109 protein-coding genes, 1 tRNA gene and 1 pseudogene (2 of these 111 cut by a window edge) are annotated in these 111,872 nt (G+C 63.1%); 43 read left to right on the top strand and 68 right to left on the bottom strand.

Annotation, left to right across the window (positions count from 1 at the left end; translation table 11 throughout):
- On the top strand, positions 1–580 hold the 3' portion of the coding sequence (locus FJ428_RS03815; RefSeq protein ID WP_140878953.1) for an SMP-30/gluconolactonase/LRE family protein. Its footprint begins 302 nt before the window's first position; 580 of the gene's 882 nt are visible here — the last part of the coding sequence; its start codon lies off the left edge, out of view; the stop codon is at positions 578–580.
- A 31-nt stretch (positions 581–611) separates the two neighbouring features.
- Here FJ428_RS03815 and FJ428_RS03810 read toward each other — a convergent pair whose 3' ends face one another.
- From FJ428_RS03810 to FJ428_RS03800, 3 genes are all read right to left on the bottom strand, one after another.
- Positions 612–2,495 carry an ABC transporter ATP-binding protein/permease gene (locus tag FJ428_RS03810; RefSeq protein ID WP_140494512.1) on the bottom strand — a complete coding sequence of 628 codons (1,884 nt, stop codon included), beginning with the start codon at positions 2,493–2,495 and terminating at the stop codon, positions 612–614.
- A 25-nt stretch (positions 2,496–2,520) separates the two neighbouring features.
- Positions 2,521–2,868, bottom strand: coding sequence for a metalloregulator ArsR/SmtB family transcription factor (locus tag FJ428_RS03805; protein ID WP_140494514.1), 348 nt, complete (start codon positions 2,866–2,868; stop codon positions 2,521–2,523).
- Positions 2,869–2,989: 121 nt separating this feature from the next.
- Positions 2,990–4,369, bottom strand: coding sequence for a LysM peptidoglycan-binding domain-containing protein (locus tag FJ428_RS03800; RefSeq protein ID WP_140878952.1), 1,380 nt, complete (start codon positions 4,367–4,369; stop codon positions 2,990–2,992).
- Between the two features lie 128 nt (positions 4,370–4,497).
- Here FJ428_RS03800 and FJ428_RS03795 point away from each other — a divergent pair, with 128 nt between their 5' ends.
- Positions 4,498–5,109, top strand: coding sequence for a TIGR00730 family Rossman fold protein (locus FJ428_RS03795; protein ID WP_140494518.1), 612 nt, complete (start codon positions 4,498–4,500; stop codon positions 5,107–5,109).
- A gap of 69 nt (positions 5,110–5,178) precedes the next feature.
- On the opposite strand, the gene FJ428_RS03790 is transcribed toward FJ428_RS03795, so the two are convergent.
- Positions 5,179–6,075, bottom strand: a complete 897-nt coding sequence (locus FJ428_RS03790; protein ID WP_140520670.1) for a LysR substrate-binding domain-containing protein — start codon at positions 6,073–6,075, stop codon at positions 5,179–5,181.
- 121 nt (positions 6,076–6,196) lie between these two features.
- On the opposite strand from FJ428_RS03790, the gene FJ428_RS03785 reads away from it, so the two are divergent.
- Complete coding sequence (locus FJ428_RS03785; RefSeq protein WP_140494522.1) at positions 6,197–6,487, top strand: muconolactone Delta-isomerase family protein; 291 nt, start codon at positions 6,197–6,199, stop codon at positions 6,485–6,487.
- A gap of 177 nt (positions 6,488–6,664) precedes the next feature.
- Positions 6,665–7,663: a transporter gene (locus tag FJ428_RS03780; protein WP_140878951.1), complete on the top strand. Its 999-nt coding sequence runs from the start codon at positions 6,665–6,667 to the stop codon at positions 7,661–7,663.
- Here FJ428_RS03780 and rarD read toward each other — a convergent pair.
- The 8 genes from rarD to cysS all read right to left on the bottom strand — a co-directional run bounded on the left by rarD (position 7,641) and on the right by cysS (position 14,836).
- Complete coding sequence (gene rarD, locus FJ428_RS03775) at positions 7,641–8,567, bottom strand: EamA family transporter RarD (protein WP_140494526.1); 927 nt, start codon at positions 8,565–8,567, stop codon at positions 7,641–7,643. The two genes, FJ428_RS03780 and rarD, sit on opposite strands and share 23 nt — an antisense overlap.
- Positions 8,568–8,650: 83 nt before the next feature.
- On the bottom strand, positions 8,651–10,267 hold the full coding sequence (cimA, locus tag FJ428_RS03770) for a citramalate synthase (protein ID WP_140878950.1): 1,617 nt from the start codon (positions 10,265–10,267) through the stop codon (positions 8,651–8,653).
- 197 nt (positions 10,268–10,464) lie between these two features.
- On the bottom strand, positions 10,465–11,424 hold the full coding sequence (gene pip, locus FJ428_RS03760; RefSeq protein WP_140878949.1) for a prolyl aminopeptidase: 960 nt from the start codon (positions 11,422–11,424) through the stop codon (positions 10,465–10,467).
- A complete protein-coding gene (locus FJ428_RS03755; RefSeq protein WP_140517823.1) occupies positions 11,421–11,897 on the bottom strand; it encodes a GFA family protein in 477 nt (158 codons plus the stop codon). The genes pip and FJ428_RS03755 overlap by 4 nt, the downstream gene beginning before the upstream one ends.
- Positions 11,894–12,385, bottom strand: coding sequence for a GFA family protein (locus FJ428_RS03750; RefSeq protein ID WP_140494536.1), 492 nt, complete (start codon positions 12,383–12,385; stop codon positions 11,894–11,896). Before FJ428_RS03750 ends, FJ428_RS03755 begins: the two co-directional genes overlap by 4 nt.
- A 6-nt stretch (positions 12,386–12,391) precedes the next feature.
- The gene (locus FJ428_RS03745; protein ID WP_140878948.1) at positions 12,392–12,778 is read right to left on the bottom strand and encodes a VOC family protein; all 387 of its coding nucleotides are present in this window, start codon (positions 12,776–12,778) and stop codon (positions 12,392–12,394) included.
- The gene (locus tag FJ428_RS03740; RefSeq protein WP_140666284.1) at positions 12,775–13,131 is read right to left on the bottom strand and encodes an endonuclease domain-containing protein; all 357 of its coding nucleotides are present in this window, start codon (positions 13,129–13,131) and stop codon (positions 12,775–12,777) included. Before FJ428_RS03740 ends, FJ428_RS03745 begins: the two co-directional genes overlap by 4 nt.
- A 256-nt stretch (positions 13,132–13,387) precedes the next feature.
- Positions 13,388–14,836, bottom strand: a complete 1,449-nt coding sequence (gene cysS / locus FJ428_RS03730; RefSeq protein ID WP_140728182.1) for a cysteine--tRNA ligase — start codon at positions 14,834–14,836, stop codon at positions 13,388–13,390.
- A gap of 416 nt (positions 14,837–15,252) precedes the next feature.
- Here cysS and FJ428_RS03725 point away from each other — a divergent pair, with 416 nt between their 5' ends.
- On the top strand, positions 15,253–15,408 hold the full coding sequence (locus tag FJ428_RS03725; RefSeq protein ID WP_140494544.1) for a hypothetical protein: 156 nt from the start codon (positions 15,253–15,255) through the stop codon (positions 15,406–15,408).
- A gap of 65 nt (positions 15,409–15,473) precedes the next feature.
- Here the strand turns inward: FJ428_RS03725 and FJ428_RS03720 are convergent, their stop codons facing one another.
- The gene (locus tag FJ428_RS03720) at positions 15,474–16,250 is read right to left on the bottom strand and encodes an SOS response-associated peptidase (protein ID WP_140565025.1); all 777 of its coding nucleotides are present in this window, start codon (positions 16,248–16,250) and stop codon (positions 15,474–15,476) included.
- 123 nt (positions 16,251–16,373) lie between these two features.
- On the opposite strand from FJ428_RS03720, the gene FJ428_RS03715 reads away from it, so the two are divergent.
- The 4 genes from FJ428_RS03715 to FJ428_RS03700 all read left to right on the top strand — a co-directional run bounded on the left by FJ428_RS03715 (position 16,374) and on the right by FJ428_RS03700 (position 18,754).
- Positions 16,374–16,808, top strand: coding sequence for an NUDIX domain-containing protein (locus FJ428_RS03715; RefSeq protein ID WP_140494548.1), 435 nt, complete (start codon positions 16,374–16,376; stop codon positions 16,806–16,808).
- A 62-nt stretch (positions 16,809–16,870) separates the two neighbouring features.
- Positions 16,871–17,245, top strand: a complete 375-nt coding sequence (locus tag FJ428_RS03710; RefSeq protein ID WP_140494550.1) for a TIGR02301 family protein — start codon at positions 16,871–16,873, stop codon at positions 17,243–17,245.
- A 387-nt stretch (positions 17,246–17,632) separates the two neighbouring features.
- Entirely contained in the window at positions 17,633–17,890 is a 258-nt protein-coding gene (locus tag FJ428_RS03705) for a hypothetical protein (RefSeq protein ID WP_008874920.1), read from the top strand.
- 69 nt (positions 17,891–17,959) lie between these two features.
- Positions 17,960–18,754, top strand: a complete 795-nt coding sequence (locus FJ428_RS03700) for a hypothetical protein (protein ID WP_181167196.1) — start codon at positions 17,960–17,962, stop codon at positions 18,752–18,754.
- Positions 18,755–18,869: 115 nt separating this feature from the next.
- Here FJ428_RS03700 and FJ428_RS03695 read toward each other — a convergent pair whose 3' ends face one another.
- Entirely contained in the window at positions 18,870–19,085 is a 216-nt protein-coding gene (locus tag FJ428_RS03695) for a hypothetical protein (protein ID WP_140555786.1), read from the bottom strand.
- A 52-nt stretch (positions 19,086–19,137) separates the two neighbouring features.
- On the bottom strand, positions 19,138–20,469 hold the full coding sequence (locus FJ428_RS03690; protein ID WP_140555787.1) for a dihydroorotase: 1,332 nt from the start codon (positions 20,467–20,469) through the stop codon (positions 19,138–19,140).
- Positions 20,470–20,551: 82 nt separating this feature from the next.
- On the opposite strand from FJ428_RS03690, the gene FJ428_RS03685 reads away from it, so the two are divergent.
- The 3 genes from FJ428_RS03685 to FJ428_RS03675 all read left to right on the top strand — a co-directional run bounded on the left by FJ428_RS03685 (position 20,552) and on the right by FJ428_RS03675 (position 24,248).
- Positions 20,552–21,412, top strand: a complete 861-nt coding sequence (locus FJ428_RS03685; RefSeq protein ID WP_140878946.1) for a folate-binding protein YgfZ — start codon at positions 20,552–20,554, stop codon at positions 21,410–21,412.
- Entirely contained in the window at positions 21,412–22,044 is a 633-nt protein-coding gene (locus FJ428_RS03680) for an HD family hydrolase (protein ID WP_140494559.1), read from the top strand. The genes FJ428_RS03685 and FJ428_RS03680 overlap by 1 nt, the downstream gene beginning before the upstream one ends.
- Before the next feature lie 65 nt (positions 22,045–22,109).
- Entirely contained in the window at positions 22,110–24,248 is a 2,139-nt protein-coding gene (locus tag FJ428_RS03675) for an EAL domain-containing protein (protein WP_140673131.1), read from the top strand.
- A gap of 9 nt (positions 24,249–24,257) precedes the next feature.
- On the opposite strand, the gene FJ428_RS03670 is transcribed toward FJ428_RS03675, so the two are convergent.
- Entirely contained in the window at positions 24,258–25,148 is an 891-nt protein-coding gene (locus FJ428_RS03670; protein ID WP_140878945.1) for a fatty acid desaturase family protein, read from the bottom strand.
- 115 nt (positions 25,149–25,263) lie between these two features.
- Here FJ428_RS03670 and FJ428_RS03665 point away from each other — a divergent pair, with 115 nt between their 5' ends.
- The gene (locus FJ428_RS03665; protein WP_140517814.1) at positions 25,264–26,181 is read left to right on the top strand and encodes a LysR substrate-binding domain-containing protein; all 918 of its coding nucleotides are present in this window, start codon (positions 25,264–25,266) and stop codon (positions 26,179–26,181) included.
- 18 nt (positions 26,182–26,199) lie between these two features.
- Here the strand turns inward: FJ428_RS03665 and FJ428_RS03660 are convergent, their stop codons facing one another.
- The 8 genes from FJ428_RS03660 to FJ428_RS03625 all read right to left on the bottom strand — a co-directional run bounded on the left by FJ428_RS03660 (position 26,200) and on the right by FJ428_RS03625 (position 34,184).
- A complete protein-coding gene (locus tag FJ428_RS03660) occupies positions 26,200–26,472 on the bottom strand; it encodes a DUF3303 family protein (RefSeq protein ID WP_140878944.1) in 273 nt (90 codons plus the stop codon).
- A 19-nt stretch (positions 26,473–26,491) separates the two neighbouring features.
- Positions 26,492–27,955 (bottom strand): RimK family protein, encoded by a 1,464-nt coding sequence (locus FJ428_RS03655; RefSeq protein ID WP_140494569.1) that lies wholly within the window; start codon positions 27,953–27,955, stop codon positions 26,492–26,494.
- 5 nt (positions 27,956–27,960) lie between these two features.
- The gene (locus tag FJ428_RS03650) at positions 27,961–29,058 is read right to left on the bottom strand and encodes a GNAT family N-acetyltransferase/peptidase C39 family protein (RefSeq protein WP_140686395.1); all 1,098 of its coding nucleotides are present in this window, start codon (positions 29,056–29,058) and stop codon (positions 27,961–27,963) included.
- Between the two features lie 205 nt (positions 29,059–29,263).
- Positions 29,264–30,055, bottom strand: coding sequence for an anti-sigma factor (locus FJ428_RS03645; RefSeq protein ID WP_140555798.1), 792 nt, complete (start codon positions 30,053–30,055; stop codon positions 29,264–29,266).
- Positions 30,056–30,057: 2 nt separating this feature from the next.
- Complete coding sequence (locus FJ428_RS03640; RefSeq protein WP_140686396.1) at positions 30,058–30,570, bottom strand: RNA polymerase sigma factor; 513 nt, start codon at positions 30,568–30,570, stop codon at positions 30,058–30,060.
- A 158-nt stretch (positions 30,571–30,728) separates the two neighbouring features.
- Positions 30,729–31,145, bottom strand: coding sequence for a type II toxin-antitoxin system VapC family toxin (locus FJ428_RS03635; protein WP_140520684.1), 417 nt, complete (start codon positions 31,143–31,145; stop codon positions 30,729–30,731).
- Entirely contained in the window at positions 31,145–31,387 is a 243-nt protein-coding gene (locus FJ428_RS03630) for a type II toxin-antitoxin system VapB family antitoxin (protein WP_140520954.1), read from the bottom strand. Before FJ428_RS03630 ends, FJ428_RS03635 begins: the two co-directional genes overlap by 1 nt.
- A 52-nt stretch (positions 31,388–31,439) precedes the next feature.
- A complete protein-coding gene (locus tag FJ428_RS03625) occupies positions 31,440–34,184 on the bottom strand; it encodes a DUF2339 domain-containing protein (RefSeq protein WP_140686397.1) in 2,745 nt (914 codons plus the stop codon).
- Positions 34,185–34,439: 255 nt separating this feature from the next.
- On the opposite strand from FJ428_RS03625, the gene FJ428_RS03620 reads away from it, so the two are divergent.
- Positions 34,440–34,904, top strand: a complete 465-nt coding sequence (locus tag FJ428_RS03620) for an NUDIX domain-containing protein (RefSeq protein WP_140686398.1) — start codon at positions 34,440–34,442, stop codon at positions 34,902–34,904.
- Between the two features lie 45 nt (positions 34,905–34,949).
- Here FJ428_RS03620 and FJ428_RS03615 read toward each other — a convergent pair whose 3' ends face one another.
- From FJ428_RS03615 to FJ428_RS03575, 9 genes are all read right to left on the bottom strand, one after another.
- Positions 34,950–35,468, bottom strand: coding sequence for a PaaI family thioesterase (locus FJ428_RS03615; protein WP_140555803.1), 519 nt, complete (start codon positions 35,466–35,468; stop codon positions 34,950–34,952).
- Entirely contained in the window at positions 35,465–36,235 is a 771-nt protein-coding gene (recO, locus tag FJ428_RS03610; protein ID WP_140686399.1) for a DNA repair protein RecO, read from the bottom strand. Before recO ends, FJ428_RS03615 begins: the two co-directional genes overlap by 4 nt.
- 130 nt (positions 36,236–36,365) lie before the next feature.
- Complete coding sequence (locus tag FJ428_RS03605) at positions 36,366–37,502, bottom strand: porin (RefSeq protein ID WP_140517808.1); 1,137 nt, start codon at positions 37,500–37,502, stop codon at positions 36,366–36,368.
- A gap of 581 nt (positions 37,503–38,083) precedes the next feature.
- Positions 38,084–38,974, bottom strand: a complete 891-nt coding sequence (locus tag FJ428_RS03600) for an aminoglycoside phosphotransferase family protein (protein ID WP_140686400.1) — start codon at positions 38,972–38,974, stop codon at positions 38,084–38,086.
- A 5-nt stretch (positions 38,975–38,979) separates the two neighbouring features.
- Positions 38,980–39,912, bottom strand: coding sequence for a GTPase Era (gene era / locus FJ428_RS03595; RefSeq protein ID WP_140494591.1), 933 nt, complete (start codon positions 39,910–39,912; stop codon positions 38,980–38,982).
- Positions 39,909–40,634 carry a ribonuclease III gene (rnc, locus tag FJ428_RS03590; RefSeq protein WP_140494593.1) on the bottom strand — a complete coding sequence of 242 codons (726 nt, stop codon included), beginning with the start codon at positions 40,632–40,634 and terminating at the stop codon, positions 39,909–39,911. The genes era and rnc overlap by 4 nt, the downstream gene beginning before the upstream one ends.
- 4 nt (positions 40,635–40,638) lie before the next feature.
- On the bottom strand, positions 40,639–41,388 hold the full coding sequence (gene lepB / locus FJ428_RS03585) for a signal peptidase I (RefSeq protein ID WP_140494595.1): 750 nt from the start codon (positions 41,386–41,388) through the stop codon (positions 40,639–40,641).
- A gap of 77 nt (positions 41,389–41,465) precedes the next feature.
- Positions 41,466–41,879 carry a holo-ACP synthase gene (gene acpS, locus FJ428_RS03580; RefSeq protein ID WP_140494597.1) on the bottom strand — a complete coding sequence of 138 codons (414 nt, stop codon included), beginning with the start codon at positions 41,877–41,879 and terminating at the stop codon, positions 41,466–41,468.
- Positions 41,876–42,475 (bottom strand): DUF2062 domain-containing protein, encoded by a 600-nt coding sequence (locus tag FJ428_RS03575; RefSeq protein ID WP_140559460.1) that lies wholly within the window; start codon positions 42,473–42,475, stop codon positions 41,876–41,878. Before FJ428_RS03575 ends, acpS begins: the two co-directional genes overlap by 4 nt.
- 216 nt (positions 42,476–42,691) lie before the next feature.
- Here FJ428_RS03575 and FJ428_RS03570 point away from each other — a divergent pair, with 216 nt between their 5' ends.
- The gene (locus FJ428_RS03570; protein ID WP_140559459.1) at positions 42,692–43,213 is read left to right on the top strand and encodes a GNAT family N-acetyltransferase; all 522 of its coding nucleotides are present in this window, start codon (positions 42,692–42,694) and stop codon (positions 43,211–43,213) included.
- Positions 43,214–43,219: 6 nt separating this feature from the next.
- On the opposite strand, the gene FJ428_RS03565 is transcribed toward FJ428_RS03570, so the two are convergent.
- The 4 genes from FJ428_RS03565 to rpoZ form a co-directional block, all read right to left on the bottom strand.
- A complete protein-coding gene (locus FJ428_RS03565) occupies positions 43,220–43,600 on the bottom strand; it encodes a VOC family protein (protein WP_140559458.1) in 381 nt (126 codons plus the stop codon).
- Positions 43,601–43,610: 10 nt separating this feature from the next.
- Positions 43,611–44,189, bottom strand: coding sequence for an orotate phosphoribosyltransferase (gene pyrE / locus FJ428_RS03560; protein ID WP_140517801.1), 579 nt, complete (start codon positions 44,187–44,189; stop codon positions 43,611–43,613).
- A 28-nt stretch (positions 44,190–44,217) separates the two neighbouring features.
- Positions 44,218–46,446, bottom strand: coding sequence for a bifunctional (p)ppGpp synthetase/guanosine-3',5'-bis(diphosphate) 3'-pyrophosphohydrolase (locus FJ428_RS03555; RefSeq protein WP_140517800.1), 2,229 nt, complete (start codon positions 46,444–46,446; stop codon positions 44,218–44,220).
- 128 nt (positions 46,447–46,574) lie between these two features.
- Positions 46,575–46,976 (bottom strand): DNA-directed RNA polymerase subunit omega, encoded by a 402-nt coding sequence (gene rpoZ / locus FJ428_RS03550; RefSeq protein WP_140494610.1) that lies wholly within the window; start codon positions 46,974–46,976, stop codon positions 46,575–46,577.
- A 332-nt stretch (positions 46,977–47,308) separates the two neighbouring features.
- Here rpoZ and FJ428_RS03545 point away from each other — a divergent pair, with 332 nt between their 5' ends.
- The gene (locus FJ428_RS03545) at positions 47,309–47,890 is read left to right on the top strand and encodes an NYN domain-containing protein (RefSeq protein ID WP_140494612.1); all 582 of its coding nucleotides are present in this window, start codon (positions 47,309–47,311) and stop codon (positions 47,888–47,890) included.
- Between the two features lie 11 nt (positions 47,891–47,901).
- Positions 47,902–48,564, top strand: coding sequence for a uracil-DNA glycosylase (locus FJ428_RS03540; protein ID WP_224519207.1), 663 nt, complete (start codon positions 47,902–47,904; stop codon positions 48,562–48,564).
- Between the two features lie 14 nt (positions 48,565–48,578).
- On the opposite strand, the gene FJ428_RS03535 is transcribed toward FJ428_RS03540, so the two are convergent.
- The 3 genes from FJ428_RS03535 to dapA all read right to left on the bottom strand — a co-directional run bounded on the left by FJ428_RS03535 (position 48,579) and on the right by dapA (position 50,759).
- Positions 48,579–49,289 (bottom strand): GH25 family lysozyme, encoded by a 711-nt coding sequence (locus tag FJ428_RS03535; RefSeq protein ID WP_140878943.1) that lies wholly within the window; start codon positions 49,287–49,289, stop codon positions 48,579–48,581.
- An 83-nt stretch (positions 49,290–49,372) separates the two neighbouring features.
- On the bottom strand, positions 49,373–49,852 hold the full coding sequence (gene smpB / locus FJ428_RS03530) for an SsrA-binding protein SmpB (RefSeq protein WP_006202221.1): 480 nt from the start codon (positions 49,850–49,852) through the stop codon (positions 49,373–49,375).
- Positions 49,853–49,877: 25 nt separating this feature from the next.
- Positions 49,878–50,759, bottom strand: coding sequence for a 4-hydroxy-tetrahydrodipicolinate synthase (gene dapA, locus FJ428_RS03525; RefSeq protein ID WP_140494617.1), 882 nt, complete (start codon positions 50,757–50,759; stop codon positions 49,878–49,880).
- Between the two features lie 303 nt (positions 50,760–51,062).
- Between dapA and FJ428_RS03520 the strand changes: the two genes are divergently transcribed.
- Complete coding sequence (locus FJ428_RS03520; protein WP_140878942.1) at positions 51,063–53,108, top strand: lytic transglycosylase domain-containing protein; 2,046 nt, start codon at positions 51,063–51,065, stop codon at positions 53,106–53,108.
- A 175-nt stretch (positions 53,109–53,283) separates the two neighbouring features.
- Entirely contained in the window at positions 53,284–54,180 is an 897-nt protein-coding gene (locus FJ428_RS03515; RefSeq protein WP_140494621.1) for an alpha/beta hydrolase, read from the top strand.
- A 134-nt stretch (positions 54,181–54,314) separates the two neighbouring features.
- Here the strand turns inward: FJ428_RS03515 and FJ428_RS03510 are convergent, their stop codons facing one another.
- Both FJ428_RS03510 and FJ428_RS03505 read right to left on the bottom strand, forming a co-directional pair.
- Positions 54,315–55,382, bottom strand: a complete 1,068-nt coding sequence (locus FJ428_RS03510) for a site-specific integrase (RefSeq protein WP_140517794.1) — start codon at positions 55,380–55,382, stop codon at positions 54,315–54,317.
- 241 nt (positions 55,383–55,623) lie between these two features.
- A complete protein-coding gene (locus FJ428_RS03505; RefSeq protein WP_140494624.1) occupies positions 55,624–56,766 on the bottom strand; it encodes a porin in 1,143 nt (380 codons plus the stop codon).
- A 470-nt stretch (positions 56,767–57,236) separates the two neighbouring features.
- On the opposite strand from FJ428_RS03505, the gene FJ428_RS03500 reads away from it, so the two are divergent.
- From FJ428_RS03500 to FJ428_RS03485, 4 genes and pseudogenes are all read left to right on the top strand, one after another.
- Positions 57,237–57,327, top strand: a tRNA-Ser gene (locus FJ428_RS03500).
- A gap of 96 nt (positions 57,328–57,423) precedes the next feature.
- Positions 57,424–57,665 (top strand): annotated as a pseudogene (locus FJ428_RS03495) (GIY-YIG nuclease family protein).
- 123 nt (positions 57,666–57,788) lie between these two features.
- Entirely contained in the window at positions 57,789–58,937 is a 1,149-nt protein-coding gene (locus FJ428_RS03490) for a porin (protein ID WP_140520696.1), read from the top strand.
- Positions 58,938–59,151: 214 nt separating this feature from the next.
- Positions 59,152–60,264, top strand: coding sequence for a pyridoxal phosphate-dependent aminotransferase (locus FJ428_RS03485; protein WP_140878941.1), 1,113 nt, complete (start codon positions 59,152–59,154; stop codon positions 60,262–60,264).
- Between the two features lie 36 nt (positions 60,265–60,300).
- Here the strand turns inward: FJ428_RS03485 and FJ428_RS03480 are convergent, their stop codons facing one another.
- The gene (locus FJ428_RS03480; protein WP_140878940.1) at positions 60,301–61,305 is read right to left on the bottom strand and encodes a bifunctional helix-turn-helix transcriptional regulator/GNAT family N-acetyltransferase; all 1,005 of its coding nucleotides are present in this window, start codon (positions 61,303–61,305) and stop codon (positions 60,301–60,303) included.
- A gap of 166 nt (positions 61,306–61,471) precedes the next feature.
- Here FJ428_RS03480 and FJ428_RS03475 point away from each other — a divergent pair, with 166 nt between their 5' ends.
- The 6 genes from FJ428_RS03475 (at position 61,472) to FJ428_RS03450 (ending at position 67,823) form a co-directional block, all read left to right on the top strand.
- Positions 61,472–61,756 carry an acylphosphatase gene (locus tag FJ428_RS03475; RefSeq protein ID WP_140517994.1) on the top strand — a complete coding sequence of 95 codons (285 nt, stop codon included), beginning with the start codon at positions 61,472–61,474 and terminating at the stop codon, positions 61,754–61,756.
- A 69-nt stretch (positions 61,757–61,825) separates the two neighbouring features.
- Positions 61,826–62,476 (top strand): TetR/AcrR family transcriptional regulator, encoded by a 651-nt coding sequence (locus FJ428_RS03470; RefSeq protein WP_140559450.1) that lies wholly within the window; start codon positions 61,826–61,828, stop codon positions 62,474–62,476.
- A 66-nt stretch (positions 62,477–62,542) separates the two neighbouring features.
- Positions 62,543–63,706 (top strand): isovaleryl-CoA dehydrogenase, encoded by a 1,164-nt coding sequence (locus FJ428_RS03465; protein ID WP_140559449.1) that lies wholly within the window; start codon positions 62,543–62,545, stop codon positions 63,704–63,706.
- 1 nt (position 63,707) lies between these two features.
- Positions 63,708–65,315: a carboxyl transferase domain-containing protein gene (locus FJ428_RS03460; RefSeq protein WP_140517991.1), complete on the top strand. Its 1,608-nt coding sequence runs from the start codon at positions 63,708–63,710 to the stop codon at positions 65,313–65,315.
- Position 65,316: 1 nt separating this feature from the next.
- Positions 65,317–65,880: an O-acetyl-ADP-ribose deacetylase gene (locus FJ428_RS03455; RefSeq protein ID WP_140517990.1), complete on the top strand. Its 564-nt coding sequence runs from the start codon at positions 65,317–65,319 to the stop codon at positions 65,878–65,880.
- Positions 65,862–67,823, top strand: a complete 1,962-nt coding sequence (locus FJ428_RS03450) for an acetyl/propionyl/methylcrotonyl-CoA carboxylase subunit alpha (protein WP_140559448.1) — start codon at positions 65,862–65,864, stop codon at positions 67,821–67,823. Before FJ428_RS03455 ends, FJ428_RS03450 begins: the two co-directional genes overlap by 19 nt.
- 153 nt (positions 67,824–67,976) lie before the next feature.
- On the opposite strand, the gene FJ428_RS03445 is transcribed toward FJ428_RS03450, so the two are convergent.
- Complete coding sequence (locus tag FJ428_RS03445) at positions 67,977–69,098, bottom strand: branched-chain amino acid ABC transporter substrate-binding protein (RefSeq protein WP_140494645.1); 1,122 nt, start codon at positions 69,096–69,098, stop codon at positions 67,977–67,979.
- A 399-nt stretch (positions 69,099–69,497) separates the two neighbouring features.
- A complete protein-coding gene (locus tag FJ428_RS03440; protein WP_010915070.1) occupies positions 69,498–69,764 on the bottom strand; it encodes a sel1 repeat family protein in 267 nt (88 codons plus the stop codon).
- A gap of 445 nt (positions 69,765–70,209) precedes the next feature.
- Here FJ428_RS03440 and FJ428_RS03435 point away from each other — a divergent pair, with 445 nt between their 5' ends.
- The 5 genes from FJ428_RS03435 (at position 70,210) to FJ428_RS03420 (ending at position 73,897) form a co-directional block, all read left to right on the top strand.
- Complete coding sequence (locus tag FJ428_RS03435) at positions 70,210–70,551, top strand: DUF2147 domain-containing protein (RefSeq protein WP_140555823.1); 342 nt, start codon at positions 70,210–70,212, stop codon at positions 70,549–70,551.
- A gap of 207 nt (positions 70,552–70,758) precedes the next feature.
- A complete protein-coding gene (locus FJ428_RS30180; RefSeq protein ID WP_181167195.1) occupies positions 70,759–70,917 on the top strand; it encodes a hypothetical protein in 159 nt (52 codons plus the stop codon).
- A 53-nt stretch (positions 70,918–70,970) separates the two neighbouring features.
- Entirely contained in the window at positions 70,971–71,165 is a 195-nt protein-coding gene (locus FJ428_RS03430) for a hypothetical protein (protein ID WP_140494649.1), read from the top strand.
- A 101-nt stretch (positions 71,166–71,266) separates the two neighbouring features.
- Positions 71,267–72,727: an AMP nucleosidase gene (locus FJ428_RS03425; RefSeq protein ID WP_224519193.1), complete on the top strand. Its 1,461-nt coding sequence runs from the start codon at positions 71,267–71,269 to the stop codon at positions 72,725–72,727.
- A 141-nt stretch (positions 72,728–72,868) separates the two neighbouring features.
- Entirely contained in the window at positions 72,869–73,897 is a 1,029-nt protein-coding gene (locus tag FJ428_RS03420) for an endonuclease/exonuclease/phosphatase family protein (RefSeq protein WP_140559446.1), read from the top strand.
- A 13-nt stretch (positions 73,898–73,910) separates the two neighbouring features.
- Here FJ428_RS03420 and FJ428_RS03415 read toward each other — a convergent pair whose 3' ends face one another.
- The gene (locus FJ428_RS03415; RefSeq protein WP_140878939.1) at positions 73,911–74,504 is read right to left on the bottom strand and encodes a DUF922 domain-containing protein; all 594 of its coding nucleotides are present in this window, start codon (positions 74,502–74,504) and stop codon (positions 73,911–73,913) included.
- Positions 74,505–74,642: 138 nt separating this feature from the next.
- Entirely contained in the window at positions 74,643–76,322 is a 1,680-nt protein-coding gene (locus tag FJ428_RS03410) for an electron transfer flavoprotein-ubiquinone oxidoreductase (RefSeq protein WP_140878938.1), read from the bottom strand.
- A gap of 220 nt (positions 76,323–76,542) precedes the next feature.
- Between FJ428_RS03410 and FJ428_RS03405 the strand changes: the two genes are divergently transcribed.
- From FJ428_RS03405 to FJ428_RS03395, 3 genes are all read left to right on the top strand, one after another.
- Positions 76,543–77,187: a hypothetical protein gene (locus FJ428_RS03405; protein WP_140517982.1), complete on the top strand. Its 645-nt coding sequence runs from the start codon at positions 76,543–76,545 to the stop codon at positions 77,185–77,187.
- 109 nt (positions 77,188–77,296) lie between these two features.
- The gene (locus FJ428_RS03400; protein WP_140520708.1) at positions 77,297–78,169 is read left to right on the top strand and encodes a uracil-DNA glycosylase; all 873 of its coding nucleotides are present in this window, start codon (positions 77,297–77,299) and stop codon (positions 78,167–78,169) included.
- Between the two features lie 48 nt (positions 78,170–78,217).
- The gene (locus FJ428_RS03395) at positions 78,218–79,021 is read left to right on the top strand and encodes a helix-turn-helix transcriptional regulator (RefSeq protein WP_140517980.1); all 804 of its coding nucleotides are present in this window, start codon (positions 78,218–78,220) and stop codon (positions 79,019–79,021) included.
- A gap of 9 nt (positions 79,022–79,030) precedes the next feature.
- Here FJ428_RS03395 and FJ428_RS03390 read toward each other — a convergent pair whose 3' ends face one another.
- Positions 79,031–79,933: a DMT family transporter gene (locus FJ428_RS03390; RefSeq protein WP_224519195.1), complete on the bottom strand. Its 903-nt coding sequence runs from the start codon at positions 79,931–79,933 to the stop codon at positions 79,031–79,033.
- 281 nt (positions 79,934–80,214) lie between these two features.
- Between FJ428_RS03390 and pepN the strand changes: the two genes are divergently transcribed.
- Positions 80,215–82,860, top strand: a complete 2,646-nt coding sequence (gene pepN, locus FJ428_RS03385) for an aminopeptidase N (RefSeq protein WP_140878936.1) — start codon at positions 80,215–80,217, stop codon at positions 82,858–82,860.
- A 101-nt stretch (positions 82,861–82,961) separates the two neighbouring features.
- Here pepN and FJ428_RS03380 read toward each other — a convergent pair whose 3' ends face one another.
- Positions 82,962–83,375: a hypothetical protein gene (locus tag FJ428_RS03380; RefSeq protein ID WP_140517978.1), complete on the bottom strand. Its 414-nt coding sequence runs from the start codon at positions 83,373–83,375 to the stop codon at positions 82,962–82,964.
- Positions 83,376–83,618: 243 nt separating this feature from the next.
- Between FJ428_RS03380 and FJ428_RS03375 the strand changes: the two genes are divergently transcribed.
- Positions 83,619–85,943 carry a PAS domain-containing sensor histidine kinase gene (locus tag FJ428_RS03375; RefSeq protein ID WP_140878935.1) on the top strand — a complete coding sequence of 775 codons (2,325 nt, stop codon included), beginning with the start codon at positions 83,619–83,621 and terminating at the stop codon, positions 85,941–85,943.
- 44 nt (positions 85,944–85,987) lie between these two features.
- On the opposite strand, the gene FJ428_RS03370 is transcribed toward FJ428_RS03375, so the two are convergent.
- The 14 genes from FJ428_RS03370 to FJ428_RS03305 all read right to left on the bottom strand — a co-directional run bounded on the left by FJ428_RS03370 (position 85,988) and on the right by FJ428_RS03305 (position 101,538).
- Positions 85,988–86,467 (bottom strand): hypothetical protein, encoded by a 480-nt coding sequence (locus FJ428_RS03370; RefSeq protein WP_140517977.1) that lies wholly within the window; start codon positions 86,465–86,467, stop codon positions 85,988–85,990.
- 51 nt (positions 86,468–86,518) lie between these two features.
- The gene (locus FJ428_RS03365) at positions 86,519–89,479 is read right to left on the bottom strand and encodes a bifunctional [glutamine synthetase] adenylyltransferase/[glutamine synthetase]-adenylyl-L-tyrosine phosphorylase (RefSeq protein WP_140878934.1); all 2,961 of its coding nucleotides are present in this window, start codon (positions 89,477–89,479) and stop codon (positions 86,519–86,521) included.
- Positions 89,479–90,954 (bottom strand): ATP-binding protein, encoded by a 1,476-nt coding sequence (locus FJ428_RS03360; RefSeq protein WP_140673099.1) that lies wholly within the window; start codon positions 90,952–90,954, stop codon positions 89,479–89,481. Before FJ428_RS03360 ends, FJ428_RS03365 begins: the two co-directional genes overlap by 1 nt.
- An 8-nt stretch (positions 90,955–90,962) precedes the next feature.
- The gene (locus FJ428_RS03355; RefSeq protein ID WP_181165141.1) at positions 90,963–91,637 is read right to left on the bottom strand and encodes a response regulator transcription factor; all 675 of its coding nucleotides are present in this window, start codon (positions 91,635–91,637) and stop codon (positions 90,963–90,965) included.
- Positions 91,638–91,980: 343 nt separating this feature from the next.
- Positions 91,981–93,525 (bottom strand): Do family serine endopeptidase, encoded by a 1,545-nt coding sequence (locus FJ428_RS03350; RefSeq protein WP_140494686.1) that lies wholly within the window; start codon positions 93,523–93,525, stop codon positions 91,981–91,983.
- A 135-nt stretch (positions 93,526–93,660) separates the two neighbouring features.
- Positions 93,661–94,128, bottom strand: coding sequence for a cytochrome c-type biogenesis protein (locus tag FJ428_RS03345; protein WP_140494688.1), 468 nt, complete (start codon positions 94,126–94,128; stop codon positions 93,661–93,663).
- The gene (locus tag FJ428_RS03340) at positions 94,125–96,116 is read right to left on the bottom strand and encodes a heme lyase CcmF/NrfE family subunit (RefSeq protein ID WP_140520716.1); all 1,992 of its coding nucleotides are present in this window, start codon (positions 96,114–96,116) and stop codon (positions 94,125–94,127) included. The genes FJ428_RS03345 and FJ428_RS03340 overlap by 4 nt, the downstream gene beginning before the upstream one ends.
- A gap of 29 nt (positions 96,117–96,145) precedes the next feature.
- On the bottom strand, positions 96,146–96,589 hold the full coding sequence (ccmE, locus tag FJ428_RS03335; protein WP_140494692.1) for a cytochrome c maturation protein CcmE: 444 nt from the start codon (positions 96,587–96,589) through the stop codon (positions 96,146–96,148).
- Between the two features lie 14 nt (positions 96,590–96,603).
- Positions 96,604–97,758, bottom strand: a complete 1,155-nt coding sequence (gene ccmI, locus FJ428_RS03330; RefSeq protein WP_140567682.1) for a c-type cytochrome biogenesis protein CcmI — start codon at positions 97,756–97,758, stop codon at positions 96,604–96,606.
- Between the two features lie 127 nt (positions 97,759–97,885).
- Positions 97,886–98,323: a hypothetical protein gene (locus FJ428_RS03325; RefSeq protein ID WP_140520719.1), complete on the bottom strand. Its 438-nt coding sequence runs from the start codon at positions 98,321–98,323 to the stop codon at positions 97,886–97,888.
- 187 nt (positions 98,324–98,510) lie between these two features.
- Positions 98,511–99,899: an ATP-binding protein gene (locus FJ428_RS03320; RefSeq protein ID WP_281405698.1), complete on the bottom strand. Its 1,389-nt coding sequence runs from the start codon at positions 99,897–99,899 to the stop codon at positions 98,511–98,513.
- 28 nt (positions 99,900–99,927) lie between these two features.
- Positions 99,928–100,593, bottom strand: coding sequence for a response regulator transcription factor (locus FJ428_RS03315; protein ID WP_140494700.1), 666 nt, complete (start codon positions 100,591–100,593; stop codon positions 99,928–99,930).
- Between the two features lie 73 nt (positions 100,594–100,666).
- Positions 100,667–100,957 (bottom strand): hypothetical protein, encoded by a 291-nt coding sequence (locus tag FJ428_RS03310; RefSeq protein ID WP_140494702.1) that lies wholly within the window; start codon positions 100,955–100,957, stop codon positions 100,667–100,669.
- A 173-nt stretch (positions 100,958–101,130) separates the two neighbouring features.
- Positions 101,131–101,538, bottom strand: coding sequence for a DUF3168 domain-containing protein (locus FJ428_RS03305; RefSeq protein ID WP_140878933.1), 408 nt, complete (start codon positions 101,536–101,538; stop codon positions 101,131–101,133).
- Positions 101,539–101,788: 250 nt separating this feature from the next.
- Between FJ428_RS03305 and FJ428_RS03300 the strand changes: the two genes are divergently transcribed.
- Positions 101,789–102,577: a hydratase gene (locus FJ428_RS03300; RefSeq protein WP_140878932.1), complete on the top strand. Its 789-nt coding sequence runs from the start codon at positions 101,789–101,791 to the stop codon at positions 102,575–102,577.
- A 45-nt stretch (positions 102,578–102,622) separates the two neighbouring features.
- On the opposite strand, the gene FJ428_RS03295 is transcribed toward FJ428_RS03300, so the two are convergent.
- The 5 genes from FJ428_RS03295 to FJ428_RS03275 form a co-directional block, all read right to left on the bottom strand.
- Positions 102,623–103,429 (bottom strand): ABC transporter permease, encoded by an 807-nt coding sequence (locus tag FJ428_RS03295; RefSeq protein WP_140520723.1) that lies wholly within the window; start codon positions 103,427–103,429, stop codon positions 102,623–102,625.
- 3 nt (positions 103,430–103,432) lie between these two features.
- Positions 103,433–104,266, bottom strand: a complete 834-nt coding sequence (locus FJ428_RS03290; protein WP_140559435.1) for an ABC transporter permease — start codon at positions 104,264–104,266, stop codon at positions 103,433–103,435.
- Positions 104,267–104,282: 16 nt separating this feature from the next.
- Positions 104,283–105,395 (bottom strand): ABC transporter substrate-binding protein, encoded by a 1,113-nt coding sequence (locus FJ428_RS03285; protein WP_140878931.1) that lies wholly within the window; start codon positions 105,393–105,395, stop codon positions 104,283–104,285.
- A gap of 69 nt (positions 105,396–105,464) precedes the next feature.
- On the bottom strand, positions 105,465–106,559 hold the full coding sequence (locus FJ428_RS03280) for an ABC transporter ATP-binding protein (protein WP_140878930.1): 1,095 nt from the start codon (positions 106,557–106,559) through the stop codon (positions 105,465–105,467).
- A gap of 158 nt (positions 106,560–106,717) precedes the next feature.
- Entirely contained in the window at positions 106,718–107,614 is an 897-nt protein-coding gene (locus FJ428_RS03275) for a LysR substrate-binding domain-containing protein (RefSeq protein ID WP_140494716.1), read from the bottom strand.
- A gap of 75 nt (positions 107,615–107,689) precedes the next feature.
- Between FJ428_RS03275 and FJ428_RS03270 the strand changes: the two genes are divergently transcribed.
- The 3 genes from FJ428_RS03270 to FJ428_RS03260 form a co-directional block, all read left to right on the top strand.
- A complete protein-coding gene (locus tag FJ428_RS03270) occupies positions 107,690–109,279 on the top strand; it encodes an amidohydrolase (RefSeq protein ID WP_181167194.1) in 1,590 nt (529 codons plus the stop codon).
- Positions 109,280–109,307: 28 nt separating this feature from the next.
- Positions 109,308–110,240 (top strand): dimethylarginine dimethylaminohydrolase family protein, encoded by a 933-nt coding sequence (locus FJ428_RS03265; RefSeq protein WP_140517963.1) that lies wholly within the window; start codon positions 109,308–109,310, stop codon positions 110,238–110,240.
- Between the two features lie 206 nt (positions 110,241–110,446).
- On the top strand, positions 110,447–111,872 hold the 5' portion of the coding sequence (locus FJ428_RS03260) for a penicillin-binding protein 1A (protein WP_140878929.1). The gene runs 728 nt beyond the window's last position; 1,426 of the gene's 2,154 nt are visible here — the first part of the coding sequence; the start codon lies at positions 110,447–110,449; the stop codon falls past the right edge of the window.

Below are 111,872 nucleotides of genomic sequence, written 5' to 3'. Positions count from 1 at the left end.
CTGGAACGAGATCGTCGTCGATGGGCGCGGCAATATCTATGTCAATGGCGGCGGCCCGGCGCCGGCACCCGGCCAGCATTTCGGCCCGGGTACGATCGTGCTGATCACGCCGGACGGGACGGCCAGGCAAGTGGCTGGGAATATCGCGTTTGCCAATGGCATGGCTGTGACCCCGGACAACAGGACGCTGATCATTGCCGAGTCCCACTCCAACCGGCTGACCGCCTTCGACATAGCCGCCGACGGCACTCTGGCTAATCGGCGGGTGTGGGCCGATGTCGACGGCTATCCCGACGGCATCTGCCTCGATGCCGAAGGGGCGGTCTGGTACGCGGATGTTCCCAACAAGCGCTGTGCGCAGGTACGCGAAGGCGGTGAAGTGATGCAGACCGTGACCGCCGATCGCGGCTGCTTCGCCTGCATGCTGGGCGGTGTCGACGGCAGGACGCTGTTCATCACCGTCGCCGAATGGCGCGGCTTCGACCACATGTCGAGCGACGCCCGCACTGGTCAGGTGCTGGGCGTCGCTGTTTCCTCGCCTGGCGCGGGATGGCCGTCTTACATTTCGGGCACACGCTGATTGGCGAAAGCGACGGAGATAGCCAACGCCGCTACGACAGCTCCGACGTGCGCCTGCGCACCACCACACCCAGTTCGTCGCTTTCGCGGGCGATGCGCAGACGCTCCTCGGCTTCGGTCGCCTCGCGCTGGCGGTCCCACATCGAGGCGTAAAGCCCGTGCTTGCGCATCAGATCGGCATGTGTGCCGCGTTCGGCGATCTGGCCGTCCTTGAGCACGATGATTTCGTCGGCCGTGATCACCGTCGACAGCCGGTGGGCGATGACGATGGTGGTGCGGCCCCGGCTGACCAGGTCGAGCGCGGCCTGGATCTCCTGTTCGGTATGGCTGTCCAGCGCCGAAGTCGCCTCATCGAGCATCAGGATTGGCGGCGCCTTGAGGATGGTGCGGGCAATCGCCACGCGCTGCTTCTCGCCGCCGGAAAGCTTCAGCCCGCGCTCGCCGACCATCGAGCGGTAACCCTCGGGCAGCCGCTCGATGAAGGGGCCGATCTGGGCGAGTTCGGCCGCCTTGCGCACCTCCTCCTCGCTGGCGCCGATGCGGCCGTAGCGGATGTTGTAGGCGATGGTGTCGTTGAACAGCACGGTGTCCTGAGGCACCATGCCGATCGCCGCGCGCAGGCTCTCCTGCGTCACCTCCCTGACATCCTGGCCGTCGATCAGCACCTGGCCCGACTGGATGTCGTAGAAGCGGAACAGCAGCCGCGAGATGGTCGACTTGCCCGCGCCCGAAGGACCGACGATGGCGACCGTCTTGCCGGCCGGCACCTCGAAGCTGATGCCTTTCAGGATCTTGCGGTTCGGGTCGTAGGAGAAATGCACGTCACGGAATTCGACCTTGCCAGCCTCGATCGCGAGCGGCCTGGCATCAGATTTGTCGACGATCTCCTGCGGCACGTCGAGCAGGTCGAACATCTGCTCGATATCGGTGAGGCCCTGGCGAATCTCGCGGTAGATGAAGCCGATGAAATTGAGCGGCACCGAGAGCTGCATCAGCATGGCGTTGATGAAGACGAAATCACCGACGGTCTGCGTGCCACGTTGCACTTCGAGCGCGGACATGCACATCACGATGACCGTGCCCAGCCCATAGATGACGCCCTGGCCGAAATTCAGCCAGCCGAGCGACGTCCAGATTCTCGTCGCCGACATCTCGTAGCGCGCCATGGAGCGGTCGAAGCGCTCGGCCTCCATGGCCTCGTTGTTGAAATATTTGACCGTCTCGAAATTGAGCAGAGAGTCGATCGCCTTGGTGTTGGCGTCGGTGTCGCTGTCGTTCATGTCGCGGCGGATCGAAATGCGCCAGTCGCTGGCGCGAACCGTGAACCAGACATAGAGCCAGACGGTGACCGCCACCACGGCTACGTATTTCCAGCCATAGGTGTAGGCGAAGATGCCCGTGGTCAGCGCGAATTCGAGGATGGTCGGCGCCGTGTTGAGCATGATGAAGCGCACGATCGTCTCGATGCCCTTGGTGCCGCGCTCGATAATGCGCGACAAGCCGCCGGTGCGCCGTTCGAGATGGAAGCGCAGGGACAACTGGTGCATGTGGACGAAGGTGCGGAAGGCAAGCTGGCGCACCGCGTACTGGCCGACGCGGGCAAACAGCGCGTCGCGCAACTGGTTGAAGCCGAGTTGCACGAGCCGCACCACATTGTAGGCGACAACCAACATGACTGGGGCGAGCAGGAAGGCGGGCAGCGGCGGCGTCGATCTGCCGTCACCGGCCAAGGCGTCGGTCGCCCATTTGAAGAAATAGGGTCCCGCGACCAATGTCAGCTTGGCAACCACCAGCAGAATTGTCGCCCAGGTGACGCGCGCCCGCAGATCGGCACGATCCGCCGGCCACATATAGGGCCAGAGGTTAAGCAGCGTCTTGAAGGTCGGGGAATCGGCGGAGACGGTTTTTTCGGCCACTTTTCTTGCCTTTTGGGTGAGAGGGTCAGCGGCTGGTCGAGCAGGAAACGACGAGCGCGCTCAGCGAAGCCGACACGCCGGCAAGCGCGGCTTGGTCCACCTCGTAGCGCGAGCGCTGGCGGTCAGGCGCGAAGCGCACCAGCCCCGCCTCGACCAGGATCTTCAGATGCTGCGAGACGGTCGACTGGGCGAGATCGAGATGGTCGACAACGTCCCGACAGCAGCAGAAACCGCTGGCGGACAGGCGTTTCAGGATCTCGATGCGCGCAGGGTGCGAGAGCGCGGCGAAGCGGGCCGCGATGGAGTGGCTGTCGGTGGTGCAAGAGGTTGGCGCGCTCGTCGCGCGGTCCGGTTCAGGCAGGGATTCGGTCATCGTTCATCGGCGATAGACGATGAACGATGACGAGGCAAGCTGGCCGGATGGGGAGATTGCAGGCGGAGGGCTGCGAAGGATCGGCTTCGGAACGGCTTGCAGCCGCCCCGCTGACGCTTGCCTACTCCGTCTTCGCCGAATGCGTCGTCATCTGGTCACCCATCGCCTTGAGGTCGGCGGCCTCGCCTTCCTTCGACCGTGGCGGGACCTTGAACACCTGTCCCGGCCAGATGCGGTCGGGATTGCGGATCTGGTCCTGGTTGGCGAGATAGATGGTCGAGTAGCGCATGCCATAGCCGTAAACGCGCCGCGAAATCCGCCACAGCGTGTCGTGACGGCGGATGATCACGGCTCCATTGGCATGTTCGAGCTTGGGTGAAACGGTCTCGGCCACATCGGAAGGCGGCGTAGCCGCTGCATCGGCCGGAGCCGGTTCCGCCGGGTTGGGAGCGACAGCGGCGGGCGCGTCAGCGGCAGCCGACGGTTCGGCAGGCTTTGCATCGGCCGCTTTGGATCCAGCAGGCGCGACGGCGGCGACCGCCTCGCCCGGTTCGCGCTCGAACGGTACGGCGGCGCGGGCCACCACCTTCGCCCCGTCGGCATCGAGGCCATCGACACGGATGGTGTAACTGCCGACCGGTACGTCGCGCCTCGCCTCAACCAGGAAATGGCCATTCGGCGATGTCTGCGCCTCGCCAAGCAGGATGTCGTTGGCATAGGCGCGCACCTTGCGGCCCGGGTCGGCGAGGCCGGCGACAAAGATCTTGCTGCCGTCAATCTCGACCGCTTCGACAACGATCTTGGGTTCGGCCACGGATGGCGCGGGCGGCGTTGTCGGCGCCGCAGGAGCAGGCGTTGCTTCGATGGCGGCGGACGTGCCTGGCGCCGGAGCCGCGGCTGCAGGCGCTTCCGGTGTTGTCTGCGGCTGGGGCACGGTCAGCAGTTCGGCCGGCTTGCCCGGTTCCTCGACCATGGCCAGCACCTGGCCGCTCGCATTGGCGGGAATGGAGACGACGGCCGTCTGGGCGGAAGCGGTCGCGACATCGCCGGCGGTGGAGCGCAAGGCAATCGTATAGTCACCAGGCTTCAGCGGATCATCGAGCACGATGACGAAGGCGCCATCCGGACCGGCGACCGTCGAGCCGATTACGGTCGAACCGTTGAGGATCTCGACCTTTGAATTGGGCGCGGCATTGCCGGCGACGACGATCGAACCATCGCCTTCGACGCGCACCACGTCGAAGGTCGGGGCGATCGGACCCGCGACGGCAGGCGCGGTTGCCTCCGAAGTGGGGGCGGCCGGTGCCGCGGCCTGCGGCAGCCGCGCTTCCGTGCCCGGATTGGCCGGCTTCGGCGCCACAGGCGGAGCCTGCGCCGCGACGTCCGCCGGCGGCGTGCGATTGAAATTCGGGTCGAGCGCGCCCGACACGTAGGCGGTTCCCGCGACCGCAACGGTTCCACCCGCCGCGAACAGAAACGCCTTCAACGGATTGATCGCCATCTACTTCCCTGCCCCTTAGCCACCTAACGCCGGTCTAGCCTGTTTTACCATCACCGACAAGAAAAAGCCCGGACTTCGCGGCCCTTAGGGCTTGACCGCGCTTTCAGACCCAATCACCAATCATCGGCATGAATACGATTCGATCCGTCTGCGTGTATTGCGGCTCGTCTCCGGGCCGCGATGAAACCTATGCCAAGGCTGGTCACCTGCTCGGGCGATCGCTTGCGCGCTCCGGCCTCAGGCTGATCTATGGCGGCGGCACCAAAGGTATCATGGGCGCCGTCGCTGAAGGCGCGCTCAAGGCCGGCGGCAAGGTCACCGGTATCATTCCCCGCTTCCTGATCAACAGGGAAGCAACCGAAACCGCGCTAGACCGGCTCGACGAGCTCGTGATCACCGAAAACATGCACGAGCGCAAACATAAGATGTTCGAGAAATCCGACGCCTTTGTGGCGCTGCCGGGCGGCATCGGCACAGTCGAGGAGATCGTCGAGGTCATGACCTGGGCGCAACTTGGCCATCACCGCAAGCCGATCGTCTTCGGCAATGTCGGCGGATTCTGGGATCCGATGCTGGCGCTTATCGACCATATGGCAACCGAAGGCTTCATTCACACCGCACAGCGGGTCAAGCCGCTGGTCGTCAATGACCCCGAGGCAATCGTCGCCGCCATCATGGTGGCAGGCTCCTCGGTCGATGCGCCGACGGAGGGCGTGCAGTCGGTGATAGACAAGATGTAAGGCAGTAGCTGAAGACAGAACCTACTGCCCTACTGCCCTACTGCCCTACTGCCCTACTGCCCTACTGCCCTACTGCCCTACTGCCCTACTGCCGGCCAGCCGCAGATCATCGATTACCGCCCGCCGATCCTGGCGCCGCCAGGCGAGATGGATCGAGACCTTGCGCTCAAACCATGGCAGGTCCCGAAACAGGATCCCGGGCGGCGCGGCGATGCGCAGGCTCGACTGGACGGTGGCAAGGCCGAGGCCGGCGCTGACAAGGCCGAGCGAGGTCAACGGGTCCGCCGTCTCATAGGCGATATCGGGCAGGAAACCCGCCTTGGCGCAGGCGGCCAGGAACTGGCCGCGATTGGTGTCGTCGGGCTGGCGCACGACGGTGATCCAGACGCGGCCGTCGAGATGGTGCGGCTGGATATCGGCCACTTCGGCGAGCGGATCGCCTTCGGGCATCGCCAGCGCCAGCGGCTCGTGGCGCAGCGGCGTGCTGGCGATATCGGGATCGTCTGCGGCGGGCGGCGAATAGACCAGGCCCAGATCCAGCGACCGCTGCCGCAGCTCCTCGATCTGCGCCGCCGAGCGCAGGCTTCTCAACTGGAGATGAAAATCCGGCCGGTCGCGGCGGAATTGGCGCAGCATCGCGGCGACAAGCCCGGCGTGCACGGCGCCTTCGACATAGCCGATGGCAAGACGCCCGACAGACCCGCTGGCAAGGTTTCGACCAAGTTCCTCCAGCCGGCGCGCGTTCGACAGCAGCGCGCGGGCCTCGGCGAGAAAGGCGCGGCCCTCGGCATTGAGATGGACGCGCTGTTTTACCCGTTCGAACAGGGTTACGCCAAGCTGCTGTTCAAGCTGCATGATCTGCCGGCTCAGCGGCGACTGCGAAATATGCAGCAGCTCGGCGGCGCGACCGACATTGCCGGTTTCCGCGACGGCGACGAAATATCGGATCTGGCGCAAGTCGAACATTTTTTTCTCCGCGCGGCATCAAGTCTTCAAAAGTCTCAACTTTAGCCTAATCAGTCTTGGACAGTCTGACCATCCAGCGCGATACCTGCCGTCACCTACCGCTGACAAACAGGAGACCGACATGCAGTTCTTTGCCCTCCTCACCCGCAACACCGAAAAATTCGCCGATGCCGATTTCGCGCCGCTGCTGCCCGGCGAGGCCGAGCAGCGGCGCACGCTCTACGCCCAGGGCGCGGTTCGCCAGGTCTGGAACCGTGGCGACATTCCCGGGAGCGGCATGATGTTCGAGGCGGCCAGCGATGCTGACGTGCGCAATCATCTCGGCAGCTTGCCGCTGGTCAAGGCCGGCATGATGGACATTGCCGCAATCGTGCCGCTGAACCCTTATCCCGGTTTCGGTCCGAAGCGCTAAGTGCGGCAGTCGCAATGCGGTGGCGGCGAAAGGCGCCGCCGCACTGACGCGGCCGCTCGAGAGAGTGTGATCGGCTGTCAAGGAACCGTCACACGAAACCCCGCCGCCCATGCTAGATGTTGCAATCACGCGCCGCCAAGCGGTGCGATGCTCGAAATATGCATCCGGCACTACACCATGGATACTGCTCTCGCCCCGGAGGGCACCGACCTGTCGCCCTACCTGCCAGACGAGCATGGGCTGTTCTTCATCTATCATTTCACCGCCGACGGCCTGCGCACCAAGGATGCCGCCGGCGCGCAATGGACGTGGCGCAGCTACCAGCTTTCCGACATGCGCGCACGCCACGAGATCGCCGCCGAACAGGCCCTGCCGGCGCCAGTGCGCGAGGCCTTCCTGTCCGCCAGCCATGGCTGCCACATCGACCTCGAGGATGACTGGCTTTACAGCGACCTGCCGGACCTGCGTCACGACTATTCGGCGGAAGCCGGCGGGCTCGGCCATTTCCGTTTCGCCCTCAACGACACCATGCTGGTCGGCGCCCGCAAGCAGCCCTTGCAGTCGGTCGACAATATCCGCAAGGCGATCGAGAACGGCTCGCGCAAGTTTCGCTCGCCGGCCGAGCTGATCGAGGCGGTCGTGGGCCAGTCGTTCGACGGCATGGCGGTGGAACTCGCTGCACTTGGCGACAGTCTCGACGGCATCGAGGACCGCATCGTCTGCGACGCATGGCACAATGAGCGGCAGGCGCTCGTCGATGCGCGCCGGCACCTGGTGGTGATTCACCGGCAGATGGCGACCCTGACCAATCTGTTTCGCCATCTCGACCATTCGCAGCGCAACGACCTGCCCGATTCGATCAACGACATGGCAGCACGGCTTTCGCACCGCGCGCAGACGCTGCACTATGATGGCGAGCAGTTGCAGGCGCGCGCCAGGCTTTTGCAGGACGAACTGATGGCCAAGCTGACGACGCAGTCGAACCGGCTGCTCTACGTGCTGTCGGTGATGACCGCGGTGCTGTTGCCAATGACGATCATCTCGGGCCTGTTCGGCATGAATGTCGGCGGCTTGCCGCTGGTCAAAACGCCGATAGGCTTCTGGGTGGTGACCGCGGTTTCGATGCTGATCGCCGGAGCGACCTATCTCTTCGTCAGGCGGCTCGGGCAGATGTAGCCCGGCGCGCCGTCGCCAGCATCGACCAGGAATACATGGCCAGCGCCGCCCAGATCAGGGCAAAGGCGACAGCCTGGGTGGTGTCGAACGGCTCTTTGAAGATCAGCACGGCGATCAGGAACACAATGGTCGGCGCAATATATTGCATGATGCCTATGGTGGAGAGACGCAAAAGCCTGGCGCCGAATGCGAACAGCAGCAGCGGCACCGCGGTCACCGGCCCGCAACCGGCCAGCAACGCCGCATCGACGCCGTTGCCGGAAACGAAATGGTCCTGTCCGGTGGCGATCAGCCAGGCGATATAACCCAAGGCGGGCACCGACAACAGAAGCACTTCGAGCAGAAAACCCTGGCTGGGGCCGATCGGCAGCGTCTTGCGGAAAAAACCGTAGGCGGCGAAGGAAAAGGCCAGCGCCAGCGATACCCATGGCAACTTGCCAGCCTCGATCGTCAGCACGGCGACCGCGATCGCCGCAAGCACCACGGCCGCGATCTGCAGCCGATCGAGCCGCTCACCGAGCAGCAGGGCGCCGACCACGACGCTGACCAGGGGATTGATGTAATAGCCAAGGGCGGTTTCGACGGTGCGGTCGACGGCGATCGCCCAGACGTAGACGCCCCAATTGACCGAGATCAGCGCCGCCGTCAGCGCCGCCATGGCGATCGTGCGGGGCGAACGGATTGCCGCCTTGAAATCCGCCGTGCGGCCGGCCCAGACCAGAACCGCGGCGGCGATCGGCACCGACCAGACGATGCGGTGGGCAATCACCTCGGCAAGCGGCAGGTGCGCAACCGCTTTCATGTAGAAAGGCAGCAAACCCCACAAGAAATAGGCACCCAGCGCCAGCAGGAAGCCGCGGCGGGCTTTTGAAACTGCGTCCTGGGTAATTGCTTCAGCGGCCATGGCCCAACGCTATGGCCCAGTAACCTTGGCAAGACCATCGCAAAGTTCTGATGGATCAATGGACTTTCGCTGATGGTTCAAACTTACTCCGCCGCCACCAGACCCGCCATGTCCCGGTTCTTCATCAGCTTGTAGATGATGGAATCCATCAGCGCCTGGAACGAGGCGTCGATGATGTTTTCGGAAACGCCGACCGTCCACCAGCGGGCACCGGTCGCATCATGCGATTCGATCAGAACGCGAGTGATCGCCTCGGTGCCGCCATTGAGGATACGCACCTTGAAGTCGGCGAGTTCCAGATCGGCGATTTCGCCCTGGTATTTGCCGAGATCCTTGCGCAGTGCGATGTCGAGCGCATTGACGGGGCCGTGCCCCTCGGCCACCGACATCTTCTCCTCGCCCTCGACCAGCACCTTGACCACCGCTTCCGACACCGTCTTCAACTGGCCATTGGCATCGAAGCGGCGTTCGATCATGCAGCGGAACGAGGTGACATGGAAGAACTCGGGCAAACCGTGCAGCATCTTGCGTGCCAGAAGCTCGAAGGAGGCGTCAGCGCCCTCATAGGCATAGCCGGAGGCCTCACGCTCCTTGACCACCGATATCAATGCGTCGAGCCGGTGATCGTCCTTCGGCACATCGATGCCGCGCCGCTTCAGCTCGGCCAGGAAATTGGCCTTGCCGCCCTGGTCGGAAACCATGACGCGGCGGCGGTTGCCAACCGCTTCCGGCGGCACATGCTCGTAGGTCGCAGGTTCCTTGGCGAGCGCCGAAGCGTGGATGCCGGCCTTGGTGGCGAAGGCGGAAGCGCCGACATAGGGCGCCTGCGCCTCCGGAGCGCGGTTCAAGAGTTCGTCGAAAGCGCGCGACAAGCGCGAAATGCCGGTAAGCGCCTCGGCGGAAATCCCCGTCTCGAAACGGTCGGCGAAGGCCGGCTTCAACGCCAGCGTCGGCACGATGGAGATCAGATTGGCGTTGCCGCAGCGTTCGCCAATGCCGTTCAGCGTGCCCTGGATCTGGCGCACGCCCGCTTCGACCGCGGCCAGCGAATTCGCCACCGCCTGGCCGGTGTCATCATGGGCATGGATGCCGAGATGGTCGCCGGGAATGCCCGCGGCGACGACCCTTTCGACGGTTGCGCGTAGTTCCGAGGGCTGCGTGCCGCCATTGGTGTCGCACAGCACCACCCAGCGCGCGCCGGCATCATAAGCGGTCTTGGCGCACGCCAGCGCATAATCCGAATTGGCCTTGAACCCGTCGAAGAAATGCTCGCAATCGACCATCGCCTCCTTCCCCGCGGCAATGGCGGCTTCCACCGAGGCCTTGATGGACTCCAGATTCTCCTCATTGGTGCAGCCGAGCGCCACACGGACATGATAGTCCCAGCTCTTGGCGACAAAGCAGATGGCGTCCGACCGCGACTGGACGAGTGCGGCAAGCCCAGGATCGTTGGAAGCCGATACCCCCGCCCGCTTGGTCATGCCGAAGGCGACGAACTTTGCCTGCGCGGTGCGCTTCTCCCTAAAGAAGGCCGTGTCGGTCGGGTTGGCGCCGGGGTAACCGCCCTCGACATAGTCGAAGCCGAATTCGTCGAGCAGCTTGGCGATGGCGATCTTGTCCTCGACCGAGAAGTCGATACCGGGCGTCTGCTGGCCATCGCGAAGTGTTGTGTCGAAGAGAAACAATCTTTGTTTTTTCATGATGGCAAGGCGCTTGAGCACCCCCCTCTGGCCTGCCGGCCATCTCCCCCGCAAGGGGGGAGATCAGCAGCTTTGCCGACAGCGCTGATACGGCAACGTCGGCGATTGGCGAAAGCGAAAGCGACATCCAATCTCCCCGCTTGCGGGGGAGATGTCCGGCAGGACAGAGGGAGGTGTGACGGAACGCCGTACATAGACTAATTCTTCCCCACAAACCGATCCGTCGCCCGGATCAGCCGGTCCAATATCCCTGGCTCGGAATAGGCATGGCCGGCACCCTCGATCAGGTGAAAATCCGCCTTCGGCCAGGCCTTGTGCAGCGCCCAGGCGTAGCGTGCCGGGCACGGCATGTCGTAGCGGCCGTGGACGATGGTGCCGGGAATGTCCTTCAACTTCCAGGCATCGCGCAGCAACTGTCCCTCCTCCAGCCAACCGGCATGGACGAAGTAGTGGTTCTCTATGCGGGCGAAGGCGACGGCGTAGTCGTCCTCACCAAACGGTCCGCTGGTCTCCGGCTCGGGCAAAAGCGTGATCGTCTCGCCTTCCCACAGGCTCCAGGCGCGGGCCGCCTCGATCTGCGCGTTTCTGTCGGACCCTACCAGCCGCTTGCGATAGGCGGCCATCATGTCGCCGCGCTCGGCCTCGGGGATCGGCGCCAGGAAGCGCTCCCACTTGTCGGGAAACATCTCGGAGACGCCGAACTGATAGTACCATTCGAGTTCGGGGCGGGTCAGCGTGTAGATGCCCCGCACGACGAGCTCACTGACGCGTTGCGGGTGCGTCTCGGCGTAGGCGAGCGCCAGCGTCGAACCCCAGGAACCGCCGAAGACCAGCCATTTGTCGAAGCCGGCTATTTCGCGCAAGCGCTCGATATCGGCGACCAGGTGCCACGTGGTGTTGGCCTCCAGCGAGGCATTCGGCGTCGACTTGCCGCAACCGCGCTGGTCGAACAGGATGACGTCGTAGAGATCGGGATCGAACAGCCGCCGATGCTTTGGCGAGATGGTGCCGCCCGGCCCGCCATGCAGGAATACCGCCGGCTTGGCGCCTTTGGTGCCGGAGCGTTCCCAATAGACCTGGTGGCCGTCGCCGACGTCGAGCATACCGCTCTCGAAAGCTTCGATCTCGGGATAAAGCGTGCGCAGTTCAGAGCTCATAGTTGCAAACCTTTGGACGGCCAGTCCGTCGTTTCATGGTCGGGATGCTGGAAGGAGATGATCTCCTCCTGCCTAGCGTAATAGTCTGGATCCTGGTGGACGGGCTGTTCGAAGATCGTCTCCACCCAAGGCAGCCGCGCGGCGTAATTGACCTGGATCTGCGGCGCCAGGTCGGAGCGATCGTCGAAGGCGCCGATGGCGATCTCCAGGCCGCCGGGCTGGCGATAGGTCAGCGGCGTGCCGCAGCGAGCGCAGAAACCGCGATCGATGTTGACCGAGGACTGGAAATAGCTCGGCTCCTCACGGATCCATTCGACGCCGTCCTTCGGCGCCGTCACCAGGGCGCCGAAAAAGGAACCGAACTGTTTCTGGCACATGCGGCAGTGGCAGATGGACGGGCGTCCAAGCTTGCCCTTGATGCGGAAGCGCACGGCGCCGCACTGGCAGCCGCCGGTTCGAATGGTCTCGCTCATGATGTTTTCTCCGGCGGCCATTGCTCGGTGTCGTGGTCGGGATGCTGGTAGGAGACAAGCTCTGCCAGATAGGGGGCCGAACCCATGTCCGCCATCGTATCCTCGCCCGGCAATTCTGGAATGGAATCGACGTAAGGCAGCTTTGCCTCGGTGCCCCATTGGATGGTCGGCGCGATATCAGCCGGAGCGTCGAAGGCGGCAATCGCCAGCGCCATGCCGTCCGGCGCCTCGAAAGTCAGCGGCGTTCCGCATTCGGCGCAGAACCCACGCCAGGCAGCGTTCGACGAGCGGAAGCGCTTGGGCTCGCCGCGCGTCCAGTCCACCTTGGCGCCGCGCACCGAGACCAGCGGAAGGTAGAAATTGCCGCTCGCCTTCTGGCACATGCGGCAATGGCAGACCGAGGCATCGCCGAGTGCGCCCTCGACGCGAAAGCGCACGGCGCCGCACTGGCAGCCGCCGGTGTAGATCGGCCGGTTGTCGAGGCTCATGGCAGGTCACTCCGCATCATGGCAGACGGCCTCGACATTGTTGCCGTCGGGATCGAAGACGAAGGCGCCATAGTAGTCCGCATGATAGTGCGGGCGCAGGCCCGGCCCGCCATTGTCCTTGCCGCCGGCGGCGAGAGCGGCAGCATGGAAAGCATCAACCTCGGCGCGGCTGCGCGCGGTGAAGGCAACGTGCTGGCGGGCCTTTTGGCCCTCCTTGCCTTCCTGGAGCCAGAACACCGGCCGATCGCGGCCGTAGCCACCGACCTTGGCGCCGCCGGCGTATTCCAGCGGCACCATATGGAGCAGCGAGGCCCCAAGCGGCGCCATCGCCTTGTCATAGAAAGCCTTCGAAGCGTCAAAGTCGGCAACGTCGATGCCGAGATGGTCGATCATGGAACGAACTCCTCCGTTGCTGGTTCCGGCATTTCCGCGCCAGCCAGGCCGGCCGCAATCACGATGTGCTGACAGACATTGTCGATATCCCGGATCACGTCATCATTCCAGAAGCGCAGGGCGGTCCAGCCGAGCGCTGTGAGCTTGGCTGTTCGCGCGGCGTCAGACGCCGAGACCTCATGAGAGGCGTGCTGAGAACCATCCAGCTCAACGATCAGCTTCCTGTTAGGGCAAGCAAAATCGACGATGTAGCCCGCTATTGGCATTTGACGTCGAAACGCCAGCCCCATGAGTCGGTGTGCGCGTATCTCATTCCAAAGCTTCAGTTCGGCGTCGGTCATAGCCTTGCGCATCTTGCGCGCATTGCCTCGATTGACAGGAGACACACGATAATGGATCACGGCGAGGCGCCCCCCTCTGTCCTGCCGGACATCTCCCCCTCAAGGGGGGAGATCGGCAGTTTCGCTGACGGTACCCAACCTCCAACGTCAGCGATTGGCGAAAGCCTCGGTGATATCCAATCTCCCCCCTTGAGGGGGAGATGTCCGGCAGGACAGAGGGGGGTGCTTCGCGCCAACCTCTCCATTCCCGCCACAAGAACAGTCGCCCTCACCGCTTCACCTCCCACGTCGTCACACGCGCGCCGGTGACCGGGTCCTTGCCGTCCTTCAGTTGCACGCCTTGCGCCAACAACTCGTCGCGGATGCGGTCGGCTTCGGCCCAGTTCCTGGCGGCGATCAATTCCAGGCGCCTGGCGATCGCCTTGGCGAGCGCGGCTTCGTCGACCTTGGCCGCCCCGACATCGAAACCCAGGAAGGCAAGCGCACCCTTCAGCGAGGCCGCTGCGGCGTTTTCGCCATCGCCGCTGAAGTCGACCGCCTCGCCGGCCAACTGGGTCAAAACCTGGAAGGCGGCGTAGGTGGCGAGATCATCCGACAACGCCTGCACGACCTCGTCCGGCAATTGCCCGACCGCCGGCGCCAGATCGGCCGCGCGTTTCCACTTGCGCAGCGTGTTCTCCGCTTCCTCGAGCTTGCGCACGGAAAAGTCGATCGGTTCGCGATAATGGGTCATCAGCATAGCCAGCCTGAGCACCTCGCCGGGCCATTTGCGGCCGCCGAACGTTTCGGTCTCCAGCAGCTCGTTGATCGAGTAAAAATTGCCGAGGCTCTTCGACATCTTCTGCCCTTCGACCTGCAGGAAGCCGTTGTGCATCCAGATGTTGGCCATCACATCGGTGCCGTGCGCGCAGCGTGACTGGGCGATCTCGTTCTCGTGGTGCGGGAAGATCAGGTCGAGACCGCCGCCATGAATATCGAAGACCTCGCCCAGATAGGCGGCGGACATGGCCGAGCATTCGATGTGCCAGCCCGGCCGGCCCCTGCCCCATGGGCTCTGCCAGCCCGGCTCCTCCGGGGACGACAACTTCCACAGCACGAAGTCGCCAGGATTCTTCTTGTGCGCGTCGACTGCAACGCGAGCACCGGCCTGCTGCTCGTCGAGATTTCGCTTCGACAACTGGCCGTAGTCGGGCATCGAAGCGGTGTCGAACAGCACTTCGCCTGCGGCAACATAGGCATGGCCGCGTTTGATCAGGCTTTGAATCAAGGTGATCATGTCTGCCTTGCCGTCGGCACGGGGCTCGACGAACTCGGTGGCGCGCGGCTCGACTGTTGGCTCCAGGCAGCCGAGCGTCGCGACGTCCTTGTGGAATTGGCCCGCGGTCTTCTCCGTCACCCGCCTTATCGCCTCGTTAAGCGACAGTCTGCCGGCTGATATCTCGCTGCCGAAATCGCGCAGTGCGCGTGCATTGATCTTGTCGTCGACATCCGTGATGTTGCGCACATAGGTGACGTGCGTCTCGCCATAGAGATGGCGCAGCAGCCGGAACAGCACGTCGAAGACGATTACGGGCCTGGCATTGCCGATATGGGCGAAGTCGTAGACGGTCGGACCGCAGACATACATGCGCACGTTCAGCGCGTCGATCGGGACGAAATCCTGCTTCGCGCGCGTCAGCGTGTTGTAGAGGCGCAGGCCCTTCGGTGCGTCAGACATTCCATGCCTTTCCGGTTCAGAACTTTTGCCTGGATGAAGCCAGCTCCGCGCCGAGGCGCAAAACGGACTCCAGCCTGCTGGCCGGGGCGTTTGTCCAATCTAGGGGAAGATGAGGCGAAAACGTCCGGACCAGCGCGAAGCTAGCCAATAATGCAAATGCCACAAATGGCGAAAGACGTTTTCATAGGCGGCTTTATCGCCTTGGCCAGTGTTGCCGTCAAGTCGCTTATCCCGAGAAAAACGACGCCAGAACTGGCAAATGCGTCGCCCGATCACACGGAATCAGCCACTGAAACATTTTATTAAACATGTCGGCACAGTCATGAAACATACGCCGGCTAGATCAACCTGCGTCACGATTTGGTCGGATTCGGCCGCCAAACGCAGACACGGAAACGTTATCTGGGAAGAGACACATGCCTCGAAGCAAGCAGGAAGCCAACCGCGCCAAGCAACCAGCGCTGGCAAACCATTATCGCGCAATCGGCCCGGCCGCGATCGTCGCCGCCCTGCTCCACACTGCGAAGAAGAAAAAGCCGGTGCAGAAAATCGTATCGCCCCGCGCTGCCTGAAGCAGTGCGCGATCGGCCCAAGGGTCGGAACGAGGCGCCAAACCGCACCTCGAACAGAGTTCCTGCTAAAACAGCGTCATCTGACTGTCGTCCGCGCCGGGTTTCCGGCGCTTGACCTTCTCGGGCTCGGGCCCGATCTCCCCCTTCTCCTGAATCTCCGGCCCGGTGTTGGCGACCTTGTTGACGAGGTCGGAGACCGGAATCGCTTCGAAGAAGTCGCGTTGCGCCGGCCGCAACAGGTCGGCGACGTCGCGCGGCTCAAGTCCGCGGCAATCGAGCCAGCGGGTGAAGTCTTCAGGTGCGATCACCACGGGCATGCGGTCATGGATATGCGCGATGTCGGCATTGGCCTCGACCGTCAGAATGGCGCCGGTGTCCAACTCCGAGCCGCCCGGTTCCGCATAGGTTTCAACCAGCCCGGCAAAGGCGACCAACTCGCCATGCCGCGGCCTGATCCAGTAAGGCTGCCCCTTCCTGCCGCCCGCCTCTCCGGGCCGCGCCTGGCGCCATTCGTAAAAACCTGATGCCGGCACCAGCGCCCGGCGATGGCGCATGGCGGCTTTGAACGAGGCCTTTTCGATCACGCCTTCGGAGCGTGCGTTGAACAGCAGCGGAAATTCGCCGACATCCTTTACCCAGGCGGGGATCAGGCCCCAGCGCACCAGCATCGGCCGGCGGTCCGGCAGGTTGGAACCCGGCGCCCGCGGCGGGCCTGAGATCGCCATCAGCACCGGCTGCGTCGGCGCTATATTGTAGCGCGTAGGAAACTGCTCCACCTCCGCCAGCCCGAGGAAAGCGGCTGTCTGGTCCGGTGTCGCGGTCAAGGCAAAACGTCCGCACATGTCTATTGGTCCTGATGTCCGGTTTCGAAAGTGGCGATGGAACAGCAGCACTGCAACCGCTAAAGCTGTCCGGCGTCGGCCGGTCCACAACAGGCTGCCGTAAATCAGGGCGATCGGATATCCATGGACGAAGTGCGAAAAGTCATTCCCGCGGTCTCGGTCGCCGTTGTGCGCGGCGACGCCGTGCTTCTGGTCAAGCGGGCGCGACAACCCTCGCAAGGGTTCTATGCATTCCCGGGCGGCAAGGTCGAAGCCGGTGAGACGCTGGAACAGGCGGCACGGCGCGAATTGCTGGAGGAGACGCAATTGCAGGCCGAAAACTACCGACGGCTGCGCGAAATCCTCATCGACGGCACGCTCGACGGGCATCCGGTCGATTACCTGCTGACGGTATTCGGTGCGGCCCATGCCGGCGGCGAGGCCGTGGCCAGCGACGACGCCGAGACCGCCGCCTTCTACACGCTGGCCGAAATGGCTGATCTGCCGCTTGCCGGTTCGGTGCTCGCGGTCGCCGAGGAACTGCTCGGACGGCCGTCGCAAACCCCTGAGCGACCCTGAAATCCGGAATTCGCCCGGCACAATCGCCTTGCAGGCGGCAAATTGTTTGGCCAGATTGACTTATGCGTTGCCTTCCTCTCCTTCTCGCGACATGCCTTGCCGTCAGCCCTGTGGCGGCACGACCGGCGTTCAGCGCCGAGGCACCCTTCGAACCGGGGCTGATGCGGCTGGCGGAGGTTCTGGGGTCGCTGCATTTCCTGCGCAATCTGTGCGGCGAAAAGGGCGACCAGTGGCGCGGCGAGATGCAGAAGCTGCTCGAATCGGAGAACCCGGATCCGCAACGGCGCGCCCGCTTCATCGCCAGCTTCAATCGCGGCTACCGCTCATTCGGCGGCACCTACACGCAATGCACCGCGTCGGCGACCGAAGCCATCGGCCGCTACATGAAGGAAGGCGAGACCCTGTCGCGCGACATCGCCTCGCGCTACGGCAACTAGCGCATATCGCCCAAAGTGCCCTCGCAAGAGCGCATCCGGCCTTCATCAACAGATATCCGGTCCATTGGCGACGACTGCGGGCATATCCAGCTTGTGTCGAGAACTGTCATGGTGCAATCCTTTTGTTGCGCTTATGCAACAGCGTTAATGAAACGTTAGCGCGCGGATGTGGAATTAACTCAAACTGAAGGTTTTCACCCCGCAGGCACGCCTAATCGGCTAAGTTTGACCAGGATTGAATGCAGCTTCGCAAGCGCAACCGGCCTCCTGTAAAGAACGATCAAAAAAATGTCGTATTTACAAAGACTTATTTGCGGCTGCGTGTAAACGGAACAGATCAAGCCTGATCCATCGACGGATCGCTGCTTGCAAGGGTGGACATCGCTTATGGAACATGGTGTCAACGACATCGACGCGCTGGTCAGGGAAGAAAAGCGCCTGACCGCGGTGGAGAGCCACAGCGAGGCCTGGGCCGAAGGTCTTTCGGCAGGCATAGAACCCGAGATCATCGCCGAAGCGGCGCTTGAAACCGCGTTCGGCGAAATGCTGCGCGCCAACGGCGAGACATCGGCCCTTGCCCTGCTCGACCGCATGCGTGAAAAGGTCATTGCTGGCGCCTTCGAACCCGAACGGCTGCGGCACTGAACCGACGTCCGGTTCTTTGACGGCAAATGCCGCTCGGGCATCATGCCCGGAAGCAGGGAGAAACGGGCAGTGGATTTTTCGATGTCAGGCAAGCCGCGCGGCTTGGTCCTTTGCATCTGTTTCGCCGCGTGCAGTGCCGCAATTCCCTTGGTTGCGTGTCTGGCAAGCAGCCCCGCTTATGCGCTGAGCGAGATCAAGCGCGAAGAATTCCCGTCGCCGGTCCAACCGATGGTGGACGACGACGTGTCGTCGCCGGGAAGCACCGTGCCGATACCCGATCCGGTCGGAACGCCATCTTCGACCAGCCAGCCAACCACTCCGGACAAGGCCGAGCCGGTCACCCCGCCGAACGGCGACGGTGCCACCAACAGGCCGCGCGTCGATCCCGACGCGCCCACGCCGGAGGTCGTCTACGACCTCGGCAAGCTGCCTGAACCGGTGCGGCGCATGCATGACCTGATCATCGAAGCCTGCGAGAGCGGCGACGTCGAAAGACTGAGGCCTTTGATCGGCAAGGGCGACGGCATGACCCAATTGTCACTGACCGACATAGATGGCGATGCCATTACCTTCCTCAAGGGGCTCTCCGGCGACCAGGATGGCCAGGAGATTCTTGCCATACTGGAGGAGGTGCTCAATGCCGGCTATGTCCATGTCGATGCCGGGACGCCACAAGAGCTCTATGTCTGGCCGTATTTCTTCGCTCTACCCCTGGACAAGCTCGACGCCAGGCAACGGGTCGAGCTGTTCAAGATCGTCACCGCGAGTGACTTCGACGACATGAAGCAGTTCGGCGCCTACATCTTCTACCGCGTCGGCATCACGCCCGCTGGGCAATGGACGTTTTTCGTCGCCGGCGACTGAAACTCGGACACGCGAGTGCCTATTCGTGCGGATCGCCTCGTCGAATGGCTGCATCGGGCCCGTTAATATTCCAGTTGCGGAGAAATCAGGAAGGAAACGAAACTTCAGCCAGTGGTCAAAAGAAGCCCTGGCCGAATTTTTCCGTCAGGTTCTGGATAAGCAGCCTTTCAGATGTTGTAAGGCGCTCTTGATCGACAAACCGCCAGTTGCGCTCGTAGATGGCGAAAGCTTCCTCGGCAGGAATCGGGCGCGTTGCATCGCGGCTCCAGACGAGTGCGTGTAGCTCCGGAAACTCAGCGGGGACAATCATTGGCGTGATATCTGTGCGCATAACCCACTCAACTTAGTGGATCGTGCCTAAGAAATCCAACGATGTGAAATGCCTATGCGGGCGGCGCTTCGGAGAACTCCACTGCCCTGCCCTGGCCCGGCGTCGCGATCTCGCCCTCCCACATGATGCGCTGGCCTCGAATGACAGTGCCGACCGGCCAGCCGGTGACTTCCTTGCCGTCATAAGGCGTCCAGCCGGCCTTCGAGCCGGCTTGTGCATTGGTGATGGTCTCGCGCCGCTTCATGTCGACAATTGTAAAATCGGCATCATAGCCGGCGGCGATACGGCCTTTCCTGGCCATGCCGAAGATGCGCTGCGGGCCGTGGCTTGAAAGATCGACGAAGCGCTGCAAGGTCAGCCGACCGGCATTGACATGGTCGAGCATGATCGGCACCAGCGTCTGCACCCCGGTCATGCCCGAGGGCGATGCCGGATATGGTTTTGCTTTTTCGGCCAATGTGTGCGGGGCATGGTCGGAACCGAGTACGTCGACAATGCCTTGCGCGATTCCGTGCCAGACGCCGTCGCGATGGCGCGGGGCACGGACGGGCGGGTTCATCTGGATCAGCGTGCCGAGCCGTTTGTAGTCGTCCGCCGACAGTGTCAAATGGTGCGGTGTCGCCTCGCAGGTGGCGACATCCTTGTGCTGTTCGAGGAACAATATCTCCTCGGCCGTGGAGATGTGCAGGACGTGGATGCGGGCACGGGCGGCCCGCGCGACGCGCACCAGCCGCTCGGTGCAGCGCAAGGCGGCGATCTCGTCGCGCCAGACCGGATGCGATGAAGGATCGCCCCCGATGCGCTCGCCAAGGCGTTCGCGCAGCCGGAACTCGTCTTCCGAATGGAAAGCGGCGCGGCGGCGGGTGTTCCTGAGGATCGAGGCGACGCCTTCATCGTCCTCGACCAGCAGGTCGCCGGTGGACGAGCCCATGAAAACCTTTATCCCGGCCGCGCCCGGCAGGCGCTCGAGCTCGGCGACATCGTTGGCGTTGTCGCGGGTGCCGCCGACCCAGAAGGCGAAGTCGCAGTGCATACGGCCGGTGCCGCGTCGGACCTTGTCGGCAAGCGTTTCTTCGCTGGTGGTCAATGGATTGGTGTTGGGCATTTCGAACACGGCGGTGACGCCACCGAGCACCGCCGCCCGAGATCCAGTCTCCAGATCCTCCTTGTGCTCCAGTCCCGGCTCGCGGAAATGCACCTGGCTGTCGACGACGCCCGGAAGGATATGCAGGCCCCGGCAGTCGATCGTCTCGCCGGCCGAGGCCTGGCGCAGATCGCCGATGGCGGCGATGCGCCCATTCTTCACGCCGACATCGCGTTGCCCCTCGCCGTCATGGTTGACCACCATGCCGCCTGTCAGGATGAGGTCGTAGGTGTTGGCCATGCTGATCGATCTCTTGCGGGGGGAGTGTCAGCGGCTTACGTAATGGCCAACCGTTTTGCAAGATCAGGCTTTTATTCGTCCCATGCCCTTTGCCCTGCTGAAAGACCGCGCGCTCATCTCCATCTCCGGCCCTGATGCCGAACACTTCCTGCAGAACATCCTGACCACCGACCTCGACGCGCTCGGCGCCGGCGAGGCAAAACCGGGCGCGCTTTTGACACCGCAAGGCAAGATCCTGTTTGACTTCCTGATCTCAGGGGCCGGCGAAAACGCGTTCCGCCTCGAATGCCGCGCCGACATCGCTGACGATTTCGTACGCCGGCTGATGCTGTACAAGTTGCGCGCCAAGGTCGAGATTGCCAAATCCGAACAGACGCTTGTCTCCATTGCCTGGGGAAATGAGTCAGCTCCCTCACAAAAGGATTCAACCGTGCTGGCCGACCGGCGCTTTCGCGATGAAAGCGTCACCCGCTCCTATGGCAGCGCTCAAGAGACTGACGACGGTGCCGCATGGCAGGCCTTGCGCATCGCGCATGGCATTGCCGAGAGCGGCACCGACTACCAGCTCGGCGACGCCTTCCCGCATGACGTGCTGCTCGACGAGACCGGTGGCGTCGGCTTCAGGAAAGGCTGCTATGTCGGCCAGGAGGTCGTCTCGCGCATGCAGCATCGTGGCACGGCAAGGCGGCGGGTGCTGATCGTCAGGGCCGAACGGGCCTTGCCTGAGGCCGGCGCCGAATTGACCGTCGACGGGCGATCGGTGGGCACTCTCGGCTCGAATGCCGGCACGATCGGCCTCGGCATCGCCCGTATCGACAGGGTCAAGACAGCGCTCGACGCCGGCCAGCCGATCCTGGCCGGAGACGTGCCGGTTACGGTGGCCATTCCACCTTTCGCCAACTTCAGCTTTCCCCAGGAAGCCGCCGGCACGGAGGAGGTCTGATGGCGGCCGACCGCATCGGTGCGCCGCCACGCGCCTGGCAGCGCATGCTGTCCGGCCGCCGGCTCGACTTGCTCGACCCCTCGCCTCTCGACATCGAGATATCGGATATCGCCCATGGGCTCGCCCGCGTCGCGCGCTGGAACGGCCAGACCAGCGGTGAGCACGCCTTCTCGGTCGCCCAGCATTCGCTGCTGGTGGAAGCGCTGTTTTGCGACCTGATGCCCGATGCGCCGGCGGACGCCCGGCTTATGGCATTGCTGCACGATGCGCCCGAATATGTCATCGGCGACATGATCTCGCCGTTCAAATCGGTGATGGGCGGCAGCTACAAGGACTGTGAACTGCGCTTGCAGCGCGCCATCCATCTGCGCTTCTCCCTGCCGCCGGAACCAGGCGCCGGCCTGCGCAAGGAGATCAAGCGCGCGGACCAGATCGCCGCCTATTTCGAGGCAACGCTGCTCGCCGGCTTTTCGACCGCGGAGGCGACCGAGTTCTTCGGTCGTCCACGCGGCTTCAGTGCCGAGCGCTTCGATTTCACGCCGCGCTCGGTAACCTGGGCACAGAATGCCTTCCTGAAGCGTTTTTCCGCGATCGAGAACTCGCGGCGCAAGGTTGCTACGGCGGTAGGATAGAAAACGCTAAATTAACCGGAACAGCCGACAGTGCGGTGTTCGATCACGAGCCGCAGGCACGCCTCATGCCCGTCGTTGACGACAAGGATGGTTCGACCGTCCCTGAACAGGGGGCCGAAGGCGTGGATCGTCGTGATATGGAAGACGAACTGCGCGAACAAAACGAACGCTTTTCGGCCGCCGTCGAGAACATGTCGCATGGTCTTTGCATGTTCGACGCCGACGAGCGCATGATCATCTGCAACGGCAACTATATCAACATCTTTTGCCTCGACGCCAACGTGGCGCAGCCGGGGATCCGTTTCATCGACATCCTGCGGCACAGCGTCGATGTCGGCATCGCCTCGCAAAGCGCCGAAGAACTTTACGCCATCCGCAAGCCCTATATCGATGGAGCGAAACCCTCGACCTATGAGGAGGCGCTCTCTGATGGACGCATCATCAGCATCTCGCACCGGCCATTGGCATCGGGCGGCTGGGTTTCGATCTACGAAGACATCACCGAGCAGCGGCGCGCCGAACAGGATCTCAAGGAACAGCATCGCCGCTTCGACGCGGCGCTCGAGAACATGTCGCAGGGCCTGCTGATGTATGACGCCGGCGGCAGGCTGATCGTACGCAATCAGCGCATCCTGGAGCTTTATGGTGTGACCGAGGTGGATCTGCCGCTCGGCATGACTCACCGCGAACTCCTCGAACGGCTGGTGCGCCTTGGGGTCTATGCGCCCATAGATGTCGAGGACGAAGTTTCGAGGACCGAGGCTCGCGTGCTGGCCGGCCAGACGCGGTCGACCCCCCGCCGGCTCGCCGACGGACGAACGCTGATGGTTGCCCGCCGGCCGATGAGCGGCGGCGGCTGGGTCGCCACTTTCGATGACGTGACCGAGAGCAGGCTTGCCGAGGAGCGCATGACCCATCTTGCGCATCACGACGTGCTGACCGGGTTGCCCAATCGCTCGGTGTTTCGCGACCGGCTCGACCGGGCACTGGAGGATGCGGCCGCGGGACCGCTGGCAATCTTCTCGCTCGACCTCGACCGCTTCAAGGTCGTCAACGATACGCTGGGACATCCGGCTGGCGACCGGCTGCTGAAAGGCGTGGCCGCAAGACTGCTGCGCTGCGTGGACAACGATGCAGATATCGTCGCCCGTTTTGGCGGCGACGAGTTCGTGATCGTCCAATTCAACGTCGAGGGCCTGGCGAGCGCGGAAAAACTGGCGAAACGCATTGTCGAGGCCATCGCCAAACCATTTCATGACAAGAGCCGGGACATGCATGTTGGCGTCAGCGTTGGCATCGCGCTTTCTCCCGGCGATGGCAGGGACGCCGATACATTGCTGACAAACGCCGACATGGCGCTCTACCGGGCAAAAAGCGAAGGGCGCAACCTGTACCGTTTCTTCGAGCCCGGCATGGATGCCACGGTGCGCGCGCGCCGGGCGCTCGAAGCCGATCTCGATACGGCGCTGCCGAGCCGGGAATTCGATCTCGATTTCCAACCGATCATGGCCATAGCTTCGGGCGAGATTGTCGGCGCCGAGGCCCTGATGCGCTGGCATTCGCCGTCGCGCGGCACTGTGGCGCCGGACGAATTCATTCCGGTCGCCGAGGAAACCGGGCTGATCGTGCCGCTTGGCGAATGGGCGCTGCGAAAGGCCTGTGCGACGGCGGCAGCCTGGCCACCTGGCCTGCGCATTGCGGTCAATGTCTCCGCCGTGCAGCTCAAAAGCGGCGGCTTTGCTCGCAGCGTCATCTCTGCCCTGGCCTTTTCGGGCGTGCCGGCCAGACGACTGGAACTGGAGATCACCGAAACCGTGCTGATGGACGAGAGCAAAGCCGTCCTGAAGACGCTGCGACAGTTGCGTGAACTCGGCATCCGCATCGCGCTCGACGACTTTGGCACCGGCTATTCCTCACTCGGCTATCTCAGGCGCTTTCCCGTCGACAAGATCAAGATCGATCGTTCCTTCATCTCCGACATCGGCAATCTCGATACCGCAGCGATCGTGCGCACCATCATCGGGCTGGGCGCCGAACTGGGCATCACCGTCACCGCCGAAGGCGTGGAAACCGAAGCACAGCTCGACATGCTGCGCCGAAACGGCTGCGTGGAGGCGCAAGGCTATCTGATCGGCGTGCCGTCAAAGGCGGCGGAGATTCAGCACCTGTTGAAATCGAGCGCGGTGCGCAGCCAGACCGGCTGACGCCATAAATCAGCGCAGCGTCTCGATGTATTTTTCATGGAAGCCGATATAACCCGGCTCGACAACCTTCAGATGCCGCTCGATCAGCGCGTGAAACTCCGGCAACCGGTGGAAGGGCACGCCCGGATAGGCGTGATGCTCGGCATGGAAGGGCATGTTCCAGGCAAGCTTGCGCACAGCCCAGTTGGTCAGCGTCGTCCTGGTGTTCTCCAGCATGTTGGCGACGAAGGGGCAGCGGCCATGCTCGGCCAACAGGTAGAGCCGCAGGAACGGCTGGCCGAGCAGCGCGGGAAAGATCCAGACATGGAGCAGCACCGTCGCCTTGAACCACAGCGCGAGCACCAGCACGACGGCATAGAAGGCAATCATCGCGCGTGCCTCGGCGCGTACCTTCGGACGCCCCTTGGGGGGCACGTAGCTGTCCTGGCAACGTCCCATGGCATTGGCCTGGAGCGTCTTCAAATGCCCCAACCACACTGGAAGTCCGGAAACGTGGACCAGGTACTGCCGCCAGGTTTCCGGCTTCGGGAAAGCCAGCTCCGGATCGCGTTCGGGATCCTGTGTGAATCGGTGATGGGCGAAATGGAAATAGCGGAACCAGTCGGCCGGCAGCGCGATCGCCAGGCTGCAGACACGCGCGACTGCGTCGTTCAGCCATTGCCTTTCGAAAGCCGTGCGATGCACCGTCTCATGCAGCAGCGTGAACAGGAACACGATCAGTATGCCTTGCGGCAGCATCAGCAGCGGCCAGAACGGCACCTTGGCGGCGATCAACGATCCGAGGAGCAGGATCGCGCCGAGGTGGAAAGCGAGCTGAACAAGGCCGGGCCCATCCGACTTGCCGGTCAGCCGGCTGCGCTCCTCGTTCGTCAGCGAGGCGATCACGTCACGATGATCCATAGGGGCATTCCGGCCGATTGAATTCATTCGGTCAGCATACCCCAGCAAGAAACCTTTCTAACAACGAGGATTTCTGCAATATAGATAAGCTGAACTTATCTTTTTGGTCACCGCCATGGTTGCAATGCCATCGTTGCGAGGTCTTCAGGCCTTCGAGGCGGCTGCGCGCACCGGCAGCTTCGCCGCGGCGGCGGAAGAGCTTTCGGTCTCGGCCGCCGCAGTCAGCCAGCTCATCCGCATCGTCGAGGAGCAAGTTGGCCGCAAGCTCTTCCACCGCGCCAACCGGCGTGTCGTCCTGAGCGAGGCTGGCGTCGAGATGCTGCCTCGATTGACCATGGCCTTCCAGGAAATCGGCAGCGTCTCGCGCCAGCTTGCAGGCGATGCGTTCCGCCCGCGGCTCGTCGTCTCGGTCCCTCCGTCCATGGCCATGGGCTGGCTTTCCGAGCGCCTTGCCGGCTTCATCGCCATCCACGGTGCCGTCGACATATCTCTCAGGGGCGATGACGACCCGGTGTCGTTCGACCGCGACCTGATCGACCTCAGGCTCTCCTACGGTCCGCACTATCGTGAGCACCCGATCGAGGACATTGTCCAGGACGCGGTCTATCCCGTCTGCGCGCCAAAGCTCGCCAGCGTGCTGGAGGCGGATGGCGGTCCGCTCGCCGGGCTGCCCCTGATCCACACCGACTGGGGACCGACCGGCGCATCCTTTCCCTCATGGCGCAGTTGGTTCGAGGCGGCCGGCATAGCGCCTGGGCGCGGCATTCAGCGCGGCCTGTCGGCAAACTCCTCGCGCGCGGCGCTCGACCTCGCCATTTCGGGACTGGGCGTGGCGCTGGCGCAAGGGATCTATTGCGCCGAGGCCGTGGAGGACGGCCGGCTGGTCCGGCCTGTCGCCAAGGCGATTGCGCTGCGCCAGCCCTATTGCCTGACAATTCCGCAGCGGAGCGCAAGAAGGGACGTCGTGGCGGCGTTCCGTGACTGGCTGGTCGATGAATGCCAGCGCGTGGTGAACTCGCCGGCGCTCCGCTGAGCCAGCAAGCGGCGATGGTCAGAGGTGCCCGCTCAATGCCTCGACCATGTCCTTGTTCGCCGCCACGGGCACGATCTCCAACTCCACCAGATCCGCCCACTCGATCACCCAGCGCTGCAGCAGCGTGACGTCGTCGGTCTCCACCAGCAGGAAACAGCAGCTCATGTCCGCCGCGATCCAGCTATGGTGCACCAGAAGCTCCTCGGGCTTCAGGCGACCGTAATCGCGGAAGCGGCGGTAGATCTCCTTGCGGTCGCAGCCGCGAAAATCCTCGGTCACCAAAAACAGCATCTCTGCCCCAATCGGATAATTATCGGCCCGGCCGCTCCAAACGTTCCAGGAACCATTGCGTCAGCCGTACCCAGACCTCGTCCTTCTCGCCGGAGTCCTCCCAGCCATGATCGAGGTTGGGATTGTCGTTGACCTCGATGACGAAGACGCCGTCCTTGGTCTCCTTGAGGTCGACGCCGTAGAGGCCGTCGCCGATGCAGCGCGCCGCCTTGACTGCCGTCTCGACGACATGGGGCGGCGTCTCCTTCAGCGTGAAGGTCTTGATGCCGCCCTGGTCGGGCTTGCCGCTGGCCTTGTGGTTGACGATCTGCCAGTGCTTCTTGGCCATTAGGTAATGTACGGCAAACAGCGGTTGGCCGCCGAGCACGCCGACACGCCAGTCATATTCGGTCGGGATGAATTTCTGCGCGATCAGAAGATCGGAATCCTCCAGCCATTCGGTGGCGAGTGTCTTCAATTCCTCGAAATTGGCGCATTTCTTGACGCCGCGCGAGAAGGAGGAATCCGGGATTTTCAGCACCAGCGGAAAACCCAGCGTCTGCGCCGCCAGTTCAAGGTCGGAAGTGCCGGCTATCATCACGGTCGGCGGAACCGGCACCTTGTTGTAGGCCATCAGCTCGTTGAGATAGACCTTATTGGTGCAGCGGATCATCGACAGCGGGTCGTCGATGACCGGCATGCCTTCCTGCTGGGCGCGGCGCGCGAAACGATAGGTATGGTTGGAGATCGAGGTGGTCTCGCGGATGAACAGCGCGTCGTAATTGGCGAGCTTGGCGAGGTCCCTCTTGGTGATCGGCTCGATTTCGACGCCCATCTTTTCGGCGATCCTGGCCCAGTAGCGCAGCGAGGAGATTTCCGAGGGCGGCAATTCCTCATGCGGATCGACCAGCGTGGCGAAAGTGTAGCGCGCCGGCGTGCGGCCCTTGGTGTCGCGCCATTCGCGATTGGTATAGGTGTCCAGGCATTGCAGGAAGAAGCTCTCCTCCTCCTCGGTCATGCGCGCCAGGGGATGAAAGCCGATCTTGCGGATCGAGGCCCATTCGGCACTATCCTTGATGTGGACCTCGAGCGCCGGCGCGCGGAACCAGTCGAACAGGAGCTTGGCGAATCGGTCCCACACCTTGGACGGGCCAATGCCGAAGAAGATGCAGACCTTCGCCGGAAAAGCGCCGCCAAGATCCTTACGGCACTTGTTGAGCGCCAGTTCCAGTTCGGGCAGCGCATGTTCGTAAAGCTTGCGCTCCGACAGATCGATCATGGTTTCGACGGTCGGGATGACCTTGTGGCCGCGCGAACCCGCCAGCAGCGAGGCATAATAGCCGCGGCTCTGGTAGCCGTAATTGTTCGACAGGTTGATGACTTTGGGACGCTGGCCGCGAAACAGCGCCGGATGCGCGAGATAGTCGCGGTTCGTGATAATCTTGTGCGGTGTCGCCACCTGGTCGAGATCGCTCTGCCGGCCAGTTAAGATAACCCAGGTCATTGTTATCAGCGCTTCCCCAGAGTGATGGCGGCGCGCAGTCCGTCGCGGCCGAACTGCGCCATGTTCATAAAGATGCCGTAAGGCACGGGAATGTTGGCGGCATCAAGGATGGTCTCCTGCCTCTCGTCCTCAACCCAGGGATCGTGGATCAGGATATGGTCGCCGTCGTCGCCGATGGCCAACACCCAGTGCGGCACCTTCTTGCCGAACATCAGGAAGCCGCTGATCAGCACCAGCACCAATTTTCCTTTCGCGATCGCGGCGCGAATGTCGTCGATGGTGAATGAACGGTAATTCACCGGGATGCCGTAAAGTTCCGCGCGTCGGCGAAAGTCGACCTGGGCCAGTTCCATCACCCGGCGCTTGTCCGCGCTGCGCACCGACTGGAGGAACAACGCGCCGTAGAACGACACGTAAATCTCGGCCGCAAGGCCGCTCTCATAGCCGGCGACCGCGAGGCCGAACGGCTCGCAGCCACCCGGGCCCGACATCATGAAGACGGTCGTCGCTTCGCGCCAAAGACGAATTTCCCTGACCGGGTCCGGTACGAAGTCGTGATCGAAATTGCCCATGGCCATCATCAGGCAGCAGGGACCGCAAGTGAATTCGCAGGTCTGCTGGTAGAACGGCACGCTGGTGGCGGCCGGAAGTTCGCCGCGCAAGGTCTTCTCGTAGCGCAGTGCCGTGGCGCCGTCCTCGTAGTAACCGGGTTCGCGGCCGATCTTGCGGTAGCCGGCCTGCTCGTAGATGCCGATGGCGCGGGCATTATCCTCCCGCACTTCTAGGCGCAGCATCATGCGGTCGTGTTCGAAGGCCGCCTCCTCCGCCGCCGTTAGCAACCGGCGGCCGATGCCGAGGGCGCCAAAAAAGGGACTGGTGGCGATCGAATAAAGGCGCGCCACGCCGCTGCCCTTGCGAAACAGCACAATCGCATAACCGGCGACGCGGCCATCTCTTTCGGCGACCAGCGTCTCGGCGGTCTCGCGCTCGATGAACTGTCGGAAGGAGCGACGGGAAATGCGGTCGCTGGAGAAAACAGCTTTCTCGATGGCGGCGAGATCATCGACGTCAGTCGCGCGGGCCGTGCGGATCTCGGCAGGCATGCGGGCTTGGAAAACCTCGATTGGGTTGTGATGAAGGCCCTATTCGAAACGTCCAGACACCAGCCCAAAACGGCAGCGCCCATCCAGCGCTATCGCACCTCGATTAGGGCCGAATTGTGACAGATTCGGCGCCAGCCCGGGAGGACAAAGGCTTTGAACCAGGTCACCGTTTTCGAGTAGGCGGCGGCGCCAAAAACGATGCTGTTCAACTCGCCAGGCCGGCCAGAAGCTGGCTGTAGGCGCTCTTGGCCACGATGGCCAATTGCTCGCGCGGCACTGAGCCGACGACAGCGCAGCCATAGCCCTTGTCCAGCCAGTAGACCGCCTGCGGGCCGGCTTGCGCCGAAGCGTAGGTCCCCCTGGCGTTCTCCACCGATTCGGCCGTTACAAAGAGCGATATGCGCTCGCCCTTGTCGTCTTCATAGAGCAGCATTGCCGCCTTGCTCTCGCCAGCCGGTAGCAACCTGCCGCCGACCAGTTGGAACCCGCTGCCGGTCAAGTCCGGCGCAACCAGCTTCAATCCGACCCGGTTGGACAGCCAGGTCAGCAGATGGTCCCTGTCGCTTGCCGGCACTTCCACCGCATGCCGCTTCTCGGCGGCATAGATGACATGCGCGGCGATCGCCTGCTCGGCCAACTGATCCTCGGCCTGATCTTCCCGGCCAATACCGTCGCTGCCGGCAAAGTAGCCGCCAAACCCGCCCGCGGCCAGTAGACCGGCAGCGGCGGCAGCAAGCCACCAGCGCGAGCGTGGCATTGGCGTCCTGGCTGGCGTCTCGCCAAGCACCACCTTGCGCAACCGCACCGGCACCGGCTCGTCGATCACGCCAGCGAAGGCATCTCGCAATGCCGTCCTGTCGGCGATGAAACGGGCGCTTTTCGCCTTCATCTCGGGAGTGGCGTCGAGCCATGCGTCATAGGCGGCGCGCTCATCGGCCGGCAACTCGCCGTCGAGTGCCATGTGGATGTCGCGTTCGGAGAAATCGCGGCGGATCATTTCTAGACGATCCTTATCGAACGGCGGCGTGCCGTGTCGTCCAGCAGTCCGCGCAACTCCTCGCGCCCGCGCGCAATGCGCGACATCAGCGTTCCGGCCGGCACGCCCAGGATGTTGGCGGCCTCGGCATAGGAAAAGCCTTCGATCGCGACCATAACGAGCGCTGCACGGCGGTCGGGGCTGATCGCCTGCAATGCGTCAACGATCTCGCGCGAGGCGATGCTTTCCACCTGCTCGGCCGGCTGTGCAATCGCCTCGCCCGCTTCCAGCGGCAGCATCGCGGCTTCGCCGCGCCGGTTCACTTTGCGCATCTGGTCAATGAACAAATGATGCATGATCGTAAACAGCCACCTCCTGGGGCTTTCTCCCGTCTGCCAGTTGTCGAGCCGGATGAGGGCCCGTTCGAGACAGTCCTGGACGAGATCGTCGGCGGCATCGCGGTCGCGCAACAACGAGCGTGCGTAGCGGCGCAGGCGCGGTATTTCGCCGAGGATTGCTGCCTTCTTTTCGTCCATGACCGCTGGTTTTCGGAATTGCCCTATTCATCAGATTGAACGCGCCTTCGCGGCGCGACGCAAGCAGCCAGTGCGAAGCGGTCCACCGCCCCGGTCACCCAAGCAATGATGTAACGATGGGAGCGGCGGGTTTATTCCCGCAATCAACAGGAGGCCAACTACGCCAAATCGGTCTTGAGAAAGTCATTGCCTTTAAAGAGCAACGGAACATCAAGAGCCTTGGCGCAGGCGTAGGAAAAGCAATCACCAAAATTAAGGTCGGCCGGATGACCGACCGCTTTGCTGTACCGGATGCTGGCATCAATGGCGCGCCCACCGATATCCTCGTTGATGGTTACATTGCGAGCGTCGATCTCAACAATGAACGCATCGACCAGATTGCGCGCCGCAGACAGCATTCCGGGAGTCGGCTTTTTGGCACCGGCATTCACTCGCCCGAGGGCAAGCGTAGCTTCGAGCCGAACAAGCGCTGAAATGTACAGCTGACCGTCGACGTCGGCGATCCGCTTCAGCAATTCCTCCCAACCCGATTCCTTGGCGAGAATTGCAACGACAACCGATGCGTCGACAAACATCAGTCTTCCCACATCTCGTCCATGAATGCCTTCATATCGAAGGTGGTGTCGGACGGCCCCAACGCCGCTGCTTGCGCTTGAAGAACGGCAATCCTCTCCCGCAGCGGTTTGCGGGCGCGGCTTCGTTCAAGTTCGTGCAAAAGCGCGGTTCGCACGGCTTCCGTTTTGCTCGGCGCATTCGTCTCGCGCTGCAATTTCGTCGCCAGCGCATCTACCTCATCGTCGCGGATATAGAGCGGCATATGAATATCTCCGTGAATATTCATATATTCCATTTTGAATATTCAAACAATCCTAACCCTCACGCCCCTTCGCCACCCTGGTCAAAAGCCGCTGGTAAAACAGCCCGATGCCAATCAGCACGGCGCCAAGGCCGATGAAGGACAGCGCGCGAAGCACACCCTCCAGCTCCGACATGTCGAAGAGGAACACCTTCAGTACGGCGACCGCAATCAATGCGGCCGAGGCGATGCGCAGCACCTGCGATTTCAGCCAGACGCCGGCGGTCAGCAGCGCCACGCCGATGATCAGCCAGAGTGCCGAATAGGTGTAGGTTTCCAACTGGCCAAGGCCGCTCCACAAGCCGATGAACTCACCCTTGAACAGGCGCCGCACCGACAACGTGGCATAGGCGAAGGCAAGCAGGGCCGCCACCAGCGCCAGCATGGCGGCATACCATTTCGGCCGCTTGTTGCGGGCATAGAGCGCAAGCCCGCCGGCTGCGACCGCCGGCAGGAGATAAGCGAGGAACAACAGGTTGAAGGCCGGGATCTGCCCGGTCGACTCGTCGGTGAAGAGCGGGTTCAGCACCAGGAAATGCTGCACGACGATGAAGGCGACCGAAATCACGCCCGCCGCCATGGACCCGTAGCGTAGCACGGAACTTGGCGAGCGCCTGTCGATGGCCACGAGTATGGCGCCGGCGCCGATCGCGATCAGCGTGTAGATGGCCTGTTCGGCAAGTGTGGGCGCATCGCTGTTGAGGACACCGCCATGCATGGCGTGGCGCACCAGCATGGCAAGCGTCAGCAGTGCAAACAGCGCCGCCGAAGCTTCCATGGCCAGGCGCGGCCGGCCGTCGGTGGTGCGGGCCAGTTGCCAGGCGGCGAAAGCGAAGGCGAGCGCCGGCACGCCATAGCCCGGCAGCAGCCAGTTGAAAACCGGGGTCGTCGACAGGAACTCGGGGCCAACGACGGTCGGATCGAAGATGACACGACCAAGCACCGCCGCGACCGCGCCGACGGAAATCCAGCCGAGCACCGGATAGGAACGCCAGCGCGTGGCCAGCGCCGGCACGATTGCGGCCGCACCAAGCAGGATGGTTGTCCAGCCGGAACTGAAGGCCATATGCAGCATCAGCAGGCCTGCGAGCGCGGCTCCGCCGAGCGCGAAGGATACGGCCGCCCTGCCCTGCAACGGCGGCTGCTCGCCGCGCGCGATCCACTCGCCGCCGGCAGCGAAAACCACGACCAGCAGCGCCGCCACGGCGGCGTAGGCAAGATCGCGGTCGAGATTGCCGAACGTGAACCAGAGTGCCAGCAGGACGACCAACGGCACGATGACGCCCCACGCCGCCCATGACGCAGCGCGGAAGTGGGTCGCGGCGGCAAATTTGCGGGCGGCCCAGAAACCGGCGCCGATGAAGACAAGGCCAAGCGCAACACCGATGCGCAAGGTCAGTGCGTTCGATGTCGCCAGGGGCACGGCATCGATGCCCAAGACGTCGCCTGAAAAATCAGAAGCGATCGAAGTCGGCGGGATGATCCCGAGATAGATCAGCACGGTCACCAGTCCCGCCGCATAGAGCAGTGGCAGCGCCGGGGGGCGGTAGAGCGCGACGGCCACCATCGCGGCGAGCACGACGGCTCCCGGCAAGGCATCGCCGGCAGCGACGAAGGCCGGATCGACCGAAAGGCCCAGCGCCGAGAGGGCAACAAACAAGCCCGGCGCGACGGACGGCCAGTCGAAAGCCGTGGCTGATCCGCCTTCGTCGCTGCGGCGGCCGAGCCAGACGAAGGCGAGCACGGCCAGCGTGACGGTGTTCACGAACAGGATCACGGATAAATTCGCGCCCGGCGCATCGGTCATATAGAGGATCGTCCAGATGCCGGTACCGACAAAGGCCGCCGTCATCAGCAACTTCCAATCGCGCATGCGGGCAATGACGCCGCTGGCGGCAAGCACGATCGCCAGATAGCCGAACAGGGCCCAGGGATTGGGCGCCTGAGAGGCAATCAGCATCGGCGTCACCATGGCGCCGACGAGGCCGATACCAGCCAGCGCCTGGCCGTGGACAAGGGCGGCGGCAATCGTCGCTATGCCGATGGCGCCGAGCAGCGTGAAGGCGAGCGCCGGCCCGATAAATCCGTAGATGCCATGTGCGGCATAGACGGCGCCGAACAGGATGAAGGCGCCCGCCGCAGTCAGGATCGCCGGGATGTAGGCGCCTGCGGCGCCTTGCACGGGCACCCTGAAGCCGGTGCGGCGAATGAATTCGCCGGCTGCAATCAGCACAAGGCCGAGCAGCCCGGCCATGGTCAGCCGCACACCGGGGCCGAAAATTCCGGCTTCGATCGTGTAGCGGATGAGAAACAGGCCGCCCAGCGCCAGTGCCAAACCGCCGACCCAGACCGCCCAGCGGGTGCCGAGCGCCGTTTCGATATCGGGTTTGCCGGGCGCTTTCACCGCTGCGACAGGCTCGGATTCTGCTGCCTTGGGCGCCGCCTCGCCTGGTGTCCATGGTCCCGGCTTGACCTCGTCCGTCGCGGCGTCGGTTTCCAGAGCCGGCAGCGCCTGCCCGGTGGCTGCCTCGCTGGCCGTTGGCGAAACGACCACGGCCGCAGCAACAACGGCTTCGGCCGGCTGGCCCTCGGTCGCCGCCGGTTCGGACTGCTTGGCGAGAGGCGGCACGGCGCCGGAAAGGACGAGGCTCCGCAGTGCGCCTAGCTCACGCTCGATCAGTCCGATGCGGCTCTGCTGGCGCGAAATGATGACGAACAGCGCGATGATGGCGACAAGGCCGATCAGGCTTTCAAACATGGCGGCTCCCCCAAACCAGACCAGTTGCTACTGACAATCAAATGTGGCCTGCAAACGACCAGCCAACGGCCGTCGGATCGGCGGCTGGAAAGATCGAGCATGTTTCGGCGTCGAAAGCCAGCGGCTTGCGCCCATTGGCCCTCGGCATCGCTTGCGAATGGCCGGTTTCCGGAACATTGCCTGCCAAACCCGCAGCCGATGGCCTATGATACCTTGGCCGCAAAGGGTTCTCCAAGCGATGTCATGGGAATACGTATGCCGCAACGAAGCGCAGGACTGCTGATCTACCGGCGAAACGCCGGGGCCCTCCAGTTCCTGCTCGTCCATCCGGGTGGACCGTTCTGGGCAAGAAAAGACGAGGGGGCATGGTCTATCCCCAAAGGGCTCGTCGACGAAGGCGAGGACGAGTTGAAAGCCGCCCAACGTGAGGCGGAAGAAGAACTCGGCGTCGCCATCAGCGGCGACTTCCAGCCTGTCGGCAGTTATCGGCAGCCTGGCGGCAAGATCGTGAGTGCGTGGAGCGTCGAGGCCGACGTCGACACCGATGCCATCAAAAGCAACATGTTCACCATGGAGTGGCCACCACGGTCGGGATCCATGAAGGCATTTCCCGAAGTGGACCGGGCCGGTTGGTTTTCAGAGTTGGAGGCCGGTCTCAAGATACTCAAAGGCCAGCGCGCGATCCTGGACGATTTCGTGGAACGGCAAAATGCCGGATAACATCCGCTGTTATCACCGCTCGCCCAGTGCGCCTTAGGACGATTCCTATCGTGCCGCCAGATTGGAGGCCGGGAAGATCGAGCATGTCTCGGTGCCGAAAGCCAGCAGCTTGCCGCCGGCGTCCTTCAGCGTCGCTTCCGAAACGGCCAGCGTGCGGCCCTTGTGAATGACCTTGCCCTCACAGACCACCTCTCCGGTCCTGGGCGTGATCGGCCGCGTCAGGTTCACCTTGAATTCCGCCGTCGTATAGGCCTCGCCTTTTGCGAGCAGCGTCTGCACGGCGCAGGCAAGCGCCGAATCGAGCAGTGTCGCCGCCCAGCCGCCATGCACGCCCCCCAACGGGTTCAGGTGGCGCTCGTTCGGCACACCCCGAAACACGGCACGGCCTTCCGAGACTTCGGTCAGCGCGAAGCTGAGCTGGAAGGAAATCGGCGGCGCCGGATATTTGCCATCGATGATGCGCTGCAAAAGTTCCAGGCCGGTGTAGGCAAGCATGTCGGCATGCGGAATGGTGCCGAGGCCGAGCGGCGAGACCCGGCCTGGATAAAGTTCCACTTCGCTCATGTGATGATTTCTCTCGCGGCGGTTTCTCCCGACAGGCCTTTTGTCGTGTGGTGCTTGCGCAGCGCGGCGAGGAAGCCGGAGCGCGCGTCCGGCTGCTCGATGCCGCGCGGCTCGTAGACGTGACGGGTGAAGAAGAATCCGGTGAGCCGGAAGGCATCCTGGATCGCCGCCGGATCGGCGCGCAGGCCGGAGCCACGCAGGAAGGCCGGCAGCGCCAGCATCTTGTCGCGCCAAGGCGCGCCGGCTTCCCGCGACACCGCTCGGCCCGATTTCGGCGAGACATAGGCAAGATCCTGCCGCGTGCCGGTCGCGGCGCACTGGCTGAGATCGAGACCGAAACCCAGTTCGTCGAGGATCAGGAGCTCGAAACGGGCCACCAGTTCGCCGGCCGCATCGACGTCATCGAGATGCACGATCATCACCGACAGCGCCTCGTAGAGGCCGCCATGGGCGTCGCGCTCGGGCAACAGGCGCAGATGCGCGGCCATGGTCTGCAGGCCATACACGGAGACCGCACTCTCCATCAACCTGGCCGCATTCATCTCGATCGCTTCGGCCTGGAACGTGCCGAGGTGCTCATCAAGGCGCGCCCGCCAAAGCAGGTCGACACGGTTGCCGGCCTGGAGAACAGGCTGCTGCTTGCGCGAGCGCCCGCCACGCACGAGGCCGAGATGGCGGCCATGCGCACGCGTCATCACCTCGAGGATGGCGCTGGTTTCGCCATGCTTGCGGGTGCCGAGAATGATTCCCTCGTCGCGCCATTCCATGCCTGGAGCATTCACCGATCGGGTGGCGAAATCAAGGTACGGGCTTGGTGCCTGGGCTGGCTCTCGCAAGGGTGCATAAAAAGCCGCCCGCAGCATAGCTGCGGGCGGTCTGGTGGGGTCAGTCGATCCGTTAGAACGAGCGCTGGAAGCGGAGGATGCCGCCGACGCTGCTCTTCTTGTCGGCCTTGGTCCAGTTGTTGAAGTCGGCGTCGTCGAATTTTCCTGCATTGAGGTAATCGACTTCAGCCGTGATCGTGTAACCGGGCACAATCGTGTATGCGACGTTGGCAGCGACGCCGAGGTTCTTCCAGTCGTCATAGGAGATCTGGGCGTTGAACGAGGTCTTGTCGTTGAACTTGTAGGTGCCGCCACCCCAGATCGCCCAGTTTCCGCCCCACGGCTTATATTGGGTGCGGCCCGTGCCGAAGTCGTTGATGTTGTCGTTGGTGCCGTAGCCGCCCATGACGAACAGCGTCAATTCTTTGCCGACATTGACGTCCAAGCGAACCTTGCCGGCCACTTCCTCGTAATTGCTGTCATAGGCGACGACGCCGGTGACCGCACCCCAGTCGCCCTTGTACTTCAAGCCGCCGACGACATGCGGAACATAGCTGTCGATCGTGTTGACGCCGGTACCTTCTTCGAGCGAGACCACGGCCGAGAAGCCGCTGCCAGCGTCGAAATAGTACTGCACGACGTTGGTATCCTTGATACCGTACGGGATGATCGTGTCCTGGATGACGTTGCCGGCATAGCCGATAAACGAATCGTATGCCGTTTCATCCTTACCGACGCGCAGGCCGCCGAGCTGAATCCAGGCGAAGTTGAGGGTCGTCGCCTTGTTGCCGGCCTGCCAGCCAGTGCCGCCAGTCTCATAGTCGCCGCTGCTGTTGCCAAATTGAAAGCGAGTCTCGGTGTAGGTCTTCAACGTACCGAGCTCGGTTTCCTGGCCGGTCCAGGTCTTCAGCGCGAAGCGCATGTTCTTGTAGTAGGTGTCGTGGCTATCGCCGTCCATGTGATCGGCAACGTTGTTGACGCCATCCAGCGTGCCGCTGTCCCCGACGCCTATGTCATAGCGGAGATAGCCGCCGATGCGCAGGCAGGTCTCGGTGCCGGGGATATAGAAGTAGCCGGCGCCGTAGACGTCGCAGATCCTGACGTATTCAGCGGGTTCCGGCTCGGCGACGACGACAGCGTCGGCGGCGCGAGCGCCGGAGACCGCGATCAGTGCCGCGGCTGAGCCGAGAAGAAGGCTCTTGATGTTCATTTTCTGACCTCTCCAGTCAAAGTTAAAAATGGCTTCGGATTTTGGTTGGCGGATATATTTTCCCGCCTCACCACAACGAAAAAGGCCCGCACCGCGTCCCCTTTTCGCGGCGAACATACCCATCAATCTTCCGCCTTCAATGACAATTCCACAAACATTCGGGATTGATGACATAGATTAAATCCGTGTTGCAGAAATATCACTGGAGAATTCACTTCAAATTACGGAACCGCACAAGTGGAACATTGTCATATTTCCGTAATAATTCCCTGTATGCTCAAATTTTATGATGATATTCCACGGATACCGATTGTTTGAGAAATTTCGCTTAAATAAATCCACTTCCATGGTCGTTTCTACCTAGCCATTCCCCAGCCACGTGAAACCGAAGCCGATCCCCTCGAAGGAGTCTTTTCAGCGGGTCACGGGCACGCCGGGACGGACCACAGGCCATGATGGGAAGATCAATCCGACGTCGGCGGACTCGTCTGCAAGAATCCGCGCTGGCCAACTGAGAAGTCGACCCAACGGAACCTCGGCGTCCCTGGTCGATAGCCACCAGCCAACGGTTTGAGTCATTATTACCGGCGCTTGTGGTCGGCCAACACCGCGTCGATCACGCGCCAGGATTGTTCGATCTCGGCCGAGTTGACGTCTATCTCGCCGGCGGCGGTGATCAGCGCCTTCCACAGTGCCCAGCCGCGGCCGCGCGCCCAGGTCGCGTCGTCGACGCCGAGGCCAGCGCGGAACACTTCACGGCTTTGCCCCTCGAACAACGTCCAGGCAATCGCCAGATCGCATGAGGGATCGCCGACGCCGGAGGTGCCGAAGTCGATCACCGCGCTTAGCCTGCCGTGTTCAACCAGAAGATTGCCCCAGCTGACATCGCCGTGGAACCAGACGGGCGGGCCTTGCCAAGGGGCGGCAAGAGCCGTTTCCCAGACAGCGCTTGCCGCGCCGGCGTTGATACGGGTGTCGAGCGCCGCGATCGCTTGTCTCGTCTCCCCGTCATAGACGTTCAGCGGCCCGCCGCGAAAGAAATTGTGTTGGCCCGGCCCCGGTCCGCCAGCCGGGTCGATCCGCTTGAGCGCAACCAGAAAGCCGGCCAGGTCCGCCGCGAATTCCGACAGGTTGGCGATACGCTCCCGCTTTGCAGTCTCACCTTCGATCCATCTGTAGACGGACCAATGCCACGGATAGCCCTCGGCCGGGGCTCCCATCGCCAGCGGTATAGGGATGGGCAGCGGCAACAGCGGCGCCAGCCTCGGCAGCCAGCGATGTTCCTTCTCCACTTGCAGGGAATAGGCGGCGGCACTGGGCAACCGAACGGTCATCTCGTCGCCGAGACGAAAGCTTCTGTTGTCCCATCCGCCAGGTTCAATCGGCCGAACCGCAAGATCCCTCCAGCGAGGAAATTGCGCCGCGATCAACCGGCTGACCAAAGCTGCGTCGATGTTCGACTTGCTATCCATCCATCCTAGTGCGGAAACTCGAGCCCCATCTCGCGGTAGCGCTCGGGATCGTCGCCCCAGTTCTCGCGCACCTTGACGAACAGGAACAGATGCACCTTTTGCTCGAGGATGCCGGCGATTTCCATACGCGCCGCCTGGCCGATGGCGCGGATGGTCTCGCCCTTGTGGCCGAGCACGATCTTCTTCTGGCTGTCGCGTTCGACATAGATGACCTGCTCGATGCGCACCGAGCCGTCCTTCTTCTCTTCCCATTTCTCGGTTTCGATGTGCGAGGAATAGGGCAGTTCCTGATGCAGCCTGAGATAGAGCTTCTCGCGAGTGATCTCGGCGGCGAGCTGGCGCATCGGCAGATCGGAGATCTGGTCTTCCGGATAATACCAGGGCCCCACCGGGAGCGCCTCGGCAAGGTAATCGAGAAGGTCCTTGCAGCCAGAGCCGGTCAGCGCCGAAACCATGAAGGTGCGCTTGAACGGCACTCTTTCGTTCGCTGCTGCCGCCAGCGCCAACAAGGCCTCCGGCTTGACGCGGTCGACCTTGTTGAGGATCAGCGCCATCGGCTGGCGCACATCCTTCAGGCGTTCGAGAATGGCGTCGGCATCACCTCTAATGCCACGCTCGGCATCGATCAGGAGCAGCACGATATCGGCATCCTTGGCGCCGCCCCAGGCTGTCGTCACCATTGCCGTGTCGAGACGCCGCTTTGGCTTGAAGATGCCCGGCGTATCGACGAAGACGATCTGCGCGTTGTCGTGCGTGGCGATGCCTCTGACGATGGCACGCGTCGTCTGCACCTTGTGGGTGACGATTGACACCTTGGCGCCGACAAGCTGGTTGACCAGCGTCGACTTGCCGGCATTGGGCGCACCGATCAGCGCTACGAAGCCGGAATGCGTAACGGCCGCAGGCGCGGCCGGAACCGTGTCTTCCGTGGCTGTCATGCCGCGTCTCCCTGATCGATCCAGACACCTTCACGAATCAGAAGGGCGGCGGCGGCGGCCTGCTCGGCCTCGCGTTTGGAGCGGCCGCTGCCGACAGCCGGCTGGAACCCACCAACCATGACACTGACGGTGAACAGCGGATCGTGATCCGGCCCCTCGCGGCTATCGATGCGGTAGACGGGCACGGCGCTTGCCGCCTGATGCGCCCATTCCTGCAACTCGGTCTTGGCGTCGCGTCGGCCGGCACCCGACGCCTGCGAGCGCGGCTGCCAATATTTGTGGATGAAAGCGCGCGCCGCTTCCAGCCCTCCGTCGAGGTAGAGCACGGCGATCAGTGATTCCAGCGCGTCGGCGCGCAGATTGACGCGCTTGCGTCCCTCGAGCCCTTGAACGTCGGATCCGGCGCGGATCAGCTCCGGCAGACCAATATGTTCGGCGATCTCCGACAGCGCCTCGGCATTGACCAGCGCGTTGAACCGCAGCGACAATTCGCCTTCCGCCGCATCGGGAAACGCGGCCAGCAGCATATCGGCCACCACGAGGCCGAGAACCCGGTCGCCCAGGAACTCAAAGCGCTCATAGTCGGTGCCGGCATTGGCGCCGCGGGCGCTGGCATGGGTCAAGGCACGCTGCAGGCGCCGGCGGTCGGCAAAGGCATGGCCCGTGCGCTCCACCAGCGCTTCGGCGAGCGCGTCGGCGGTCAGCCGTCTTGTCGCCGCCATGACCCTAATTAACGAAGTGGAAGAGGCGCGAAGCACGCATAAGCGACGGCCACTTCCAGATTTCGAGCGGGCTCGCCTTGCCGGCGATCGAGAAAAAAACAAGGTTGGCCCGGCCAACCAGGTTTTCGGCCGGAACGTAGCCGACGGAGAATCGGCTGTCGGCGGAGTTGTCCCTGTTGTCGCCCATCATGAAATAGTGACCGGGCGGAACATCGAACTCGCGCGTGTTGTCGCCGATCGAGTTCGGCGACAGATCCAGCGTGTCGTAGCTGACGCCGTTGGGCAGCGTCTCACGATAGACGTCGATCGGATAATCCTTTTCGGTGATGTCGGGATTGTCGATCTGTCCGGTCTTCACGCGCGGCACGCCGACGCCGTTGATGAACAGCTGGCCGTCCTTCACCTGGATCTTGTCGCCAGGCAGGCCCACCACACGTTTGATATAGTCGACGGACGGGTCTGGCGGGAACTTGAACACAGCCACATCGCCGCGCTTCGGCTCGGAGCCCCAGATGCGGCCCGAGAAGATGTCCGGGCCGAAGGGCAGCGAATAACGGGAATAGCCGTAGGACCATTTGGTGACGAAGAGATAGTCGCCCTCGAGCAGCGTCGGCCGCATCGAACCCGACGGGATGGAAAAGGGTTGGAACAAGAGCGTGCGAATGACCAAGGCAAGCAAGAGCGCCTGGACGATGACGCTGACGGTTTCGCCAAGCCCGCCGGATTTCTTCTGGGGTTTTTCAGCCACGCTCATGTCGTCCTCGATTGTGCGTTGGATGGTATAGAGTCTCGGCGCGCGCTGGGCAACGTCATGCCGGTGGTCAGATGCAATCAATGTGGCGCTTGTTCGACGGGCAACGCTTCGATGATCACAAAGGCTTGAGCAAGCGGAAAATCATCCGTGATGGTGAGATGGATCATCGCCCGATGGCCCTTTGGCAGAATCGCGTTCAGCCGCGCCTCGGCGCCACCGGTCAGTGCCATGGTGGGCGCGCCGCTCGGAAGATTGACGACACCCATGTCGCGCCAGAACACGCCCTGCGCCAGGCCGGTGCCCAGTGCCTTGGCGCAGGCCTCTTTGGCTGCGAAGCGCTTGGCGTAGGAGGCCGCCCGCGCCCGACGGTTTTCGGAGCGGGCTTGCTCGACCTCGGTGTAGATTCTCTGGATAAAGCGCTGGCCATGGCGCTCCAAGGACTTTTCAATGCGTCTGATATCGATCAGATCGCTGCCGATGCCGATGATCATCGCGCGGTGGAACCGATGCTTGCGTTTGGGTGAGACGACTGCTCATGGCGGGCCGCGCGCTCTGCCAGCCGTTTACGCCGCTGCTCGCGAAAGGCGTTCATGCCCCAGCGCGTGATGGCGTAGAACAGAAGCCCAAACGCCAGTCCAAGCGGTATCGCACCGATCAGCATCGGCTTCAGCACCGGGGCCCACAATTGCGCGAAGGAAAGGTTGTGCAGCATCTCGCCCAGATGCGCGGGCGGGCCGTGCGCCGGCAGGCGGTTGTGCAGGATCAGCTTGCCGGTCTCCCAGGAGGCGCCCCACAGCAGCGGGAACGTCAGTGGATTGCCGAAGAATACGGCGCCAAGTGCGGCCGCCACCAGATTGCCGGCTATGAGCCAGCACAGCACCGCGGCAATGGCGAAATGGAAACCCACCGGAAAGAACGAAGCAAAGACGCCAGCGGCGACGCCGGCCGCCACCGCATGCGGCGTGGCCTTCAGCCGCAGGATGCGCTTGGAGAAGTACTGCAGCGAGCGCGAAAACGACCGGCGCGGCCATAGATAGGTACGCACCCGCTCCAAGAGGCCATCAGGCTCGCGGCGTCGAAAAAGCACTCTATTCCAATTCCTGATCTACCAATACCCGCCGTCCTGCCACCCAAGCCAGGTCACAGCAACTTATCTTGCGCTTCCGGGGCGCAGAAAGGCAACAACGACTTTGATATAGCGACAGGCTGCCTTCGGAACAACGAAACGCTGCCGCGATGGTCTGCCGCAGGGGGTAACAAGATCGCCATTGAGGCGAAACTGAGGAAAAGAAGGACGGCCGGCATGGCCACCATTCGACCAGCGCGCGACGACGAGGCGAAAGAGTTGCCCGATATCGAGCAATCCGCCGGGCTGGCGTTTCGTTCCATACCGGACCTCGCCTGGATCGCCGAAGACGGCAATATGAGCGTCGAGCGGCACCGCGCGCTGACCACGGAGGGCACATGCTGGGTCGCCACGGACAAGCGCGACCGCGCCATCGCCTTCTTGAGCGCCAGCGTTGAGGACGATGCATTGCATATCCTGGAATTCGACGTTCGTTTTGAGTGGCAAGGCTCGGGCATCGGCCGAGCCCTGCTGGAGACCGTCATCGAGGAGTCCAGGCGGCGCGGCCTTGCAACGATCACGCTGACGACATTTCGCGATGTTGCTTGGAACGTGCCGTTCTACCGAAAGTTCGGATTCCGCGTCCTGGAGGATGCGCAGATCGATGCGCGGCTCGCCGGGTGGCTGAGACAGGAAGCCGCGCACGGCATGCCGGTGAGCCGGCGCTGCGCAATGCTGCTCGATCTCGCGCGGATTTAACGGCGGCTATTCCAGATATTCACTGACCTCGATCAGATTGTCGTCGGGATCGCGGAAATAGACAGACATCATGCGGCCGCGTGCGCCGATCCGCTCTACTGGTCCAAGTTCCACCGCCACACGATCGGCTTCGAGACTGGCGAGGAGTTCGCCGAGCGGCCGATCGGTGATCAGGCAGAAATCACCGGCTCCGGGCGTCGGCGACTTCGCCTTCGGCTCGAAGGTGCGGCCGACCTCGTGGACATTGATCTTTTGGTTGCCGAAAGCCAGGGCTGTCGGCAGGCCCGGCGTATCGATGCGCTTAAAGCCCAGAACGCGCTGGTAAAAGGCGCAGGTCGCCTCGAGTGAGGCCACCGTCAGCACGAAATGATCGATACTGATGATCATCCCGCCCCTCTCAGATATTGCGACTGCCCGGCTTGATCGCCGGTATGGCGGCGAGTTCCGGCGGCAGCCGATCGGCCGGATAGGCCGGCACCTCGTACTCGGCGAGGGCGATCAGCGGCACGCCGACATCGGTCTTGCCGGCGGAGCGGTCGATGATGCAGGCCGCCGCCGTGACCTCGGCGCCAAGTTCGCGCAGGCAGTCGATGGTCTCGCGGATAGACAATCCAGTGGTGACGATGTCCTCGACAATGACGACACGCGCGCCGCGCGCGATCTCGAAGCGGCGCAGCCGGAACTCGCCCCCTTCCCGCTCGACCCAGATCGCCGGCACGCCAAGATGGCGCGAAGTCTCGTAGGCCGGGATCAGCCCGCCGATGGCCGGGCCGACGACATAGTCGATTTTGCCCGGCACGGCGGCGCGGATCTTTTCGGCCAGCGCCTTGCACAGCCGCTCGGTCTTATCGGCATGCATGAACACGCGCGCCTTCTGCAGGAAGACCGGGCTGCGCAGACCCGACGTCAGAATGAAATGCCCCTCCAGGACAGCACCAGCCTGGCGAAAAATATCCAGCACTTCGTCCGTATTCATCCGTCTATCCCCATGTAGATCAGTCACGTTAGCCATTGACACGCCGTGCATCGCTAACGCTCGAATTGTCCTTGAGCTGCGACAGCAGCCGGTTGAGATGCTTCAGATCCCAGACTTCGAGATCGATCAGCATTTCGGTGAAATCGGGCGCGGTGCGCACCATTGACAGCGTATGGATGTTGGCATCGTTCGAGGCAACGACCTGAGCGATGTCGGCGAGCGATCCCGGTGCATTGATGGCGGTGACGGAAACACGAGCGGGAAAGCGTTCCTTGGTGCGCTCGTCGATGTCCCAGCGCACGTCAATCCAGCGCTCGGGCTGGTCGTCGAAAGCCTGCAGCGCCGGCGACTGGATCGGATAGATGGTGATGCCGGTGCCCGGCTGTACGATTCCGACAATGCGGTCGCCAGGCACCGCCCCTTCCGGCGCGAAACGCACCGGCAGGTCGCCGCGCACGCCACGGATCGGCACCGCGCCGTCGCGCGGCTGGTCCTTGTCCTTGCGCGCGGCACGGCCCGGGATCTGGAACAGCATGCCGGCGGCGTTGCGAATCTTCGACCAGCCTTCCTCGCGCTGCTTGGGCGCCGCCGGCGTGACGCGCTCGTCCTTGTAATCGGGGAAGACGGCTTTCATGACGTCGGTGGACGCCAATTCGCCGCGGCCGACGGACGCCAGCACGTCCTCGATGTCCTTGCGCGCCAGCCGGTGCAGGACGGGCTTCAGGTTTTCCTTGGTGAAATTCTTGCCGGCCCGCTCGAAAGCCCGTTCGAGAATGCGCGCGCCGAGACCCGAATACTGCTTGCGGATGGCGTTCTTGGTGGCGCGGCGAATGGCGGCGCGCGCCTTGCCGGTGACGACGACGGATTCCCACGCGGCCGGCGGCACCTGCGCCTTGGAGCGGATGATCTCCACCTCGTCGCCATTCTTCAGCTCCGTCATCAGCGGCATGATGCGGCCGTTGACCTTGGCGCCGACGCAGGTGTCGCCGACATCGGTGTGAACCGCATAGGCGAAGTCGATCGGCGTGGCACCTTTCGGCAGCGCGATCAGCATGCCCTTGGGGGTGAAGCAGAACACCTGATCCTGGAACAGTTCCAGCTTGGTGTTCTCGAGAAAATCCTCGGGATTGTCGCCCTCGGCGAGTTGTTCGATCGTGCGCCTCAGCCAGGCATAGGCATTGGTTTCCTTCGAGATCGAATGGGCCGTGCCGTTCGCCTTGCCGCCGGTATCCTTGTAGATCGAATGGGCGGCGACGCCATATTCGGCGATCTTGTTCATCTCGCGGGTGCGGATCTGAAGCTCGACGCGCTGACGCGACGGCCCGACGATTGTGGTGTGGATCGAGCGGTAGTCGTTCTGCTTCGGTGTTGAGATGTAGTCCTTGAAACGGCCGGGCACCATCGACCAGGCGGTGTGGATGGCGCCAAGCGCGCGATAGCAGTCCTCGACATTGTCGACGACGACGCGAAAGCCGAAAATGTCGGACAATTGCTCGAAGGAGAGCGCCTTGGCCTCCATCTTGCGGAACACCGACCACGGCTTCTTCTGCCGGCTTTTGACGCCTGCATTGATCGCGTGTTTCTCGAACAGAGCCGACAGCGCTTTCTCGATCTCCGACAGCACACCCTTGTTGCGCTCGAAAATCTCGGCGAGCCTGGCGGTGACGGCGCGATAGGCTTCCGGATTGATGTAGCGGAAGGCGATCTCCTCCAGTTCCTCGCGCATGCCCTGCATGCCCATGCGCCCGGCCAGCGGCGCATAGATATCCATCGTCTCCTCGGCGATGCGCAGGCGCTTGGCTTCCGGCACATGGTCGAGGGTGCGCATATTGTGCAAGCGGTCCGCGAGCTTGACCAGAAGCACGCGCACATCTTCCGAGATCGCCAGCAGAAGCTTGCGCAGGTTCTCGGCCTGCTCGGCCTTCTTGGAGACGAGGTCGAGCTTCTTCAGCTTGGTCAGACCCTCGACCAGCTTGCCCATCTCGGGCCCGAACAGTTCGTCGATCTCGGCCCTGGTCGCCGTGGTGTCCTCGATCGTGTCATGCAGCAGGGCGACGGCGATCGTCGCCTCGTCCATGTGCATTTCGGTGAGGATGGCGGCGACTTCGAGCGGATGCGAGAAATAGGGGTCGCCGGAAGCGCGCTTCTGGTGGCCATGCTTCTGCATGGCATAGACATAGGCCTTGTTGAGCAACGCCTCGTTGACGTCAGGCTTGTAGCGCTGGACGCGCTCGACAAGCTCATACTGACGCATCATGGGCGGAATCTCTCGGCGATGAAACGAATCATGCGCCGCACAGCTGCACGGCGCATGTCATAGATAGCCACGAAACTGCCGGGACGGAAGTGCCGGAAGATTGTTCCAGGCGCCTCCGCAAAGCAGTCTTAGTAGTCGTCGCTCTTTTCCGGCGGCACCAGGCCTTCGATGCCGGCCAGCAGGTCTTCCTCGGTCATGCGATCGAAGGCGATGTTGTCCTCCGCATCATCGGTATCGGCGGCCGTGACGGCTGCGCCGGTCTGATCGGCGATCGCCTCGCCATCGGCTTCGGGCTCGTCGACCTCGACATGCTTCTGCAGCGAATGGATCAGGTCTTCCTTGAGGTCGTCGGGCGACAACGTCTCGTCGGCGATCTCGCGCAGTGCGATGACCGGGTTCTTGTCATTGTCGCGCGGGACGGTGATCTGCGCGCCTTGGCTGATCTGACGAGCACGGTGGCCGGCCAGAAGCACCAGCTCGAAGCGGTTGTCGACCTTGTCGATGCAATCTTCAACGGTTACGCGGGCCATGGATTGCCCCTTTCATGCCTGGATTTAATGGAAAACAGGCGCGGTCAATAACCCGAACGCCGCCGAAATACAAGCATTATGGAATGCCGGGCCGGAGAACGCAGGATCTGTCATTGCTTTGTCGGATTTCCCCCAAAACCGGTTTCAGTCGAGCTCCGGTGCGCCCGGTACCAAGCCGGCGATCACAATTGCTTGCAGTGCGGCAACGCACCCTTGGATTGCCACAAAACTGGCGTTATTTCGAAAAGCGTAAGGTCAGCCGGTTTATTGCGAACCCTACTGATAGTCGCATTTCGTTTTGACGGCCGCTTATTTCGAAAAGGAATTTTTCCATGTTCGACCCCCGTGAAAAGATCGCCCTGTTCATCGACGGCGCCAATCTCTACGCCACGTCGCGCGCGCTCGGTTTCGACATCGATTATCGCAAGCTCCTGTCGAGCTTCCAGAAACGCGGTTACCTGCTGCGCGCCTACTATTACACCGCCCTGGTCGAAGATCAGGAATATTCCTCGATCCGGCCGCTGATCGACTGGCTCGACTATAACGGCTTCAAGGTCGTCACCAAGCCGGCCAAGGAATTCACCGACTCGACCGGCCGCCGCAAGATCAAGGGCAACATGGACATCGAATTGACCGTCGATGCGCTGGAACTGGCCGATGTCGTCGACCACTATGTCATCTTCTCCGGGGACGGCGATTTCCGCACGCTGGTCGAGGCGCTGCAACGGCGCGGGCGCAAGGTGTCGATCGTCTCGACCATGGCCTCGCAGCCGCCGATGATCTCCGACGATCTGCGTCGCCAGGCCGACCATTTCATCGACCTGATGACGTTGAAGAACGAGGTGGGCCGCGATCCCTCCGAAAGGCCGGTGCGCCGACCCGAACCGGCCGAGACGGAAGAGGACGAGTACTGAGGGCGGCTGCGTTGGCCGCACATCTGGCCGCCTCCCCGGAACCCGATCGCGATTGCCCGCTCTGTCCGCGGCTGCACGGTTTCATTGCCGAGTGGCGGCAACGCGAGCCATCGTGGTTCAACGCGCCGGTTCCGACCTTCCTGCCGCCCGAAGGCGACGATTCGGTCCGGCTGCTGATCGTCGGGCTTGCGCCCGGCCTGCGCGGAGCGAACCGCACGGGCCGGCCTTTCACGGGCGACTATGCCGGCGACCTGCTCTACGGCACGTTGATCGCGCACGGCTTGGCGCGCGGCGAGTTCAAGGCACGGCCTGACGATGGGTTGGAGCTCGTTGGAACGGCAATCACCAACGCCGTCCGCTGCGTGCCTCCCGAGAACAAGCCTGTGGGCGCCGAGATCGCCACCTGCCGGACTTTCCTTGTGCCGACGATCGCACGGTTTCCCAATTTGCGGGCCGTGCTGACACTTGGTTCGATCGCGCACCAGTCGACCGTGCGGGCACTGGGCCAGCGCGTCGCCGCCTATCCCTTCAAGCATGGCGGGCGGCAGGAGGCCGATGGCATTACGCTGTTTTCCAGCTATCACTGCTCGCGCTACAACACCAACACCGGCGTGCTGACCGAAGCGATGTTCGTCAGCGTTTTCAGGGAAATTGCGGCGTTCCTGGATTCGTAGGGTCTGGAATTGCCTTACAACGCCGGCGCGAACAACGCGGCCAGCGTCTCCTGACCGCCTTGCAGGACGTTCAGGTCGACGTCACCGACGATGCCCTCGACGCGGCCCCTGTTGTGGTACTGCCAGTAGACCCAATCGTCGCGACCCGGCTCGAGCAGCAGTGAGCGAAGCCAGAGCGGACGGGCGGCGATCTGTCCTGCATAGGCCGTTGCTGCATCGTCGGTCAGATAGATGATGGCTTTCTTGCCAAAGGCGGCTTCAACGGGACCGAGGAAGGCCTGGAGTTCGGTGTCGAGTTGTTCGGGCGAAGGACGCTGCGGGCAATTGCCGCCGAACTCGATGTCGACAACCGGCGGCAGCAAAGGCTGGTCGTGCGGCACCACGGCGATGAAATTCTTCGCCTGGTCGGCGCCCGGCCGGCAGAAGGTGAAAAAGTGATAGGCGCCGACAGCGAGCCCGGCAGCACGAGCCTCGCGCAGATTGATGGCAAAGGCATCGTCGACATGATCGCCGCCCTCGGTCGCCTTGATGACCGCAAAGGCGACATCGGCGGCGGCAACGCGTCGCCAGTCGATCCGGCCCTGATGATGCGAAACGTCGATGCCCCTGACATGATATTTGCCGCGATCCGGAGAAAACGCATGGAAATAGAAGAAGCCGCCAGCGACCATGAGGATTGCAAAAACCAGGCTGACCGATCCCCAGAGGATGATCCGGTTCTTCAAGACTGTGCCCTCCGGTATTCTGGCTCGTTGGCTAGAACCCTGAAAGCCAAACACTTATCCGCTTGGCTACCGCCTGATGGCTGTCACCCGCGCTCTTTCAAGAGCCTGCCCTTCTCACGCGACCAGTCGCGCTGCTTTTCCGTCTCGCGCTTGTCGTGCAGCTTCTTGCCGCGACCGACGGCGAGCAGCAGCTTGGCCCGGCCCTGGTCGTTGAAATAGATCTTCAGCGGCACCAGGGTCATGCCTTCGCGGTCGACGCTCTGCGACAGCTTGGCCATCTCGCGCTTGTTGAGCAGCAGTTTGCGGCGCCGGCGCGGCTCGTGGTTGAAGCGGTTGGCCTGCAGATATTCTGGTAGATAGGAGTTGATCAGCCAAATCTCGCCGCCCTCGACCGAGGCATAGCTGTCCTGGATGTTGGCCTGGCCCTGGCGCAGCGACTTGACCTCGGTGCCGGTCAGCACCAGGCCGGCCTCGATCGTGTCGAGCACCTCATAGGAAAATCGCGCCTTGCGGTTTTCCGCAACGGTCTTGTTGTTGGGATCGGCTTTTCTGACTTGATTCATAATGCGGAGAGGTGGCGCCTCATCCCTAATTTATCAAGCCGGCGTGCTTCATCGCCGCGTCGATCTTTTCGGCCGTCGATTGTTCGACCGTGACCAGCGGCGAGCGCAGCACGTTCTCGACCTTGCCGAGCTTTGAAAGCGCATATTTGGCGCCGGACACGCCGGGTTCGATAAAGATCGCCTTGTGCAGCGGCAGCAAGCGATCCTGCAATTCCAGCGCCTTGGCGCTGTCGCCGGACAGCGTCGCCTCCTGGAATTCGGCACAAAGCCGCGGCGCGACGTTGGCCGTCACCGAGATACAGCCGACACCGCCATGCGCGTTGAAGCCGAGCGCGGATGCATCTTCGCCGGAAAGCTGGATGAAATCCTTGCCGCAGGTCATACGCTGCTCGGAAACCCGTTCGACCTTGCCGGTCGCGTCCTTGACGCCGACGATATTCTTGAAGTCGTGCGCCAGCCGGCCCATCGTCTCCGGCATCATGTCGATGACCGACCGCGGCGGGATGTTGTAGATGATGATCGGCAGCTTGGTTGCCCTGGCGACGGCGGCGAAGTGCTCATAGAGGCCGCGCTGCGTCGGCTTGTTGTAGTAGGGAGTGACGACAAGTGCAGCATCGGCGCCTGCCTGTTCGGCATATTGGACCAGGCCGATCGCTTCCGCGGTGTTGTTGGAGCCAGCGCCGGCGACGACCGGAGCGCGGCCCCTGGCCGCCTCGATGCAGACCTTGACCACCTGACGATGCTCGTCATGCGACAGCGTCGGCGACTCGCCGGTGGTGCCAACGGGAACAAGGCCTGTCGTGCCCTCCGCAAGTTGCCAGTCGACAAAGGCGCGAAAGGCTTTCTCGTCGAAACGCCCGCTCTTTTCGAACGGTGTCACGAGCGCGGTCAGCGAGCCTCTCAGCATGTTCGTCCAACTCCTTGGGACTTCTTGTTCACGCATATCGTTATCCCAAAACCGGTAGCCACTTCTGGGCGATATGCATGGGTGTTTTCGTCTCTGGTCTTAATGTCGCGCCTTCTAACCGAAAGCGAGGCGGCGCACCATAGTCTCGACATGGTTGCGCGGCAAGCATTGCCATGCTGCCAGCAAACGCAATTCGAACGGCCTCGATAACCTTTTGTTAACTGGCCCTTCATGACCTAAGTTTACGGTCTGGTCCGGGTCGCGAAGCTTTCGCGCCTGCTGGTGATGTGTAAAGGCTGAACGATGCCGACTAGGCGGCCTCATCTTTTCGCGCTCCTGGGCGCGGTCGTCGCGCTGATGCCGGAGATGGCGATCGGCGGCAGCGTCGACGTGCAGTTGATATCGGCCATTCCGATGCCCGGCATGCAAAGCTCGCAAGATGCGGGTCCACGCGATACGGCCCCCTCTGCCAGCATCGTGCAGTTGAAGAGCGGTCTGGACGCACTGGCGGCGGGCGACATTCCCGGTGCCCGCGCCGCGCGCGATGCCCTTCCCGCCGGTTCGCTCGACCAGCACACCCTTGCCTGGGCAATCGCGCTTTATGGCGGCGACAAGGTGCCGAGCGGCGACATCGCGGCCGCAGCGAAGATGTTGCCCAACTGGCCGGGGACAACCGCGCTGCGCAAGAACAGCGAACGCGCACTCTATCGCGAGAACCCCGCCCCCGACATCGTTGTGCAGGCGTTCGACGGCAGCCAGCCGCAGACATTCGAAGGCGTGATGCTTCTTGCCCGCGCCTATGTGGCCCTGGGCAAGGCAGAGGCGGCGCGTTCGGTGCTGGTGCCGTTCTGGCGCACCGCAATCCTGGAGGCCAAGAACGAGACAGCGCTGATCAAGGAGTTCGGCGGGCTGATCCCGGCCCCCGATCACCGGTTCCGCATGGAGCGCATGTTCTACGCCGACCGGGTCGGCGCGGCGCAGCGCGTCGCCGGCCTGGCGCAAGCGCAGCAACTGGCCACCGCCTGGGCGGCGGCCGACAAGGGCGACAAGAACGCTCCCAAGCTGCTCAAGGCGGTGCCGGCTTCACAGCATTCGGCCGGCTATTTCTTCGCGCAAGCCGAATATCTGCGCAAGCAAGACAATATTGCCGACGCCGCCGCCATCGTGATGAAGGCGCCGACGGATCGCGAAGCGCTGGTCGACCCGGATGCCTGGTGGGTGGAGCGCCGGGTACTGTCGCGCGAGCTGGTCGACAAGGGTGACATGAAGGCCGCCTACAAGATCGTCGCCATGCATGCGGCCGAAAGCACCGCGAACGCCGCCGAAGCCGAATTCCATGCCGGCTGGTACGCGCTGCGCGGCCTGAACGATCCCAGGCTTTCGGCAACCCATTTCGCGCGCATTGCCGACCTTGCGCAGGGGCCGATGACATTGTCGCGCGCCTATTACTGGCTCGGCCGCGCCGCCGAAGTTGGTGGTCCGGGTAACGCAAAGGATTATTTTGCGCGCGCGGCGGCCTACGGCACGACATTCTACGGCCAGCTCGCCGCCGAGCGCATTGGTCGTCCGGCGCTGAACATCGCCTATCCCACGCCGAGCGCCGCCGATCGCCAGAGTTTCGCGGGCCGCGAGGCCGTCGCCGCCATCAAGCGATTGCAGGAGGCGGGCTACGACCGCTATGCCGAGACGCTCTATCGTGACCTTGCAGGACAGTTGACCAGCCCGGGCGAACTGGCGCTGCTGGCCGTGCTGGCGGAAAAGCAGGGCAACCACTTCATGTCGCTCAAGATCGGCAAGATCGCCGGCGCGCGTGGCATCGACGTCGGAGCGCTGTCGCATCCTTTGGGGGTCATCCCCGACAGCGCCGATATTTCCGGTTCGGGCAAGGCGCTGGCCTATGCCATCGCCCGCCAGGAAAGCGAATTCAACATCGGCGCCATATCGAGCGCCGGCGCGCGCGGGCTGCTGCAGCTGATGCCGGCAACCGCCAAGCAACTGGCGAAGAAGGCCGGGCTGCAATTCTCTCAGGCACGCCTGACCACCGATGCCGGCTACAATGCGACGCTGGGCTCAGCCTTCCTCGGCCAGCAGCTCGATCGCTTCAACGGCTCCTATGTGCTGACCTTCGCCGGCTACAATGCCGGCCCCAGCCGCGCTGCCCAATGGGTGGCGAAATACGGCGATCCGCGCGGCAAGGACATCGACGCCGTCGTCGACTGGATCGAACGGATTCCTTACACGGAAACAAGGAGTTATGTGCAGCGCGTGATGGAGAACTACGAGGTGTACAAGATGCGCATTTCCGGCAAGTATGACATTGTGGGAGATCTTGTGAACGGGCGAAGTTGACGGCTTTCGTTTCCTTGCGAGAGGAGTTGGCCTCGCGCGGATCCACTCGCCTTGGCTGAGTGAAGGGCCTCGCCACCTTCGGCCCGCAAGAGGAGAAGTAACTGCTCCATTTGACCATCCCTTCCCTCGCCTGTAGCAGACGGACCATCCGGCGAGAGCAAGGGGCAGCATTCCAATGGCGAGCGAAGGTTTCTCCGATTTCTTCTACGCGGGACCCAATGGGCTGAAGCTCCATGCCCGGATCTATGGCGACGCAAATTCGCGACATTGGCCAGTCGTCTGTCTGCCCGGGCTCACCCGCAATGCACGCGACTTCCACGAACTCGCGCTCTATTTGGCCGGCAAAGCGGGGAGCCCACGCAAGGTCGTCGCCTTTGACTATCGCGGCCGCGGGCAGTCCGATTATGATCCCGATGTCAGCCGCTATAATGTCGGCGTCGAAGCCGGCGACATTCTTGCCGGACTGGCGGCCTTGGGAATCGAGGAAGCCGCCTTCGTCGGCACCTCGCGCGGCGGCCTGATCATTCACGTCCTGGGTGCGCTGCGGCCGGCCATATTGAAAGCGATCGTGCTGAACGATATCGGACCGGTGATCGAGCCGGCCGGCCTTGCCCATATCCAGTCGTATCTCGAACGCAAACCGAAGCCGAAGACCTTCGCCGAAGCAGTGGCAGCCCAGCGCCGCGTTCACGGCCGGGATTTTTCAGCGCTCGCCGATGCGGACTGGGAGCGCATGGTGCTGGCGCTCTACCGCGAAACGGATCAGGGCCTGCTGCCGGATTTCGACCCGAAGCTGGTCGACACGGTTGCAAATCTCGACCTGACGCAGCCGCTGCCGGCGCTGTGGCCGCAATTCGACGCCCTGTCGGCCCTTCCCATGCTCGCCATACGCGGCGCCAATTCGAGTTTGCTGTCGGTGGGCACACAGCGGCAGATGCGGGAGCGCCATCCGGCAATGCAGACGATCACCGTCGAAGGCCAGGGTCACGCCCCTTTTCTCGAAACCGGAACCTTGCCGGGCGACATCGCCGCTTTCCTCGACAGAGCCGAGCGGCTGCCGACTCGCCTTTAAAAACCGTTGCCGGCGAGGCAAACGACAGCAGGGCGACCAAGGTAGGTTCCGAAGCCGGAATAGCATGCCTGAAATAACCCGCAGATCGGGGGATCCACGGAATTGGTTGTCCACAGCGTCTTCAAAGCGTGAACTTATCGGGACTTTGAGGCCTTCTTCATTGCCTTAGCCGTGGTCTTCACGGCTGCCGGCTGGTCTGCCGCACCGCGCGCGGCAGCGCGCGGGGACGGTTCGGGCGCTGCCTTCACGCTGTCGGCGCCGCCAGACCGGGGTACTTCCAGCACGGTGACGCAGCCGTCGAGGTCATTGGTGGCCAGATGCGCATAGCGCATCGTCATCGACAGGGTCTGGTGGCCGAGCCACATCTGCACGCGCCTGATGTCGATACCGCCCTGAACAAGACGCGAGGCGCAGGTATGGCGCAGAATGTGCGGCACCACCTGGTCGTCGGCGGCCAGACCGACTTCGGCCTTCGCATCGTTCCAGATGGCACGGTATTGAGCCTGGCTGAATGTGGTGAACGGGCCTTTCGGCCGACGGCCTTCGCCGGGAGGCAGCTTGATCACTTCCTTGACACGCTCGGTCATCGGAATGGTGCGGCTTCGGCCGGACTTGGTGATCCAGAAGGAGACGCGATGCTCCTGGATGTCGTTCCAGATCAGCCCGAGCGCCTCGCCAAGGCGGCAGCCAGTGTCGACCAGGAAGACGGAAAGCCGGTAGGCATTCTCGCTGCGGCTCCTGATGGCAGCAAACAGCCTGGCCTCCTCGTCCCTTTCAAGGAAACGAATCCGTCCCGACCGCTCCTTCTGGCGGCGGAACTCGGGCAGGCTGTGGATATCTCCCATCTTGTAGGCCTTGCGCAGCAGTTTGCTGAGGGCAGCCATCTTCCGATTGATGGTTGCGTTGCTGTTGCCGCGCTGGCGCAAGGTGCCGATAAGGTTGTCCAGGGTACTCTGGTCAAAGGCGCTGAAACGCTCCCCGAGCAGAATCTCGTCTATCTCGCCGATGAACGAGCTGACATTGTATTTATGTCGCCCATCATCCCACAATATATCTCGATATGCCGAAAAAAGATCTCCAACCCTATGCGATTTTACTTCTCGTATCCTATTGTAGGTGTAGTTAAACTTTGAGTTCTGAGAAGAAAACATCGAAAAATGATCGGAGGGCTCGCCCTCTTGAATCGCTTCGGTCGTCATCATTTGCCACACCCCCGAGTGGGATAGATTCAGCCCTATCCGCTTGGGAGCGTCCTTTCAAGAGATTTGAATCACGCAGTTGTGATTTCATCCGCCATCAGCGGATCCCACGAAACCATCCCACGGACTCTATTCAGCTACCGTTACCCCCTGTTCCTTCTGTTTGCCTTGATCCAGTCACGAAACAAAAACAGCCCGGGCGTTGATGCGCCCGGGCTGGATTTCACCTGTATGGAACCAGCCCTTAGAACGAGCGCTGGAAGCGGAGGATACCGCCGATGCTGCTCTTCTTGTCGGCGCCGGTCCAGTTGGAGAAGTCGGCGTCGTCGAACCTGCCTGCATTGAGGTAGTCGACTTCGGCCGTGACCGTGAAGCCCGGGACGACGTCGTAGGCGATGTTCGCCGCGATGCCCAGGTTCTTCCAATCGTCATACGACACCTGCGCGTTGAACGAGGTCTTCTCGTTGAACTTGTAGGTACCGCCGCCCCAGACAGCCCAGTTGCCGCCCCACTGCTTGTAGAAACCGCGACCATGGGCGTCGACAAAATTGCCGGCGTCGTCGTTGAGGTTGTCATCGGTGCCGTAACCGCCCATGACCCACAGCGACAGTGCGTCGTTGACGTTCACGTCCAAGCGAACCTTGCCGGCAACTTCTTCGTAGTTGCTGTCATAAGCGACGACACCGCTGATGGCGCCCCAGCCCTGCGTCCACTTCAGACCGCCGACGACATGCGGAACGTAGCTGTCGATCGTGCCGACAACGCCCGCGCCTTCTTCGAGCGAGACCACGGCCGAGAAGCCGTTGCCAGCGTCGAAGTAGTACTGGACGACGTTGGTGTCGAAATCGCCGTAAGGAACAAGCGTATCCTGGATCACGTTGCCGGCGTAGCCGACGAACGTATCGAAGGCCGATTCGTCCTTACCAACGCGGAGACCACCGAGCTGGATCCAGGCGAAGTTCAGCGAGACGTCCTTGTTATGGGCGGTGTTGAACGGCTCGATTGCGTTGTCGTTGCCGAAGTTGAAGCGGGTCTCGGTGTAGGTCTTCAAGGTGCCGAGCTCGGTTTCCTGGCCGGTCCAGGTCTTCAGCGTGAAGCGGGCATTTTTGTGCCAGGCATCATTTACCGAGCCGTCCTGGTGGTCCGCAGTCTTCGAACCGTTGAACGTGCCGACGTCGCCGCCGCCGATGTCATAACGGATGTAGCCGCCGATGCGCAGGCAGGTCTCGGTGCCGGGGATGTAGAAGTAGCCAGCGCCGTAGACGTCGCAAATCTTGACGTATTCAGCGGGCTCCGGCTCGGCGACGACGACGGCGTCGGCGGCGCGCGCACCGGAAACTGCGATCAGGGCCGCAGCGGAGCCGAGAAGAAGGCTCTTGATGTTCATTTTCTGACCTCCAGTCAAAAGTTAAAAAACGGGTCTGGGTATTCTTTGCTGAAGGACAGCGTTCCCTGCCCCATCCCCACTACCGAAAAAGATGCGCACCGCGCCGCTCCTTCGAAATCGACATTACCCATGAGCAGACGGGGTTCAACCACGATCGTACCGGCGAAAGGGCTGTGCGGCTGCTATCCCCCAGCGTTGTTGCACAAATGACACGATTTGGCCTCACTCAGAAAGCTCTCATTAACCTTCGGCCCGCCCCAGCCCCTTGTTTACGGGCGAATCCGGCGATCGGCTGACGGAATCATGGCGAGGCCTTGAGCCGCCAGCCAGGGAATCGCCGCAGAACCGCCGCATCGCGGAAGGCCGCAGGCCGGTGCGTTCTTATTTTTCCGTATAATGGCTTCTTTTTCCGAGATATTGGCTGGGGCTTGTTGATTGTGCCGGCGCTTTTCTTTATCCAGCGGCGCAACGGAGAGGTGGCCGAGTGGTCGAAGGCGCTCCCCTGCTAAGGGAGTAGAGGTCAAAAGCTTCTCGTGGGTTCGAATCCCATCCTCTCCGCCATCCTGCTTCGCTCTTCGAGCTTCGCAGGACAAGCCCAGACCAGACCTCAGCGCGAAGCAGGATGCCCTCCGAAGCCTTGGCAAAGGAGGGCCGGTCGTGTGGTATGTATACCTGCTGGAAAGCAAGACTGCCGACGGTGAGCGTTATGTCGGCATCACGTCCGACTTGAAGCGACGGCTTGCCGAGCACAATCACGGAAAATCCAGTCACACATCCAAGTTCCTGCCATGGCAGATCGTCACCTATGTGGCGTTCTCGAATCAAGCCAAGGCGACTTCATTGAGCGTTATCTCAAATCCGGTTCCGGGCACGCCTTCGCCAGCAAACGTCTGTGGTGAATGCCCCTTCCTTGTGAAAAAACCCAGGGATTCCCGGAAAAACGCAGCAATACCAATTGTTTGCTGCAAAAACACGCACCACCAAAACGGTTGTTTCGTTCGATTCTGACTGGAGGTCAGAAAATGAACATCAAGAGCCTTCTTCTCGGCTCCGCTGCGGCCCTGATCGCAGTTTCCGGTGCGCGCGCCGCCGACGCCGTCGTCGTCGCCGAGCCGGAGCCCGCTGAATACGTCAAGATTTGCGACGTCTACGGCGCTGGCTACTTCTACATCCCCGGCACCGAGACCTGCCTGCGCGTCGGCGGCTATGTCCGTTACGACATCGGCGTGGGCGACACCGGCTCGTTCGACGGTGCGAAGGCTGCCGATCACCAGGATGGCGACGACCACAACACCTACTACAAGAACACGCGCTTCACGCTGAAGACCTGGACCGGCCAGGAAACCGAACTCGGCACGTTGAAGACCTACACCGAGACCCGCTTCAACTTCGGCGACGACAATGCCTTCGACGAGCCGATCAACGCCGCCCACAACCGGGACGTCTCGCTGAACTTCGCCTGGATCCAGCTCGGTGGTCTCCGGGTTGGTAAGGACGAATCGGCCTTCGATACGTTCGTCGGCTACGCCGGCAACGTCATCCAGGATACGCTGGTTCCTTACGGCGATTTCGACACCAACGTCGTCCAGTACTACTTCGACGCGGGCAATGGCTTCTCGGCCGTGGTCTCGCTCGAAGAAGGCACCGGTACCGACACGATCGACAGCTATGTTCCGCATGTCGTCGGCGGCGTGAAGTATACGCAGGGTTGGGGCGCCATCACCGGCGTCGTCGCTTATGACAGCAATTACGAGGAAGTCGCCGGCAAGGTTCGCTTGGACGTCAATGTCAGCGACGCACTGTCGCTGTTCATCATGGGCGGCTACGGCACCGATGACAACCTCAACGACGACGCCGGCAATTTTGTCGAAGCCCATGGTCGCGGCTTCTACAAGGCGTGGGGCGGCAACTGGGCAGTCTGGGGCGGCGGCACCTACAAGTTCAACGAGAAGACCTCGTTCAACCTTCAGGTGTCTGCTGACGACTGGAAGAACGTCGGCGTTGCGGCGAACGTTGCTTATGACGTCGTTCCCGGCTTCACCGTCACGGCCGAAGTCGACTACCTCCATGCCGGCCGGTTTGACGATGCTGGCTTCGTCAACCCATCGTTTACGCCTGCCGATAAGAAGAACAGCGTCGGCGGCATGCTCCGCTTCCAGCGCTCGTTCTAACAGCTATCGCTTCGAATATAGAAACCCGGCGGGCAACCGCCGGGTTTTTTCATTGGGAGTTTCGACTGCGCGATTCCGCAGCGGACGATGATTGCTCTGGGATGCATCAGGTGTTTGGATCAGGCGGGCGGCAACGATTGCTCATTGCGCGCAACTTGCACCCGCCTACTGACCGCGCTAGCAAGAAGCCCCTTCCCTCACGCGAGCTTTTGCCATGCGTCTGCGCCCTCCCCTTATGCCGCTCGTTGCAGCGCTTCCGTCGACCGTGCCGTTTGTCGGCCCCGAAGCGCAGGAGCGCGAGCGCGGGCGTGCATTCCGCGCCCGCATCGGCGCCAATGAGAGCAGCTTCGGACCCTCGCCGCGCGTCATCGCCCGGATGGCCGAGATCGCGCGCGACATGTGGATGTATTGCGATCCGGACAATCACGACCTGAAGGTGGCCGCGGCAGCGCATCATAATCTCAAGGTCGAGAACGTCGTGGTCGGCGAAGGCATCGATGGCCTGCTTGGTCTGGTGGCGCGCATGTATGTTGCGCCTGGCGATGCGGTGGTCACCTCGCTCGGCGCCTATCCCACCTTCAACTTCCACATTGCCGGTGTCGGCGGAAGGCTTGTCACCGTGCCCTATGCGAACGACCACGAGGATTTGGAAGGGCTGCTGGCTGCGGCCGCCAGGGAGAAAGCGCCGCTGGTCTATCTGTCCAATCCGGACAACCCCATGGGGAGCTGGTGGGAAGCGGCCGAGCTGACGCGCTTCATCGAAGCGCTGCCGGAAACCACCATGCTCGTGCTCGATGAAGCCTATGGAGAATTGGGGCCGGCCTCCGCACTGCCGCCCATCGACGTCTCGCGGCCGAACGTCATCCGCATGCGCACCTTTTCGAAAGCTTACGGGCTTGCCGGCATACGCTGCGGCTATGCGGTCGCCGAGGCCCAGGTGATCAGCGATTTCGAGAAGATCCGCAACCACTACGGCGTCAGCCGCATGGCGCAGGTGGCGGGCGTCGAGGCGCTCGCCGACCAGGATTATCTGGATTCAGTGGTGGCGCGGGTGGCGGCAGGGCGCCGGCGCATCGCGCAGATAGCCGAACAGAACGGGCTGACGCCGCTGCCGTCGGCGACCAATTTCGTTACCATCGATTGCGGCCGCGACGGCGCTTTCGCGCTGAAGATCCTGCAAGGCCTGTTGTCGCGCGACGTCTTCATCCGCAAGCCGATGCCGCCGGGGCTCGATCGTTGCATCCGCGTCAGCGTCGGACTGGACCACGAGCTCGACATTTTTGCCGAGGAACTGCCCGGCGCACTGGCCGCCGCCCGTGGAAACTGAACGAGTGTTGCCATCGCGGCGACACTTGCCGGCCCGTCAGAGCTCGAGTTCCCAGTTCTGGCCGGTCAGTTCCTTGTCGAAACTGTGATGGCGCTCCTGTGAAACCAGTCTGAATCCGGCGCGCTCATAAATCGCGCGGGCGGCGACCAGAATGTCATTCGTCCACAGAACGAGCTTGATGTAGCCGCAGGCACGCGCCTGGTTCACGCATTCCGCGACCAGCCGTTTGCCGATACCCAAACCGCGCGCCGCCGCCTCGACATGCAGCAGCCGCAGCTTCGCGACCTCGTCGTCCTGGTGAACCAGAAACACCGCGCCGAGCGGCAGGCCGGCGCGTTCGGCGATCCAGCAGAAATCGCGCCCTGGCTTGAAATTGCGGATGAAGTCGGCCCCGATTTCGGCGACCAAGGCTTCGAACTCGATGTTCCAGCCATATTCCTCGGCGTAGAGCTGGGCCTGACGCTGCACCACCCAGCCAATGTCACCGACGCGATGCGGACGCAACGTCACCGCCGGGGCGGCCGCCTCGCCTTCAGCCGCCGGATCGCCCAGCAGCTCCGCCGCCTTGCGCAAGGCGTCGCCGAGTTCGGCCAAGCGGTGGTCGGGCAGGTTCTCGATGAGCCGTGAGGTGTCGCGGTCCGCCGCGGCCTGCAGACCGGCAAGGGCGGCCTGCCCCCTTGCCGTCAGCGACAGGATACGCCTTCGCCGGTCGACCGGATCGGTCCGGGTCTCGGTCAGGCCTTCTCCGGCGAATTTTCGCAGGATGCGCGTCAGATAGGCGGGGTCGAGACGCAGCTGCCTGGCGATGTCGGAAGCGGCCGGGCCGATATCGATGTCGAATGCTTCCGAAAGGAAGCCGCGCTCGCCGGCGATTTCCGCCGCTGCCGGGCGATCCCGGTGGCCAAGCTCGAACAGAACACGCGCCTCGGTGAGCGTGAACGGGCTCTGCGTCAAGGTCTCGTCGAGAAGACCGACAGTGCGGGTGTAAAAACGGTTGAAGTGCCTGATATCGGCCACCAAAGCACTGCGTTGGTCCAGCATCTGCGTTCAGCCCTGGATTATGATCGTCGCAGTGTGAGAAATTTAGTGGACTGAGTCAATTAAATTCGAGTTCGACTCGGGCCCCCTCCATCCTCGTTTCGACCGGCCTGTTGCATTCCCCGTCGCCTGCGCCAGATTCCAGCAGACGAGCCTCGGGAGAGACGCAATGGCTGACGATCGCAAGGCAGTGCGTGTGCGGGCCCACGGCAAGGTGCAAGGCGTCGGCTACAGGATCTGGGTCCGAAGCCAGGCCGCCAGCCTTGGGCTTACGGGCTGGGTGCGCAATGAAGCGGATGGCTCGGTGACCGCCGAGATTGCCGGCACAGGCGAAGCCGTCTCGACCATGATCGGCCGGCTTTGGAAAGGACCGCCGGGAGCGTCCGTTTCCGGGATTGACGTCGAGGATGCGGTATCCAGCAATCCTGTTACCGGCTTCCGGATCGATGCCTGATGCGGCTTCGGCATACCTCTTGAATTAATTGAACGTTCGTTTTATTAATTCGCAACAAGGGAGGCTCTTTTGGCGCGCACGACAGGATCCGATGGCGGGAAGACCGAGGCGGCAGCCCGCGAGGCGGCGGTCAACCTGATCGCACAGCTCGGCTATGAGGCGATGTCGATGCGCCAGCTGGCGGCCGAAGTCGGCGTGCAGGCGGCCGCGCTCTATCGCTATTTCCCGACCAAGGAGGATTTGCTGTTCACGCTGATGCGCGAGCATATGGAGGAGCTGATCGCAGCCTGGAACGCCGCACGGCCAGCCGATGCCGATCCGGCAAGCCGGCTTTCGGCCTATGTCGAGAACCACATCGCCTTCCACATCGCCCGCCGCCATGCGACGCATGTTTCGAACATGGAGCTGCGCAGCCTGTCGCCCGAAAGACTGACGCAGATACTGCGGATGCGCACGGCCTATGAGAAGGAACTGCGCACCATTCTGCGTGACGGCGCCGAGGCAGGCGTGTTCGTCGTCGAAGATACCGGCCTCACCGCCATGGCGCTGATCCAGATGATGACCGGTGTCATCGTCTGGTTCCGGCCGGGCGAGCGGCTGTCGATCGCAGAAGTCACGGCGACATATCTTTCGATGACGATGCGGCTCGTCGGCGCGAGGATCGACACGTACAGCGCCGCACGTCCGTTTGGACGCGCAAACGACGCCGTGGGATTTTAGTTTCGCGCATGATCCTTTCCGAAAATCCAAGTCGATTTTCGGGGGTCATGCGGCAGGAGGAACCGGATGTACACGAACACGCTCAGCTTCGGGCATGACGAGGATATCGAGGCATTGCGCGAGCTGGTGCGGCGCTTCGCCCAGGACAGGATCGCGCCGATCGCGGCGGAAATCGACCGCTCGAACGAATTCCCGGCGCATCTGTGGGCGGAACTCGGCAATCTCGGCCTCCTCGGCATCACCGCCGATCCGGAGTTCGGCGGCGGCGGCATGGGTTACCTCGCCCACGTGATCGCGGTCGAGGAGATCTCAAGGGCCTCGGCCTCGGTCGGCCTGTCCTACGGCGCCCACTCCAATCTCTGCGTCAACCAGATCAACCGCTGGGCAACGCCGGCGCAGAAGGAGAAATTCCTGCCGCCGCTTTGCTCGGGCGAGCGCGTCGGCGCGCTAGCCATGTCGGAGCCCGGCGCCGGCTCCGACGTCGTCTCGCTCAAGCTGCGCGCCGAAAAGCGCAACGACCGGTACGTGCTCAACGGCACCAAGATGTGGATCACCAACGGCCCGGACGCCGAGACGCTGGTGGTCTATGCCAAGACCGATCCGGAGCGCCATGCCCGCGGTATCACCGCCTTCATCGTCGAAAAGGCCTTTGCCGGATTTTCGGTCGCGCAAAAGCTCGACAAGCTCGGCATGCGCGGCTCCAACACCGGCGAACTGGTTTTCGATAATGTGGAGGTGCCGTTCGACAACGTGCTGCACGAGGAAGGGTGTGGCGTCGAGGTGCTGATGTCTGGTCTCGACTATGAGCGCACGGTGCTGGCCGGTGGCCCGATCGGCCTGATGGCCGCGTGTCTCGACGTCGCGGTGCCCTATGTGCATGAGCGCAAGCAGTTCGGCCAGGCGATCGGGGAATTCCAGTTGGTGCAAGGCAAGCTCGCCGACATGTACACGACGATGAACGCCGCGCGCGCCTATGTCTACGCGGTCGCCGCCGCCTGCGACCGCGGCCAGACCACCCGCAAAGACGCCGCAGGCTGCATTCTGTTTGCCGCCGAAAAAGCAACGCAGATGACGCTTGACGCACTCCAGCTTCTGGGTGGCAACGGATACATCAACGACTATCCGACCGGCCGGCTGCTACGCGACGCCAAGCTCTACGAAATCGGTGCCGGCACCAGCGAAATCCGGCGATGGCTGATCGGCCGCGAGATCATGGCGGAGGGGGTATAGCATGGCCGTCCTCCGGACCCAGATCTCCCCTTCCTCCGATACCTTCCACACCAATGCCGAACGCATGCGGGCGCTGGTCGGCGATATCGCCGAAAAGGCCGCGAGCGTCGAGCGCGGTGGCTCGGAAGAGGCGCGCGAGCGACACGTCGCGCGCGGCAAGCTGCTGCCGCGCGAGCGGCTGGCGCAATTGCTCGACACCGGGTCGCCCTTTCTTGAGATCGGCCAGTTCGCCGCATGGTCGATGTATGGCGAGGACATTCCCTCCGCCGGCATCATCGCCGGTATCGGGCGCGTCGAAGGCACGGAAGTGATGGTCGTCGTCAATGACGCCACGGTGAAGGGCGGCACCTATTACCCGCTGACGGTGAAGAAGCATCTGCGCGCGCAGGAGATCGCGCTGCAGAACAATCTGCCTTGCGTCTACCTGGTCGACAGCGGCGGCGCCAACCTGCCCAACCAGGACGAGGTGTTTCCCGACCGCGAGCATTTCGGGCGCATATTCTACAACCAGGCCAACATGTCCGCCTCAGGCATCCCGCAGATCGCCTGCGTCATGGGTTCGTGCACGGCGGGCGGCGCCTATGTGCCGGCAATGTCGGACGAGACGATCATGGTGCGCAACCAGGCGACCATCTTCCTCGGCGGTCCCCCGCTGGTGAAGGCCGCCACCGGCGAGGACGTCAGCGCCGAGGATCTCGGCGGCGCCGACGTCCATACACGGCTCTCCGGCGTCGCCGATCACTACGCGCTCGACGACGAGCATGCGCTGGCCATCTGCCGGCGCATCATCAAGAACCTCAATCGGAACAAGACCGTAAGCCTTGCCGTCCAGAAACCGATTCCGCCGCTTCATCCGGCAGATGAGATCTACGGCATCGTGCCGACGGATCTGCGCCAGCCCTATGACGTGCGCGAGGTGATCGCGCGCCTCGTCGACGGTTCGGAGTTCGATGAGTTCAAGCAGAATTACGGCACCACGCTCGTCACCGGCTTTGCCCATCTCCACGGCATGCCGGTCGGCATCATCGCCAACAATGGCGTGCTGTTTTCCGAAAGCGCGCTGAAGGGCGCGCATTTCATCGAACTGTGCTGCCAACGCAAGATTCCACTGGTGTTCCTGCAGAACATCACCGGCTTCATGGTGGGGCGCAAATATGAGGCAGGCGGCATCGCCAAGGACGGCGCCAAGCTGGTGATGGCAGTCGCCACCGCCCGCGTGCCCAAGGTCACCGTGATCATCGGCGGCTCGTTCGGCGCCGGCAACTACGGCATGTGCGGGCGCGCCTACTCGCCCCGCTTCCTGTGGATGTGGCCGAACGCCCGCATTTCGGTGATGGGCGGCGAGCAGGCGGCGACGGTGCTGGCCATGGTCAAGCGCGAGGGTATCGAGCGCAAGGGCGGCGAATGGAGCGCTGAGGAAGAAGCGAAGTTCAGGAAGCCGATCCTGATGAAATACGAGCATGAAGGCCACCCGCTCTATTCCTCCGCAAGGCTATGGGACGACGGCATCATCGATCCGGCCAAGACGCGCGAGGTGCTGGCGCTCAGCCTCTCGGCCGCGCTCAACGCGGAGATCGAGGAAACGCGCTTCGGCGTGTTCAGGATGTGAAATGGGCGAGGTGCAGGACAGGATCCGCATTAACGTCGGCGACATCACCAAGTTGGATGTCGACGCCATTGTCAACGCGGCCAATTCCTCGCTGCTCGGCGGCGGCGGGGTCGACGGCGCCATTCACCGGGCGGCGGGGCCGGAACTCCTCGCCGAATGCCGCACGCTCAACGGCTGCAAGACCGGCGATGCAAAGTTGACCAAGGGCTATCGGCTGCCGGCCCGCTACGTCATCCATACGGTCGGTCCAGTCTGGCAGGGCGGCGGCAAGGGCGAGGCGGAGTTGCTCGCCTCCTGCTATCGGCGTTCGCTCGAAATCGCCGCCGAGAAGGAATGCCGCTCGGTCGCCTTTCCGGCGATCTCGACGGGCATCTACCGCTATCCGAGGGATGAGGCGGCAGCAATTGCAGTCGGCGCCGTAAATAGCTTCTTGAGCGGAAATACGACGCCGCAGACCGTCATCTTCTGCTGCTTCGACGAACAAATGGCCGAACTATACCGTGAGGCCGTTGCTTCCTCGAGGCGAACGCAGTCTACGGAGGTTTCATGTTCACAAAGATCCTGATCGCCAACCGAGGCGAGATCGCATGCCGGGTGATCCGCACGGCGCGCAGGATGGGGGTGCGCACGGTTGCCGTCTATTCCGATGCCGATGCGAAATCCCTGCATGTCGAGATGGCCGACGAGGCGGTACATATCGGTGCCTCGCCTGTCAGCGACAGCTATCTGCGCGGCGACAAGATCGTCGCGGCCGCCTTGGCGACAGGCTCGCAAGCCGTTCATCCCGGCTATGGCTTCCTGTCGGAAAATCCTGATTTCGTCGACCAGGTGGCGGCCGCGGGGCTCACCTTCATCGGCCCGTCGGCGGCCTCTATCCGCGCCATGGGGCTGAAGGATGCCGCCAAACGGCTGATGGAAAAGGCCGGCGTGCCCGTCGTGCCGGGCTACCATGGCGAGGCACAGGAGATCGTGGTCCTGGCCTCCAAGGCACGCGAAATCGGCTACCCCGTGCTGATCAAGGCGCGGGCCGGCGGCGGTGGCAAGGGCATGCGCCGGATCGAGCACCCCGACGAGTTTTCCGAAGCGCTGTCGAGCGCACGACGCGAGGCGAAATCCGCTTTTGGCGACGACCGTGTACTGGTGGAAAAATATATCGACAAACCGCGCCACATCGAGGTGCAGGTTTTCGGCGACAATTTCGGCAATGCCGTCCATCTGTTCGAACGCGACTGCTCGGTGCAGCGACGCCATCAGAAGGTTATCGAGGAAGCCCCCGCCCCCGGCATGACGGAGGCGTTACGCAAGGCGATGACCGAGGCGGCGGTGAAGGCCGCCAAGGCGATCAGCTACTGCGGTGCCGGCACCATCGAATTCATCGTCGATGCCTCGCAAGGCCTGACGCCTGACCGCTTCTGGTTCATGGAGATGAACACGAGGTTGCAGGTCGAGCACCCGGTCACCGAGATGGTCACCGGCACTGATCTGGTAGAATGGCAGTTGCGGGTCGCATCCGGCGAGAAGCTGCCGAAAACGCAAGGCGAGATAAAGCTAGCCGGCCACGCCTTCGAGGCGCGCCTCTATGCCGAGGATGCCGCAAGGGAGTTTCTGCCTGCGACCGGCACGCTGCATCATCTGAAATTTCCCGACATGGTTCCCCAAGGGGCCGCCATGCGTGTCGAAACCGGGGTGCGGGCCGGCGACGCCATTTCTCCCTATTATGATCCGATGATCGCCAAGCTGGTGGTGCATGGCGGGGACAGGCCGGCTGCGCTGGAGGCACTCGGCGCGGCGCTTGCGCGAACCGAAGTCGCCGGTTCGATCGTCAATACCGCCTTCCTCGCCGCGCTGGTGACCGATCCGGACTTTTCGGCGGGCGACGTCGATACCGGCCTGATAGGCCGCCACCAGCAGGCGCTGACCGAGATTGCGCCGCCGAGCGGCGAAACGGTCGCGGCCGCGGCCATAGCGGCCTCCGGGGCGGGCGCGCTGCCGGCATCGGATGATCCATGGTCGTCACTTGCCGGCTACACGCATTTCCATGGCATGGCACGACAGATCCGGCTGAAGTTTGGCGAGGACGATATTCTGGCAAGGGTTTCGGTACGACCAGACCGGCGTTCCCAGGTGACGCTCCATGCACCCTATGACAGCGCCAATTCGCATGACCTTCGCGCCGTTCCTCGCCTCGCCCGCTGGCCAGGCCACATCACGATATTCGAAGGCGCGGCCGGCTATACGTTCGCGGTGCCGGACCCGTTGGCCAGAGGCGATGATGCGGCGGCGGCGTCAGGCAGTTTGCGCGCGCCGATGCCGGGACTGGTCAAGCTTGTGCGGGCGACAAAGGGCGATACGGTGATGAAGGGGCAACCGCTGCTTATTCTCGAGGCGATGAAGATGGAGCACACCATCGCCGCGCCGCATGATGGCGTGATCGCCGAGATCGCCACCGAGGGCGCGCAGGTTACCGACGGCACTGTGCTGGTGCGGTTCGAGGATATGCAAGGCTGACAGCCTCGCTGCCGGATGCCAAGCGTCCCTGTCCTGCCGGACAGAGAGAGGCGCCGTAGAATGTCGACCGCCGTTATATGTCCATGGCAAGACACACAGGCAGAAATGAAATGGCCGGGACGAGCCCGGCCATTTCATCGATATAGGCAGCGATTACGGCTGGATCGGCGCATACTTGCCGTCGTGCCACTGGTTGATGTCGTAGCTGGCGTTCTTGAGGTCGCCCTTCTCGTCGAAGGTGACATTGCCGACAACCGTGCTGATTGGCTGCCCGTTCTTCAGCGCCTCGGCGACCTTGGCCGGATCATCGCTGCCGGCACGCTTGATGCCTTCCGCAAAGGCCTGGATCGTGGCGTAGGAGAATAGCGTGAAGCCTTCCGGCACGAAACCGCCGGCTTTGATCTTCTCGACGGCTGCCTTGGCTTCCGGCTTTGCCTGAGGATCCGACGGGAAGACGAACATGGTCCCTTCGCCGGCCGGGCCGGCAACCTGCCAGAATTCCGGCGAGGCTATCGAATCCGGCATGATCAGCTGGAACTTGATGCCCTGTTCCGCCGACTGGCGCAGGATCAGGCCAGCCTCCGGGTGGTAACCGCCGAAATAGACAACGTCGGCCTTGAGGTCCTTGAGCTTGGTGACGAGCGCCGAATAGTCCTTTTCGCCGGCATTGATGCCTTCATAGTCCACTTCCTTCAGGCCGCCGGCATTCATCGTGGCCTTGACCGCATCGGCAACGCCCTGACCGTAGGCACTCTTGTCATGCAGGATGACGACGTTCTTGCCGGCATACTTCTTCGCGATCCAGGGGCCGATGAAGGCACCCTGCGCATCGTCACGCGTATAGAGGCGCATGATCGTCGGCCAGCCGGCCTTCGCTGCGGCGTCGGTCAGCACCGGGTTCGAGGAGGCCGGGCTCATCATCAGGGCACCGGCTTCGGCATAGACGGCGGAAGCCGGAATGCTCGAACCCGAGCAAGCGTGGCCGTCGATGAACTTGACGCCATTGGCGACGATACGGTTGGCGACCGAAACCGCCTGCTTCGGGTCGCACTGGTCATCCTCGATATCGAGCTTGATCTGGCGACCGTCGACACCGCCGGCGGCATTGATCGCGTCGGCGGCAGCCTGCGCGCCCTGCTTGAACTGATCGCCAATGGTGGCGAGCTGTCCGGTCATCGGACCGACCACCGAAAAGGTGATGTCGTCGGCATAGGCGACCGGCGCGCTCATCATCAGGCCGAAGATGGCCGCGTTCAAAATACTTAATTTTTTCATTGCGGTATGACTCCTCCACTCACGCGCGGCCGCCCCGGCCACGCTTCTTCCAGAGAGGCCGGACAATTTCATCCTTCGTGTGGCCTGTCTAGGCGCATTGGCGGCGCTCGATTAGGCCTGCGGAGCATCTCTGGAGCAAAAAGGCAAAAGCCGCGCCGGCCTTGTTCCGGCCGGTCGCGGCTTTGCCTGTCGAGCTGTTTCTCAAGCGCCCCCGCACTCGAACCCAACTCGCCTTCCCTGTCTTCCTGCTGGCCCTGATCTTTCCGAAAACCGGATCATGGCCGCCGCGCCGCTGGCCCTGTCGGGCGTGCCGCGTTCTTGGTTTTGTCGCGTGGCCGTCTTACCGCGGCCTTGTCCTTGCCTGGCGGACCAGAAGGCCGCCCTGCCTTATCTCTAAATTCAGTGCATCGTCATCCATTCGCGGGCTTCGCGCAGCGCCTTGGCGATCTCGACCTTCGACATCGCAGCCGACAGTTCCGAACGCAATTCCGCAGCGCGGGCCGAACCCTTGATCGCGGCGATGTTGAACCATTTGTGGGCGGCGACGACATCGGTCTCGCAATCGCGGCCCGTCGCATACATCATCCCCAGTTCGAAAAGAATGTCGGCCTGGGCAGTTGCCCCCATGGCGCCGAAGCCTGCTTCAAGCATTTCAAAACGTGCCATTTTCAATCCTCTCTTCCGGCCCTGTCTGGCTCCCGAGAGCTGCCTCCGTTTGTCTGCCCGGGCTGCTCTTTCGATGCTTTCGAGAATGCCGCGCAGGCTTGAATCCGTCGTTAAATGGCGTGCTTAATTTGAGGAAAACAAAGCTAAAACAATAGGTAAACGTGGAAATTCGTTAAGGATACAAAGCCAGCGATTCAGCCGGATAGCGCCAAATTTGACGAAAATTTTCGCGAGCGGAATCAACACTCCGCTAACCACGCGAAACAAACGCCGCGCATGCATACATTCATTTCCCTGCCGACATTGCTTCCGTCGGCGCTTCTGAATTGCCAAAGCTTCCGCTGCGGCACCGCTTTTGTTTTGCGGGGAGCTGGATTAGCTTACGTTTGCGTAAGCGGCAGACCGGCGAGGCGGAGCCTCCTGCCGGGTATCCAAGGGAGGAAAGATGTTTCGAAAAGCAAGCCTGGCCCTGGCGGCCACTTTGATCCTGACCGGTGTGGCCTGGGCCGATCCGATCGAGGGAAACTGGAAGACGCAGGCCGGCGATACCGCGGCCATCGGGGGCTCGGGTTCATTTTCCATCACGCTGAAGTCCGGCAAATATGCCGGCAAGACCATCGGTTCGCTCAAGGCGTCCGGCGACAACAAATACGCCGGCAGCATAACCGACCCGGCAAACGACAAGACCTACTCCGGCAAGGCGACACTGTCGGGCACCTCGCTGAAAATGAGCGGCTGCGTGCTCGGCGGGCTGATCTGCAAGAGCCAGACCTGGCACAAGCTCTGATCGACCCCATCCTTGCGACATGAAAACGGGGCCGGCAGGCCCCGTTTTCATTTCATGATCCTGGCATGCTGTGCCGGCGGCCATGCTCCTTATAGCCAGCCCCGCCTCAAAACCCATCAACCAATTTGAACGGCAGATGAACGTCGGCATCAGAGCCGGTTCAGTCGTGCCCGGGCATTCTCCTGCGTGTTGAAGGAGACACGACCAATGCTCGCCCGCCGCTTCACCATCGTCTGCCTGCTGGTGAGCCTGTTTGGAATGTTCTTCGCCATCCTCGTCGCCGAAGCGGGCCGTCCGGCCCGTTCCTGGAACGAGGCCAGTTCCAGAACCTGCCGCCTCGCCTGCCCGGCCACCCTTCGCCCCTGAGACAGAAACCAAAGACCTGACCAAACCAAGACCTCGAAAGAAAAGCAAAGACCATGAACCGCATCGCCGCCAACCTCTTCAAAACCGTTCGGCTTCTGCCGCGGGCGGCGCTCATCCTGGCGTTTCTTGCCGCGCCGGTCCTGGCCGTACCGATGATGCGTGCCGATGCCGGTTCCACGATCGACGCGCCAGCACTGAAGAAGTCGGGCGTCGGTTTCGTGCTGCTGGTCAGCCTGCAGCGCGGATAAATTGCGCCTTCGATCGGGACACCCCTCCCAACCGCCTTTCCAAATCTCTATATTGAGCCATGGAAAAGCGAATCTATCCCCAAGCCATCGAATCTGTCGTCATGCCCGAGCCTTTTGGCCGGCAAAGCTTCGACACCGCAGAAAAGGCCGTCGCGGCGTTGCAAGCCCTTTATGACCGCAACACCAAGTTCCTGCGCGACTCCTTCGCGGCGCTTGCTGCCGGCGGCGACAGCAGCAAGCGCTACCGCGCCTTCTACCCGGAGATCGGCGTCACGACCAACTCGTTCACCCAGATCGATTCGCGCCAAGCCTATGGCCACATGCCGACGCCGGGGCATTTTTCCACCACCATCACCCAGCCGAGCCTGTTCGAAAGCTATCTGGTCGAGCAATTGCGTCTGATCATGCGCAACCACGGGGTCGCGGTCACGGTCTCGGAATCGACAACGCCGATCCCGCTGCATTTCGCCTTTCTCGAAGGCACCCATGTCGACGGAACCGCGGCCGAGCGTATCCAGCGGCCTATCCGAGACCTGTTCGACGTGCCAGATCTCGACGGTACAGACGACCAGATCGCCAACGGCACGTTCGAAGTGGCGTTCGGAGAACCAAGGCCGCTGGCGCCCTTCACCGCGCAGCGGATCGACTATTCGCTCCACCGCCTGTCGCACTATACCGCGACCACGCCGCAGCATTTCCAGAATTTCGTGCTGTTCACCAACTATCAGTTCTATATCGACGAGTTCGTGGCGCGCGCCCGTGACCTGATGGAGGATGGCGGCGGCGGATATGCCGAATTCATCGAACCGGGCAACGTGGTCACCAAAGCCGGGCAGAGCGCCCCGAGCGAAGGGGTGGCGCCGCAGCGCCTGCCGCAGATGCCGGCCTACCACTTGAAGAAGCCGAACCATGGCGGGATCACCATGGTCAATATCGGTGTCGGACCCTCCAACGCCAAGACGATCACCGATCATATCGCTGTGCTAAGGCCTCATGCTTGGGTGATGCTCGGCCACTGCGCGGGCCTGCGCAATACGCAGGCGCTGGGCGATTATGTGCTGGCGCATGCCTATGTGCGCGAGGATCACGTGCTGGACGACGACCTGCCAGTCTGGGTGCCGATCCCGCCGCTGGCCGAAATCCAGGTGGCATTGCAGGAAGCGGTGGCCGAAGTCACCGGCCTGTCGGGGTACGATCTCAAGCGCATCATGCGCACCGGCACTGTCGCCACCATTGACAACCGCAACTGGGAACTGCGCGACCAGCGCGGACCGGTGCAGCGGCTTTCGCAGTCGAGGGCGATCGCACTTGACATGGAATCGGCAACGATCGCGGCCAATGGCTTCCGCTTCCGCGTGCCTTACGGCACGCTCTTGTGTGTCTCCGACAAGCCGCTGCATGGCGAACTGAAGCTGCCCGGCATGGCGACCGAATTCTACAAGCGGCAGGTGGCGCAGCACCTCACCATCGGCATCAGGGCGATGGAAAAGCTTTCGGAAATGCCGATGGAGCGGCTGCATTCGCGCAAGCTCAGAAGTTTTTCGGAAACGGCCTTCCAGTAGCCGATCTGCGCGCCGCCAGAGCCATTCGCCGTCTTGCCGGCGATTCGCCATCTTGCCGGCAATTCGCTATCTTGATTGAGCCGCATTTTTGCCGATAACCGGGCGGGGACCATCGCAGGCAACTCATGCAGATCTGATCCGATGAAACGCAGTCGAGACATGGCGGCTTCACTGGTATTCATCGTGATGATGACGCTCTCGGTCGCGCTGGTGGCCGGCTTCTTAGGCGCGTTGCACCCGGCGCTCGATTCCTTTTCGCATTTCCGCATTCACCTCGCCGTGCTGATGGCGCTTTGCGCGCTGCCGCTGCTGGCGACATCGTTTCGCCTGCAAGCGGCCGCGGCCCTGGTTTTTGCCGTGGCCGCTCTTGCCACCGCTTCGACCGCCTTGCCCCGGCCGTGGCCGGTTCAGGCGGTCGCCAAACCCACCGACCAGGTAGTCTACAGCCTGCTGCAGATGAATCTGCGCTACGACAACCCGACGCCGAAAAAAGTGCTGTCACTGATCGGCCGGACCAATCCCGACGTCATCACCCTGGACGAGGTGTCGGCGATGTGGGCGACGGAGCTTGGCTACATCGCCAGCGCCTATCCATACCGGATCCTCTGTCCCTATCCCAACGGCGTATTCGGCGTCGCGCTGCTCTCGCGGCGGCCCTTTCTCGCCGGCACCGCGCCACATTGCGAGCGCCGGGGCGCAATGGCCGTTGCGACCATCGATTTCGGCGGCAGGAGCGCCGACGTCGCCGCCATCCATCTCAGCTGGCCGTGGCCGCGGGAACAGTATTGGCAGATCGGCGAACTCTCGGAGCAGCTTTCATCGCTCGGCCAAACCGCCATCATGGCCGGCGATTGCAACGCGGTGCCATGGAGCGCCGCGGTGCGGCGCGTCGCCGCTCTCGGCGGACTGACGGTCATGCCGTCGGCCGGGTCGACCTGGATTCACCGGAAGCTGCCCGACTTCCTGCGCCGCTATGCAGGCCTCCCGATCGACCAGGCGTTCAGCAAGGGCGGCGTGACCATTCTGTCGTCAACGCGACTGGAAGATACCGGCTCCGACCATCTTCCCGTACTCGTGGAGTTCTCGCTTCGCCCCGACGACAGGCTGCCCCATGACGAGCATGAGAGCGCGCTCGCGGCGAGCGACCTTGAAAACAATCCCCGCGGTTGATGCTTCGGCATTCTCAGGGTTTGGTCAACGCTTCGACAAGGTGCTCGACAGGCCCGCCGCCGCGATGCTCGCGCGCATCGAAAGCGTTCTGCTTGGCTTCGTATTCGACATAGATGGCCTTGATCCGGCGCCGCGCCTCGAGATGCGTGCCGGTGCAGAACCAGTTGTCCGGGCGCCGCAGGCCGGCAAGCGCGGTCTCGGTGGCCCGCATCATCCGCCTCGCGATACCGCCATGCGTCTGCTCGTGCTTGCGAACGCCGATCATGAAACGGTCCCAACGCTTGCGCAGGACAGGGCTTGCCGACGAGAGCCGCGGGAAAGTGTAGGTCAGGTTGAGCGTCCCGTTGGCCTGCCGCAGATGGCAGGCACCATCCTTCCGGACGATATCGAGATCCCAATGCACGGCGTAACCGGTTTCGGCGATGGCACGCGCCATATAGCCGTGCTTGGGTCCCAGCCGGTCCATTGCCTCGACAAGGGCGGCTCCGGTATTTCCAGCGACATCATAGGTGCGGATGTGAACGGTGAGCTTTGTGCCCGCCGACGCGGCTGATGCGCAAAGCAGCATGAAGGCCATGGCGAGCATCGTCGGGCTGGTCAGGCGCATGTCCGCCTCCTTTGTCGGAGCCGAGCAGACCACACTCGGCGGAAGGCTTCAACGGGCTTGATCGAGGCAGGCGGTCGACGGCGACAGACAAGTCCGCCGCCGCTCGCATGTTTTCGTGACGGCTTGGCCCGGCACGGCTCACATGTTCTGATAGACTGGGCCTTCGCCACCTTGCGGCGGCACCCAGTCGATATTCTGGTTCGGATCCTTGATGTCGCAGGTCTTGCAGTGGACGCAGTTCTGCGCGTTGATGACGAAGCGCACGTCCTTGGCCGCCGGATCGGCAGCGGCATTGCCGTCCTTGTCGACCCATTCGTAGACGCCTGCAGGGCAGTAGCGCGTCGAAGGTCCGGCAAAGACGTCATGCTCGGAACGCTTCTGCAGCTCCATGTCCGCCACCAGCAGATGCACCGGCTCGTTTTCCTCATGGTTGGTGTTGGACAGGAACACCGAGGACAAGCGGTCGAAGGTCAGCACGCCATCGGCCTTGGGATAGTCTATTTTCTTGTGCTTCGCGGCAGGCTCTAGCGTGGCATAGTCGGCCTTGCCATGCTTCAGCGTGCCGAAGGGCGAGAAGCCGAACAAAGTGTTCAGCCACATGTCCAGGCCGCCGATGGCGACGCCGGCGATGGTGCCGAAGCGCGACCACAGCGGCTTGACGTTGCGCACCTTCTTCAGATCCTTGCCGATGTCTGTCGCCCGCCACGCGGCTTCGTAAGCGGAGAGCTCGTCATTGGCGCGGCCGGCGGCGATTGCCTCGGCGACATGCTCGGCCGCCAGCATTCCCGACAACACGGCATTGTGCGAGCCCTTGATGCGCGGGACGTTTACGAGGCCGGCGGCGCAGCCCATCAACGCGCCACCCGGGAAGCACAGTTTCGGCACCGACTGCCAGCCGCCTTCGGTAATCGCGCGCGCGCCATAGCCCAACCGCCTGGCGCCCTCGAAAGTACCGCTGATCGCCGGGTGGGTCTTGAAGCGCTGGAACTCCTCGAACGGCGACAGCCAGGGGTTCTTGTAATTGAGGTGGACGACGAAGCCCACCGCCACCTGATTGTCGTCCAGATGATAGAGGAAAGAGCCGCCGCCGGTCTTGAGATCGAGCGGCCAGCCGAAGGAGTGCTGGACGAGACCCGGCCTGTGCTTCTCCGGCTTGACCTGCCACAGTTCCTTGAGGCCGATGCCGTATTTGCCCGGCTCGCGGCCATCGGAAAGCCTGAACCTGGCGATCAACTGCTTGGCGAGCGAGCCGCGCGCGCCCTCTCCGATCAGCACATATTTGCCCATCAGCGCCATGCCCGGCGCGAAACCCGGGCCGTGTGTGCCATCCTTTTCGACGCCCATGTCGCCGGTGACAACACCGGTGACGGCGCCTTCCTCGTTATAGAGCAGGCCGGCCGCGGCGAACCCCGGATAGATTTCCACGCCGAGCGCCTCGGCCTTGGCGGCCAGCCAGCGGCAGACATTGCCAAGCGAGACGATGTAGTTGCCGTGATTGTTCATCAGAGGCGGCATCATCATGTTGGGCAGGCGGAAAGAGCCGGCGGGGCCAAGCACCAGGAAATGGTCCGCCGTGACCGGCGTTTTGAATGGATGGTCTTGTTCGTCGCGCCAGCCCGGCAGCAACCGGTCGATGCCGATCGGATCGACGACGGCGCCTGACAAGATGTGGGCGCCAACCTCACCGCCCTTTTCCAGCACGACCACGGAAAGCTCGGGATTGACTTGCTTCAGGCGGATGGCGGCGGCGAGGCCGGCCGGGCCCGCACCGACGATCACCACGTCGAATTCCATGCTTTCGCGTTCGATATCGCTCATCAACCCCTCCGCACTGGCTTGTCGCTATTGCGCGTATCTTGCTGGCTCATGCGCTGCATAGCGCATCAAGTCGCGACAGGAAACCGGCGCGTCTGTGACAACGCGGATTTGGCCAAAAAGTCGCGCATCGTGCCGAAGGACACCCGTTTTGCGCCGGCCTGCCCGCAACGCGTACGTTTCTAATTGTTCGACGGCTTGCTTATCGGCCATACTTCGCACCATGCGCATTCCTGGGCCAGCCGGCTTCTCATCAACGCGCTTCCCATCGACGCCCGGCAGGGCCTGCCGGGCGTTCCTTTCGGCCCTCCCCCTGCTGGCGCCGGTCCATGCCTTTGCAGACGAGGTGAAGGTCTGGGCCACCGGTGCCTACTCCTTCTCCGACGAGCTTGGCGGGTTCGAAATCACCGGCGCTTCCGGCACCGGCACCAAGGACGATCCGCTCGTCATCACCGAAGAGCTGAATTCAGCGACGCCGGTGACGTTGACCATCCGTGCAACCAAGCCGATCCAGGCGTTCGGCAAGGCGGGCGAGTTCGCCAACGGCATCATGTATTTGCGCTTGGACGTGCTCAACAACAGCGGCCAGGCCTGGATCGAATTCCAGTTCGAGCTTCAGGAGGTCCTGAATCAGCCGAGCGTCTTCGGCGACGGGCTTTCGTTCGACCAGCGCAACAAGACGCCTGACAATATCTGGTCGAGCAATTTTGCCGATTTCGACCGCGATTTTGAACCGTATGACCGTCTGCTGTTCAAGAACGGCAAGGTCGACCCGCTAAAGACCGCCAGGTTCGAATTCCTGATCACCGACTATACGCCGCGCTGGACCTTTTATCTGGTGCAGGACCCGCGCATACCGACGGGTTAGGTTGCGGTGAGCGTATGACGCTGCCACAGACAGGCCGTCATTGCCCGGTTGTGCCAATGTCCCCAATCACCAACTTGCAATATGCGACCAGTCGAACGATGGTGGCGCCATGACTGCCGCTTCCCCAAACAGCCGACCTGATATCGCCGAGCTGCTCGCCTTCTATGCCAGCGCGGGCGTCGACGAGGCGTTGGAGGACGCGCCGGTGAACCGCTTCGCGGAAGCCGCGCCCAAGCCGGCGGAGCGGATGCCGGCTGCCGCGCCGAGCGATAGCAGAGCACCGGAGCGGCCCGCCCAACCGCGTCTCGATGCGAGCGCCGTGCCTAACGCTCCGCCGGCGCGCCCGCCCATTTCGGCGGTACCCGACGAGGCGCAGGCGGCGCTGGCGCGTGAATTGGCCTCGGCTGCCTCGACGCTGGACGAGCTTCGCCAGCACATGTCGACTTTTGACGGCTGCAACCTGAAGTTCACCGCCAAGAACCTGGTCTTTGCCGACGGCAACCCGGATGCATCGGTGATGCTGGTCGGCGAGGCGCCCGGCCGTGACGAGGATATAGAAGGCCTGCCCTTCGTCGGCCGCTCCGGCCGGCTGCTCGACCGCATGTTGGCCGCGATCGGGCTAGACCGGACATCCGTCTACATCGCCAATGTCATCCCCTGGCGGCCGCCGGGAAACCGCACGCCGACGCCGCACGAAACCGAGATCTGCCGGCCGTTCATCGAAAGGCAGATCGAACTGGTCAAGCCGAAGGTGCTGGTCAATCTCGGCGGGCCCTCGGCCAAAACCCTTCTGAATACGAGCGAAGGCATCTTGCGGCTGCGCGGCAACTGGCGCGCCCACACGACAGCGTCCGGCGTCGTTATTCCGGCGATGCCGACGCTGCACCCGGCCTATCTATTGAGGACGCCGGCGCACAAGAAGCTGGCTTGGCGGGATTTTCTCGAGGTGAAGGCGAAGCTAAGAGCGCTCACCTCTCCATGACCTCGCGGGTAATTGAAATGCGCCTGCCGTCGCCCTAACCATGCCCTCATGATATCTCCTCAAACCTCCGCCGGCAGCCTCATCCGTGAATGGCGCACGCGACGCCGGATGAGCCAGCTCGACCTCGCCACGGAAGCCGATATCTCGCAGCGGCATCTGAGCTTCGTCGAGAGCGGGCGGGCCGCGCCGTCGCGCGACATGGTGCTACACCTGGCCGAGCAGCTTTCGATCCCGCTTCGCCAGCGCAACCAGCTCTTGCTGGCGGCGGGATTTGCGCCGAGCTTCAGCGAAAGGCCGCTGACCGACATTTCGCTGGCACCGGCCATGGCGGCGGTCGAGACGGTGCTTCGAGGGCACGAGCCGTTCCCGGCGCTCGCGGTGGACCGGCACTGGAACCTCGTTTCGGCAAACACTGCCATTGGGCCGTTCCTGGCCGACGTTTCCGAGCCCTCGCTGCTCAAGCCGCCAGTCAACGTGCTGCGGCTCAGCCTGCACCCTGGAGGTGTCGCGCCGCGCATCGTCAATCTCGCGGAGTGGCGGGCGCACCTGCTGGAACGCCTGAAGCACCAGAACGACGCGTCAGGCGATCCGGTGCTGATCGAACTGGAGCGTGAGTTGCGCGGTTATCCCTCCGGCCTGAAGAGTGGGCGGCCGGCGCGGGTCGAGCCGAGCGGCATCGTGCATCCGCTGCGGCTTGCCCATGGGGATCAGGTGCTGTCGTTCATCAGCACCATCACCGTGTTCGGCACGCCGCTGGACGTGACGCTGTCGGAGCTGGCGATCGAGTCCTTCTTTCCGGCCGACGAGCAGACGCGGACGGCGCTGGTAAGATTGGCGAAAGAGCGGGCCTAACGGTGCTGATCACTCCTGCGGCGGGGCGGCCTTGCGCGTGCGGGTGCGTTCCAGGCCGAGTTGACGTTCGCGCCAGATGATGAAGATGCCGGCGGCAACGACGATCAGACCGCCGGTCAGCGTGTTCAGCGTGGCGACATCGCCGAAGACGAGATAGCCGACCAAGACGCCGAGGATCATCGAGGTGTATTCGAACGGCGCCACCACCGATGCCTCGGCATGGCGGTAAGCCGAGGTCATCAGGATCTGGCCAAGGCCGCCGCAGAAGCCGGCGGCGACAAGAAGGACCGCCTGCCCCGGCGTCAGCGCCTGCCACCCAAACGACAGCGACAGCAGCGCCATGACGCTCGCGGTGACCGAAAACCAAAGCACGATCGTGGCGGTGCGCTCGCTTTGCACGAGATTGCGCACGAGCAGCATGGCGACGGCCGAAATCGCCGCCGCTATCAATGCGGCGATGACGCCGAGCACCTCCTGGTCGTCGAGCGCCTCGCCGGAACTCAGGAGCGTCAGCTCCGGCCAGGAGATGATCAGCACACCGACGAGGCCGACGGCGACCGCGCTCCAGCGATAGACACGAATGGCTTCGCCGAGGAAAATCGAGCTGAACACCACCACCAACAGTGGCTGGGCGTAATTCAGCGTGATTGCTTCTGGCAGCGGCAACCGCGTCAGCGCGAAGAAGCCGAGCCCCATGGCGCAGACGCCGACGACGCCGCGCGCGATGTGGTTGAACGGACGGCTCGTACTGAAAGCCGTGCCGAGATTTCCCTTGAAAGCCAGAAAGGCAATGATCGGAAAGATAGCGAAGAAGGAGCGGAAGAAGACGATCTGTCCCGCCGGCACAGTGCCCGCCGCCTTGATGCAGGTCGACATGCCGACGAAGACCGCCACCGAGACGATCTTCAGCATAATGCCGGTGAGCGTGTTGTGCCCTACGGTATTGTCACTGTTGTCGCGGCCTGCTGTCACGCTCCCGCCGCTTCCCGCGTGGTTGCCCAGGTGCGCGCCGGCGTTGCCGGTCTCTCGATATGCCTGACGTCGTAGACGGCGGCCATGACTGCCTCGCGATGCTGGAAGGAAGGTCTGAATAGACCTTGTCGCAGTTTTGTCGAGCCGCCGGTTCGTGTAAAGAGCGCGGACTTCAAAATTTTGGACGGGCAGGACAGGCCCGGAAAGACAGGAACCAAGGAATGCGCACCGACACTGGCCAGGTCTTCAAACTCGAAGACTATCGCCCCAGCGACTATCTCATTCCGGAAACGAACCTTGAATTCCGTCTTTCGCCAGGCGCGACGATCGTCACGGCAATTTTGACCGTCGAGCGCCGGGATGGCGTCGCGGCCTCTACGCCGCTTGTGCTGGATGGCGACGGGCTGACGCTCAGGCGCGTCGAGATCGACGGCAGGAAAGCCAAGCCGACGGATTTTGCCGTGACGCCCGACCGACTGACCATCCTCAGGCCCCCGGCGGCGCATCGCTTTCGGCTGTCGATCGAGACCGAGCTGGCGCCGTCGGGCAATGAAGCGCTGATGGGCCTCTACCGCTCAAGCAACGTCTATTGCACGCAATGCGAAGCAGAGGGCTTCCGCCGCATCACCTATTTCCTCGACCGCCCCGACATCCTTTCCGTCTACACCGTGCGAATCGAAGCCCGCCGCGACGAGGCGCCGCTGCTTCTGTCCAACGGAAACCGGGTCGACAAGGGCGATCTCGGCGATGGCTGGCACTATGCCATTTGGCACGATCCCTTCCCCAAGCCATCGTATCTGTTCGCGCTGGTCGCCGGCAATCTCGGCCGGGTCGCCGACAGTTTCGTCACCATGTCCGGCCGCACGGTCGAGCTCGGCATCTATGTCGAGCCCGGCAAGGAGAAGCTCGCCGGCTACGCCATGGATGCCTTGAAGCGATCGATGCAATGGGACGAGGAGGCATTCGGCCGCGAATACGACCTCGATGTCTTCAACATCGTCGCCGTGTCCGACTTCAACATGGGGGCGATGGAGAACAAGGGCCTCAACGTCTTCAACGACAAATACGTGCTGGCCGACCGGGAGACCGCGACGGACGCCGATTTCGCCAATATCGAGGCGATCATCGCGCATGAGTATTTCCACAATTGGACAGGCAACAGAATCACTTGCCGCGACTGGTTCCAGCTTTGCCTGAAGGAAGGGCTGACCGTTTATCGCGACCACGAATTCTCCGCCGACCAACGTTCGCGTGCGGTCAAGCGCATCGCCGAGGTACGCACGCTGCGCGCGCATCAATTCCCCGAGGACCAGGGGCCGCTGGCGCATCCGGTCAGGCCGCGCCGCTATCGCGAGATCAATAATTTCTACACGGCGACCGTCTACGAAAAAGGCTCGGAGGTGGTGCGCATGATCCGTACCATCCTCGGGCCTGATAGCTTTCGCGCCGGCATGGACCTCTATTTCGAGCGGCACGACGGCACGGCGGCGACGATCGAGGATTTCCTGGCAGTGTTCGAGGAGGTGTCCGGCCGCGACTTGTCGCAATTCGCGCTCTGGTACCATCAGGCCGGCACCCCTAACCTGGCGGTGAGCTCGACCTATAACCGGGCGGAGCGGGAATTCACTCTGGAAATCGAGCAATCGGTGCCGCCGACCCCGTCGGAAAGCCGCAAACGACTGATGCACATACCGCTCGCCTTCGGTCTGATTGGCGCCGGTGGCGAGCCGGTCGCCTATGACACGGTCGACGGCGCCAGCGTCGAGGACGGCATCATCCACATCCGCAAGCGCCGGCATGTGGTGCGCTTCTCAGGCGTCGCCGAGCGTCCGGCGGTTTCGCTGAACCGTGGCTTCTCGGCGCCGATAACGCTTGCCGTCGAGCAGAAGACCGATGACCAATTCTTCCTTGCCGGCCACGACAGCGACAGCTTCTCGCGCTGGCAGACCTTCAACACGCTGCTTACGGATGCATTGATCTTGGCCTTCCGCCAGATTCTCGACGGCGCCGAGCCTGGCTTCACCGCGCGGCTGACCGAGCTTGCCGGCAGGATCGCGAGCGACGAGACGCTGGAGCCGGCCTACCGGGCGCTGGCGCTTTCGCTTCCGGGCGAGACCGACATAGCGCGCGACATCGGCAAAAACATCGAACCCAACGCCATCTTCGCTGCGCGCGAGGCGCTGGCGCTGGCAATCGCCAGGGCTAACCGCGACGCGTTCGCCGGCCTCTACGAGCGGCTTGCCGACGCCGGCCCGTTCAGCCCGGACGCAGCTTCCGCCGGACGGCGGGCGCTGCGCAACGTCATGCTCGATTATCTCTCGCTGCTGTCAGATGGCGCCGGGCTTGCGGCGGAGCACTTCCGGTCGGCCACCAATATGACTGACCGCGCGGCGGCACTGACCGTGCTCGCGCACCGCCACCATGGTTCGCCGGAGGCAAACAAGGCACTGGCGGCTTTCGAAGCGACATATGCGTCCGACCCGCTTGTGATGGACAAATGGTTCCAGATTCAGGCCAGCGTACCCGGTCCGCAGGCGGTGGAGACGGTTCGCGCCCTGACCACGCATCCGGCCTTCTCGATGGCCAATCCGAACCGGGTGCGCTCGTTGATCGGCACATTCTCCAGTGCCAACCAGACCGGATTCCACCGCGCCGACGGCGAAGGCTACCGATTCTTCACGCAGACCGTGCTCGAGGTCGAAAAACGCAATCCGCAGGTGGCGGCAAGGTTGGCAACGGCGCTCCGGTCGTGGCGTTCGCTCGAACCTGGCCGGCAGGCCAAGGCCAGGGAAGCGCTGCTTTCGATTGCCAATGCCGAAAACCTGTCGGCGGATTTAAGCGATATCGTCGAGCGTACGCTGGCGTGAGCCAGACCCAAGCGGCCACCATGGTGGTCGGCGGCAATGCGAAGGCAACGCCACTGGCCCGTCAGGCTGTGCTTCTGCTGCTCGAACGGATTCCCGCCTCCCTACGCGGGTATCAACATGGCGATGCGATGCACGCCGACCTCGGCGCTCGTATTCGTCGCCTCGTCGGTCTTGCCCTTGGCGCAAGTGTATATGTCGCCTTCCTTGAGCTTGAACTCCTTGTCGGCCTTCTTGATCGTGAATTCGCCCGCAGTGATGGTGCATACCATGTCGTTGTCCATCACCATCGCCGGCGCATGTGTGCCGGGCTGAAACACGACATCGACGATTGAGATGCTTTTGTAGGCAGGAATGTCTGAGTTTCCCGTGCCTACCTCCACCACTCTGATGCCGGGCGCAATCTCCTTGCCCTCCTTCGGGCCGTATGTCCTCGTTTTTACCGACGCCGCCAGGGCGAACAAAGGCGTTACCGCTGCCGCTGACACGCCGAGAGCAATTGCAGATCTGCGATTCATGCTTTCCTCCCAATGTGCAATCCCGCACGGAATATGCGTGATTTCTAATATTATTCCCTTTCCACGGTAATCGCCATCGCATGCCTCTGCTCGGTTGGCGGAAAAGCCGCTATTTTAGTCGATTTTTAATCTTTTTTCGCCGGACCACTGGACAAGGCGAATCACCTTTGATTCTTTAATGGCGATTCGGAAGTGCGGCGTTTGCCGGATCATCAAGCATAGGCAAATCGGGGAGTGCCATTTATGGCGAAGGCGGACGCGTGGGGCGCGCCCGGAGGGATAGCTTTTGCGCGTCGCGAGACGCCGCGAGGCGACGGCCTTGCCGGGAATACGCGGCTCATCGCCGAACCGGCCTACAAGCGGCTTCTGGCGGCGGAGCCATTGCTGCGCCGATCGATACCGGCTCTCATCGTCATCTTCCTGATCGCGATCGCGGCGCTGCGCGTCCTGTCGCTGATGAACGAACGCGACGATATCGAGCGCAACGCCAAGGCGATCCTGATGCTGGCGTCCGGTCAACTGGCGAGTTCGCTGGCCACCACGTCCGACACCGCGCCGGGCGCCATCCAGGACCTGTTGGAAACGACCAGCCGCCAGGGCGCGATGAGCCGCGGCCACGTTCTTGTCATCACCGACAGCGCCTTCAAGATCACCGCGGTGACGCCGCGCTCGATGTCCTGGCAAGGCCGTTCGCTGGATAGCCTCGTCCAGGGCGGCCAGCCTCTGTTCATGTTCGGCGACCGCGCCGGAGTGATGGAGGTCGATATTGGCGGGCAGGACTGGTATGCAGCGGTCAGCCTGACGAACGGTCGCAAAGGCGCGGCAGCGGCGCTGGTGCCGCAGGACGCGGTTTTCGACGCCTGGCGCAAGACAGTCTCGCTGAATGTGACGCTGTTCGTACTGACGGCCGGCGTGCTGATCATCATCCTCTATGCCTATTTCGGCCAGGCGGCGCGCGCGCAGGCGGCCGACCGCATCTATCTCGAAGCGCATCAACGCATCGACATGGCGCTGGTACGCGGCCGCTGCGGCTTGTGGGACTGGGACATGGTGCGCGGCAAGATGTATTGGTCGCGCTCGATGTACGACATGCTGGGCTACGAGCCATGCGACACGATGCTGTCCTTCGGCGAGGTCGACGAGATCATCCATCCCGATGATGGCGACTTGTTCCAGCTCGCCAACAAGATCGTCGCGCGCGAGATCGATCATATCGATCAGGTGTTCCGGATGCGGCATGCCGACGGGCAGTGGGTATGGATGCGCGCAAGGGCGCAGGTCATGGATCCGGAAGCACCCGAAATCCAGTTGATCGGCATCGCCGTCGACGTCACCGAGCAGCGTCACCTGGCGCTTCGTTCCGAGGCAGCCGATTTGCGCCTGAGGACGGCGATCGAGAACATCAACGAGTCCTTCGTGCTGTGGGATGCCGCCGAGCGGCTGATCATGTGCAATTCCAAATACCAGAAGGACAATGGCCTTTCGGACCGTGACGTGATGCCAGGCGCCGTGCGCGCCACGCTGGAAGAGCGCATGCTCGCTTTCGCTTCCGATCGGCGGCTTGCCAACAGCAATGGACCGCAGGGCGGCGCGACGTTCGAACGGCAGCTGGCCGACGGCCGCTGGTTGCAGGTCAACGAACTCAGAACCCGCGACGGCGGCATTGTCTCGGTTGGATCCGACATCACCCAGATCAAGCTGCATCAAGAAAAGCTGGTCGACAGCGAGCGCCGGCTGATGGCGACCATACACGATCTCAGCCTCGCCCGCCGGGCCGAAGAGGAGCGCGCGCGCGAACTGGTCGAGCTCAACCGCAAATACATGAAGGAAACCGAGCGCGCCGAAGCGGCGAACCGGGCCAAGTCCGAATTCCTGGCCAACATGTCGCATGAACTGCGCACGCCCTTGAACGCCATCATCGGCTTCTCCGAGTTGATGGAACAGGGGCTGTTCGGCCCGCTGGGATCGGAGCGCTACGAGGAATACGCCACCGACATCAACAGCAGTGGCAAATATCTCCTGGGCGTCATCAACGACATTCTCGACATGTCGAAAATCGAGGCCGGCCAATTCTCGCTCGACCGCGAAGAGATCGATCTCGGCCCGCTGATCAGCGAGACGGTCAGGGTCGTCTCGCTGCAGGCCGCACAGAAGGCGATCACCGTGGAGACCCGCATCGCCGACGCGCTGACGCTGTTTGCCGACCGCCGAGCGATCAAGCAGATCGTCATCAACCTTTTGTCCAACGCAGTGAAATTCACCGGCCAGGGCGGCCACATATCGGTCAGGGCCCGCAATACCTCAGGGGCGCTGGTGCTGACGATCGAGGATAATGGCTGCGGCATCCCGAAGGAGGCGCTCGGCAAGCTCGGACGGCCCTTCGAACAGGTGCAGAACCAGTTCTCCAAGAGCCATGCCGGGTCCGGCCTCGGCCTCGCCATCTCGCGCTCTCTGGCCGAACTGCAAGGCGGTGCCCTGAAAATCCGCTCAACCGAAGGTGTCGGCACGATCGTGTCGGTGCGCATTCCGGTGAAGAAGGCGACGCCCGTGGTCAAGGTCGCGGCTTAAGCAACGGGCTCCGGCGATGTCGCCGAAGCCCGTGCCGGAAGGCGTTATTGCATGCTGCCGTCGTCGCCTTCGTCATCCCACTGACGGTGTAAGCCAAAGCGGCCGCCCTTTGGCAGTTCGCCCTTCTTGATCTTTCCGTCGTTGTTCTTGTCGAGCAGGGCAAAGAGCTTCTTGTCGCGACTGGCGATGTCGTCCGTCGTCAGCGTACCGTCGCCCTTGTTGTCGTAACGCGCGATGATGCGCCTGGCCATGTGCTCGAAGCGGGCCTTTTCCAGCGCTGCGGTGAGCTGCTCCACCGTGAGCTTGCCACCATTGTCGGCGACCAGCTTCTTCAACCGCGAATCCATGACGCTTGAGAACTGGTCGAAGCTGATGGTGCCGTCATTGTCCTTCATCGCCTTGTTGAGGCGCATCATCGTGCGCTCACGCATGTTTGCGCTGTCGATGTTCTCGGCATAGGCCGCAGTGCCGACGGCTCCTGCCAACGCGATGAAGGCGAACGCGAGCTTGGTTGTCTTTCTCATGGTCTTCTCCTGTTGCATCGTCACCCCCGATGCGATCCGCACGGCCGTTGATCACGGCCGCCCGGCACGAAGCAGAAGGTTGAAATCCTTCCTGACCTTCCGCGACGTCTCCTTGAGATGTGCTTCCAGCACACCGAAATCCGGCAAGTCGGTGACCGCCAGAAGCAGATCCGAAAGCCCCGGCGGCACATCGTCCCGCTCGAACTGGCCGGTGAGGCAAAGCCTGATCATCTGGGTCAGCGCCAGATAGAGGCGGTAGGCCTCGCCAAGCTCCTCCCTGACATCGGCGGCTGCGAATTGTGGCGCAAGGCGCGACAATACCTCCGCGGTTGCCGTGACCCTGCGGCCGGACTCGACATTGCCCGTGACGACGGCCACCTGGGCGATGAATTCGAGATCGATCAGGCCGCCGGCAATGAGTTTGATGTCCCAGAGGTCGCGCGGCGGCTTTTCCTTTTCGATCATGGTGCGCATGTCGGACGCTTCCGCTTTCACCTTTGCTGCGTCGCGCAATTGCCCGAGCACCGCCGCAACGTCGGCTTCGACCTCGGCACAGAGCCTGGCATCTCCGGCAATGGCGCGCGCCCGCGACAGCGCCATGTGCTCCCAGGTCCAGGCCTCCTGGCGCTGGTATTTCTTGAAGGCGTCGACGTGGGTGGCCACTGGCCCCTTGTTGCCGGACGGCCGCAGCCGCAGGTCGAGTTCATAGAGCACGCCTTCCGCGGTCGGCGCGGAAACGGCCGAGATGAGGCGCTGCGTCATCCTGGTGTAGTAATGCGAGGGCGCCAGCGGTTTTTCACCGTCGGATTCCTCGGCGTCCGCATCGTGATCGTAGAGCAGGATGAGGTCGACATCCGACCCCGCCGTCAATTCACGGCTGCCGAGCTTACCCATGCCGAGCAGCGAAACCACGCCGCCGGCGATTGTACCATGGCGCGCCTCGAATTCGGCCATAACCGCGCGCAACGCGGCCTCAATGGTGAGGTCGGCCAGGTCAGAAAAGGCGCGGCCTGCGCGGGCCGGATCGATCGAGCCGGCGAGCAGCCGCACGCCGATCAGGAATTTCTGCTCGGAGGCAAAGATGCGCAAACGATCGAGAACGTCCTCATAGGCGCGGTCGCCTTCGAGGAAAGCGGTAAGCCGTGCCGATAGATAGCCACGATCCGGCAATTCGGTGAGAAGAGCGGGATCGAGCAGGCCATCGAACACATGTGGCCGGCGCGTGATGATCGCGGCCAGTCGTGGCGCGGCGCCCATGATCGTCGCCATAAGCTTCAGCAACGCCGGATTGGACTGGAGCAGCGAGAAGAGCTGGATGCCTGCAGGCAGGCCGGCGAGGAACTCGTCGAAACGGATCAACGCCTCATCGGCCCGACGCGTCTGGCCGAAAGCCTTGAGCAGCGCCGGCGTCAGTTCCGTCAGTCGCTCGCGCGCCTCAGCCGACTGGGTGACGCGGTAGCGACCGAAATGCCAGCCACGGATCACGCGGCAGATGTCGCTCGTTCGCTGGAAGCCGAGACCGTGCAACGTCTGCAGTGTATCGGGGTCGTCGACGTCGCCGGTGAAGACCAGATTGCCGATGCCTGCCGAAAGCTCCGGTGCGGTTTCGAACAGCGCCGCGTAGTGACGTTCGACCTGCTGCAGCGAGGCGCGGAAGCCCAGGGAAAAAGCAGCCGCATCGGCAAAGCCCAGCATGCGCGCGATTCGCTCCAGCCCTTCATCATCCTCCGGCAGGGTGTGCGTCTGCTCGTCGGCCACCATCTGGATGGCATGCTCGACCCGGCGCAGGAACCAATATTGCCGGGCCAGTGCGTCGCGTGCCTCGGCGGTGATCCAGCCGCGCGCGGCCAGTTGGCCGAGCATCGGCACGGTCTCGCGGCCTCGCAGTTCCGGGAAGCGGCCGCCGGCGATGAGCTGCTGCGTCTGGACGAAGAACTCGATCTCGCGGATGCCGCCGCGCCCGAGCTTGACGTTGTGGCCCTTGACCGCGATTTCGCCATGCCCCTTGTGGGCGTGGATCTGGCGTTTGATCGAGTGGACGTCGGCGATCGCGGCATAGTCCATGTATTTGCGCCAGATGTAAGGTTGGAGCTCCTTGAGGAAAGCGGTGCCGGCGTCCAGATCGCCGGCCACAGGACGCGCCTTGATCATGGCAGCGCGCTCCCAGTTCTGGCCGCGCGCCTCGTAGTAGCGCAGCGCCGCCTCGACCGGGATCGCCAGCGGGGTCGAACCGGGATCGGGACGCAGCCTGAGGTCGGTGCGGAAGACATAACCATGTTCGGTGCGGTCCTGCAGGATGCGCACCAGACGGCGCGTCAGCCGCGAAAACAGCTCCGTCGCATCGAGCGGATCGACGACGGCCGACGCTTCCGGGTCGAAGAAGACCACGAGGTCGATATCGGAGGAAAAATTGAGCTCATGCGCGCCAAGCTTGCCCATGCCGAGCAGGATCCAGCCCGACCGGTTCGAGGGATTGGCGGGATCCGGCAACTTCAGCTTGCCCTGGCCATGCGCGTCGCGCAGCAGAAAATCGACGGCGGCGCGCGTGCACGCATCGGCAAGGTCGCTCAACCGCCGCACCGTAAGCGAGGTCTCGGCCTCGGCGGCCAGATCGGCCAGCGCGATCAGGAAATGCGCATCGGCCTTCCATTGCCGCAGTTCCATCATCAATCTGGATTCGGAGATCGTCTCGGAGAACGATGCCCGGTCGATCGCCACGATGATCGCCTTCAGCCGGGCCTCGACCGGCTGGTCGAAAAGCCCATCCAATATCTGCGGCCGGCGACGCGCCATGTCACGCAGGAACGGCGAGAGGTCGAAGACAGCGGCCAGGAAGTCCTGCGCCTCACCCGTTCCAGCCAGGAATTTCGCCAGCCGTGTCAATCCTTCTTCGCGTGCCAAGGTGGCGATCTCGGCCAGCTCCTGCCGGGCCCGGCTGTCGTCCAGAGGAGCAAGCCTTGCCGCGGGCTTCAACAGCCAGTCCTTCGCCGTCCGCTTTGCAGCCGCCGTCATCAATGATCCTCCCGCGCGGGAAAACTCATGACCACGGATAATCCGGGATTACCAGGCAACAGATCAAGCCGGCCATAGTGGAATGTCATGACCGCCTTTGCGAGGCTGAGGCCAAGCCCGGAACCTGGCTGGGAACGGCTCTTCTCGAGCCGCACGAACCGTTCCGTCGCCCGGGCGCGATCGGCATCGTCCGGAATGCCCTGGCCGTTGTCGGCGACGACAAGCCTGATTTCGCCATGCGCGCGTTCGAGCGTCACGCGGACAGTCGGCTTGGAGGTGGAATCGGTCGAGTACTTGATCGCATTGTCGACGATGTTAGACAGCGCCTGGCCGATCAGCTCGCGGTTGCCGTCGACAAGGAATGCGCCATTGACCGCGGCTTCGAGCGAAACGCCAGCCTCTTCCGCCACCGGCTCGTAGAGTTCGACGACATCGCGCACGGCTGCGGCCAGATCGACGCGACTGGTGCTTTCGGAGGAATAACCCGCCTCCAGCCGGGAGATCATCAGGATGGCGTTGAAGGTCTTTATGAGCTGGTCGGACTCGGCGATGGTGCCTTCCAGCGCCTGGCGGTAGTCCGATGTCTTGTGCTTGCCCGAAAGCGTCGCCTCGGCGCGGTTGCGCAGCCGGGTCAGCGGCGTCTTCAGATCATGCGCGATGTTGTCGGAAACCTGCTTCAGTCCCTCGTTAAGCATGGCGATCCTGGCCAGCATGGCGTTGAGGTTCTCGGAAAGCCGGTCGAATTCGTCACCGGCACCGGTCACCGGCAGCCGGCCCGAAAGATCGCCGCCCATGATGCGGCGGCTGGCTTCCGAAACGCCATCGATGCGCTTCAGCGCGGCGCGGCCGACGAAGAACCAGATCAACAGCCCGCCCAGCCCCATCATGCCGAGCGCCAGCATCAGGGAGCGGCGGATGACGGCGCGGAACCGCTCAGGTTCGCCGAGATCGCGGCCGACCAGCATGATCATCTGGTTCGGCAGGCGCAGCACCAGCGCGATCGCATTGTGGCCCTTCTCACCTTCGGATCGGACCGCCGTATCGCCGGCTTGGGGCGTGGTCTGGTCGGAAGGTGTGCTGCGCTGCCGGTCGAGCTCGCCTTCGCCGAAACGACGGTAGGAGAACGGCTCGGTCGTCCAGCCTTCGGTTTCGATGACCCCCGGCTCCAGGCTCTGCACGTTGCCGGTCAGGATCTGGCCGTTGGCGTCGGCGATCAAATAGAGATTGGCGCCGGGCTGGCGCGAGCGCTGCTCCACCACGCGCACCAGGACCGGCAGGCCGCCGCGCTGGTAGGCGCGGGCAAGGCCGAGCACCTCGTCGTTGATGGTCTCCTGCGTCTGCGCGGTCAGCATGCGCGCCGAAAGCGAGGTCATGTAGAGGACAAGCAGCACGGCGCAGAGTGCGAAGAGCAGGAGATAGAGCGCCGAAAGCCGCGCAGCCGTCGTCTTCATGATGGCAGGCACGGAAAGGGCCATGCCGCCGCCTAACCGGCCCTAAGCATGTAGCCGGCGCCGCGAATCGTATGCAGGATGGGCTTGTCGAAGCCTTTTTCGATCTTGCCGCGCAGTCGCGAGACATGGACGTCGATGACGTTGGTCTGCGGATCGAAATGATAATCCCAGACATTTTCGAGCAGCATGGTGCGCGTCACCACCTGACCGGCATGGCGCATCAGATATTCAAGCAGGCGGAACTCGCGTGGCTGCAGCGTGATCTCGCGTCCGGCGCGCCTGACCGAATGCGAAAGCCGGTCAAGTTCGAGGTCGCCGACGCGGTAGACGGTTTCGGCCTCCTTGGCGCTGGCCCGGCGGTTCAGCACCTCGACGCGGGCGAGCAGCTCGGAAAAGGCATAGGGCTTGGTCAGATAATCGTCGCCGCCGGCGCGTAGGCCGGTGACCCGATCGTCGACCTCGCCCAGCGCCGACAGGATCAGCACCGGCGTGGCGTTGCCCCTGGAGCGCAGGCCGGCGATGACCGACAGGCCGTCGCGGCGCGGCATCATCCGGTCGATGACCATCACGTCGTAGTCGCCGGCATCGGCGAGCGCGAAGCCGGTCTCGCCGTCACCCGCGACATGCGCGGTGTGCCCGGCCTCGGTAAAGGCTTTCTGCAGATAATCCGCAGCCTCGCGATCGTCTTCTATGACGAGAATCTTCATAGGACCGTTATACGCGATTTCGCTGGAAGATTGAGTAGCCGGCATCTGCATTTTAGCCTTCGCCAAAGCGCATCGCGATCAAGATGATCCAGGCCGCGCGCGATAAAGTCTTGGTTCTCTGGTGTTACTGGCCCAGACATGCTGCCGGCATGCCGTTGCCACCAAAGCGCTCCGCTTGTTCACTCAGCCTGAGCGCATGGTCCGCGGGCGGAGTGCGGCAGCGGGCGATGGGAAGCCCGCTGCCGCCGGAGGGGAGCACGATGACTGACTAACGTGCTCGGCTCCATACTTCCCGTGCGGCGGCTCGGGGGTGTTTGAAACCACCGCACTGGAAAAGTGGTTGTCAGCCCTTGGCGACGGGCAGCGCCACGAAGCGGTTGTTGTCGTCGCGGGTAATCTGCATCAGGACGGCCTTGCGCCCGGATTTCACCGCTTCGTCCATGGCCTTGGTGACGTCGTCGGTGCCGTTGACTTCCATCGAATTGACCGCGGTGATGATGTCGCCCGGCTGGATGCCACGGTCGGCGGCATCGCTGTCGGGATCGACATCGGTCACCACCAAACCCTTGCCGTTCTCGGATTTGGTGACGGTCAGACCGAGATCGGCGAGCGTATCGGCCTTGGCCGGAGCCGCAGGCTTGTCGTCGGCCGAGGCCTGCTTGTCGCTTGAAGGCAGCTTGCCGAGCTCGACCTTGACGCTCTGGCTCTTGCCGTCGCGCCAGACCGTGACGTCAACCGACTTGCCCGGCGAATAGGCGCCAATCAGGCGGGCGAGCTCCTTCGGCGAAGCAACATCCTTGCCGTCGACCTGGGTGATCACGTCACCTGCGGTAATGCCGCTCTTCTTGCCGGGGCCGTCGTCCTGAGCGCTGGATACCAATGCGCCGTTGTTGGATTTCAGGCCGAGCGATTCGGCGATGTCTGATGTGACCGGCTGGATCTCGACGCCGAGCCAGCCGCGCTGCACGGCACCGCTCTTCATCAGATCCTCGACGACCTGCTTGGCGGTCGAGGCGGGAATGTCGAAGGCGATGCCGACGCTGCCGCCGGAAGGCGAGAAGATAGCGGTGTTGATGCCGACCACCTGACCGCTGAGGTTGAAGGTCGGGCCGCCAGAATTGCCGCGGTTGACCGACGCGTCGATCTGGATGAAATCGTCATAGGGGCCGGCGCCGATGTCACGGCCGCGCGCCGAGACAATGCCGGCGGTGACGGTGCCGCCGAGACCGAACGGGTTGCCGACGGCCACGACCCAATCGCCGACCCGAACCTTGGAGTCATCGGCGAAGTCGACATAGGTAAATTTGCCGCCACCCTCGACCTTGAGCACCGCGAGGTCGGTGCGTGGGTCGGTACCGACCAGCTTGGCGTCGAGTTCCTTGCCGTCATTGGTCACCACGGTGAAGGCGGTGCCCTCTTCGACGACATGGTTGTTGGTGACGAGATAGCCATCCTCGGAAATGAAGAAGCCCGACCCTTGAGCCACCGGGCGCGGCTCGCCATTACCGCGGTCACGATGCCCGAACCGGCGGTGGCCATCGTCGTTCTGGCCGCCCTGATCGCCGAAGCCGCGGAATTCCTTGAAGAAGCGGCGCAGCTGCGGATTGTTGGGCAAATTGTCGAAACCGTCCTGGTCGTCGGAGCCGTCATCGGCGGTGGGCTGGACCTTGGCCTTGACTTTGACGCTGACAACGGCGGGCGAAACGCGCTCGACGACATCGGCGAAGCTGGGGACCTGCGGCGCCTCGACGCGCACGGCATCGGCCAAAACGGGGCTGGTTCCGCTGGTCAACGCGCCAACGCCGATCGCGCCGGCAACGGCGACGGAAGCGACGGCAGCCAGGAGACGCTTGCGGGTGCGGGAATATGAATTGGGGGCAATATTCATGGGGTCTCGTATCCTCTTTTCGAAGGGACGCGCCTTGTCGGCATCCTGAGGAAGAGAATTAGAGCGGCGTACATTACGACGCCATTTCCGACGCATGAAACTTTGGTAATGTTGGCGAACGATCGCCGCCTGCACTCAATCGCGGCGCAGGATCGCCTCCAGTGCCGCCCGCTCGTCGGCGGAGAGGGATTTTGTCGCCAGTGTCCGGCGCGATCTCGCGCTGAGCACGACGAACAGGCCACCGGCCAAAAGCAGGATCACCGGCGTGCCCCAAAGCAGAGCGTTGCGCAGGTCGAAGCGCGGCTTCAGCAGCACGAACTCGCCGTAGCGCGAAACCACATAGTCCATCACCTGCTTGTCGGTATCGCCAGCGACCAGGCGCTGGCGCACCAGAACGCGCAGGTCACGGGCAAGATCGGCATCGGATTCGTCGATCGACTGGTTCTGGCAGACCATGCAGCGCAGCCCTTCCGACAGCGCTCGCGCTCTCGCTTCCAGCGTCGGATCGGCAAGCATCTCGTCGGGCTTCACCGCCAGCGCCGTGCCGGCAAAGGACAGCGCCAGCACCATCACGAGCGACGCGATGGACAACTTCGCCTTCATGGCAGGCCCGCGGGGCTCATGGCGCCGGCCTGCTTGCGGCGGCGCGAGGGTGCGCCGACGCGCAGGCGCCTGTCCATCAGCGACATGGCCGCACCAACCATCATGACCAGGCCGCCGCCCCAGATCAGCGTCACCAGCGGTTTCCACCACAGGCGCACCACGACCGATCCGTCATTGCCCTCGTCGCCGAGCGAAATATAAAGCTGCGAAAGGCCCATCGTCCTGATGCCTGATTCCGTCGTCGTCGTCTGGCGTACCGGATAGAAGCGCTTGGCCGAGCTGATTTCGCCAACCGGACTGCCGCCGACACCGATCAGTTGGAAGCGACCGCGATCCTCGCTGTAATTCGGTCCCTGCGCCGGATGGAGCCCGACGAAACGCAGAGTGTGGCCGGACAATTCGACGGTTTGCCCGGCATGCATCGACAGGATCTTCTCGGTGCCGAAGCAAAGCGTGCCGACGATGCCAAGCGTGGTCAGGCCAAGACCGAGGTGGGCAAGCGCTGTGCCGAAGACCGAGCGCGGCAGGCCGAGCAGGCGCCTGACCATGACCCTCGCAGCCACATTGCCGAACCCCGCCTTGACAGCGAGGTCGGTGAGAGCGCCGAGGATCAGCCAGACGGCAAGACCCACGCCAAGGGCTGCGAATACCGAAGCGCCGTTGATGAACAGGGCGGTGACCAGCGTTGCCAGAAGCGCCGCCGCGAAAGCTGCCATCAGGCGCTGCGCGACGGCGAAGACGTCGCCGCGCTTCCAGGCCAGCAGCGGCCCGAACGGAACCATGGCCAGCAACGGCACCATGAGCGGTCCGAAGGTGAGGTCGAAGAACGGCGCGCCGACCGAAATCTTGTCGGCCGAAAGGGCCTCGACGGCCAACGGATAGAGCGTACCGACGAGTACGGTGGCGGTGGCCGTGGTCAGGAACAAATTGTTCAGCACCAGCGCGCCTTCGCGCGAAACCGGATGAAAGAGGCCGCCGGCCGTCAGCCTCGAGGCCCGCAGTGCAAACAGCGTCAATGATCCACCGATGAACAGCGTCAGTATGCACAGGATGAAGATGCCGCGCGTCGGATCGGTGGCGAAGGCATGCACCGAGGTCAGGACGCCCGAACGCACCAGGAAGGTGCCGAGCAACGACAGTGAAAAGGTCAGGATGGCGAGCAGCAGCGTCCAGATCTTCAGCGCCGAACGCTTTTCCATGACGATGGCCGAATGGAGCAGCGCGGTGCCCGCGAGCCAGGGCATGAAGGAGGCGTTCTCGACCGGATCCCAGAACCAGAAGCCGCCCCAGCCGAGCTCGTAATAAGCCCAGTACGAGCCCATGGCGATGCCGCCGGTCAGGAACATCCAGGCGACCAGGGTCCACGGCCGTACCCATCGCGCCCAGGACGCATCGATGCGTCCGTCGATGAGCGCGGCTACCGAGAAGGAGAAACAGATCGAGAAGCCGACATAGCCGAGATAGAGCAGTGGCGGGTGCACTGCGAGGCCGAGATCCTGCAGGATGGGATTGAGATCGCGCCCTTCGATGGGCGCCGGCGAAAGCCTGGCGAAGGGATTGGACGTTGCCAGTATAAACAGGAAGAATGTCGCGCCGATCGCACCCTGCACGGCAAGCACGTTGGCGCGTAGCGTCGCCGGCAGGTTGGAGCCGAAGGCGGCGACCAGCGCACCGAAAAAGGTCAGGATCAGCACCCAGAGCAGCATCGAGCCTTCGTGATTGCCCCAGGTTCCAGTGATCTTATAGATCATCGGCTGCAGCGAATGGGAATTTTCCCAGACGCTGGCGACCGAGAAATCGGAACTCGCATAGGCGCTGAGCAGTGCGGCGAAGGACAGCGCCGTCAGGGCAAAGCCGGTGATCGCGACAGGAGCGCCGACCGCCATCAGGCGCTGATTGTTGGTGCGGGCGCCAAACAGCGGCACCACCGTCTGCACCAGCGCCAGCGCGAAGGCCAGGACCAGCGCGAAATGTCCGGTCTCAACCATGATCGCCAACCCGGCTATATCGAGCCTGCCTATTCACTCTTGCTCTCCTGCCAAACGCCCTTGGCCTTCAGCCCATCGGCCACTTCCTTGGGCATGTAGCGCTCGTCGTGCTTGGCCAGAACGCTGTCGGCCACAAAGACGCCATCCGGGCCGAACGTGCCCTCGGTGATGACCCCCTGCTCCTCGCGAAATAGGTCAGGCAGGATGCCTGTATAGGTGACCTTGACCGATTTATGGGTGTCGGTCACAGAAAACGCCACTGTCGCCCCCTGCCCGCGCTGGATCGTGCCTTTTTCCACCAGGCCGCCCAGCCTGATGCGCTGGCCCGGCTGCACCGTCGCCGTGGCCAGATCGGCGGGCATGTAGAAATAGGACGCCTTCTGGCCGAGCGCATAGAATGTCAGGCCGGTGGCGGCGCCGAGGAAGGCCAGGCCGCCCGCGATCACCGACAATCGTTTCTGTTTGCGTGTCATTGTCCGGTCCAGCCCTATTGCGTCGCCGTCAGGCCGAGCGAAGCGGCAAAAGCGGTGAATTTCCTGGCTTCGTCACTGTCGGCTCCAAAGACGGCAATAGCTCGGCTCAGCGCCTCGCGCGCCTGGTCGGCCTTGCCCAGCACGATGTAGGAACGAACGAGCCGCATCCATCCTTCCGGGTCGCGCGGATTCTGCCGCAGCTTCTCGTCGAGCCCGGCGACCATGGTGTTGATCATGGCTTCCCTGTCCTGCGGCGACATCGATGAAGCGGCATCGATATCGCCCGCGGTCGGTCCGTTTGCCGGCTCGCTCGAAGCGACGCCTGCATTGCCGGCGCCGGAACTATCGGACTTGGCCAGCGCCTGCTCGATCGCGCCGCGCCATGGCGAATCCTTCGGCAGCGTGCCCAGCATCGCCTGCCAGGCCGCGGCCGCCTCCTTGCTGCGGCCCTCCTGCGCCAAGGCCATAGCCAGGTAGAAGCCGGCCTTGGCATTGGCCGGGTCAAGTTTCAGGGCCGCCTCGAAGGCCTCCTGGGCATCCGCCGAAACGATGCCGCCGGCCGCGCTGGCGATCGCCTCGCCGAGACCGGCCCGGCGAACAGCGCTGTCGCCGTCGAGGCGAATGGCGTTGCGATAGGCGGCGACCGCGTCGGAAAAGCGCTGCATGCGCAGATAGACCGGCGCCAGCACGTCCCATCCCCTGCCGTCGGACGGATTGGCGGCAAGATGGGCTTCGGCGCGAGCCACAAGTTCGTCGACCGAGCTGTCGGCCGGATTCTTGGCCAGCCGCTCGCTGAGCGGCTGCGAGGGCAGATCGGGCGAGCCTATGTTGATGTAGAGGCCCCAACTGACCAGCGGCACCGCCAGCACGGCCGCGGTGGCGACAAGCCGCGTCGCGACGGATGTACGTCCGACGGATGCGCTGCCGGTCTGGTCCGCATTGTCGAGGCGAAGGATGCGCCGGGCGATCTCGGCGCGCGCCTCATCGGCTTCGGCAGGCTTGATCAGGCCACGGGCGGCGTCGCGGTCGAGTTCGGACAGTTGGTCGCGATAAACTTCCAGATCGTGCTCGCCGCTCGAAGACGCGCTTCTGGCGCCACCGGCCAGCGGCAGCAGCACCGCCAGGCTGGCGCCCAGCGTTAGGATTGCGGCTATGACCCAGAACAGCATGGTTCTTCCAATAACGGCAGAGCCTTGCCCTGCCAACACAAGCATACTGCGACGCTTTGACGGCGGGCGCGCCGCATATCCTTCATCGACATCAACCGGCCGGGTCCGAAATGGACCGGCTAGCCTGTCAGGTGAGCGGCGTCCAACTGCCATCGGCGTTGCGGCAAGCCGTTCCACGCGCCGTGACGCCTGCCCCGCCGGTAAAGACGGTCTGCGTGTACTGGCGGCAGTCCTGTGAGCCGACGCGGTAGGGCTGAGCCGGAACCACTTCGCCATAGCGGGACGCCTGGGTGCCCTTCCACGTCACCTTCTGGCCGCTCGTGGTGTATTCGAGCGCCTTGTATTCAGCCTCCAGCGCGCTGCGCTTCTCGGCTTCGCTAAGGCCGCTGCCGACCGACCCGCCGATGAGGCCGCCGCCCATCGCCGAAATGATCGTCGTGGCGACTTTGCCGCTGCTGGGTGGCGTGGAGGCCGGCGTCGCAGCGATGGTGGGAGCCTTGCCGCCCAAGGTGGTGCAGCCGGAAACGGCCATCAATGCGGAAACAAGCGCGACGCGAATCTTCATGCCAACAACCGGTTTTCTTGAGCTGGAGCCTGTCATGGATGAGCCGGGGGCCGCGTCATCGGAGAAGTCGGCGAGCCTATAATGTTGATATTTGTCGGAAATTTGGCCGTTGGGCCGGCTACGGAGCCAATCGGTGCGCCGCCATAACATGCCCAGTCCGTCAATGTCGATCGGCCGGGGAAAGGCATCACTGAAGGCTCCGCAATCGCACTACCGCCTTCAATCCGCCCATGCCGGACCGTTCGAGCAGCAGTATGCCTCCATACTCGTTGACGAGGTCGGCGACAATGGCCAAGCCGAGACCCGTGCCCGGCTTGGTCTCGTCCAGGCGTCGTCCGCGTTTCAACGCTTCGCGCGCTTTTTCCTCGGGTATGCCCGGTCCGTCGTCTTCGATGGCGATCTCGAACATGTTGTCGTCCTTGTCACCCACGGGAACGACGGAAACCGAAACCGCGCTCTTCGCCCATTTCATCGCGTTTTCGAGCAGATTGCCGAGCAACTCCTCGAGGTCCTCGCGCTCGCCGGCAAAGACGATCTCGATCGGCGGCAGCGACAACGACAGGTTGGTCTGCGGATTGAGCTTCTGCAAGACCCTGACCATGCGCTGCACCAACGGCGCTATCGGCGTGCGGTAGACGACGCTGTCGCGCTGCGCCGCGACGCGGGCGCGCTGGAGATAGTGATCGACCTGCTTCTGCATGGAAGCGGCCTGTTCGGCGATCAGTTGCCCCTTGGCGCCACCAAGCGCCCGCCCCTCGTTGAGCAGCACCGCCAGCGGCGTCTTCAGGGAATGGGCGAGATTGCCGACCTGAGTCCGCGAGCGCTCGACGATACGCCGGTTGTTCTCGATCAAGGCATTGGTTTCGTTGGCAAGCGGTTCAATCTCGGCTGGAAACTGGCCGTCAAGTCTTTGCGCGGTGCCTTCGCGCACCATGGCGAGCGCGTCCCTGACCCTTCGCAGCGGTTGCAGGCCGAGCAGGATGGCGATGGCGTTGATGGCGATCATGCCGACGCCGAACAGGGAAAGGTAGGTCAGGAGGCGGCGCTGGAAGGTGGCGATCTCCTGTTCCAGTTCGGTCTTGTTGCCCATGACGCGAAAGCGGGCGGCGCGGTTCTTGGCATCGAGAACGAATTCGCTCTCGAACACGACCAACTCCTCGCCATCGATGCCTTGCGCCGCGTAGCTGCGCTGGAAATTGGCGTTGAAGGGAACGTCCGCCACATCGGGCGACGGGATCGTCCTGGTCATCGACGATGAGTGGAGATTGCCGTGCACGCCTTCCGAAGCGGGTTCGACGGACCAGTACCAGCCCGAATTCGGTTCCGAGAAGCGGAGGTCGCCGAGATCCGGAGCGCCGGTGAGCGCGCCGGTATCGGAAATGCCGATGGAGCCGATCAGGTTGAACAGATGCGCAGAAAGCAGGCTGTCGAAACCGCGCTCGCTGGCCTGGCGGTACAGCGTGGTAATGAGGGTGAAAATGACGATGAGGGTCAGGATCGCCCAGACCGTGGAAAAGGCGATGACGCGGAACGTCAGCGAGCGCGGCCACAAGCGCAGCGAGAGCCGCTTGCTCACGGTTGGGTTGGTAGGGAGCGGTTCCGCCTTACGCCTCCGGCTCACGCATGCGATAACCCATGCCGCGCACGGTTTCGATCATGTCGATGCCCATTTTCTTGCGGAGCCGTCCGACAAACACCTCGATCGTGTTGGAATCGCGGTCGAAATCCTGGTCGTAGAGATGCTCTACCAGTTCGGTCCGCGAGACGACCTCGCCCATGTGATGCATCAGGTAGGCAAGCAGGCGGAACTCATGCGATGTCAGCTTCAACGGCACGCCGGCGACATCGGCCTTCGAGGCCTTGGTGTCGAGGCGTAGCGGCCCGCAGGTCAGTTCGGATGAGGCGTGGCCGGCGGCGCGGCGGATCAGCGCCCTGACCCGCGCCAGGACCTCCTCGATGTGGAACGGCTTGGTGACATAGTCGTCCGCGCCGGCGTCGATGCCGGAGACCTTGTCGCTCCAGCGGTCGCGGGCGGTCAGGATCAGCACCGGCATCTTGCGGCCGCCGCGCCGCCAGCGCTCGACCACGCTGATGCCGTCCATCTGCGGCAGGCCGATGTCGAGCACGACCGCGTCGTAGGGCTCGGTGTCACCGAGAAAATGGCCCTCCTCGCCGTCATATGCCCGGTCGACGACATAGCCGGCGTCGACCAGCGCATCCGATATCTGCCGGTTGAGATCCTTGTCATCCTCGACGACCAGTACGCGCATGCGAAAACCACTGCCTGTTGACCGATTGCTTCAGCTATAGGCCGATTCCGCCGGCCTGGGAAACGACGGGGGGTCAGTTCTGCGGGACGACGATCTCGGAGCGGCGCGGACGCTGCCCGTTCTTGCCCGGAACGAGCACGACGATGACGCAGACCGGCTGCCCGCCTCGCGTCGACTGCGAGGCCTTGGCAAGCGTCCCGCCATTCTGCTCGGCCACCTGCTGGCCGATCGCGTAGCAGTCGGCCGCCGCCACGACAATCGATTCATCCTGCGCGGCTGCCGGCGCAACGCTTGCCGGCACCGCAAGCAGCCCCGCGCAGAGCGCCAGGGTCGCGGTTCGGAAATGGGAGCGAAGCGTTCTCATGGCCAGCGTTGTAACGCATCGGCGCTGAACGTGAAATGAACGGTGATCGCCGCTGAAACCATGCTCGCCACCCCTGCAATGCGAGACAAACAAATTGAGATTTCACCGCCCAACCCGATGAAACCCATGAAGTTCCAGTCTAGACTCCGTTTCGTTCATATTGAAAGCGCGCGTCAGGCGTTTTCCTGGGTCAGCGCCCGAAAACGCAGCAGGCCGTGATGGACAAGCAGTTCCTCGTCATACCGCGCCTCGCTGAATTCGAGCGACAGGCGTGTCTGGCCGCGAGCGCCGACCTCCAGCCCCGCGTCGGCAAGGCGCGCCTCGATGGCATCCATGATGGCCCGCGTTTCGGCTTCGCCATGGGCCTTCGACCAGACATGCAGCGTAATAAGTTGATCGTCGCGGTTCTCGGCCCCGGTGTCCCAGTCAAAGGCGCAGGTCTGGCCGCATGTCACATAGGGAAAGGCGACGTTGTCGGTTGGTTGTTCGCGCAGTCCGGCGCCGCCCAGCAGAGCCGACAGGGACGGATCGCTTTTTAGCCTCAGAAACAGTGCCTGTTGCAAATCGCCGGGCGCCGTCATCGTTTCTCCCTCACCCGGTGCGCTATCGACCCTGCTCGCCAGAAGCTCTTCCGCACTCCAGACGCTTTGCCATATATAGCCATTTACCGAACGAACACGATTGCCGATTCGTTGTCACGATGATGAATGTCGATGATCTCGAAAATACGACTTCCCGACAATCTCGTCAGCGAATAGCGGGTACCCTTTGCGAACCGCAAGCATCAGCAACGCCCGGCAGCGCCGCATTTCCTAATTTCAGGAGCTGACCATGCTCGATCCAGAAAAGGCCAGGGCCGCGTCGCGCCTCCTGGTAGGCCATTGGGACAAGGGCACCCGCCTCGACGCCATACCCGAGGAATTGCGGCCGAAGACGCGGGCCGAAGGCTACGCCATCCAGTCGCACGTCATGGATCGCTCAGTGGCTCCGCTCTTCGGCTGGAAGATCGCGGCAACCAGCCTGGCCGGCCAGCGGCATATCAACGTCGACGGCCCGATGGCCGGGCGCCTCCTCGCCGAGAAGGCGGTCGAGGTCGGTGGCTCCGTTTCCCTGGCGACAAGCAAGATGCGTGTCGCCGAGATCGAATTCGCCTTCCGGTTCGGCCGTCAGTTGCCGCCTCGCCCGGGGCCTTATGAAATCGGTGATGTAGTGGACGCCGTGGCGAGTTTGCATCCGGCGATCGAAATACCGGACTCCCGCTATGACGATTTCTGCGCTGTCGGCGCGCCGCAGCTCATCGCCGACAGTGCCTGCGCCAATCTGTTCGTCATCGGCGAGGCGGTGGAAGACGATTGGCGCGACGTAGATCTCGCGAAGCACCCGGTGGCCGCTTTTGTTCCCGGAAAATCGCAGCATAACGGATCAGGAGCAGCCGTGTTGGGCGATCCTCGTATTGCGCTGACCTGGATCGTCAACGAATTGTCGGGCCTGGGCATAGCGCTCCAGCCGGGGCAGATCGTGATCACCGGCACTTGCGTGACGCCGATCAGCGTCGAGGCGGGCGACGAAGTCATCGGCGATTTGGGCAGGTTCGGCCGGGTCTCGGTGCGCTTCTGCTAGCAGTTTTACCCCTGTGACAATCCCCTGAGGCAGACAGGCCCCCGGTCATTGTCCTCCACGCAGCCGCACCACAACGCTGCGCACTGCAAGCACCAGCACGGTGATGACGATCAGGATCACTGAAAGTGCCGCGATCGCGGGGTCGATATTGTCGCGCAGACCCATCCACATCAACCTGGGCAGCGTGATGGCGTTGACCGAGGTGATGAACAGCGTGACGCCGATTTCCTCCCAGGAGAGCACGAAGGACAGCAGTGCCGCGGTGACGATGCCGAATTTGATGTTGGGCATGATGATGCGCGTGGCGCGCTCCCAGACGCTGGCGCCAAGGCCACGCGCTGCGAGGTCGATACGGCGGTCAAGCTGGCTGAGGGAGACCAGGATCAGCACCGTGGCGAAGGGCACCGTCATCACCGAATGCGCCATGGCCACACCCAGCCAGGTGTCGTAGCCGAAAAAGGAACTGACGCCGGAGATCGAGGTGAGCAGGAAATAGAGCGTCACCGCCGAGACCACCGGCGGCACCACCATCGGCAACAGCACGAAGCCGACCAGAGCCGCGGTGAAGCGCGGCTGGAACATCCACACGCCAAGGCTGAAGCACAGTGCCAGCACCGTCGAGATGACACTGCTGACGATGCCGATCCTGATCGAGAGCAGGATGGACTGGAGCCAGCGCGGATCCTCGACCAGCGAGCGGTAGTGGCGCAGCGACAACTCGCCCGTCGGCATCGCCAGCATGCGGCTGGGCGTCAGCGAGACCGGGATCACGGCCAGCAGCGGCAGGAGCAGGAACAGCGCCACCAGGACGGCGAGGGCAAGCGAGACGGGACCGGGGCGATAGGTCGGCATAGGCTACACCAATTGCTTCGGTCTGACGTAGCGGAAGAGCAGCGCCATCAGGATGCCGACGAACAACACCAGCACCACGCTGATGGCAGCACCTAGCCCCCAGTCCGGGCTCTGGAAGATGCGGAGATAGATCAATTCGGCGATCATGACGCTGCGGCCACCGCCAAGGATCGCCGGCGTGACGAAGAAGCCGAGCGAGAAGACGAAGACGATCAGCGCGGAGCCGATGATGCCGGAGCGCGTCATCGGCACGAACACCGTCCAGAAGGTGCGCATGCGGCTGGAACCCAGCCCGCGCGCGGCGAGCAGCACACGCTCGTCGAGGCTGCGCATGGAAGACGCCAGCGGAAAGACGGCGAAAGGAATGAGGAAGTGCGTCATGCCGACGATGACGCCGAATTCGTTGCGCACCAGCGTCAGCGGTTCGCTAATGAAGCCGATCGACTGCAGCCAGGTGTTGATCAGGCCGCGGTTGGAGAGAAGCGCCACCCAGCCGAAGGCGCGCGTCAGCACCGATATCCAGAACGGCACCAGGATGCAGAATTCGGCCAGCACCCGCTGCGCCGGGCTGCCGCGCACCCAGACCACGGTGATGGCGTAGGCAGCGGCAACCGATACAACGGTGACGATCGCCGCGATGCGCAGCGTGCGGACGAACACCGACTGTACCAGCGGGTCGGTTATCAGCGCGCCGTACTGGCCAAGCCCCGGCGTCGGCAGCGTGAAGCTCCACTTCACCACGCCGAGGAACGGCCAGGCATAGGCGAGGCCAAGGAACAGGAGCAGCGGCGCCATCAACAGCGCCGCGCCCATCCTATCCGAGAGAACGCCTCTCATGTCAGCCCAGCGCCGGTCAGGCGGAGATGATCTTGGTATATTCGTCCAGCGCCGCCCCGTAATTCTTGGCGTACCAGTCCATGTCGAGCGGGATCTGCTTCTTCATGTTCTCGGGATCGACCGGGTTGATGCGCTTCTTGTCGGCGGGAACCAGAGCGTCGGCAGCCGGGTTGGCCGGGCCCTGACCGAGCTTGTCGAACATGACAAGCTGCTTTGCAGGGTCCTGCGCGCTGCCGATGAACTTCATCGCCGCGTCCTTGCCGCCGGGGTTGTTCTTCAACACGGCCAGTGCGCCGGGCGAAATCAGGCCCTGGTCCCAGATGAACTTGATCTGACCGCCCGAATCCTGCTCGATCAGCGAGGCTCGCGTCGACCAGACGATCGCCATCGAGGCTTCGCCGTTGAGCAACACGCTCTGGCTTTCCGCGCCGCCGCCCCAATAGGCGACGACGTTCTCCTTGAACGCGGCGATCTTGTCATGCGCGCGCTTGAGGTCGAGCGGATAGAGCGACGCCGGCGCGATGCCGTCGGCGAGAAGAGCCGCCTCCCAGCTCGACACGCCCCATTTGTAGAGGGAGCGCTTGCCGGGGAATTTCTTCACGTCGAAGAAATCGGCCATGCCGGTCGGGGCATTGCTGCCGTATTTCTGCGAATCGTAGGCGATCACATAAGAGAAGAAATAGGTCGAGGCGGCGTAATCCCAGCCGAAACCCGGCCGCATCTTCTTCTTGTCGACTATTGTGTAGTCGATCGGCTCGAGCATGCCTTGCGCGCCAAGCGTGATGGCCGAGAACGGGTCGACGTCGACAAGATCCCAGGTCGGCGCACCGCTTTTAAATTGTGCCGCGATGGCCCCTTCGGTCGGGCCGGAGCCATCCATCTTGACGGTGATGCCGGTGTCCTTGGTGAAAGCCTGGCCATAGGCGGCGTCGTAAGCCGTGATGGCGTCGCCGCCCCAGTTGACCAGCACCAGTTCCTTCGCGGCGGCGAAGGACTTGGTCGAGCGCAGCAGCAGCGGCGTGCCGGCAAGCACGAGACCTGCAAGTTGCGTGAATTGCCGGCGCGAGATCTCACCGCGCCTTGTCCTTTCGGAGAGCGTTTCGATGGCCTGTTTCTTGGTATCGTTCATGTTAGTTCCCCTTTGTTTTCGTTGATCGAATCCGGAATCCGGTGCGGCGAATTCAGGCCGCGCCGGTGCTCATTGCCCTCCGTCCGGAAGGAGGAAACCCTTTTCCGCCGGCCAGGTCAGCCAGACGGAATTGCCTTTGCTGAGTGCCGCGGCCGCGACCTCGTTCGGCACCGAAACGGTCACCTTCGCACCTTGGCGTGTCGTAAGGTCGAGTTTGGTCGCCGCGCCCAGATAGGTCGATCCGATCGCGGTGGCAGCAATGCCGTTCTCGCCTGCGGCTGCCTCGCGCGCTATCGACATATGTTCTGGCCGGATCGCCAGGATGGCATTGCCATCCACTGCTTCGGCGTTGCCGCGCAGCTTGATTGCCCGGTCTTCGCAGAGCGCGGTCGCGCCATGGTCGGCGACGCGCACGCCCTTCAGCGGCAGCATATTGATCTCGCCCAGGAACTCGGCGACGAAGCGGTTGGCGGGCCGGTCATAGACCTCGTCAGGCGCTCCGACCTGCAACAATTTGCCATGGTTGAAGATGGCGACACGCGAGGACAGCGCCAGCGCCTCGCTCTGGTCGTGGGTGACGAAGACGAAGGTGGTGCCGGTCTCCTGGTGCAGGCGCTTCATCTCGGCCTGCATCTGACCGCGCAGGCTCTTGTCCAGCGCCGAGAACGGCTCGTCGAGCAAAAGCACGCCCGGCTCGAACACCAGCGCGCGGGCCAGCGCCACGCGTTGTTGCTGGCCGCCGGAAAGCTGCGCCGGCAGCTTCTTCTCGTGGCCCAGCAGACCGACGCGCTCTATCATCTCGCCGACGCTACGCTTGATCTCGACGGCAGATTTCTTGCGAACCTTGAGGGGAAAGGCGATGTTTTGCTCGACGCTCATATGCGGGAAGAGCGCATAGCCCTGGAACACCATGCCGGCGGCGCGCTGCTCGGCCGGCCGGTCGGTAATATCGACGCCGTCGCTGAACAGGCGGCCCTCGCTGGGCTGCAGGAAGCCGGCCAGGATCATCAGGAAGGTGGTCTTGCCGGAGCCGGAGGGGCCGAGCAGCGTCAAAAACTCGCCGCGGCCGATATTGAGCGTCAGATTGTCCAGCGCACGGAACGAGCCGAAGCTCTTGCCGATCCCGTTCGCCTTGATCTCTGCGGCCCGGCCGGGTTGCTGCATCCTGCCTCTTCCTTGGTGGCTGGGGAAATCGTAGGCAGCGCGAAGGCTCACCGCAACCGAATAGTTTTCGCCTGATCGGCAAATTTGATTCATCTATGGCGAATGCCGGCGACGCTGGAGCCGCGAAATTCACCTCTCCTGGGGGAGATCAGTTGATCTCAATATGTCCGCAACCTGTTCTCCGATAGCTTCGACCTCAACCATCCCCCAAACGCCTCCAGCACAGGGTGACCCGCCTTGGCGTGCTCGGAAACCAGGAAATAGGAACGCGGCGACGGGATCGAGGTCTCGAACGGCTTGACCAGCCGGCCCTCACTCAGCGCCCGGCGGCTGGTCAGCTCGTCCCCCATGGCGATGCCCTGGCCGGCAATCGCCGCCGAGAAAACGAGGTTCATGTCGGAAAAGAAGATGCCGCCCTCGGTGTCGGGGTTCTCGACCTTGGCCAGCGCCAGCCAGCGCGCCCAGTCCTCGGTATCGCCAAGATGCAGCAGGTTGGCGCGCAGGACGTCGGCGGGCTTGGAAAAGCCGCCCACTTTGTTGAGTAGCGTCGGGCTGCAGAGCGGCGTGAACGAGATATCGCACAGCAGTTCCACCACGCGGTTCGGCCAGTTGCCGACGCCAAAGGCAATGAAGGCGTCGGCGTCCGGATTGCTGACGTCGTCGAGCCGCCGGGGCGTCAGTATGCTCAGCGCCACATCAGGATACATCTGCCGGAACTCGCCGATATGGGTGCACAAGAACAGCGAGGCGAAGCCTGGTGTGCATGAGACTGCGAAGGAGCCGCCGACCCCGGTGCCGGCGTTTTGCGCCACCGCGTCGCCGAGCACGGTCAGCGCCTTGCGCACGTCCGCGGCATAGCGCTGGCCGCGCGGTGTCAGCGCCACGCCCTTGCCGATGCGCTCCAGCAGATCGAAGCCGAGGTCGCGTTCGAGCAAGCGCAATTGATGGCTGACCGCACTGCGGGTGAGGTGCAATTCGTCGGCGGCGCGCCAGACGCTGCCATGACGGGCGAAGCTGTCGAGGGCGCGGAGCGCCTGCGTCGATGGAATTCTCAAGAGGTGAACCGAATTTGCACGAACCGGGAAAACATATCACTTTTTGGGAAGCCGCTTCACTGCTTTCTTTGGCGCATGGAAAAACCGGTGACGACATCGGCGCAAGAAACCGCTCTTGCCTGCCTCGACGGCATCCAGCCGCTGCTGTCGGCCTGGACGCGCACCATCTTCGACTTCGGCGAAACCGCCTGGCGCGAGTACCAATCAGCAGATTGGTATGTCGATCGGCTGAAGCGCGAGGGGTTTGCGGTCGAGGAAGGCTCCGCGGGCATGCCGACGGCCTTCTGCGCCCACTGGACCAATGGGGACGGTCCGACCATCGGCATGTATGCCGAATATGACGCCGTGCCCGGCAACTGCCAGGACGCTGCCACGGTGAAGCGGCCCCGCCCAGGGCTCGGCTCCGAAGCCGGTGGCCATACCGATCCGCACTCGGGCCTGGGCATGGCCAGCCTGGGCGGTCTGCTCGCCACAAAGGCCGCCATGCAGCGCCACGGCATTGCAGGCACGCTGCGCTTCACCGGCGAGCCGGCGGAGAAGGTGCGCGGCTCGAAACCGATCCATGCAGCCAAAGGCTATTATGACGGCCTTGCCGGCATGATCTCCTTCCATCCCTTCTACATGCTGCCGCTCTGCAACACTGCGCGCTGGGACACCCATTGCGGCGCTGCCTACGCGATGATCTATCGCTTCATCTGCGATGAGCCCGAGAATTGGGCACGCGCCGCCGGCGACGGCGCCCCGATCCCGCAGGCACATTCGGCGGTTCGCGCGCCCGGCGCCAACGACGCGCTGATGACGATGTACATAGCCTCCAAGGCGCTGCGCGATTCCATGCTGCCGCACCAGGGCGGCTGGTCGATCAGCGAGGCGATCCTGACGGCGGGCCAGGCCACCGCCGACAATCTGCCGGCAGGCCTTGCCGAGATCCAGTACATGATCCGTGTTCCGACCATCGCCATGGCCGAGCAGGTCACCGCCGTGCTCGACCGAAACGCCTCGGCCGCCGCCGCGATCAGCGGCTGCCGCTACGAACGGCACTGGGTTTCGAAGTCGCGGCCGGGGCTGGCCAATCATGCCATGGCCGGGATCGCCTATGAGGCGTTGGCGAGCGTCGGCCCGCCCCGCTGGGACGAGGCGGCGAAGAAGATCGCCCGCGAGATCCAGGTCAATGCCGGTGGGGTGGCGAGCGAAAACCCCTTCATCGACGAGCTGGAGCGGCTGATTGCACCACAGGAGGCAGAGGCGATCCTGCGCCGCGACCTGCCGCCGTCGCAGGTGAACTCGACCTCGGACGACTACACCGACATGAGCTGGCACACGCCGACGGCGCGTTTCTATGTCGCCCGCCCTGCCCTGCGTTCGGCAAACGGTCATGTTTTTCCAGCTTGGGCGATGAACGCGCTGGGTGGCATCCCGGCGACCATCGACCCGATGGTCATCTGCGCGGCGAAGACCGTCGCGCTATCCGCCCTTCGCCTGCTGGAAGACAAGGCCGCGCGCGACATGGCGATGGACGAGTTCGTCACCCGAACCGGCGGCGGCATTGGCGGTTCGACCTGGATCGCCCCGCTCTGCGACTACGATCCGCCCATCAACTTCCGCTGGCCGGAATATGTCACCACGCCGCGCGGCCGCGACTGGTGGATACCAAGCAAGCAATGACCGCAAACGCCCATACGAGGAGAACCGCATGACCGTTCATGACCGCATCATCGCCGAGCCGTTTTCGCTGCAGCGCCGCAACCCAGCCGGCGGCACCAAGCCGCTGACATCATGGGGTTTCGCCAACGAGACCGACGTCTTGACCGATGTGCTGCTCGGCTCGCCCAATTTCCTGCGCCATCTCTCGACCAGCTCCCTGTCGCGCAAGCACCTGCGCGAGGCGCCCTGCAACATCCAGATCGCGCAGGCACAACACAAGGATCTGGTCGCGGCCTACGAGCATTTCGGCGTCAACATCCACTGGCACGAGCCGACGCCGGAGCTGCCGATGCAGGTCTACTCCCGCGATTCCAGCGTAATGACGCCCTACGGCGCCATCATCACCGCCATGGCCAATTGGTGGCGGCGCGGCGAGAATTACGCCGCCATCCGCACCTATGAAAAACTCGGTATCCCGATCTACGACATGGTCACCGCAGGCACCTTCGAGGGCGGCGATTTCAACGTCATCGAGGACGGCGTTGTGCTGATCGGCTGCGGCGGCGCCCGCACGCAGGAAGAAGGCGCCCGGCAGGTGCAGGCCTGGTTCGAAAAAGAAGGTTGGGAAACACGCATCGCCTTCATCGACGAGTACTATGTCCATATCGACCTGATGGTGGTGCCGATCGCCGAAAAACTCACCGCCGTCTGCCTCGCCTGCACCGAGCCGGGGATCGTCGACTGGCTGAAGGGCAAAGGGCACGAGATCATCGACGTGCCGTTCCAGGACACGATGGCGCTCGGTTGCAACTTCATGTCGCTTGGCAAGGACAGGGTGATCGCGCCGACATCCAGCCAGTCGCTGATCGGTCAACTCAAGGCGCGCGGCTTCGAGGTGGCGGCCGTCGACATGAGCGAGATCTCCAAGACCGGCGGCGGCATCCACTGCATGGCGCAGGCGCTGAAGCGCGAGGCGGCCTGAGCCCGGAACGGCAACCCCCATCTTCGCCGGCCTGATCAGCGTCAGGCGGGTGAATGGCGGTTTGTAACCGCCCCCATCAACAAACCCCGCAGGTGTGTCCTCGCCACCCTTGTGGGCGTCCGCAAATGGATGAATAGTCAGGGCGGCGTCGCCCTGAAACTGCCCGCTTGGTTTTCAGGCCGTGCCATAGCCGTCCGGGTTTTTGAATGGTCAGTCCTGAACCACGCAAGAGAAGAGGTGCGATCGCCGCTCGGCTGCTGGCGCTCGACGCATGGATCGATTCCTCTCTCTACGAGATCGGGTTCAAGGCGCGCCAGTTCTGGGAGGGCGCGACGATTTTCTCGCGGCGCTTTCGCGTCAACGGCTGGCGCCGTGGCATCGTCGAGCTGTTGAGCGAAGGTTTCACGCTTGGCGCCGGCGGCATCGTCGTCATGCTGGCGCTGGCTATTCCCGCCTTCCAGGACACGGCCGGCGACTGGCGCGCCCAGGGCGACTTCGCCGTTACCTTCCTCGACCGTTATGGCGACGAGATCGGCCAGCGCGGCATCATCCAGCGCGATTCCGTGCCGGTCGACGAAATGCCGGACCACGTCATCAAGGCGGTGCTTGCCACCGAGGACCGGCGCTTCTTCGACCATTACGGCATCGACGTTCTCGGCCTGTCGCGCGCAATCTTCGAAAATGTGCGGGCAAACTCGGTCGTCCAGGGCGGCTCCAGCATCACGCAGCAGCTGGCCAAGAACCTGTTCCTGACCAATGAGCGCACCTTCGAGCGCAAGATCAAGGAAGCCTTCCTGTCGCTGTGGCTCGAAGCCAATCTGTCGAAGAAGGAAATCTTGCAGCTCTATCTCGACCGCGCCTATATGGGCGGCGGCACGTTCGGCATCGAGGCGGCGGCGGACTTCTATTTCGGCAAGAGCGTCAAGGACCTCAATCTCGCCGAGGCGGCGATGCTTGCAGGCCTGTTCAAGGCGCCGACCAAATACGCGCCGCACATCAACCTGCCAGCGGCGCGCGCGCGCGCCAATGTGGTGCTGTCCAATCTCGTCGATTCCGGCTTCATGACCGAGGGCCAGGTGCTGCAGGCAAGACTGCATCCGGCCGATGTCGTCGACCGCGGCGAACAGAAGAGCCCCGATTATTTCCTCGACTGGGCCTTCGACGAGGTCAAGAAGATCGCCAAGCCCGGCCAGCACTCGCTGGTGGCGCACACCACCTTCGACGCCAACATCCAGAAGGCGGCGGAAGAGTCGGTGGAGTTCCACCTGCGCCAGTTCGGCAAGGAGTACAACGTCACCGAAGGGGCCGTGGTGGTCATCGAGACCAATGGCGCGGTGCGCGCGATCGTCGGCGGCCGCGACTATGGCGCCAGCCAGTTCAACCGCGCCACCAAGGCGCTGCGCCAGACCGGTTCCTCCTTCAAGCCCTATGTCTATGCAACGGCTATGGAGCACGGCTTTACGCCGAACTCGATCGTATCAGGCGGGCCGATCAGCTGGGGCAACTGGTCGCCGCACAATTACGGTGGCGAGTCGGCGGGCAAGGTTCCGCTCATCGTGGCCATGGCCAAGTCGATCAATACCGTGCCCGTGCGGCTTGCCAAGGATTATCTCGGTATCGGGCCGATCAAGG

Source organism: Mesorhizobium sp. B2-8-1, from assembly GCF_006440955.1.
Lineage (GTDB): Bacteria > Pseudomonadota > Alphaproteobacteria > Rhizobiales > Rhizobiaceae > Mesorhizobium.
Note: the sequence above shows the minus strand (reverse complement) of the source record. Positions and strands in the feature narration are given on the sequence as shown.

What these genes read in the sequence shown, in the direction of transcription:
- FJ428_RS03430 (WP_140494649.1), top strand. Translation starts at nt 70,971, where the DNA reads ATGAACCGCATCGCCGCCAACCTCTTCAAAACCGTTCGGCTTCTGCCG.
- FJ428_RS03785 (WP_140494522.1), top strand. Translation starts at nt 6,197, where the DNA reads ATGCAGTTCTTTGCCCTCCTCACCCGCAACACCGAAAAATTCGCCGAT.
- FJ428_RS03305 (WP_140878933.1), bottom strand. Translation starts at nt 101,538, where the DNA reads ATGACGGCGCCCGGCGATTTGCAACAGGCACTGTTTCTGAGGCTAAAA.
- recO (WP_140686399.1), bottom strand. Translation starts at nt 36,235, where the DNA reads ATGGAATGGCGCGACGAGGGAATCATTCTCGGCACCCGCAAGCATGGC.
- FJ428_RS03635 (WP_140520684.1), bottom strand. Translation starts at nt 31,145, where the DNA reads ATGTTTGTCGACGCATCGGTTGTCGTTGCAATTCTCGCCAAGGAATCG.
- FJ428_RS03325 (WP_140520719.1), bottom strand. Translation starts at nt 98,323, where the DNA reads ATGAAGATTCGCGTCGCGCTTGTTTCCGCATTGATGGCCGTTTCCGGC.
- FJ428_RS03435 (WP_140555823.1), top strand. Translation starts at nt 70,210, where the DNA reads ATGTTTCGAAAAGCAAGCCTGGCCCTGGCGGCCACTTTGATCCTGACC.
- cimA (WP_140878950.1), bottom strand. Translation starts at nt 10,267, where the DNA reads ATGAAAAAACAAAGATTGTTTCTCTTCGACACAACACTTCGCGATGGC.
- FJ428_RS03405 (WP_140517982.1), top strand. Translation starts at nt 76,543, where the DNA reads ATGCGCATTCCTGGGCCAGCCGGCTTCTCATCAACGCGCTTCCCATCG.
- pepN (WP_140878936.1), top strand. Translation starts at nt 80,215, where the DNA reads ATGCGCACCGACACTGGCCAGGTCTTCAAACTCGAAGACTATCGCCCC.
- FJ428_RS03685 (WP_140878946.1), top strand. Translation starts at nt 20,552, where the DNA reads ATGCCCTTTGCCCTGCTGAAAGACCGCGCGCTCATCTCCATCTCCGGC.
- FJ428_RS03285 (WP_140878931.1), bottom strand. Translation starts at nt 105,395, where the DNA reads ATGAACGATACCAAGAAACAGGCCATCGAAACGCTCTCCGAAAGGACA.
- FJ428_RS03795 (WP_140494518.1), top strand. Translation starts at nt 4,498, where the DNA reads ATGAATACGATTCGATCCGTCTGCGTGTATTGCGGCTCGTCTCCGGGC.
- FJ428_RS03490 (WP_140520696.1), top strand. Translation starts at nt 57,789, where the DNA reads ATGAACATCAAGAGCCTTCTTCTCGGCTCCGCTGCGGCCCTGATCGCA.
- FJ428_RS03510 (WP_140517794.1), bottom strand. Translation starts at nt 55,382, where the DNA reads ATGATGACGACCGAAGCGATTCAAGAGGGCGAGCCCTCCGATCATTTT.
- pip (WP_140878949.1), bottom strand. Translation starts at nt 11,424, where the DNA reads ATGAGCTCTGAACTGCGCACGCTTTATCCCGAGATCGAAGCTTTCGAG.
- FJ428_RS03705 (WP_008874920.1), top strand. Translation starts at nt 17,633, where the DNA reads ATGGAACATGGTGTCAACGACATCGACGCGCTGGTCAGGGAAGAAAAG.
- FJ428_RS03565 (WP_140559458.1), bottom strand. Translation starts at nt 43,600, where the DNA reads ATGATCATCAGTATCGATCATTTCGTGCTGACGGTGGCCTCACTCGAG.
- FJ428_RS03420 (WP_140559446.1), top strand. Translation starts at nt 72,869, where the DNA reads ATGAAACGCAGTCGAGACATGGCGGCTTCACTGGTATTCATCGTGATG.
- FJ428_RS03410 (WP_140878938.1), bottom strand. Translation starts at nt 76,322, where the DNA reads ATGAGCGATATCGAACGCGAAAGCATGGAATTCGACGTGGTGATCGTC.
- FJ428_RS03605 (WP_140517808.1), bottom strand. Translation starts at nt 37,502, where the DNA reads ATGAACATCAAGAGCCTTCTTCTCGGCTCAGCCGCGGCACTGATCGCG.
- FJ428_RS03340 (WP_140520716.1), bottom strand. Translation starts at nt 96,116, where the DNA reads ATGGTTGAGACCGGACATTTCGCGCTGGTCCTGGCCTTCGCGCTGGCG.
- FJ428_RS03710 (WP_140494550.1), top strand. Translation starts at nt 16,871, where the DNA reads ATGCGTTGCCTTCCTCTCCTTCTCGCGACATGCCTTGCCGTCAGCCCT.
- cysS (WP_140728182.1), bottom strand. Translation starts at nt 14,836, where the DNA reads ATGTCTGACGCACCGAAGGGCCTGCGCCTCTACAACACGCTGACGCGC.
- FJ428_RS03360 (WP_140673099.1), bottom strand. Translation starts at nt 90,954, where the DNA reads ATGGCCCTTTCCGTGCCTGCCATCATGAAGACGACGGCTGCGCGGCTT.
- FJ428_RS03445 (WP_140494645.1), bottom strand. Translation starts at nt 69,098, where the DNA reads ATGAAAAAATTAAGTATTTTGAACGCGGCCATCTTCGGCCTGATGATG.
- FJ428_RS03665 (WP_140517814.1), top strand. Translation starts at nt 25,264, where the DNA reads ATGGTTGCAATGCCATCGTTGCGAGGTCTTCAGGCCTTCGAGGCGGCT.
- FJ428_RS03295 (WP_140520723.1), bottom strand. Translation starts at nt 103,429, where the DNA reads ATGCCGACCTATCGCCCCGGTCCCGTCTCGCTTGCCCTCGCCGTCCTG.
- FJ428_RS03715 (WP_140494548.1), top strand. Translation starts at nt 16,374, where the DNA reads ATGGACGAAGTGCGAAAAGTCATTCCCGCGGTCTCGGTCGCCGTTGTG.
- pyrE (WP_140517801.1), bottom strand. Translation starts at nt 44,189, where the DNA reads ATGAATACGGACGAAGTGCTGGATATTTTTCGCCAGGCTGGTGCTGTC.
- FJ428_RS03390 (WP_224519195.1), bottom strand. Translation starts at nt 79,933, where the DNA reads ATGCTGAAGATCGTCTCGGTGGCGGTCTTCGTCGGCATGTCGACCTGC.
- FJ428_RS03400 (WP_140520708.1), top strand. Translation starts at nt 77,297, where the DNA reads ATGACTGCCGCTTCCCCAAACAGCCGACCTGATATCGCCGAGCTGCTC.
- FJ428_RS03425 (WP_224519193.1), top strand. Translation starts at nt 71,267, where the DNA reads ATGCCCGAGCCTTTTGGCCGGCAAAGCTTCGACACCGCAGAAAAGGCC.
- rarD (WP_140494526.1), bottom strand. Translation starts at nt 8,567, where the DNA reads ATGGCCGCTGAAGCAATTACCCAGGACGCAGTTTCAAAAGCCCGCCGC.
- FJ428_RS03805 (WP_140494514.1), bottom strand. Translation starts at nt 2,868, where the DNA reads ATGACCGAATCCCTGCCTGAACCGGACCGCGCGACGAGCGCGCCAACC.
- FJ428_RS03315 (WP_140494700.1), bottom strand. Translation starts at nt 100,593, where the DNA reads ATGCGCGTACTGGTCGTCGAGGATGACAAGGATCTCAACCGGCAGATA.
- FJ428_RS03280 (WP_140878930.1), bottom strand. Translation starts at nt 106,559, where the DNA reads ATGCAGCAACCCGGCCGGGCCGCAGAGATCAAGGCGAACGGGATCGGC.
- FJ428_RS03690 (WP_140555787.1), bottom strand. Translation starts at nt 20,469, where the DNA reads ATGGCCAACACCTACGACCTCATCCTGACAGGCGGCATGGTGGTCAAC.
- FJ428_RS30180 (WP_181167195.1), top strand. Translation starts at nt 70,759, where the DNA reads ATGCTCGCCCGCCGCTTCACCATCGTCTGCCTGCTGGTGAGCCTGTTT.
- FJ428_RS03345 (WP_140494688.1), bottom strand. Translation starts at nt 94,128, where the DNA reads ATGAAGGCGAAGTTGTCCATCGCGTCGCTCGTGATGGTGCTGGCGCTG.
- FJ428_RS03630 (WP_140520954.1), bottom strand. Translation starts at nt 31,387, where the DNA reads ATGCCGCTCTATATCCGCGACGATGAGGTAGATGCGCTGGCGACGAAA.
- FJ428_RS03375 (WP_140878935.1), top strand. Translation starts at nt 83,619, where the DNA reads ATGGCGAAGGCGGACGCGTGGGGCGCGCCCGGAGGGATAGCTTTTGCG.
- FJ428_RS03355 (WP_181165141.1), bottom strand. Translation starts at nt 91,637, where the DNA reads ATGAAGATTCTCGTCATAGAAGACGATCGCGAGGCTGCGGATTATCTG.
- FJ428_RS03475 (WP_140517994.1), top strand. Translation starts at nt 61,472, where the DNA reads ATGGCTGACGATCGCAAGGCAGTGCGTGTGCGGGCCCACGGCAAGGTG.
- FJ428_RS03745 (WP_140878948.1), bottom strand. Translation starts at nt 12,778, where the DNA reads ATGATCGACCATCTCGGCATCGACGTTGCCGACTTTGACGCTTCGAAG.
- FJ428_RS03545 (WP_140494612.1), top strand. Translation starts at nt 47,309, where the DNA reads ATGTTCGACCCCCGTGAAAAGATCGCCCTGTTCATCGACGGCGCCAAT.
- FJ428_RS03440 (WP_010915070.1), bottom strand. Translation starts at nt 69,764, where the DNA reads ATGGCACGTTTTGAAATGCTTGAAGCAGGCTTCGGCGCCATGGGGGCA.
- smpB (WP_006202221.1), bottom strand. Translation starts at nt 49,852, where the DNA reads ATGAATCAAGTCAGAAAAGCCGATCCCAACAACAAGACCGTTGCGGAA.
- FJ428_RS03655 (WP_140494569.1), bottom strand. Translation starts at nt 27,955, where the DNA reads ATGACCTGGGTTATCTTAACTGGCCGGCAGAGCGATCTCGACCAGGTG.
- FJ428_RS03780 (WP_140878951.1), top strand. Translation starts at nt 6,665, where the DNA reads ATGGATACTGCTCTCGCCCCGGAGGGCACCGACCTGTCGCCCTACCTG.
- FJ428_RS03395 (WP_140517980.1), top strand. Translation starts at nt 78,218, where the DNA reads ATGATATCTCCTCAAACCTCCGCCGGCAGCCTCATCCGTGAATGGCGC.
- FJ428_RS03300 (WP_140878932.1), top strand. Translation starts at nt 101,789, where the DNA reads ATGCTCGATCCAGAAAAGGCCAGGGCCGCGTCGCGCCTCCTGGTAGGC.
- FJ428_RS03265 (WP_140517963.1), top strand. Translation starts at nt 109,308, where the DNA reads ATGACCGTTCATGACCGCATCATCGCCGAGCCGTTTTCGCTGCAGCGC.
- FJ428_RS03800 (WP_140878952.1), bottom strand. Translation starts at nt 4,369, where the DNA reads ATGGCGATCAATCCGTTGAAGGCGTTTCTGTTCGCGGCGGGTGGAACC.
- FJ428_RS03755 (WP_140517823.1), bottom strand. Translation starts at nt 11,897, where the DNA reads ATGAGCGAGACCATTCGAACCGGCGGCTGCCAGTGCGGCGCCGTGCGC.
- ccmE (WP_140494692.1), bottom strand. Translation starts at nt 96,589, where the DNA reads ATGACACGCAAACAGAAACGATTGTCGGTGATCGCGGGCGGCCTGGCC.
- FJ428_RS03740 (WP_140666284.1), bottom strand. Translation starts at nt 13,131, where the DNA reads ATGCGCAAGGCTATGACCGACGCCGAACTGAAGCTTTGGAATGAGATA.
- FJ428_RS03695 (WP_140555786.1), bottom strand. Translation starts at nt 19,085, where the DNA reads ATGCGCACAGATATCACGCCAATGATTGTCCCCGCTGAGTTTCCGGAG.
- FJ428_RS03675 (WP_140673131.1), top strand. Translation starts at nt 22,110, where the DNA reads ATGCCCGTCGTTGACGACAAGGATGGTTCGACCGTCCCTGAACAGGGG.
- FJ428_RS03725 (WP_140494544.1), top strand. Translation starts at nt 15,253, where the DNA reads ATGCCTCGAAGCAAGCAGGAAGCCAACCGCGCCAAGCAACCAGCGCTG.
- FJ428_RS03270 (WP_181167194.1), top strand. Translation starts at nt 107,690, where the DNA reads ATGGAAAAACCGGTGACGACATCGGCGCAAGAAACCGCTCTTGCCTGC.
- FJ428_RS03620 (WP_140686398.1), top strand. Translation starts at nt 34,440, where the DNA reads ATGCCGCAACGAAGCGCAGGACTGCTGATCTACCGGCGAAACGCCGGG.
- FJ428_RS03625 (WP_140686397.1), bottom strand. Translation starts at nt 34,184, where the DNA reads ATGTTTGAAAGCCTGATCGGCCTTGTCGCCATCATCGCGCTGTTCGTC.
- FJ428_RS03485 (WP_140878941.1), top strand. Translation starts at nt 59,152, where the DNA reads ATGCGTCTGCGCCCTCCCCTTATGCCGCTCGTTGCAGCGCTTCCGTCG.
- rpoZ (WP_140494610.1), bottom strand. Translation starts at nt 46,976, where the DNA reads ATGGCCCGCGTAACCGTTGAAGATTGCATCGACAAGGTCGACAACCGC.
- FJ428_RS03555 (WP_140517800.1), bottom strand. Translation starts at nt 46,446, where the DNA reads ATGATGCGTCAGTATGAGCTTGTCGAGCGCGTCCAGCGCTACAAGCCT.
- FJ428_RS03660 (WP_140878944.1), bottom strand. Translation starts at nt 26,472, where the DNA reads ATGCTGTTTTTGGTGACCGAGGATTTTCGCGGCTGCGACCGCAAGGAG.
- FJ428_RS03680 (WP_140494559.1), top strand. Translation starts at nt 21,412, where the DNA reads ATGGCGGCCGACCGCATCGGTGCGCCGCCACGCGCCTGGCAGCGCATG.
- dapA (WP_140494617.1), bottom strand. Translation starts at nt 50,759, where the DNA reads ATGCTGAGAGGCTCGCTGACCGCGCTCGTGACACCGTTCGAAAAGAGC.
- FJ428_RS03310 (WP_140494702.1), bottom strand. Translation starts at nt 100,957, where the DNA reads ATGAGAACGCTTCGCTCCCATTTCCGAACCGCGACCCTGGCGCTCTGC.
- FJ428_RS03790 (WP_140520670.1), bottom strand. Translation starts at nt 6,075, where the DNA reads ATGTTCGACTTGCGCCAGATCCGATATTTCGTCGCCGTCGCGGAAACC.
- FJ428_RS03515 (WP_140494621.1), top strand. Translation starts at nt 53,284, where the DNA reads ATGGCGAGCGAAGGTTTCTCCGATTTCTTCTACGCGGGACCCAATGGG.
- FJ428_RS03480 (WP_140878940.1), bottom strand. Translation starts at nt 61,305, where the DNA reads ATGCTGGACCAACGCAGTGCTTTGGTGGCCGATATCAGGCACTTCAAC.
- ccmI (WP_140567682.1), bottom strand. Translation starts at nt 97,758, where the DNA reads ATGCTGTTCTGGGTCATAGCCGCAATCCTAACGCTGGGCGCCAGCCTG.
- rnc (WP_140494593.1), bottom strand. Translation starts at nt 40,634, where the DNA reads ATGGCGGCGACAAGACGGCTGACCGCCGACGCGCTCGCCGAAGCGCTG.
- FJ428_RS03350 (WP_140494686.1), bottom strand. Translation starts at nt 93,525, where the DNA reads ATGAATATTGCCCCCAATTCATATTCCCGCACCCGCAAGCGTCTCCTG.
- FJ428_RS03450 (WP_140559448.1), top strand. Translation starts at nt 65,862, where the DNA reads ATGTTCACAAAGATCCTGATCGCCAACCGAGGCGAGATCGCATGCCGG.
- FJ428_RS03460 (WP_140517991.1), top strand. Translation starts at nt 63,708, where the DNA reads ATGGCCGTCCTCCGGACCCAGATCTCCCCTTCCTCCGATACCTTCCAC.
- FJ428_RS03415 (WP_140878939.1), bottom strand. Translation starts at nt 74,504, where the DNA reads ATGCGCCTGACCAGCCCGACGATGCTCGCCATGGCCTTCATGCTGCTT.
- FJ428_RS03670 (WP_140878945.1), bottom strand. Translation starts at nt 25,148, where the DNA reads ATGGATCATCGTGACGTGATCGCCTCGCTGACGAACGAGGAGCGCAGC.
- FJ428_RS03455 (WP_140517990.1), top strand. Translation starts at nt 65,317, where the DNA reads ATGGGCGAGGTGCAGGACAGGATCCGCATTAACGTCGGCGACATCACC.
- FJ428_RS03720 (WP_140565025.1), bottom strand. Translation starts at nt 16,250, where the DNA reads ATGTGCGGACGTTTTGCCTTGACCGCGACACCGGACCAGACAGCCGCT.
- FJ428_RS03640 (WP_140686396.1), bottom strand. Translation starts at nt 30,570, where the DNA reads ATGGACGAAAAGAAGGCAGCAATCCTCGGCGAAATACCGCGCCTGCGC.
- FJ428_RS03380 (WP_140517978.1), bottom strand. Translation starts at nt 83,375, where the DNA reads ATGAATCGCAGATCTGCAATTGCTCTCGGCGTGTCAGCGGCAGCGGTA.
- FJ428_RS03290 (WP_140559435.1), bottom strand. Translation starts at nt 104,266, where the DNA reads ATGAGAGGCGTTCTCTCGGATAGGATGGGCGCGGCGCTGTTGATGGCG.
- lepB (WP_140494595.1), bottom strand. Translation starts at nt 41,388, where the DNA reads ATGAGCGTGGCTGAAAAACCCCAGAAGAAATCCGGCGGGCTTGGCGAA.
- FJ428_RS03465 (WP_140559449.1), top strand. Translation starts at nt 62,543, where the DNA reads ATGTACACGAACACGCTCAGCTTCGGGCATGACGAGGATATCGAGGCA.
- FJ428_RS03600 (WP_140686400.1), bottom strand. Translation starts at nt 38,974, where the DNA reads ATGGATAGCAAGTCGAACATCGACGCAGCTTTGGTCAGCCGGTTGATC.
- FJ428_RS03365 (WP_140878934.1), bottom strand. Translation starts at nt 89,479, where the DNA reads ATGACGGCGGCTGCAAAGCGGACGGCGAAGGACTGGCTGTTGAAGCCC.
- FJ428_RS03520 (WP_140878942.1), top strand. Translation starts at nt 51,063, where the DNA reads ATGCCGACTAGGCGGCCTCATCTTTTCGCGCTCCTGGGCGCGGTCGTC.
- FJ428_RS03570 (WP_140559459.1), top strand. Translation starts at nt 42,692, where the DNA reads ATGGCCACCATTCGACCAGCGCGCGACGACGAGGCGAAAGAGTTGCCC.
- FJ428_RS03750 (WP_140494536.1), bottom strand. Translation starts at nt 12,385, where the DNA reads ATGAGCCTCGACAACCGGCCGATCTACACCGGCGGCTGCCAGTGCGGC.
- FJ428_RS03505 (WP_140494624.1), bottom strand. Translation starts at nt 56,766, where the DNA reads ATGAACATCAAGAGCCTTCTTCTCGGCTCCGCTGCGGCCCTGATCGCA.
- era (WP_140494591.1), bottom strand. Translation starts at nt 39,912, where the DNA reads ATGACAGCCACGGAAGACACGGTTCCGGCCGCGCCTGCGGCCGTTACG.
- FJ428_RS03645 (WP_140555798.1), bottom strand. Translation starts at nt 30,055, where the DNA reads ATGATCCGCCGCGATTTCTCCGAACGCGACATCCACATGGCACTCGAC.
- acpS (WP_140494597.1), bottom strand. Translation starts at nt 41,879, where the DNA reads ATGATCATCGGCATCGGCAGCGATCTGATCGATATCAGACGCATTGAA.
- FJ428_RS03615 (WP_140555803.1), bottom strand. Translation starts at nt 35,468, where the DNA reads ATGAGCGAAGTGGAACTTTATCCAGGCCGGGTCTCGCCGCTCGGCCTC.
- FJ428_RS03370 (WP_140517977.1), bottom strand. Translation starts at nt 86,467, where the DNA reads ATGAGAAAGACAACCAAGCTCGCGTTCGCCTTCATCGCGTTGGCAGGA.
- FJ428_RS03650 (WP_140686395.1), bottom strand. Translation starts at nt 29,058, where the DNA reads ATGCCTGCCGAGATCCGCACGGCCCGCGCGACTGACGTCGATGATCTC.